At 72.8% G+C, this 114,133-nt stretch carries 97 protein-coding genes and 1 pseudogene (1 of these 98 cut by a window edge); 64 read left to right on the top strand and 34 right to left on the bottom strand.

Going from position 1 to position 114,133, the window contains the following annotated elements; translation table 11 throughout:
* Both ACFWWU_RS30580 and ACFWWU_RS30575 read right to left on the bottom strand, forming a co-directional pair.
* A protein-coding gene (locus ACFWWU_RS30580) for a PHP domain-containing protein (protein ID WP_384150113.1) crosses the window boundary here: on the bottom strand, positions 1 to 713 show its 5' portion. The gene continues 316 nt to the left of window position 1, outside the view; only the first 713 of its 1,029 coding nucleotides appear in the window; the start codon lies at positions 711 to 713; its stop codon lies beyond the left edge, outside the window.
* Positions 714 to 723: 10 nt separating this feature from the next.
* A complete protein-coding gene (locus ACFWWU_RS30575) occupies positions 724 to 2,808 on the bottom strand; it encodes a SpoIIE family protein phosphatase (RefSeq protein ID WP_384150110.1) in 2,085 nt (694 codons plus the stop codon).
* A gap of 308 nt (positions 2,809 to 3,116) precedes the next feature.
* Here ACFWWU_RS30575 and ACFWWU_RS30570 point away from each other — a divergent pair, with 308 nt between their 5' ends.
* Positions 3,117 to 6,284, top strand: coding sequence for an ATP-binding protein (locus ACFWWU_RS30570; RefSeq protein WP_384150107.1), 3,168 nt, complete (start codon positions 3,117 to 3,119; stop codon positions 6,282 to 6,284).
* Complete coding sequence (locus tag ACFWWU_RS30565; RefSeq protein ID WP_384150104.1) at positions 6,277 to 6,834, top strand: hypothetical protein; 558 nt, start codon at positions 6,277 to 6,279, stop codon at positions 6,832 to 6,834. Before ACFWWU_RS30570 ends, ACFWWU_RS30565 begins: the two co-directional genes overlap by 8 nt.
* On the opposite strand, the gene ACFWWU_RS30560 is transcribed toward ACFWWU_RS30565, so the two are convergent.
* Positions 6,800 to 7,660 (bottom strand): siderophore-interacting protein, encoded by an 861-nt coding sequence (locus tag ACFWWU_RS30560; protein ID WP_384150101.1) that lies wholly within the window; start codon positions 7,658 to 7,660, stop codon positions 6,800 to 6,802. The two genes, ACFWWU_RS30565 and ACFWWU_RS30560, sit on opposite strands and share 35 nt — an antisense overlap.
* A 232-nt stretch (positions 7,661 to 7,892) precedes the next feature.
* Between ACFWWU_RS30560 and ACFWWU_RS30555 the strand changes: the two genes are divergently transcribed.
* Together ACFWWU_RS30555 and ACFWWU_RS30550 are read left to right on the top strand one after the other, a co-directional pair.
* Entirely contained in the window at positions 7,893 to 8,093 is a 201-nt protein-coding gene (locus tag ACFWWU_RS30555; RefSeq protein WP_384150098.1) for a hypothetical protein, read from the top strand.
* A gap of 152 nt (positions 8,094 to 8,245) precedes the next feature.
* Positions 8,246 to 9,436, top strand: coding sequence for an acyl-CoA dehydrogenase family protein (locus tag ACFWWU_RS30550; protein ID WP_384150096.1), 1,191 nt, complete (start codon positions 8,246 to 8,248; stop codon positions 9,434 to 9,436).
* 225 nt (positions 9,437 to 9,661) lie between these two features.
* On the opposite strand, the gene ACFWWU_RS30545 is transcribed toward ACFWWU_RS30550, so the two are convergent.
* The 3 genes from ACFWWU_RS30545 to ACFWWU_RS30535 form a co-directional block, all read right to left on the bottom strand.
* Entirely contained in the window at positions 9,662 to 10,465 is an 804-nt protein-coding gene (locus ACFWWU_RS30545) for a phosphatidate cytidylyltransferase (RefSeq protein WP_384150093.1), read from the bottom strand.
* Positions 10,462 to 12,237, bottom strand: coding sequence for an aminotransferase class I/II-fold pyridoxal phosphate-dependent enzyme (locus ACFWWU_RS30540; RefSeq protein WP_384150090.1), 1,776 nt, complete (start codon positions 12,235 to 12,237; stop codon positions 10,462 to 10,464). The genes ACFWWU_RS30545 and ACFWWU_RS30540 overlap by 4 nt, the downstream gene beginning before the upstream one ends.
* Before the next feature lie 190 nt (positions 12,238 to 12,427).
* The gene (locus ACFWWU_RS30535) at positions 12,428 to 13,195 is read right to left on the bottom strand and encodes an SDR family NAD(P)-dependent oxidoreductase (RefSeq protein ID WP_384150087.1); all 768 of its coding nucleotides are present in this window, start codon (positions 13,193 to 13,195) and stop codon (positions 12,428 to 12,430) included.
* Positions 13,196 to 13,795: 600 nt separating this feature from the next.
* On the opposite strand from ACFWWU_RS30535, the gene ACFWWU_RS30530 reads away from it, so the two are divergent.
* Positions 13,796 to 16,093 (top strand): tetratricopeptide repeat protein, encoded by a 2,298-nt coding sequence (locus ACFWWU_RS30530; protein ID WP_384150084.1) that lies wholly within the window; start codon positions 13,796 to 13,798, stop codon positions 16,091 to 16,093.
* A gap of 21 nt (positions 16,094 to 16,114) precedes the next feature.
* Here the strand turns inward: ACFWWU_RS30530 and ACFWWU_RS30525 are convergent, their stop codons facing one another.
* Complete coding sequence (locus ACFWWU_RS30525) at positions 16,115 to 16,780, bottom strand: M15 family metallopeptidase (RefSeq protein ID WP_384150082.1); 666 nt, start codon at positions 16,778 to 16,780, stop codon at positions 16,115 to 16,117.
* 170 nt (positions 16,781 to 16,950) lie between these two features.
* On the opposite strand from ACFWWU_RS30525, the gene ACFWWU_RS30520 reads away from it, so the two are divergent.
* The 4 genes from ACFWWU_RS30520 to ACFWWU_RS30505 all read left to right on the top strand — a co-directional run bounded on the left by ACFWWU_RS30520 (position 16,951) and on the right by ACFWWU_RS30505 (position 21,895).
* Entirely contained in the window at positions 16,951 to 18,522 is a 1,572-nt protein-coding gene (locus tag ACFWWU_RS30520; RefSeq protein ID WP_384150079.1) for a phytoene desaturase family protein, read from the top strand.
* Positions 18,523 to 18,711: 189 nt separating this feature from the next.
* Positions 18,712 to 19,746 (top strand): L-threonine 3-dehydrogenase, encoded by a 1,035-nt coding sequence (tdh, locus tag ACFWWU_RS30515; protein ID WP_384150076.1) that lies wholly within the window; start codon positions 18,712 to 18,714, stop codon positions 19,744 to 19,746.
* A 3-nt stretch (positions 19,747 to 19,749) separates the two neighbouring features.
* Complete coding sequence (locus ACFWWU_RS30510) at positions 19,750 to 20,949, top strand: glycine C-acetyltransferase (protein ID WP_384150073.1); 1,200 nt, start codon at positions 19,750 to 19,752, stop codon at positions 20,947 to 20,949.
* Between the two features lie 37 nt (positions 20,950 to 20,986).
* Positions 20,987 to 21,895, top strand: a complete 909-nt coding sequence (locus ACFWWU_RS30505; protein WP_384150070.1) for a LysR family transcriptional regulator — start codon at positions 20,987 to 20,989, stop codon at positions 21,893 to 21,895.
* 31 nt (positions 21,896 to 21,926) lie between these two features.
* Here ACFWWU_RS30505 and ACFWWU_RS30500 read toward each other — a convergent pair whose 3' ends face one another.
* Complete coding sequence (locus tag ACFWWU_RS30500) at positions 21,927 to 23,981, bottom strand: exo-alpha-sialidase (RefSeq protein ID WP_384150067.1); 2,055 nt, start codon at positions 23,979 to 23,981, stop codon at positions 21,927 to 21,929.
* A 250-nt stretch (positions 23,982 to 24,231) separates the two neighbouring features.
* Positions 24,232 to 26,016 (bottom strand): serine hydrolase, encoded by a 1,785-nt coding sequence (locus ACFWWU_RS30495; protein ID WP_384150064.1) that lies wholly within the window; start codon positions 26,014 to 26,016, stop codon positions 24,232 to 24,234.
* A gap of 127 nt (positions 26,017 to 26,143) precedes the next feature.
* Here ACFWWU_RS30495 and ACFWWU_RS30490 point away from each other — a divergent pair, with 127 nt between their 5' ends.
* From ACFWWU_RS30490 to ACFWWU_RS30470, 5 genes are all read left to right on the top strand, one after another.
* A complete protein-coding gene (locus ACFWWU_RS30490) occupies positions 26,144 to 27,268 on the top strand; it encodes an NAD(P)H-dependent flavin oxidoreductase (protein WP_384150062.1) in 1,125 nt (374 codons plus the stop codon).
* The gene (locus ACFWWU_RS30485; RefSeq protein ID WP_384150059.1) at positions 27,265 to 28,815 is read left to right on the top strand and encodes an acyl-CoA synthetase; all 1,551 of its coding nucleotides are present in this window, start codon (positions 27,265 to 27,267) and stop codon (positions 28,813 to 28,815) included. Before ACFWWU_RS30490 ends, ACFWWU_RS30485 begins: the two co-directional genes overlap by 4 nt.
* Positions 28,816 to 29,009: 194 nt before the next feature.
* Positions 29,010 to 29,714 (top strand): GNAT family N-acetyltransferase, encoded by a 705-nt coding sequence (locus ACFWWU_RS30480; RefSeq protein WP_384150056.1) that lies wholly within the window; start codon positions 29,010 to 29,012, stop codon positions 29,712 to 29,714.
* A gap of 251 nt (positions 29,715 to 29,965) precedes the next feature.
* Positions 29,966 to 30,433, top strand: a complete 468-nt coding sequence (locus tag ACFWWU_RS30475) for a hypothetical protein (protein WP_384150053.1) — start codon at positions 29,966 to 29,968, stop codon at positions 30,431 to 30,433.
* Positions 30,434 to 30,587: 154 nt separating this feature from the next.
* The gene (locus ACFWWU_RS30470; protein WP_384150050.1) at positions 30,588 to 31,685 is read left to right on the top strand and encodes a calcium:proton antiporter; all 1,098 of its coding nucleotides are present in this window, start codon (positions 30,588 to 30,590) and stop codon (positions 31,683 to 31,685) included.
* 27 nt (positions 31,686 to 31,712) lie between these two features.
* Here ACFWWU_RS30470 and ACFWWU_RS30465 read toward each other — a convergent pair whose 3' ends face one another.
* Positions 31,713 to 34,112, bottom strand: a complete 2,400-nt coding sequence (locus ACFWWU_RS30465) for a penicillin acylase family protein (protein WP_384150047.1) — start codon at positions 34,110 to 34,112, stop codon at positions 31,713 to 31,715.
* Between the two features lie 156 nt (positions 34,113 to 34,268).
* Here ACFWWU_RS30465 and ACFWWU_RS30460 point away from each other — a divergent pair, with 156 nt between their 5' ends.
* On the top strand, positions 34,269 to 35,786 hold the full coding sequence (locus ACFWWU_RS30460; protein ID WP_384150044.1) for a fatty acyl-CoA synthetase: 1,518 nt from the start codon (positions 34,269 to 34,271) through the stop codon (positions 35,784 to 35,786).
* Between the two features lie 97 nt (positions 35,787 to 35,883).
* Here the strand turns inward: ACFWWU_RS30460 and paaK are convergent, their stop codons facing one another.
* Positions 35,884 to 37,176 carry a phenylacetate--CoA ligase PaaK gene (paaK, locus tag ACFWWU_RS30455; RefSeq protein WP_384150218.1) on the bottom strand — a complete coding sequence of 431 codons (1,293 nt, stop codon included), beginning with the start codon at positions 37,174 to 37,176 and terminating at the stop codon, positions 35,884 to 35,886.
* 233 nt (positions 37,177 to 37,409) lie between these two features.
* Here paaK and ACFWWU_RS30450 point away from each other — a divergent pair, with 233 nt between their 5' ends.
* From ACFWWU_RS30450 to ACFWWU_RS30440, 3 genes are all read left to right on the top strand, one after another.
* Complete coding sequence (locus ACFWWU_RS30450) at positions 37,410 to 38,642, top strand: cytochrome P450 (protein ID WP_384150041.1); 1,233 nt, start codon at positions 37,410 to 37,412, stop codon at positions 38,640 to 38,642.
* Between the two features lie 16 nt (positions 38,643 to 38,658).
* Positions 38,659 to 39,222, top strand: a complete 564-nt coding sequence (locus tag ACFWWU_RS30445) for a cupin domain-containing protein (RefSeq protein ID WP_384150038.1) — start codon at positions 38,659 to 38,661, stop codon at positions 39,220 to 39,222.
* Positions 39,223 to 39,455: 233 nt separating this feature from the next.
* On the top strand, positions 39,456 to 40,232 hold the full coding sequence (locus ACFWWU_RS30440) for a GNAT family N-acetyltransferase (protein WP_384150035.1): 777 nt from the start codon (positions 39,456 to 39,458) through the stop codon (positions 40,230 to 40,232).
* An 18-nt stretch (positions 40,233 to 40,250) separates the two neighbouring features.
* Here ACFWWU_RS30440 and ACFWWU_RS30435 read toward each other — a convergent pair whose 3' ends face one another.
* On the bottom strand, positions 40,251 to 41,096 hold the full coding sequence (locus tag ACFWWU_RS30435) for an NAD(P)H-binding protein (RefSeq protein WP_384150032.1): 846 nt from the start codon (positions 41,094 to 41,096) through the stop codon (positions 40,251 to 40,253).
* A gap of 81 nt (positions 41,097 to 41,177) precedes the next feature.
* On the opposite strand from ACFWWU_RS30435, the gene ACFWWU_RS30430 reads away from it, so the two are divergent.
* Both ACFWWU_RS30430 and ACFWWU_RS30425 read left to right on the top strand, forming a co-directional pair.
* Entirely contained in the window at positions 41,178 to 42,176 is a 999-nt protein-coding gene (locus tag ACFWWU_RS30430; protein ID WP_384150029.1) for a cupin domain-containing protein, read from the top strand.
* A 79-nt stretch (positions 42,177 to 42,255) separates the two neighbouring features.
* Positions 42,256 to 43,131, top strand: a pseudogene (locus ACFWWU_RS30425) (serine/threonine-protein kinase); the annotation flags it as partial.
* Between the two features lie 741 nt (positions 43,132 to 43,872).
* On the opposite strand, the gene ACFWWU_RS30420 reads toward ACFWWU_RS30425, so the two are convergent.
* A complete protein-coding gene (locus tag ACFWWU_RS30420; protein WP_371796844.1) occupies positions 43,873 to 44,253 on the bottom strand; it encodes an FKBP-type peptidyl-prolyl cis-trans isomerase in 381 nt (126 codons plus the stop codon).
* Between the two features lie 198 nt (positions 44,254 to 44,451).
* Positions 44,452 to 45,288, bottom strand: coding sequence for a pentapeptide repeat-containing protein (locus tag ACFWWU_RS30415; protein WP_384150026.1), 837 nt, complete (start codon positions 45,286 to 45,288; stop codon positions 44,452 to 44,454).
* A 126-nt stretch (positions 45,289 to 45,414) separates the two neighbouring features.
* On the opposite strand from ACFWWU_RS30415, the gene ACFWWU_RS30410 reads away from it, so the two are divergent.
* From ACFWWU_RS30410 to ACFWWU_RS30395, 4 genes are all read left to right on the top strand, one after another.
* On the top strand, positions 45,415 to 46,935 hold the full coding sequence (locus ACFWWU_RS30410; protein ID WP_384150023.1) for an alpha/beta fold hydrolase: 1,521 nt from the start codon (positions 45,415 to 45,417) through the stop codon (positions 46,933 to 46,935).
* 85 nt (positions 46,936 to 47,020) lie between these two features.
* Entirely contained in the window at positions 47,021 to 47,686 is a 666-nt protein-coding gene (lepB, locus tag ACFWWU_RS30405) for a signal peptidase I (protein ID WP_384150020.1), read from the top strand.
* A 149-nt stretch (positions 47,687 to 47,835) separates the two neighbouring features.
* Positions 47,836 to 52,626, top strand: coding sequence for a DUF6531 domain-containing protein (locus ACFWWU_RS30400; RefSeq protein ID WP_384150017.1), 4,791 nt, complete (start codon positions 47,836 to 47,838; stop codon positions 52,624 to 52,626).
* Positions 52,627 to 52,689: 63 nt separating this feature from the next.
* Positions 52,690 to 53,778 carry a hypothetical protein gene (locus tag ACFWWU_RS30395; protein WP_384150014.1) on the top strand — a complete coding sequence of 363 codons (1,089 nt, stop codon included), beginning with the start codon at positions 52,690 to 52,692 and terminating at the stop codon, positions 53,776 to 53,778.
* Here ACFWWU_RS30395 and ACFWWU_RS30390 read toward each other — a convergent pair.
* Complete coding sequence (locus ACFWWU_RS30390) at positions 53,765 to 55,405, bottom strand: acyl-CoA synthetase (RefSeq protein WP_384150011.1); 1,641 nt, start codon at positions 55,403 to 55,405, stop codon at positions 53,765 to 53,767. The two genes, ACFWWU_RS30395 and ACFWWU_RS30390, sit on opposite strands and share 14 nt — an antisense overlap.
* Before the next feature lie 183 nt (positions 55,406 to 55,588).
* Here ACFWWU_RS30390 and ACFWWU_RS30385 point away from each other — a divergent pair, with 183 nt between their 5' ends.
* The 8 genes from ACFWWU_RS30385 to ACFWWU_RS30350 all read left to right on the top strand — a co-directional run bounded on the left by ACFWWU_RS30385 (position 55,589) and on the right by ACFWWU_RS30350 (position 64,398).
* Entirely contained in the window at positions 55,589 to 56,389 is an 801-nt protein-coding gene (locus ACFWWU_RS30385; RefSeq protein ID WP_329625376.1) for a crotonase/enoyl-CoA hydratase family protein, read from the top strand.
* Positions 56,390 to 56,560: 171 nt separating this feature from the next.
* On the top strand, positions 56,561 to 57,547 hold the full coding sequence (locus ACFWWU_RS30380; protein ID WP_384150008.1) for a Zn-ribbon domain-containing OB-fold protein: 987 nt from the start codon (positions 56,561 to 56,563) through the stop codon (positions 57,545 to 57,547).
* The gene (locus ACFWWU_RS30375; RefSeq protein ID WP_384150005.1) at positions 57,547 to 58,647 is read left to right on the top strand and encodes a thiolase domain-containing protein; all 1,101 of its coding nucleotides are present in this window, start codon (positions 57,547 to 57,549) and stop codon (positions 58,645 to 58,647) included. The genes ACFWWU_RS30380 and ACFWWU_RS30375 overlap by 1 nt, the downstream gene beginning before the upstream one ends.
* Positions 58,637 to 59,806: a thiolase domain-containing protein gene (locus ACFWWU_RS30370; RefSeq protein ID WP_384150002.1), complete on the top strand. Its 1,170-nt coding sequence runs from the start codon at positions 58,637 to 58,639 to the stop codon at positions 59,804 to 59,806. The genes ACFWWU_RS30375 and ACFWWU_RS30370 overlap by 11 nt, the downstream gene beginning before the upstream one ends.
* A gap of 49 nt (positions 59,807 to 59,855) precedes the next feature.
* A complete protein-coding gene (locus ACFWWU_RS30365; RefSeq protein ID WP_384149999.1) occupies positions 59,856 to 60,269 on the top strand; it encodes an ACT domain-containing protein in 414 nt (137 codons plus the stop codon).
* Positions 60,270 to 60,374: 105 nt separating this feature from the next.
* Positions 60,375 to 63,458: an ATP-binding protein gene (locus tag ACFWWU_RS30360; RefSeq protein ID WP_384149996.1), complete on the top strand. Its 3,084-nt coding sequence runs from the start codon at positions 60,375 to 60,377 to the stop codon at positions 63,456 to 63,458.
* A gap of 56 nt (positions 63,459 to 63,514) precedes the next feature.
* Positions 63,515 to 64,015: a hypothetical protein gene (locus tag ACFWWU_RS30355; RefSeq protein WP_024757478.1), complete on the top strand. Its 501-nt coding sequence runs from the start codon at positions 63,515 to 63,517 to the stop codon at positions 64,013 to 64,015.
* 17 nt (positions 64,016 to 64,032) lie between these two features.
* The gene (locus ACFWWU_RS30350) at positions 64,033 to 64,398 is read left to right on the top strand and encodes an RNA-binding S4 domain-containing protein (RefSeq protein ID WP_384149993.1); all 366 of its coding nucleotides are present in this window, start codon (positions 64,033 to 64,035) and stop codon (positions 64,396 to 64,398) included.
* A 60-nt stretch (positions 64,399 to 64,458) separates the two neighbouring features.
* Here ACFWWU_RS30350 and ACFWWU_RS30345 read toward each other — a convergent pair whose 3' ends face one another.
* The 3 genes from ACFWWU_RS30345 to ACFWWU_RS30335 all read right to left on the bottom strand — a co-directional run bounded on the left by ACFWWU_RS30345 (position 64,459) and on the right by ACFWWU_RS30335 (position 70,244).
* Positions 64,459 to 66,657, bottom strand: a complete 2,199-nt coding sequence (locus ACFWWU_RS30345) for a germacradienol/geosmin synthase (RefSeq protein WP_384149990.1) — start codon at positions 66,655 to 66,657, stop codon at positions 64,459 to 64,461.
* Positions 66,658 to 66,816: 159 nt separating this feature from the next.
* Complete coding sequence (locus ACFWWU_RS30340) at positions 66,817 to 68,751, bottom strand: N-acetylmuramoyl-L-alanine amidase (protein WP_384149987.1); 1,935 nt, start codon at positions 68,749 to 68,751, stop codon at positions 66,817 to 66,819.
* A gap of 365 nt (positions 68,752 to 69,116) precedes the next feature.
* The gene (locus tag ACFWWU_RS30335; protein ID WP_384149985.1) at positions 69,117 to 70,244 is read right to left on the bottom strand and encodes an aminoglycoside phosphotransferase family protein; all 1,128 of its coding nucleotides are present in this window, start codon (positions 70,242 to 70,244) and stop codon (positions 69,117 to 69,119) included.
* A 233-nt stretch (positions 70,245 to 70,477) separates the two neighbouring features.
* On the opposite strand from ACFWWU_RS30335, the gene ACFWWU_RS30330 reads away from it, so the two are divergent.
* Positions 70,478 to 71,971, top strand: coding sequence for a hypothetical protein (locus tag ACFWWU_RS30330; protein ID WP_384149982.1), 1,494 nt, complete (start codon positions 70,478 to 70,480; stop codon positions 71,969 to 71,971).
* Between the two features lie 145 nt (positions 71,972 to 72,116).
* Here the strand turns inward: ACFWWU_RS30330 and ACFWWU_RS30325 are convergent, their stop codons facing one another.
* Positions 72,117 to 73,622: a PP2C family protein-serine/threonine phosphatase gene (locus ACFWWU_RS30325; protein ID WP_384149980.1), complete on the bottom strand. Its 1,506-nt coding sequence runs from the start codon at positions 73,620 to 73,622 to the stop codon at positions 72,117 to 72,119.
* A gap of 390 nt (positions 73,623 to 74,012) precedes the next feature.
* On the opposite strand from ACFWWU_RS30325, the gene ACFWWU_RS30320 reads away from it, so the two are divergent.
* Together ACFWWU_RS30320 and ACFWWU_RS30315 are read left to right on the top strand one after the other, a co-directional pair.
* Positions 74,013 to 75,113, top strand: coding sequence for a hypothetical protein (locus ACFWWU_RS30320; protein ID WP_384149977.1), 1,101 nt, complete (start codon positions 74,013 to 74,015; stop codon positions 75,111 to 75,113).
* Positions 75,079 to 75,570, top strand: coding sequence for a pyridoxal-phosphate dependent enzyme (locus ACFWWU_RS30315; RefSeq protein ID WP_384149974.1), 492 nt, complete (start codon positions 75,079 to 75,081; stop codon positions 75,568 to 75,570). The genes ACFWWU_RS30320 and ACFWWU_RS30315 overlap by 35 nt, the downstream gene beginning before the upstream one ends.
* A 23-nt stretch (positions 75,571 to 75,593) precedes the next feature.
* Here ACFWWU_RS30315 and ACFWWU_RS30310 read toward each other — a convergent pair whose 3' ends face one another.
* Together ACFWWU_RS30310 and ACFWWU_RS30305 are read right to left on the bottom strand one after the other, a co-directional pair.
* Positions 75,594 to 76,265: an NADPH-dependent F420 reductase gene (locus tag ACFWWU_RS30310; protein WP_384149971.1), complete on the bottom strand. Its 672-nt coding sequence runs from the start codon at positions 76,263 to 76,265 to the stop codon at positions 75,594 to 75,596.
* 97 nt (positions 76,266 to 76,362) lie between these two features.
* Positions 76,363 to 76,803, bottom strand: coding sequence for a hypothetical protein (locus ACFWWU_RS30305; protein ID WP_384149968.1), 441 nt, complete (start codon positions 76,801 to 76,803; stop codon positions 76,363 to 76,365).
* 87 nt (positions 76,804 to 76,890) lie between these two features.
* Here ACFWWU_RS30305 and ACFWWU_RS30300 point away from each other — a divergent pair, with 87 nt between their 5' ends.
* Positions 76,891 to 77,418, top strand: coding sequence for a GNAT family N-acetyltransferase (locus ACFWWU_RS30300; protein ID WP_384149965.1), 528 nt, complete (start codon positions 76,891 to 76,893; stop codon positions 77,416 to 77,418).
* 11 nt (positions 77,419 to 77,429) lie between these two features.
* Here ACFWWU_RS30300 and ACFWWU_RS30295 read toward each other — a convergent pair whose 3' ends face one another.
* On the bottom strand, positions 77,430 to 78,008 hold the full coding sequence (locus ACFWWU_RS30295) for a YdeI family protein (RefSeq protein WP_384150215.1): 579 nt from the start codon (positions 78,006 to 78,008) through the stop codon (positions 77,430 to 77,432).
* 187 nt (positions 78,009 to 78,195) lie between these two features.
* On the opposite strand from ACFWWU_RS30295, the gene ACFWWU_RS30290 reads away from it, so the two are divergent.
* Together ACFWWU_RS30290 and ACFWWU_RS30285 are read left to right on the top strand one after the other, a co-directional pair.
* Positions 78,196 to 78,504, top strand: coding sequence for a LacI family DNA-binding transcriptional regulator (locus tag ACFWWU_RS30290; RefSeq protein ID WP_384149962.1), 309 nt, complete (start codon positions 78,196 to 78,198; stop codon positions 78,502 to 78,504).
* A 100-nt stretch (positions 78,505 to 78,604) separates the two neighbouring features.
* Complete coding sequence (locus ACFWWU_RS30285) at positions 78,605 to 79,543, top strand: carbohydrate kinase (RefSeq protein WP_384149960.1); 939 nt, start codon at positions 78,605 to 78,607, stop codon at positions 79,541 to 79,543.
* Here ACFWWU_RS30285 and ACFWWU_RS30280 read toward each other — a convergent pair.
* Complete coding sequence (locus ACFWWU_RS30280) at positions 79,521 to 80,810, bottom strand: ATP-binding protein (RefSeq protein ID WP_384149957.1); 1,290 nt, start codon at positions 80,808 to 80,810, stop codon at positions 79,521 to 79,523. The two genes, ACFWWU_RS30285 and ACFWWU_RS30280, sit on opposite strands and share 23 nt — an antisense overlap.
* 189 nt (positions 80,811 to 80,999) lie before the next feature.
* Positions 81,000 to 81,359, bottom strand: coding sequence for an SPW repeat protein (locus ACFWWU_RS30275; protein ID WP_384149954.1), 360 nt, complete (start codon positions 81,357 to 81,359; stop codon positions 81,000 to 81,002).
* Between the two features lie 307 nt (positions 81,360 to 81,666).
* On the opposite strand from ACFWWU_RS30275, the gene ACFWWU_RS30270 reads away from it, so the two are divergent.
* The gene (locus ACFWWU_RS30270) at positions 81,667 to 82,038 is read left to right on the top strand and encodes a cupin domain-containing protein (protein WP_384150213.1); all 372 of its coding nucleotides are present in this window, start codon (positions 81,667 to 81,669) and stop codon (positions 82,036 to 82,038) included.
* Positions 82,039 to 82,104: 66 nt separating this feature from the next.
* Here the strand turns inward: ACFWWU_RS30270 and ACFWWU_RS30265 are convergent, their stop codons facing one another.
* Entirely contained in the window at positions 82,105 to 83,076 is a 972-nt protein-coding gene (locus tag ACFWWU_RS30265; protein WP_384149951.1) for a TauD/TfdA dioxygenase family protein, read from the bottom strand.
* 552 nt (positions 83,077 to 83,628) lie between these two features.
* Between ACFWWU_RS30265 and ACFWWU_RS30260 the strand changes: the two genes are divergently transcribed.
* The 10 genes from ACFWWU_RS30260 to ACFWWU_RS30215 all read left to right on the top strand — a co-directional run bounded on the left by ACFWWU_RS30260 (position 83,629) and on the right by ACFWWU_RS30215 (position 94,696).
* Positions 83,629 to 84,858, top strand: a complete 1,230-nt coding sequence (locus ACFWWU_RS30260; RefSeq protein WP_384149948.1) for an ROK family protein — start codon at positions 83,629 to 83,631, stop codon at positions 84,856 to 84,858.
* Positions 84,859 to 84,934: 76 nt separating this feature from the next.
* The gene (locus ACFWWU_RS30255) at positions 84,935 to 85,006 is read left to right on the top strand and encodes a putative leader peptide (protein ID WP_329625827.1); all 72 of its coding nucleotides are present in this window, start codon (positions 84,935 to 84,937) and stop codon (positions 85,004 to 85,006) included.
* A 338-nt stretch (positions 85,007 to 85,344) separates the two neighbouring features.
* Positions 85,345 to 86,955, top strand: a complete 1,611-nt coding sequence (locus ACFWWU_RS30250; RefSeq protein ID WP_384149945.1) for an ABC transporter substrate-binding protein — start codon at positions 85,345 to 85,347, stop codon at positions 86,953 to 86,955.
* A gap of 1 nt (position 86,956) precedes the next feature.
* The gene (locus ACFWWU_RS30245) at positions 86,957 to 87,901 is read left to right on the top strand and encodes an ABC transporter permease (RefSeq protein WP_384149942.1); all 945 of its coding nucleotides are present in this window, start codon (positions 86,957 to 86,959) and stop codon (positions 87,899 to 87,901) included.
* A gap of 5 nt (positions 87,902 to 87,906) precedes the next feature.
* The gene (locus ACFWWU_RS30240; RefSeq protein ID WP_384149939.1) at positions 87,907 to 88,764 is read left to right on the top strand and encodes an ABC transporter permease; all 858 of its coding nucleotides are present in this window, start codon (positions 87,907 to 87,909) and stop codon (positions 88,762 to 88,764) included.
* Positions 88,761 to 90,659: a dipeptide ABC transporter ATP-binding protein gene (locus ACFWWU_RS30235; RefSeq protein ID WP_384149936.1), complete on the top strand. Its 1,899-nt coding sequence runs from the start codon at positions 88,761 to 88,763 to the stop codon at positions 90,657 to 90,659. Before ACFWWU_RS30240 ends, ACFWWU_RS30235 begins: the two co-directional genes overlap by 4 nt.
* Before the next feature lie 107 nt (positions 90,660 to 90,766).
* Positions 90,767 to 91,609 carry a formylglycine-generating enzyme family protein gene (locus ACFWWU_RS30230; RefSeq protein WP_384150210.1) on the top strand — a complete coding sequence of 281 codons (843 nt, stop codon included), beginning with the start codon at positions 90,767 to 90,769 and terminating at the stop codon, positions 91,607 to 91,609.
* Complete coding sequence (locus ACFWWU_RS30225) at positions 91,606 to 93,921, top strand: arylsulfatase (RefSeq protein ID WP_384149933.1); 2,316 nt, start codon at positions 91,606 to 91,608, stop codon at positions 93,919 to 93,921. Before ACFWWU_RS30230 ends, ACFWWU_RS30225 begins: the two co-directional genes overlap by 4 nt.
* A gap of 72 nt (positions 93,922 to 93,993) precedes the next feature.
* Positions 93,994 to 94,386 (top strand): DUF4440 domain-containing protein, encoded by a 393-nt coding sequence (locus ACFWWU_RS30220; RefSeq protein ID WP_384149930.1) that lies wholly within the window; start codon positions 93,994 to 93,996, stop codon positions 94,384 to 94,386.
* A gap of 163 nt (positions 94,387 to 94,549) precedes the next feature.
* Positions 94,550 to 94,696 (top strand): hypothetical protein, encoded by a 147-nt coding sequence (locus tag ACFWWU_RS30215; RefSeq protein WP_384149927.1) that lies wholly within the window; start codon positions 94,550 to 94,552, stop codon positions 94,694 to 94,696.
* Here ACFWWU_RS30215 and ACFWWU_RS30210 read toward each other — a convergent pair.
* From ACFWWU_RS30210 to ACFWWU_RS30200, 3 genes are all read right to left on the bottom strand, one after another.
* Positions 94,687 to 95,898 (bottom strand): serine hydrolase domain-containing protein, encoded by a 1,212-nt coding sequence (locus tag ACFWWU_RS30210; protein ID WP_384149924.1) that lies wholly within the window; start codon positions 95,896 to 95,898, stop codon positions 94,687 to 94,689. The two genes, ACFWWU_RS30215 and ACFWWU_RS30210, sit on opposite strands and share 10 nt — an antisense overlap.
* A 253-nt stretch (positions 95,899 to 96,151) precedes the next feature.
* Positions 96,152 to 96,496, bottom strand: a complete 345-nt coding sequence (locus ACFWWU_RS30205; RefSeq protein ID WP_384149920.1) for a hypothetical protein — start codon at positions 96,494 to 96,496, stop codon at positions 96,152 to 96,154.
* Between the two features lie 73 nt (positions 96,497 to 96,569).
* A complete protein-coding gene (locus ACFWWU_RS30200) occupies positions 96,570 to 97,559 on the bottom strand; it encodes a LysR family transcriptional regulator (RefSeq protein WP_384149917.1) in 990 nt (329 codons plus the stop codon).
* A gap of 136 nt (positions 97,560 to 97,695) precedes the next feature.
* Between ACFWWU_RS30200 and ACFWWU_RS30195 the strand changes: the two genes are divergently transcribed.
* Both ACFWWU_RS30195 and ACFWWU_RS30190 read left to right on the top strand, forming a co-directional pair.
* Entirely contained in the window at positions 97,696 to 99,024 is a 1,329-nt protein-coding gene (locus ACFWWU_RS30195) for an MFS transporter (protein ID WP_384149914.1), read from the top strand.
* A gap of 52 nt (positions 99,025 to 99,076) precedes the next feature.
* The gene (locus ACFWWU_RS30190; protein ID WP_384149911.1) at positions 99,077 to 100,510 is read left to right on the top strand and encodes a carboxylesterase/lipase family protein; all 1,434 of its coding nucleotides are present in this window, start codon (positions 99,077 to 99,079) and stop codon (positions 100,508 to 100,510) included.
* Between the two features lie 958 nt (positions 100,511 to 101,468).
* Here the strand turns inward: ACFWWU_RS30190 and ACFWWU_RS30185 are convergent.
* Together ACFWWU_RS30185 and ACFWWU_RS30180 are read right to left on the bottom strand one after the other, a co-directional pair.
* Complete coding sequence (locus ACFWWU_RS30185; protein WP_384149908.1) at positions 101,469 to 102,305, bottom strand: class II glutamine amidotransferase; 837 nt, start codon at positions 102,303 to 102,305, stop codon at positions 101,469 to 101,471.
* Positions 102,306 to 102,531: 226 nt separating this feature from the next.
* Entirely contained in the window at positions 102,532 to 102,723 is a 192-nt protein-coding gene (locus ACFWWU_RS30180) for a hypothetical protein (RefSeq protein WP_384149905.1), read from the bottom strand.
* Positions 102,724 to 103,112: 389 nt separating this feature from the next.
* On the opposite strand from ACFWWU_RS30180, the gene ACFWWU_RS30175 reads away from it, so the two are divergent.
* Positions 103,113 to 103,616: a hemerythrin domain-containing protein gene (locus ACFWWU_RS30175; RefSeq protein WP_384149902.1), complete on the top strand. Its 504-nt coding sequence runs from the start codon at positions 103,113 to 103,115 to the stop codon at positions 103,614 to 103,616.
* Positions 103,617 to 103,847: 231 nt separating this feature from the next.
* Here the strand turns inward: ACFWWU_RS30175 and ACFWWU_RS30170 are convergent, their stop codons facing one another.
* Positions 103,848 to 104,741, bottom strand: a complete 894-nt coding sequence (locus ACFWWU_RS30170) for an SDR family oxidoreductase (protein ID WP_384149899.1) — start codon at positions 104,739 to 104,741, stop codon at positions 103,848 to 103,850.
* Between the two features lie 67 nt (positions 104,742 to 104,808).
* Positions 104,809 to 105,435 (bottom strand): flavodoxin family protein, encoded by a 627-nt coding sequence (locus tag ACFWWU_RS30165; RefSeq protein ID WP_384149896.1) that lies wholly within the window; start codon positions 105,433 to 105,435, stop codon positions 104,809 to 104,811.
* A gap of 500 nt (positions 105,436 to 105,935) precedes the next feature.
* Between ACFWWU_RS30165 and ACFWWU_RS30160 the strand changes: the two genes are divergently transcribed.
* Positions 105,936 to 106,109, top strand: coding sequence for a hypothetical protein (locus ACFWWU_RS30160; RefSeq protein WP_384149893.1), 174 nt, complete (start codon positions 105,936 to 105,938; stop codon positions 106,107 to 106,109).
* A 92-nt stretch (positions 106,110 to 106,201) separates the two neighbouring features.
* Positions 106,202 to 106,375, top strand: coding sequence for a CsbD family protein (locus ACFWWU_RS30155; RefSeq protein WP_384149891.1), 174 nt, complete (start codon positions 106,202 to 106,204; stop codon positions 106,373 to 106,375).
* An 81-nt stretch (positions 106,376 to 106,456) separates the two neighbouring features.
* Here the strand turns inward: ACFWWU_RS30155 and ACFWWU_RS30150 are convergent, their stop codons facing one another.
* The gene (locus ACFWWU_RS30150; protein ID WP_384149888.1) at positions 106,457 to 107,542 is read right to left on the bottom strand and encodes an SRPBCC family protein; all 1,086 of its coding nucleotides are present in this window, start codon (positions 107,540 to 107,542) and stop codon (positions 106,457 to 106,459) included.
* A gap of 3 nt (positions 107,543 to 107,545) precedes the next feature.
* Positions 107,546 to 108,781, bottom strand: a complete 1,236-nt coding sequence (locus ACFWWU_RS30145; protein ID WP_384149885.1) for a histone protein — start codon at positions 108,779 to 108,781, stop codon at positions 107,546 to 107,548.
* A 220-nt stretch (positions 108,782 to 109,001) separates the two neighbouring features.
* Here ACFWWU_RS30145 and ACFWWU_RS30140 point away from each other — a divergent pair, with 220 nt between their 5' ends.
* The 10 genes from ACFWWU_RS30140 to ACFWWU_RS30095 all read left to right on the top strand — a co-directional run bounded on the left by ACFWWU_RS30140 (position 109,002) and on the right by ACFWWU_RS30095 (position 114,009).
* Positions 109,002 to 109,376 carry a gas vesicle protein gene (locus ACFWWU_RS30140; protein WP_384149882.1) on the top strand — a complete coding sequence of 125 codons (375 nt, stop codon included), beginning with the start codon at positions 109,002 to 109,004 and terminating at the stop codon, positions 109,374 to 109,376.
* 26 nt (positions 109,377 to 109,402) lie between these two features.
* Positions 109,403 to 109,885 carry a gas vesicle structural protein GvpA gene (locus ACFWWU_RS30135; RefSeq protein WP_384149879.1) on the top strand — a complete coding sequence of 161 codons (483 nt, stop codon included), beginning with the start codon at positions 109,403 to 109,405 and terminating at the stop codon, positions 109,883 to 109,885.
* A gap of 3 nt (positions 109,886 to 109,888) precedes the next feature.
* Complete coding sequence (locus tag ACFWWU_RS30130) at positions 109,889 to 110,611, top strand: GvpL/GvpF family gas vesicle protein (protein WP_384149876.1); 723 nt, start codon at positions 109,889 to 109,891, stop codon at positions 110,609 to 110,611.
* A 27-nt stretch (positions 110,612 to 110,638) separates the two neighbouring features.
* Positions 110,639 to 110,887, top strand: coding sequence for a gas vesicle protein GvpG (locus ACFWWU_RS30125; protein ID WP_384149873.1), 249 nt, complete (start codon positions 110,639 to 110,641; stop codon positions 110,885 to 110,887).
* A gap of 21 nt (positions 110,888 to 110,908) precedes the next feature.
* A complete protein-coding gene (locus tag ACFWWU_RS30120) occupies positions 110,909 to 111,349 on the top strand; it encodes a gas vesicle protein (protein ID WP_384149870.1) in 441 nt (146 codons plus the stop codon).
* The gene (locus tag ACFWWU_RS30115; RefSeq protein ID WP_384149867.1) at positions 111,346 to 112,311 is read left to right on the top strand and encodes a GvpL/GvpF family gas vesicle protein; all 966 of its coding nucleotides are present in this window, start codon (positions 111,346 to 111,348) and stop codon (positions 112,309 to 112,311) included. Before ACFWWU_RS30120 ends, ACFWWU_RS30115 begins: the two co-directional genes overlap by 4 nt.
* Positions 112,308 to 112,523: a gas vesicle protein gene (locus tag ACFWWU_RS30110; RefSeq protein WP_384149864.1), complete on the top strand. Its 216-nt coding sequence runs from the start codon at positions 112,308 to 112,310 to the stop codon at positions 112,521 to 112,523. The genes ACFWWU_RS30115 and ACFWWU_RS30110 overlap by 4 nt, the downstream gene beginning before the upstream one ends.
* Entirely contained in the window at positions 112,520 to 112,939 is a 420-nt protein-coding gene (locus tag ACFWWU_RS30105; RefSeq protein WP_384149861.1) for a gas vesicle protein K, read from the top strand. Before ACFWWU_RS30110 ends, ACFWWU_RS30105 begins: the two co-directional genes overlap by 4 nt.
* Positions 112,940 to 113,305: 366 nt before the next feature.
* Positions 113,306 to 113,467 (top strand): DUF5670 family protein, encoded by a 162-nt coding sequence (locus ACFWWU_RS30100; protein WP_384149858.1) that lies wholly within the window; start codon positions 113,306 to 113,308, stop codon positions 113,465 to 113,467.
* Between the two features lie 176 nt (positions 113,468 to 113,643).
* Positions 113,644 to 114,009 (top strand): PRC-barrel domain-containing protein, encoded by a 366-nt coding sequence (locus ACFWWU_RS30095; protein ID WP_384149855.1) that lies wholly within the window; start codon positions 113,644 to 113,646, stop codon positions 114,007 to 114,009.
* Positions 114,010 to 114,133: the final 124 nt, after the last annotated feature.

Below are 114,133 nucleotides of genomic sequence, written 5' to 3'. Positions count from 1 at the left end.
GTACAGTGCCCGAGGACGTCCACGAGAGGGTCGCGGACGGCCCGTTCGAGCCGGCGGGTCATCGTGCGCGCCTCCATCCGCAGCTTCGAGTGCACCGAAGCGACGACCACGTCCAGCCGTTCGAGCAGCTCCGGTTCCTGGTCGAGCGAACCGTCCTCCAGGATGTCGCACTCGATCCCGGTGAGCAGCCGGAAGGGCGCCCACTCCTCGTTCAGCCGTGCCACCACGTCCAGTTGCTCCCGCAGCCGCTCCGGCGAAAGGCCCCGCGCGACCGTGAGCCGCGGCGAGTGATCCGTGAGCACCGCCCACTCGTGCCCGAGGTCCGCCGCCGCACGGCCCATGGACTCGATCGTGGCGCCGCCGTCCGACCACTCGGAATGGAGGTGGCAGTCGCCGCGCAGCGCCGCCCGCAGTGCGGCACCGGCACCGTCCTTCGGCTCCGTCGGCCCCAGGCTGGCTTGGAGCTCAGCTTCCAGCCTCGCCAAGTACTCCGGCACTTGGCCCTCAAGGGCTTCGCGGACCACCGCAGCCGTCTTCGGCCCGAGCCCCTTCACCGACTCCAGGGTGCCCGCCGCCGCGCGCCGCGCCGCCTCGCCCGCCGGCAGGGCGTCGACGGCGGCGGAGGCCGTACGGAACGCCCGCGCCCGGTACCCCGGTGCCTGGGCGCGCTCCAGCAGGTACGCGATCCGGTTCAACGCGGCCACGGGGTCCACGGCATCCTCCTCACCCGCCGCCCGCGGCGGCGTCGGCCGCCGTCGGAGCCGGCTCGATCTCGCACCAGACCGCCTTGCCCTCGCCGCGCGGCTCGACCCCCCACCGGGACGCGAGCGCGTCGAGCAGGAGCAGCCCCCGCCCCGACGTGGCGGCCTCGCCAGGGGTACGCCGCCGGGGCCAGGCGCTCGACCGGTCCTGCACCGAGAGCCGTACCCGGCGCACCGGCTCCGGCAACACCTCCAGGGTCAGCACCGCGCCGCCCTCGGTGTGCAGCAGGACGTTGACGAGCAGCTCGCCCGTCAACAGCTCGGCGTCGTCGGCCAGTTCCGGCAGACCCCAGTCCCGCAGCGCCTGTCCCACGGCCGCCCGCGCGTCCGAGAGCCCCTGCGGATCGGCCTGGTGGATGTACTGGTGGATCCGCGGCGCCCGGGGCGTGCCCGGGTCCGGGCTGCGCCGCAGCACGAGGAGCGCGACGTCGTCGCCGGCGCCCCACCGCTCCCACAGCCGCTCCGAGAGGTGGTCGGCGAGCGCCTCCGCCTGCGGCGGGCCGCTGCCGATCGCCTCGGAGAGCGCGGCGAGCCCCGCGTCGATGTCGGAGCCGGGCTGCTCCACGAGGCCGTCCGTGCAGAGCACGAGCGTCTCCCCGGGCACGAGGTCGAGCCGCGTCTCCGGGAACTCCTCGTCCCCGAACACGGTCGCGAGCCCCAGCGGCAGTCCGCCCCGCAGGTTGGGCTGCCCGACCCGGCCGTCGGTGTGCCGGATCAGCGGGCCGAGATGCCCGGCCCGTACGGCGCGCAGGGTGCCGCTCGCCAGGTCCACCTGCGCGTAGGTGCAGGTCGCGAAGCGGTTGGTGTCCAGCTCGGCGAGGAACCGCGACGCCCGGGCGAGGACCGTCGACGGGGCGTGCCCCTCACCCGCGTACGCCCGCAGCGCGATCCGCAACTGCCCCATGATGGCGGCCGCGTGCGTGTCGTGCCCCTGCACGTCGCCGACGACGATCCCGACCCGGCCCCGGGGCAGCGGGATCACGTCGTACCAGTCGCCGCCGACCTGCCGTCCGCTCCACGCCGCGTGGTAGCGCACGGCGATCTCGCCGCCGGTGATCTCCGGGATCCGGCGCGGCAGCATCGTCGCCTGGAGCCCCGTCGCGAGCTCCCGCTCCTCGTCGAAGAGGATCGCCCGCTGGAGTGACTGGGCGACGATCGCCGCGAGCCCGAGCGCGAGGTTCCGCTCGTCGGCGTTGAAGGACGAACGGCCCCGGTAGAACAGCGTCATGCCGCCCAGCGAACGGGCCTGCGCCACCAGGGGCAGGTAGCAGGCGGACCGGAACTGCAGACGCGACAGGTACGGCGCCAGTTCCGGGAAGTCCCGGCCCAGCGACTGGAACGAGGACACGAACCGCGGCCGGCCGGTCAGCACCGCCTCGGCCAGTGGAAGGCCGCGGTCGAGCCGCCGGGTGCGGAAGTCGTTCAGGGCGTCGAGGGACTCGCCGCTCAGCGCGATCACGTTGAGCGAACCGTTCTCGACGAGACCCAGCGCCAACCCCTCGGCGCCGAGCCGGGCGAGCCCGCCCGGACCGGTCAGCGCGGCGGTCACGTCGTCGACCGTCACCGCGCGCGACAGCGCGTTCGTGGTGCGCTCGACGATGCTCGTCTGCACCTCGCGCCGCTTCTCGAGTTCCAGCACGAAAGCGGAGTGCGTGACCTCGGCGGTCGTGTCCCGCACGACCCCGACGATGCGCTGGGCCCTGCCGTCCGGCTTGCGCAGGATCCGTGCCTGCACGTGCGTCCAGTGGGGTGCGCCCTCGTCCTGCGGGATCGGGAAGTGCGCGGTGTACGACACCGAGCCACCCTTCACCGCGTCCCGGACGATCCCTTCGAGCCGGGTCCGCTCCTCGGGCGCCAGGCGCGCGACAAGCGTCGCCGGGCGCCCGTCATAGGTGTCCGAGGCCAGCCCGAAGACCAGCAGCCCGGACTCGTCGACATCGATCGTGCCGGTGTCGAGATCCCAGTCGAAGCTGCCGGTCCGGTTCATGGCGAGCCGCTCGGCGGGCCCGATCTCGCCACTGCGCGTATGCCGGTCGTCGTCGGTCATCCCCCCCATTGTCGAACCCGTACCCCGTGGACGCCATGGCGGTGACACGGCGTGGCGCAAGTTCGCCTCGACGGGCGGGCGCTCGGAGGGTGTCCCCGGCGGGGCAGAATGGGCCGGTGCAGCCGTTCTACCGTGTTCTCGGCCCCTGTGAGGCGCTCCGTACCGACGACGGGACGGAGGCCATGCTGAGCGGTGCCAGGCTCCGGGCGCTCCTCACCGCGCTCGCCGCGGGCGCCACGGTATCCGGTGCATCGGGTGTATCCGGTGCGTCCGGTGGAGCCGGTGGAGCCGGTGGAGCCGGGCGGCCGATGAGCACCGGCGCGCTGATCGCCCAGGTGTGGGCCGACGACGACCCGGCCGCCGACCAGGACCGGACGGCCGCGCTCCAGGCCCTGGTGGGCCGCCTGCGCCGGGCCCTCGGGCACGAGGCGATCGTCTCCGCTCCCGGCGGCTACCGGCTGGCCGCCGACCCGGACGCCGTCGACCTCCACCGCTTCGAACGGCTCGCCGCCGAGGGCTCCGCCGCGCTCTCCGGCGGGGACGCCGTGCGGGCCGCCGCGCTCCTCGACGAGGCGCTCGGCCTGTGGCGCGGGCCCGCCCTCGCGGACCTGCCGGGCCGGGACGCCGACCCCCTCGTCGTACGCCTCGAACAGCGGCACACGCGGGCGCGCCGCGACCGGTTCGCGGCGGATCTGGAGCTGGGGAGGGCCGCCGACGTCCTCGCACCCCTCGCCGCCTTCGCCGCCGGGCACCCGCTCGACGAGCCCGTCCAGGCCCTGCGCATCCGAGCCCTGCGGGCCGCCGGACGGCCCGCGGAGGCCCTCGCGGCGTACGAGGAGGTGCGCACGGGCCTCGCCGACCGGCTGGGTACGGACCCGGGCCCCGAACTGCGCGCCCTGCACGCCGAGCTCCTCCGCGCGCCCGCGCCCGGCCTCGCGGCGGACCGGAACGGGCGCCTGCCCGCCCGGCTGACCTCGTTCATCGGCCGGGACGGCGAACTGGGCGCGCTCGCCGCCGGGTGGGCCGACCGGCGGCTCGTCACCCTCACCGGACCGGGCGGCGTCGGCAAGACGAGGCTCGCGCTCGAGGCGGCCGAGACCTTTGACGGCGGACCGGTCCACCTTGCCGAACTCGCCCCCGTACGGGAGGAGTCCTCGGTCGCGGAGGCCGTCGTCGGCGCGCTGGGGGCGCGCGAGACCCAGCTCTGGAACGGTCCGGCCGTCGCCGAGGCCGCCGGGCCGAAGGACTCGCTCGCCCACCTGGTCGAGTACTGCGCCGGGCGCCGGATGCTCCTCGTCCTCGACAACTGCGAGCACGTGATCGCCGCGGCGGCGGAGCTCGCGCAGACTCTCCTCACGCGGTGCCCCGGCGTGACCGTCCTGGCGACGAGTCGGGAGCCGTTGGGGGTGCCGGGGGAGGTGCTGAGTCCGTTGGGGCCGTTGCCGGTGGACATGGCGTTGCGGTTGTTGGGCGAGCGAGGTGCGGCGGCGCGGCCGGGTTTCCGGGTCGCGGACGATGTGGGGGCGGCGGAGGAGGTGTGTCGTCGGCTTGACGGGTTGCCGTTGGCGATCGAGTTGGCGGCGGCGCGGTTGCGGTTGTTGTCGGTGCGGCAGATCGCGGACCGGCTTGACGATCGTTTCCGGTTGTTGACGTCGGGGGCGCGGACGGTGTTGCCGCGTCAGCAGACGTTGCGGGCGGTGGTGGACTGGTCGTGGGAGTTGCTGGACGGGGTGGAGCGGGGGGTGTTGCGGCGGCTCGCGGTGTTCACGGGCGGGTGTGATCTGGCGGCGGCGGAGACGGTCTGCGCCGGGGAGGGTGCCGGGGTTGACGTTCTGGACGTGTTGGGTGCTCTTGTCGACAAGTCGCTCGTGGTCGCGGGGCCGGGTCCGGACGGTGTGGGGATGCGGTTCCGGCTGCTGGAGACGGTGGCGGAGTACGCGGGGGAGCGGTTGGACGAGGCCGGGGAGCGGGCGGTGACGGAGCGGCGGCATCTCGCGTACTACCGCGAGCTGGCCCGCCGTACCGACCCCGAGCTCCGCGGCTCAGGACAGGTCGCCGCCATCACCGTCCTGGAGCGCGAGCACGGCAACCTCCGGACCGCGCTCCGGACCGCCGTCGCGCTGGGCGACGAGCAGGAGGCGCTCTGCCTCGTCCACTCCCTCAGCTGGTTCTGGCAGCTGAGGAACCACCAGACGGACGCCCGGACATGGGCGGCGACGGCCGCCCGGCTCGGACCCGACCCGTTCCGGGAGCCCGTCCGCCCCGCCGAACCCTTCGACGGCCGCTGCGTCGACGTGCCGCCGCCGTGGACGGGCGAGCGGCTCTGGGAGGCCCGCCGCGGCGGCCGGCTCTACGCGCTCGCGACCGAGGGCGGCGAGGGCGCCACCGCCCTCGAACGGCCCGAGACCCGCGCGCGGCTCACCGCCCTCGTCGCCGCGTACCGCCCGGGCCTCCCGCAGACCTGCCGCCAGCCGGGGACGATGTGGTTCTTCGCCCGTCTGATGACGGGCGAGCTGGCCGGCCTCGACGAGACCCTGACGCTGACCGTCGAGGCCTGCCGCGACCACGGCACCGGCTGGGACCTCGGCTTCGCCCTCCTCATGAGGGGCAAACTCCTCGGTCACGGCCCCGAGGACGCCGACGAGGCACTCGCCCTCTTCGAGGCCGCCGAAGACGCCTGGGGCATCGCGGAGTCCCTCTCGGCGCGGGGCGAGGCGTACGAGCGCGCCGGCCGGCTCACCGAGGCCGCCGCCGACTTCGAGCGGGCCACCCGCGCCGCCGCCCACGTGGGAGCCCGCTCCCAGGTGCCGCTCTTCACGGCGCGCCTCGCGGCCGTACGCCTCCGGCTCCGTCCGGAGGGGGACGAGGCGGCCGAACGGCTCCTGGCCGAAGCCGCCGACGAGGCGGGCGCGTGGGGGGCCGAGGCCGCCGGCGCCGGCCGGCTGCTCCTCGCCCAGCACTACGGCCACACCGGGCGCACGGCCCTGGCCCGCGCGCAGCTCACCCGGCTGGAGGGCGAGTTCGGCGAGAACACCCCGGCGCTCTTCTGGGGCCTCGTCGGTGGGATGTGGGCGTGGCTCGACTGCCTGGACGGCGCCCACGGCCGGGCCCTGGAGCGGCTGGCCCGTGCCGTCGTCGACCTGGAGACCCTCGCCCACCTGGTCGCCCCCTACCTCGTCGTCGCCCAGTTCGCGACGGCCGCCTGGGCCAGCTGCGGCCGCGGCGACCCGGGCGACGCCGAGACCGGAGCCGCGCTCCTCGGCGCGTACGACACCCACATCGGCCCCGGGACCGGCGGCGGCTTCCGACCCTTCGCCCCGCAGACGGAGGCCGCGATCCGCGCCCGGGCGGAGGAGGCGCTCCGCGAGCGCCTCGCCCCGGCGGCGTACACCCGCCACTACGTGGAGGGCACGAAGCTCTCCCTCGACACTGCCGCGGCCCTCGTCCGGCGGCACCAGGAGGCTCCGGATGCCTGACCGTCATGCGTACCGCGTCACTTCCCGACGGGGGGACCTGCTCCTGATCTGGCAGGCCGGCGAAGGGGACGATCTCGACACGCTCGCCGTCGACGATGACGACGACGACCGCGGACGCCTCCTCGCCTTCCACGACGCCGAATCCCTCGGGAAGCACTGCGCGGGCCGCGGCTGGGCACTCGCCGTGGACGTGGGCCGGGACGAACCGGCCTCCCTCGATCTCGGCCCCGTACGGAGCTGGGCCGAGGGCACGCACCGGGGCCCGGCGCCGTCGGGACTGCTCCTGGAGGCCTGGAACTTCTTCGAGGACCTCGCCCGCAGTGTGCCGGCGGGCCGCTCGCCGCTCCCGGCGCAGGGGGCGGTCCATGACGCCGCCTATGAGCGGATCTTCGACGAGGGTGGCGCGGAAGCGTGGACGGACGAGGAGGCCGCCGCCGCGCGGGGCCTCCTGAGCGCCGGGCTCGACCTCTGGGAGAAGGCGGCGCGTTCCGCTCACGTACCGGACGGGTTCCCGTTCAGCCCGCCGCCAGGCGCTCCCGGGCCTCCGTGAGGTCCTCGGGGGTCGGGGCGTCGTCCTGGGACAGGCGGCGGCGCCAGTAGCCGGTGAAGTGGATCGCGCTGCGGTCGATGCCGCGCTCCTCCACGAGGTGCCGCCGCAGCCCGCGTACGGCCGAGGCCTCGCCCGCGAGCCAGACGGACGGGCTGCCGGCCGGCAGTGCCCCGGCGCGCACGGCGTCGGCGGGCGGCGCGTCGTGGGACAGCAGCCGCACGGTGAGGTCCGCGGGCGTCGTCAGGGGCTGTACGTCGGCCGGGTCGTCGACCTGGACGTACGCGAGGGCCCGTCGGCCGGCCGGGAGCGCGGCCACGACCGTGGCGAGGGCGGGCACCGCACAGGCGTCGGCGTACAGGAGCGTCCAGTCGCCCGCGCCCGGGTGGAAGGGCACCGCGAACGCGGCGGACGGCCCGAACACGCCCAGCGGGTCACCGGGCCGCGCACATCGCGCCCACCGGGTCGCCGGACCCTCGTGAGCCTCCGCGCCACCCTCCCCGTGCAGGTGGAAGTCGATGTCGACGGTCTCCGCCACCGGGTCGTGCGCCCGGATGGTGTAGCTCCGCATCCAGGGCCGCTCCGCTTCCGGGATCGCCGCGTAGGCCGCGTACCACCGCATCACGTCGCCGTCCGCCCCGACGGCGGGCAGGACGAGCTCGGTGCCGCGCGTCCGGGGGAGGAACAGCTTCACCTGCTGGTCGGGTCGGTCGAGCGTGAATCCGGCGAGGGACGGCCCGCCGAGGGTGACGCGCAGCGTACGCGGGGTGATCCGGGGGACCGAGGTCACCCGCAGGTGCCGCAGGGGAAAGGCAGGGGGCTGGGACATGGCTTTCTCCAGGGGTAAGAACGGGCTCGCGGACGGGCTCGCCGATGGGCTCGCGGACGGGCTCGCCGGTCGGCTTGGCGGTGGGCTCACTCACCCTCCCGGGGCCCGTCGGCACGCGACCGACACGCCATCGACGCCACCTCGGCAGGGGAGGGCCGGAGACCGCCCCGGATGCGCTCCCGTCGGCAGGACACGAGAATGGCGAGTGCCGGAAGAACACGTAGGAGGCGGCATGAACGCTGAGCCCGACAAGATGTCCGCGGGGGATCTCCCGACGCCCGACCGGCTGCTCCACGCCGGATCGGAGGGCGAGTTCACGGCGGAGGACCTGGTCCTGGCCTCCGGCCGTGACGTGAATCCGAAGAGCCTCGCCTGGGCCGAACGCCGTATGGCGGAGAAGGGGCGCGCCTCCATGGACGAGCTCCTGCCCTAGACCCGTCCGTCGTCTCACCCGTCCCCTCGGCCCCGGATCGGCTTGCCCGAACCGGGGCCGCGGCCTTCCGCATTTGTGAAACACGTTCTACCGTGGCCGCCGTCACGCGACGCCACAGGACGCCGTAGGGCGCGCCGCCACGGGAGGCCCCCATGCACCTCGAGTACACGCCCGCCCAGAAGAGCCTGCGCGCCGAGCTGCGTGCGTACTTCGCCGGGCTCGTCCCGGACGACTTCCACACCCGGTACGAGGACCCCGCCGCGCAGAAGCGCTTCTACCGGGAGACCGTGCGCCGGCTCGGCGCGGACGGCTGGCTCGGGGTGGGCTGGCCCGTCGAGTACGGGGGGCGCGGACTCTCCCCGATGGAGCAGTTCATCTTCTTCGACGAGGCCGCCCAGGCCGGCGTACCCCTGCCGCTCATGGCTCTGAACACGGTCGGGCCGACGATCATGCGCTTCGGCACCGATGAGCAGAAGGCGTACTTCCTGCCCCGGATCCTCTCCGGCGAGATCGACTTCGCGATCGGCTACAGCGAGCCCGACGCGGGCACCGACCTCGCCGCGCTCAAGACCCGCGCGATCCGGGAGGGCGACGAGACCACCGGCGAGTACACCGTCAACGGGCAGAAGATCTGGACGACCAACGGCGACACCGCCGACTGGGTCTGGCTCGCCGTCCGCACGGACGTCGACGCCCCGCCCCACAAGGGCATCACGATGCTCCTCGTCCCGACGAGCGACCCCGGCTACTCGTGCACGATCATCAACACCCTCGCCTCGCACGACACGACCGCCAGCTACTACGACAACGTCCGCGTCCCGGCCTCGCGCCGGGTCGGGGAGGAGAACAAGGGCTGGCGCCTCATCACGAACCAGCTCAACCACGAGCGCGTGACGCTCGCGGCGCACGGGACCATGGCGATTCGCGCTCTCCACGACGTCCAGCGCTGGGCCGCCGACACGAAGCTCACCGACGGCCGGCGCGTCCTGGACCTCCCGTGGGTCCGCCGCACCCTGGCCCGCACCCACGCCCGGCTCGACGCGATGAAGCTCCTCAACTGGCAGATGGTGAACGCCGTCCAGCACGGCACCCTCACCCCCCAGGACGCCTCGGCCGTCAAGGTCTACGGCTCCGAGGCCCGCCGCGACGCCTATGCCGCCCTGATGGAGGTCGTCGGCTCGGCGGGCGCCCTCAAGGAGGGCTCGGCGGGCGCGGTCCTCCACGGCGAACTGGAACGCGGCTACCGCTCCGCCGTCATCTTCACCTTCGGCGGCGGCAACAACGAGATCCAGCGCGAGATCATCTCCTGGATCGGCCTGGGCATGCCCCGCGTCCGCCGCTGAGCCGCCCGCCTCAGTCACGCGGCCGGCCTGCCGGATGCCGACCCGACCCCGGTGATCCCGGGGCCCGGCGGGCTGGAGCCGAGCGCGGAGGAGCTGCACGCGATCCACGCGGCCCTCACCGCCGTCGCCACCTCCGCGAGCACATGGACGCCTTCGCGCCGGGCCTGACGAAGGCGGTTCGCGGCCGGTTCCTGGGGTTCGACGGTGGCGGAGCGGAACCGTGCCTCAGCTCAGCACCAACAGCACCGCCAGGGCGACGAGGAGGGAGTCGATCCGGTCCAGCAGGCCGCCGGAGCCGGGCAGCCAGCGGCCGGCGTCCTTCGCGTGGGCGCCCCGCTTGACCATCGACTCCAGCAGGTCCCCGAGCGGGCCGCCGACCGCCACGGCCACCGCCGTCTGCCACGTCAGGGACGACAGTACGGCGAGCGCGCAGAGACCGGCCGCCGCCCCGGCCAGCGTGCCGCTCCACCTCTTGGCGGGCGACAGCGGGGACAGCCGGGGGCCGCCGAGACGGCGACCCGCCGCGTACGCGACGATGTCGGCGATCGACACGGCCACGAACAGGACGAGACCGAGGGCGCCCGACGGTACGAGGCCGGCCAGGGCACCCAGCCACACGAGCCCGAGCAGCCCCGCGCCCAGGCGGCGGAGCCCGTGCTCCGCGTCACCCGACAGCAGGGGCACCCCGGCGATCGCGAGAGCACCGACCGCCGCCACCCGGAGCACCTCGCCGGGTGCCAGCCAGGCGGTCACGATCAGCCCGACGACCGCCGCGCCGAGGACCGCACGGTCCACCGGGCCTAGCCGCAGCAGCCCGCCGAACTCCGCCACCGCCACCACTCCGACGATGGCCGCGAGGACCACGATCCCCGGCGGGCCGAGCCAGAACGCGGCGGTGACCAGGGGCACTCCGAGCGCCCACACGCACCAGCGGACCATCAGCTCACGCTGCCGGGTCGCCGCCACCGCGATCCCGCCGACCGCCAGTGCCCCGCCGAGGTACGGCACGAGACCGGAGACCGTCGTCACGACGCGGAGACCCGACCGCCCGGCACACCCGACGCCACCGGCGGCTCCGTCTGTGCGCGCAGCGCCTCCAGGGCGCTCCGGCACGCCGCCACGATCCGCGCGTTCTCCGCCGTGTCGCGGACGGCGACGCGGACGATCCGCCCCTCGTACGCTGGGGACATCGGCGACAGGTCCCGCAGGTACACGTCGTGGCGGCGGCACTCGCGCACCAGCAGGGCCGCGCTCGGCCCGTCCGGCGGCAGGGTCACGGTGAGGAAGTTCGCCACCCCCTCGTCGACCGAGGAGAACCCGTCGAGCTCCGCGAGCCCGGCGGCGAGTGCCCGGCGCAGCACAGCGGTGCGCGCCCAGCGCTCCGCGTAGTACGCGGGGTCGCGCAGCGCTGTCACGGCGGCCAGCTGGGCCGGCAGGCTCACGGGCCACGGCGGCGTCCATCGGCGCAGCTCCCCGGCCGTGTCCGGGGCCGCCACCAGGTACGCGGCCCGCATCCCCGACAGCGCGTACATCTTCGAGAGCGAGGTGCAGACCACGACCCTCGGGTCGACCGAGGCGAGTCCGGCCAGCGAATCCGCCGGATCGACATAGCCCAGGTACGCCTCGTCGATCCACCACCGGGTCCGTGCGGGCGAGGCCTCGATCACCGCGCGCAGCGCGTCGGCGGGAGCGTGGCGGCCGGTCGGATTGTTCGGGTTGACCACGACCACGAGGTCGTACCGCCCGCTCGCGGTCGCGGCGGCGAGCCGGGCCGGGTCGAGCAGCCAGCCGTCCTCCCGGCTCAGCCTGAGCCGGTCGACCCGGCAGCCGATCACCCGCTCGGTGACGTGCGCGTACTCGCCGTAGCTCGGATCCAGCAGGAGCACCCGGCTGCCCGGCGTCAGCCACCGGCCGAACGCCCGGAAGATCAGGTCGGACGAGCCCGCCCCGACGACCAGCGACTCCACCGGCAGTCCACGGACTCCGGCGATCTCCGCGAGCAGTCCTTCCGCGCCCGTCGGCGGCGAGGTCCGCGCCGCCCACCCCGGGTCGTCCGACAGGACCGCGCGGACAGCGGGGGACGGCGGGAACCAGGCGTCCAGCACGTCCGCCGCGACCACCTCGTGACGACGGTTCAGCGTCCGGAAGTCCGTGCCGATCGCCGAGAAGAAGGCACCGCCGTGCTCGCAGCCGTCCGCGCGCGGCGCGAACGCCACGTCCAGCCGCCAGTCGAGATCCGCCCGCAGCCGCTCCAGGGTCCGCCCGTGGCGCTCCGCGACCGTCCTCGTCAGCTCGGCCACGGAGCCGCTCAGCACCTCGAAGGAGACGGCGCCCGAGCGGACCGTCCGCCCCACCGGCCGCAGCCCGGCGGCGAGATACATGTCGAGCAGCTCCGTGCGTCCCATCGCCACCACCTGACGACCGCCCCGCGCCGCGACCCAGCGCAGCGCCGCGTACATGAGGAGCGGCGCCGCCGCGGTGGACCGCCAGCGCTCCTCGACGGTCAGGACGCGGATCTCGAAGGGCGCCTCGTCCGTCAGGACCGGCAGCTCCTCGCGCGTCAGGTACTTGTCCAGCGAGTAGCGGCCGACCCACGGCGGGGTGAGGCTGACGAAGCCGATCCGCGTCTCGCCGCGCGCGGCCACGAGGTACACGTTGTCGCCGTCGAGCCCGTCGCTCAGCCGCCCCGACGGATCCACCGGATGCTGTCCCAGCTCCTCGGCGTACACGCGATGGCGCAGCTCGTGGATCCAGTCGTGATCCGCGGGCGTGGCAGCGCGCAGCTGCAAGGCGTGGTTCATGTGTGTCCCCCTGTGACGCTCCGGCATTCGCGCATCAGCATCGCGGAGCCCGGGCGACGATACCTGAGTACGCGTACTCACCTCGGCGGCCGTGCGCCCGCGCCGCCGCACATGGCCGTGCGCCCGCGCCGCCGCACATGGCCGTGCGCCCGCGCCGTCGCACGCGGTCGTGTCCCGTACCGCGCCGGTGTCAACTCCGCAGATGCGAAGCGCCGTTGAGGTCGAGGATCGTGCCCGAGGACCACTCGGCGGCGGGGGAGGCGAGCCACAGGACCGCCGCCGCGATCTCCTCGGCCGAGCCCACCCGCCCGAACGGGCTCTGTGCCCGGATCGCCTCGCCCTCGGGCCCCTCCACGCGCGGTGCCACCCGCTCCGTCGCGAAGAAGCCGGGGGCGACCGAGGCGACGGCGATCCCGTACGGCGCGAGCGAGACCGCGAGCGACTGGCCCAGCGCGTGCACGGCGGCCTTCGTCGCCCCGTACGCCGGATGGTCCGGCTCGCCCCGGAAGGCGCCACGGGAGCCGATGTTCACGATCCGGCCGCCCCCGCCCTGGTCGATCATGCGCCGTGCCGCGAGATGGCTCAGGTTGGCCGTGGCGAGCAGGTTCACGGCCACGTGCCGCTGCCACACCGCCACCCACTCCTCGTACGGTGTCTCCGCCAAGGGGTGGCGGATGTTCACCGCCGCGTTGTTCACCAGCACGTCGATTCCGCCGAGTGCCGCCGCCGCGGCGTCCACCACGGCCGCCGCCCCCGACGGCTCCGCGAGGTCGCCGCCGACCAGGGTGTGGCCGCCACCGGCCAGCGACGCGAGGGTGGTACGGGCCTCCTCCTCGCGCGAGCCGAAGTGGACGGCCACGCGGTCGCCGTTGGCCGCGAACGCCCGGGCCACCGCGCGGCCGAGCCCCCGCGACGCGCCGCTGACGAGCACGCGCCGCCCGGATGCGGATACGTTCATGACTGGTGCCTCTCGATGATCGGGTGTTCTGCCGGCGGCGACGATACGGCTCCGCCCACGGAGACCTGACCGGAGAAGCGCGACGGAGCCCGCCGGGCCCGAGTCCACTGGGCCCGACTCCGCAGGGCCCGAGTCCACCGGGCCCGGCTCGCCGCCGGGTCGGACGCGCGGACCGTCGAGGAATTCCTGCGCCGTCCGCCGGTCAAACCCGCCCCGGCACCGGCGCGCGAGGTGATCTGGCGGCGCGTGACGGTGCTCGCGTACGACATCCTGCCTCCCTACGCCCACGCGCTCTACGGCAGGCCCGCCCCGGCGCCCGGGACCCTCGCCCACCGGCTCACCGCGACGGCCGACCTGCTCCGGTGCGTCCCCGACCGCCTGCGCCGGCGGCTGGCCGCCCCGGCACATCCTCCGGGCCATGGACCGCCTCGGACAGGACACCCGCCCCGATCCCCGCTCCCTCCTCGGCGCCCGGGACGGGGGCGCCGGCACGCCCTCCGATCCCTGACACGTGCCCTACCCGTACCCACTGTCAGAGCCTGCGGCCATACTGGACATGTCGGGGAGGGTGCACGGAGGCGACGGGGGCGACAGCACACGATGGGGGACAGCAGGCTGATCCAGGGCCGGTACCGCCTGCACGAGGTCATCGGCCGCGGCGGCATGGGCGAGGTCTGGCGTGCCACCGACGAGGCACTCGGGCGCGGCGTCGCCGTGAAGTGCCTCAAGCCGCTCGGTCCGCAGCACGACCCGCACTTCCTCTCGGTGGTGCGCGAGCGCTTCCGGCGCGAGGCCCGCGTCGCCGCCGCGCTCCAGCACCGGGGCATCACCGTCGTGCACGACTTCGGCGAGTACGACGGCGTGCTCTTCCTGGTCATGGAGCTTCTGGAGGGGCGCAACCTCAGTCAGCTCCTCGCGGCCAACGCCAAGCACCCGCTGCCCGTCCAGGACCTCGTCGAGATCGCCGACCAGGTCGCCGACGCCCTCGCGTACACGCACCGCCAGGGCATCGTGCACCGCGACCTGAAGCCCGCGAACATCATGCGGCTGGCGGACGGGACGGTGAAGCTCTGCGACTTCGGGATAGCGCGACTCGGCACCGGCATGGGCTTCACCTCCAAGCTCACCGGGATCGGCATCGCCATGGGGACGCCCCACTACATGTCGCCGGAGCAGATCGGCGGCGGCGAGGTCGACCACCGCAGCGACCTCTACTCGCTGGGGTGCGTGCTGTACGAACTGGCCACCGGCGCCCCGCCCTTCGACCTGGACGACTCCTGGGCGATCCTCATCGGGCACCGGGACACGGTGCCGCGCCCGCCGCGCTCGCACCGCGCCGAGCTGCCTCCCTACTTCGACCGGATCGTGGTCGACCTGCTCGCCAAGGTCCCCGAGGAGCGACCGGCCGACGCGGGCGACCTGCGGCGCCGGATCGTCTCGGGCCGTTTCGCCCCGTCCCCGGCGCCCGTGCCCGTCCCGGGACCGGGCGGGGGAGTGGAGCTCGCGGAGACCGCGCCGTATCCGGTGCCGGGAGCTCCGGGGCCCGGCCCCGGCGCGCCCGCGCCCGCGTGGGCCCGGGGGATGAGCGGCGGACACCGGCCCGCGGTCGCGGGCGCCCCGGCCGGCACCGCCACGACGCCACGTCCGGTCGCCCATGACCCGGCCGCGGCCGTGCTCACCACCGAGTGGACCACCGCCACGCGCGCGTCGGACGCGAGTTCACTCGCCGACGAGACGGCCGCACCCGCCCCCGGGCCCACCGCGGAGCTGCTCGCGGTGCTCGCGGGCCGGCACCGCGCCGGGATCGGCCTCGGCAGACTCGACCGCTGGGACGAGTCCGAGTCGGTGCACCGGTCCGTCGCCGAGCACCGCGCCCGCGTCCTCGGCGACGACCATCCCGACACGCTGACCAGCCGTTACGAGGTCGGCTTCGCGCTCGCCCGGCTCGACCGCCCCGCCGACGCCCTGGACGCCTTCGACCGGGTCGCCGAGGGCCGCGCCCGGGTCCTCGGCGACGACCACCCCGACACCCTGGCGGCGCGTCAGGAGCGGGCGTACGCGCTGGGCCGTCTCGGACGGCACACCGAGGCGTACGAGGTGTACGTCGCCGTGCTCGCCGCCCGCGAGCGCACCGTGGGCCCCGACCATCCCGACACCCTGCGCTGTCGGCACAACCTCGCCTTCACGCTCGGCCGCCTGGGCCGCCTGGAGGAGTCGTACCGCACGGCGCACGAGGTCGTGGAGGCCCGGGCCCGGCTGCTCGGCGAGGACCACCCCGACACGCTCGTGACCCGCCACGAAGTCGCGTACACGCTCGGGCGGCTGGGGCGCGGGCAGGAGGCGCTCGCCCAGTACCGCGCCGTGGCCGACGCGCGTGCCGCCGCCCTCGGCGACGACCACCCGGACACCCTCACCGCCCGCTACGAGACCGGGGTCTGCCTCGGCCGTATCGGGCTGGCCGCGGACGCCCTGGACGTCTGCCGTGACGTCGTCGCGGCCCGCACGCGCGTGCAGGGCTCCGACGGGCCCGAGACCCTGCGCGCCCGCCACGCCCTCGCGGTCAACCTCGGCAGGCTCGGGCGGTGGGAGGAGGCGCTCGACGAGTCCGAGAGCGTCCGCTCCGCCCGGGAGCGCGTCCTGGGCCCCGACCACCACGACACCCTCCTGAGCCACCGCGAGACCGCCGTCGCCCTCGGGCGGCTCGGCCGCTGGGACGAGGCCCTGGTGGCACACCGAGCGATCGCGGCCATCCGCACCCGGGTCCTCGGCCCGGACCACCCGGACACCCTCGCGGGTCGGGACGACGAGGCCCAGTGCCTGGAGCGCCTCGGCCGCCCCACGGAGGCCGCCGCCCTCCTCCGCGCCGCGTCCGGCCTGCCCGCCGCGGACGCACCGTGAGGCCCGACGGTCGGGTGCGGCTCAGTGGCCGGGGTGGTCCAGCTCCTTCGGGCCGTAGATTGCCGCTGCCTTCCCGGTCATGAGGGCCCAGTAGCGGTCTCCGAAGGACCAGTGCCACCACTCCGTCGGGTAGTTCACCAGGCCGGCGGCGGTCAGGACGGAACCCAGCAGGTCCCGGTGCGCGCGGGCTTCGGCGCCGATCGTGTCGGCGTCGGTGTAGCAGGCTCCGGCGCTCTCCTCCGGCCCCGCGTTCATCCGGGTCCCCAGGTCCAGTTCACGCCCGTCGGGCCCCACCAGGGTGAGGTCGACGGCCGCGCCCGCACTGTGCGGCGCGATCTCGGGCGGGGACACGTACCGGCTCGCGGCCGTACGGATCCGCGCCGCCGGCCACTCCGGGTGGAGCGCGCGCAACTCGTCCGTGTACTCCTCGAAGTACTCCCGCTGGAGGGCGGGCGGACGGTACCCCTCGACGAACAGCAGCCTCAGCCCGTCCGGGAGCAGGGACTGGGCCGTGAGCAGGCGTTCGACGACGCCTTCGCGGAGGTGGGCGAAGGCGCCCTCCGGGTCCTCCTTGCGCGGGTCGACCGGCAGTGCGCCGTCGCGGCGGACGTCCACGAGACGTTCGCCGCACTCCGCCACGGGTATCGAGGTGACGCTCGGATCGGACATCAAGATGATCTCGGTCATAAGGAGATCATCTCCTGCGGCGTCGTCGGTCTTCCCGCGCCCCCGGCTCCCCGGCCTTCCCCGGCCTTTCCCCGGTCTCCTGGTCTCCCGGTCTCCCGGTCTCCCGGTCTCCCGGTCTCCCGGTCTTCCGCGGTCTTCCCCGGCCCGTCGATGCCGTGTGAGCATGAGCCATGACCGCCCGTGCCCCGCTCCCCGGCGCCCCCGGCGCACCCCGCGCGTACGACGCCGTGATCGTCGGAGGCGGTCACAACGGCCTCGTGGCCGCCGCCTATCTGGCCCGTGCCGGACGGTCCGTCCTCGTCCTGGAGCGGCTCGGCTCCACCGGTGGGGCGGCCGTCTCCACGCGGCCCTTCGCCGGGGTCGACGCCCGCCTCTCCCGGTACTCGTACCTCGTCTCGCTCCTCCCCGAGAAGATCACGCGGGAGCTGGGGCTGCGTTTCGCCGTACGGAAGCGGTCCGTTTCCTCGTACACCCCGAAGGGCGACGGCGGCCTCCTCGTCGGCGGAGGGCCCGACCGCACGCGGGCCTCCTTCGCCGCGCTCACCGGCTCCGACCGCGCGTACGAGGCCTGGCAGGCCTTCTACGGCCGTACCGGCCGGGCCGCCCGCCGCATCTTCCCCACCCTCACCGAGCCGCTCCCCACCCGCGCCGCGCTCCGCGCCCGCGTCGACGACGCCGAGACCTGGCGGATGCTGTTCGAGGAACCCCTCGGCGTCACCGTCGAACGCGCCTTCGCCGACGACCTCGTGCGCGGAGTCGTCCTCACCGACGCCCTCATCGGCACCTTCGCCGACGCCCATGACTCCACGCTCCTCCAGAACCGCTGCTTCCTCTACCACGTCATCGGCGGCGGCACCGGCGACTGGGACGTCCCCGTCGGCGGCATGGGCGCCCTCACCGACGCCCTCGCGGACGCCGCCCGCACCGCCGGGGCCCGCATCCTCACGGGTCACGAGGTCACCCGTATCGAGACCGACGGACACCGTGCCGCGATCACCTACCGCACGGCCGACGACGGCGAGGCCACCGTCGAGGCCGGGCGGGTGCTCGTCAACGCCTCCCCGCAGGCACTCGCCGGCCTCCTCGGCGAGACGCCCCCGCCGCCCCCGGAAGGCGCCCAGCTCAAGGTCAACATGCTGCTCACCCGGCTGCCGAGGCTCCGCGACCGCTCCGTCGACCCGCGCGAGGCCTTCGCGGGGACCTTCCACATCGCCGAGGGGTACGCGCAGCTCGCCACCGCCCACGCCGAGGCCGCCGCGGGACACCTCCCCACCGCCCCGCCCTCCGAGATCTACTGCCACTCCCTGACCGATCCGACGATCCTCGGCCCCGAACTCGCCGCCCAGGGCCACCACACCCTCACCCTCTTCGGACTGCACACGCCCGCCCGGCTGTTCACCGCCGACAACGACGGCACCCGTGCCGCGCTCCTCAAGGCCACCCTCGCCCAGCTCGACGCCCACCTCGACGAGCCCATCGCCGACTGCCTCGCCCTCGACGAGGACGGCCGCCCCTGCGTCGAGGCGAAGACCCCGCTCGACCTCGAACGCGAACTCCGCCTGCCCGGCGGCCACATCTTCCACCGGGACCTCTCCTTCCCGTACGGGGAGGAGGGCGCCGGCCGCTGGGGCGTCGAGACGCACCACGCCAACGTGCTGCTGTGCGGAGCGGGCGCGATCCGGGGCGGCGGAGTCAGCGGCATCCCGGGCCACAACGCCGCGATGGCCGCCCTCGGACGGTGAACCGTCCACCGTCGAACGTTGACGGCGGACGGCGCCCGCCAGGGGCGTGAAGCTGACCTGCGAGCGCGCTTAAGAAATCCTCGATGGACCAGGAGCCCCGCGTACGGAAGATTCTCTTCCAGGGATCTTGGGTGCTCAGCCGTGCCCGGACCCCCACATCACAGGACACGCACGTCGGGAGCCGATGCATTGAAGGCGCTGGTCAAGCTGAAGGCGGAGCCGGGACTCTGGCTCACGGACGTGCCCGAGCCGGAGACCGGCCCCGGGGACGTACTGATCAAGGTCAAGCGGACCGGCATCTGCGGCACCGACCTCCACATCCGCTCCTGGGACGGCTGGGCGCAGAAGTCCATCGCCACGCCGCTGACGATCGGCCACGAGTTCGTCGGCGAGGTCGTCTCCGTCGGCCGTGACGTCGCCGACATCGCCATCGGCGACCTGGTCAGCGGCGAGGGCCACCTCGTCTGCGGCAAGTGCCGCAACTGTCTGGCCGGCCGCCGCCACCTCTGCCGCGCCACCGTCGGCCTCGGCGTCGGCCGCGACGGCGCCTTCGCCGAGTACGTGGCGCTGCCCGCCTCCAACGTGTGGGTGCACCGCGTCCCCGTCGACCTCGACATCGCCGCGATCTTCGACCCCTTCGGCAACGCCGTGCACACGGCGCTCTCCTTCCCGCTCGTCGGCGAGGACGTCCTCGTCACCGGCGCGGGCCCGATCGGCATCATGGCCGCCGCCGTCGCCAAGCACGCCGGCGCCCGCAACGTCGTCATCACCGACGTCAGCGAGGAGCGCCTCGACCTGGCGCGCAAGACGGGCGTCACCCTCGCCCTCAACGTTGCCGAGCAGACCATCGCCGACGGCCAGCGCACCCTCGGTCTCAAGGAGGGCTTCGACGTCGGCCTGGAGATGTCGGGCAACCCGCACGCCATGCGCGACATGGTCGCCAACATGACCAACGGCGGAAAGATCGCCATGCTGGGCCTGCCCAGCGAGGACTTCGCCGTCGACTGGGCGAAGATCGTCACCTCCATGATCACGGTCAAGGGCATCTACGGCCGCGAGATGTTCGAGACCTGGTACGCGATGTCGGTGCTCCTGGAGGGCGGTCTCGACCTCGCCCCCGTCGTCACCGGCCGGTACGCGTACTCCGACTTCGAGGCCGCCTTCGACGACGCGGCCTCCGGCAAGAGCGGCAAGATCATCCTCGACTGGACTGCGGGAGCCTGACCCATGTTCGATTCCGTACGCGACGACATCCGTGCCACCCTCGAAGAGATCCGGCAGGCCGGGCTCCACAAGCCCGAGCGCGTGATCGGCACCCCCCAGTCGGCCACCGTCGCCGTCACCGCGGGGGGCCGCCCCGGCGAGGTCCTGAACTTCTGCGCCAACAACTACCTGGGCCTGGCCGACCACCCCGAGGTCGTCACCGCCGCCCACGCGGCGCTCGACCGCTGGGGCTACGGCATGGCGTCCGTCCGCTTCATCTGCGGCACGCAGGAGGTGCACAAGGAGCTGGAGGCGCGCCTCTCGGCCTTCCTCGGCCAGGAGGACACGATCCTCTACTCCTCCTGCTTCGACGCCAACGGCGGCGTCTTCGAGACGATCCTCGGCCCCGAGGACGCCGTCATCTCCGACGCCCTCAACCACGCCTCGATCATTGACGGCATCCGCCTCTCCAAGGCCCGCCGCTTCCGCTACGCCAACCGCGACATGGCCGACCTGGAGCAGCAGCTCAAGGAGGCGACCGCGGGCGGCGCCCGGCGCAAGCTGATCGTCACCGACGGCGTCTTCTCGATGGACGGCTACGTCGCCCCGCTCGCCGAGATCTGCGACCTGGCCGAGCGGTACGACGCCATGGTGATGGTCGACGACTCGCACGCCGTCGGCTTCGTCGGCCCCGGCGGCCGCGGCACCCCCGAGCTGCACGGCGTCATGGACCGCGTCGACATCATCACCGGCACCCTCGGCAAGGCCCTCGGAGGCGCCTCCGGCGGCTACGTCGCGGCCCGCGCCGAGATCGTCGCCCTGCTGCGCCAGCGCTCCCGCCCGTACCTCTTCTCCAACACCCTCGCCCCGGTCATCGCCGCCGCCTCGCTCAAGGTCCTCGACCTGCTGGAGTCCGCCGGCGACCTGCGCGACCGCCTGAACGCCAACACGGCGCTCTTCCGCTCCCGCATGACCGAGGAGGGCTTCGACATCCTCCCCGGCGACCACGCCATCGCCCCCGTCATGATCGGCGACGCGTCCGAGGCCGGCCGCATGGCCGAGCTGCTCCTGGAGCGCGGCGTATACGTGATCGGCTTCTCGTACCCGGTCGTGCCGCAGGGCCAGGCCCGGATCCGCGTACAGCTCTCCGCCGCGCACTCCCTGGAGGACGTGAACCGGGCCGTCGACGCGTTCGTCGAGGCCCGCGCCGCCCTCCAGGGCTGAGGCGGGCGCAGGCCCCGCGGCCTGCGAGACTAGGGGCATGATCGAAGCGCGGCGGTTGCACATCCTCCGTGCGGTGGCGGACCACCGTACGGTCACGGCGGCAGCCGCCGCGCTCTATCTCACCCCCTCGGCCGTCTCCCAGCAGCTCGCCGCCCTGGAGCAGGAGACCGGCCACCGGCTCGTCGACCGCAGCGCCCGGGGCGCCCGGCTGACCCCGGCCGGCGAGATCCTGCTCAGCCACGCCAACGCCGTCCTCGCCCAACTGGAGCGCGCCGAGTCCGAACTGGCCGCCTACGGCTCCGGCGAGGCCGGTACGGTCACCGTCGCCGCCTTCGCCACCGGCATCGGGCTCGTGGTGGCCCCCGCCATCAGGGCACTGGCCGGCTCCGCCCCCGGCATCCGGGTCCGCGTGCGGGACGCCGAGGGCGACGAGAGCCTGATGATGGTCCTCGACCGACAGGTCGACGTGGCGGTCGCGGTCGAGTACCGGGGCGCGCCGGGCGAGGACGACGCCCGGCTCACCCGCGTCCCGCTCTACGCGGAGCCCTTCGACGCGGTGCTGCCGCCCGGCCACCCCCTCTCCGCCGGCGAGCGGGTCGCGCTCGGCGACCTCGCGAAGGACGCCTGGATCGGCCAGTCCGCCGGCAATCCCTGTCACGACGTGACCGTCCTAGCCTGCGAGTACGCCGGATTCACCCTGAACCCGGAGCACTCGTCCGACGACTTCCGCGCCGTCGTCGCCCTCGCGGCGTCGGCCGCCGGCGTGGCGCTCGTACCGCGCTCGGCCCTGCGCGGCATGGAGTTGACGGGCGTCCACGTCCGGCCGATCGACGGCGTCGCACCGACCCGCAGGGTCTTCGCCGCCGTCCGGCGGGGGGCGGAGGAACACCCCCTGATCAGCCCCGTACTGACCGCCCTGCGCGCCGCGTCGCAAACCGGCGACTGACCTAGCAGGTACTGACCTACCAGGTACTGACCTACCAGATGGTGGAGAAACCGAGGCGGAGACGCTCGTCCTCGGTGGCCACGGCGAGGGAGCCGTCCTTCACCAGGGTGGCCTCGTCCGGGGTCAGTGCCCGCCGGAAGAGACGCACGTCGTCCAGGGTGCCGCGGAAGAGCTGCGCGACCCCGGCCGGCTGGTTGGGGAAGTCGGGCCGGGCGCCTATGTGGATGTTGAACTCGCCGGTGGGGGTGAGGTTCCGTTCCGTCGCCGAGGTGCCCGCCGGCATGACGGCTGTGGCGGGAACGCCCCCGTCCACCGAGAGGCCGATGGTGAGGCCGTCGCGGGTGAACACGACGTGGTGCCACCCGCCGTCGTTGTACGAGGAGGGCAGTGTCACCTCCGTGGAGCCGATGTCCGTGCCGACGGTGGCGCGCAGGACATTGGCGGCTCCGGTGCCGGGTTCGGCCCGGACCGAGAAGTGCCGGCCCTTCTTCAGCGGGTCGGTGCCGGGCATCCCGTACGCCCACACGATCGGCAGCGTGCCGGTGGTGGCCGTATGCCGGAACCAGGCCGTGACGGTGAAGTTCCGGTCGTCGACCCGCAGGGACGGCGAGCAGACGAGACGCAGGTAGTCGTCCTGGCCGTCGAACTCCATGGCCTTGCCGCCGCCACGCGCGCCGAGCGCGGCGCCGCCGTGGATGACGGCGTGGTTGCCGGCCTCGCCGGGAGCCCGCACGCGGGTGTCGGCGGTGCGCGGGCGGCGCAGCTCGGTCGCGGCGGCGTCCATGGCGCCCTCGGTGAAGGCCGTGAAGACGACGTTGCCGTGCGGGATGTTGCCGGCGGTCTCGTACAGGACGCCGATGGAGCCGCTGGACAGCACCGTCAGGTCGGAGTAGCCGGTGCGGGCCGCGGAGACCAGGGTGCCGACGGTCTGCCAGGTCTTCCCCTCGTCGTACGAGGAGCGGACGGCCAGTTCGCGCCGGTCCTCCAGCGGGCTGGGGCCAAGGCGCGAGGGGCCCGAGTAGAGGAGCCGGTCGGGCTTGCCGTCGCGGTCCCGCGCGTGCAGCCGCAGCAGCGAGCCGAACGTCGGAGACGTGTCCAGGTGGGCCACCGGGGTGAAGGGCGCGGCGAAGGTGGCGCCGCCGTCGGCGCTCGTGGTCTCCAGCCGGTGCTCGTTGGTGGTGCAGCGGGTCGGCTCGGAGTTGCGCGCGTTGACGTACACGCCGCCGTCGACGGTCTGGGCGACCGTCAACTCGGCCGGGTACGAGCCGGACTTGCTCACGGGGGTGGTGGTGGCGCCGAGCTGCCAGGTCAGGCCGCCGTCGTCGCTGTAGGACAGGTGGGCGCCCGCGGTCGTGTTGCCCCCCGCCGTGTGGTCGCCGGGAACGATCAGCCGGCCGTGGTGCGGCCCGCGGTCGAGCTGGATGCCGTGACCGGGGCCGGTGGACACCCAGCTCCACCCCGTCGCCTTCAGCTGCGGCAGCTCGACGCTCGGGGACCAGGTCACGCCGTCGTCCGTGCTGTGCACGGCGTGGACGGTGCGGGGGAAGCCGTCGCGCTTGGGCTTGGCCGCGTCACGGTTCCAGTCGCTGCTGGAGAACAGCAGGGTGATCCGGCCGGTCACCGCGTCCACGACCGGGGCGGGGTTGCCGTGCGCGAGCGCGTCGCCCGCGCCGACGACGACCTGGAGGGCCTCCCAGGTCGCACCGCCGTCGAGGGACCGCTTGAGCACGAGGTCGTTGTCGCCGACGTCGTGGCAGCCGGTCGTCGTCAGCCGCGTGCGGCCCTCGGCGAAGGCGAGGAGGACACCCGTCCTGCTGGTGACGAGGGCCGGTATCCGGGTGCAGAAGTAGTTCTCGCGCGCCTTGAACGGCGTGGTGGACACCTGGGTCGTGAGCGACGCCGTGGTGGCGCCCGCGCCGGTCGCCGTGGTCGCGGACGTGGTGGTCGTCGTCGACGCGGCCGCGCGCGACGGCGGCGTGACCGCGAGCACGACCGCGGCCAGGACGGCGAAGGAGAGCGCGCACAGCCACGCGGGCAGCGCGAAGCGGCGAGCGCCCGGTGGACGGCGCTCGGACAGGGGCAGCATGACGGAACACCTCGGTGTGAAGGTGAGGGCGAAGGACGATGGGGCGGCTGGGCCTGGAAGCGGTCGTGCCGCGTTCGTCAGCGGGCCGGTTGCGGCGACCCCCGCGGAGCGGGAGGACACCGCGAACGGGCGACGCGACGGACGCTCGCCTAGGCGTTCGTCCCATCCCCCCGGTGAGATCTCCCGGCCGGGACGCTACCTCATGTGATCACTAGTGCGCAGTCCGCCCCGGTGGTCCGTCCGTGCGGGCTCAATCAGCGGACCTGGCCCAGCCGTTCGCCTCGATCCGCGCCCCGTCCGCAGGCCGCGCCTCGTCGAACACCGGTCGCCCCGCCGCGTCGAGCAGCCGCAGCCCGTCCACGTACACGCCCCGCCCCACGTACCGCTGGTCCGTGCCGTACCGCCAGCGCAGCAGCGCGCCGGGTCCGGGCAGCGGTGCGGACACGGAGTGCCAGACGCGGCCGGACCAGCCGCCGACCGTGCCCGTCGGGTGCTCGGTGCCGGTGCCGGTGCCGGTGCCGCTGTCGGTGGCGAAGGGCACCGGCTGCCAGGTCGTGCCGCCGTCGGCCGAGTGTTCCAGGGCGACCGGGTCGGCGTTCGGCTCGGTGTCCCACCACAGCGCGCACTCCAGGCGTGAGGCGCCCGGCACCTGAGGGAGCGTCAGCGTGGCCGTCGTGGCGCTCGCCATGCCGGAGAACCAGGCGTGGCGGCCCCGGGCGGGGCGGACGGGGACGGCGCGGGCCAGGTGGTTCGCCGCGGCGACCCGGGGCGCCGAGCCGGATCGCCACGAGCGCACCGGGTGGACCGAGTTGCCGAGGACGATCAGGAAGGCGTCGGTCGTCGGGTCGAGGACGAGGCTGGTGCCGGTGAACCCGGTGTGGCCGGCCGTGCGCGGCGTGGCCATCGCGCCCATGTACCAGTGCTGGTAGAGCTCGAAACCGAGGCCGTGCTCGTCGCCGGGGAAGGCCGTGTTGAAGTCGGTGAACATCAGGTCGACGGACTCGGGGGAGAGGATGCGGGCCCTGCCGTACGCCCCGCCGTTGAGGAGGGTACGCGCCAGGATCGCGAGGTCCCAGGCGCGGGAGAACACCCCGGCGTGGCCCGCGACCCCGCCCAGACTGTAGGCGTTCTCGTCGTGTACCTCGCCCCACACCATGCCCCGGTCAAGACCCGACCAGGGACGCCGGGCGTCCTCGGTGGCCGCGATGCCGGGCCGCCACGAGAGCGGTGGGTTGAAACGAGTGCGGTGCATCCCGAGCGGAGCGGTGATCTCGTCGTGGAGCAGGGTGTCGAGACCGCGAGCGGTGATCTCCTCCAGGATCAGCTGGAGCGAGATCAGATTGAGGTCGGAGTAGAGGTACGTGGTTCCCGGCGCGTTCGCCGGGACCTCGTTCCAGAGCAGCCGCAGCTTCCCCTCCCGGGTCGGCTCCCGGTACAGCGGGATCCAGGACCGGAACCCCGACGTGTGCGTCAGCAGTTGACGCACCGTGATGTCCTGCTTCCCGCCGCCCCCGAACTCCGGGAGGTACGCGGTGACCTTCGCCTCCAGCTCAAGAGTCCCGCGCTCGACCTGCTGCACCGCCAGGATCGAGGTGAAGAGCTTCGAGACCGACGCCAGGTCGAAGACGGTGTCCTCGGTCATCGGGAGTTGCTCGCCCGGCGGCAGCTCGACTCCCGTGTCCGTCTTCTCGTCGTACGCGGAGTAGCGGACGGCCGAGCCGATCGGCCGGTGCAGGGCGACGGTCCCGCCGCGCCCGGCGAGCAGCACGGCCCCCGCGTACCAGGGGTGCGTGGGGGAGGGGGCGAGGAAGGCCTCGGCGTCCGTGACCAGCCGGTCCAGGTGGTCCGGGAGCAGCCCGGCCCGCTCGGCCGACCCGCGCCGCAGGGTCGTCCGCCGCGCCGCAGCCCCAGGGCCGGCTGCCGCCGCGGCCCCCGGCAGCGCACCGATCATCACCGCACCTCCCAGTGCCAGTACCCCGCCGCCGAACGCGCGGCGACTCAGGACTCCGTCTCGTGCTGTCGCATCCTCCGTCATGCCCACCCTCTCCCACACCGCGCCGCGACGAAACGTCAACGTGCCGCGCGGTGCGGCGACGAAAGAATCTGACGCAGCATCAGAAAATCTCTTCCCTCCGCCGCGCTGCTGCGGCATCCTGCCGCCCATGAAGACGGAGCTGAGTCGCACACTGGGGATCGAGCACGCCATCTTCGGCTTCACGCCCTTCCCCGCGGTGGCCGCCGCCCTCACCAGAGCCGGCGGATTCGGAGTTCTCGGCGCGGTCCGCTACACCGCGCCCGACGATCTCGCGCGCGACCTCGACTGGATGCAGGAGCACACGGACGGGCTGCCGTACGGCCTCGACGTCGTGATGCCCGCGAAGAAGGTCGAGGCCCCGAAAAACCAAACGCTGAGCGAGGCGGACGTCGAGGCCATGATCCCCGAGGAGCACCGCGCGTTCGTCCGCGCGACCCTCGCCAAACACGGCGTGCCCGAACTCGCCGAGGGCGAGGCCTCCGGGTGGCGCATCACCGGCTGGATGGAGCAGGTCGCCCGCGGCCAGCTCGACGTCGCCTTCGACTACCCCATCAAACTGCTCGCCAACGCCCTCGGCTCCCCGCCCCCGGATGTCGTCGCCCGCGCCCACGACCACGGAGTCCTCGTCGCCGCCCTCGCGGGCAGCGCCCGGCACGCCCGTCACCACGCCGAGGCCGGCATCGACGTCGTCGTCGCCCAGGGGTACGAGGCGGGCGGCCACACCGGCGAGATCGCGTCCATGGTCCTCACCCCCGAGGTCGTCGAGGCGGTGTCCCCGCTGCCCGTGCTCGCCGCGGGAGGCATCGGCAGCGGAGAGCAGATCGCCGCCGGACTCGCCCTCGGCGCCCAAGGCGTCTGGCTCGGCTCGATCTGGCTCACCACCACCGAGGCCGACCTGCACTCGCGCGCCCTGACCGCCAAGCTCCTCGCCGCGGGCTCCGGCGACACGGTCCGCTCCCGCGCGCTGACCGGCAAACCCGCGCGCCAGCTCCGTACCGAGTGGACCGACGCCTGGGACGACCCGGCAGGACCCGGCCCGCTCCCCATGCCGCTCCAGGGACTCCTGGTCGCCGAGGCCGTCTCCCGCATCCAGAAGTACGAGGTCGACCCGCTCCTCGGCACGCCCGTCGGGCAGATCGTCGGCCGCATGAACTCCGAGCGCAGTGTCCAGCAGGTCGTCGACGAGCTCACCCGGGGCTTCGAGAAGGCCGTCGACCGCATCAACCGCATCGCGGGACGGAGCGAGGCATGAGCCAGGCGACCACCGGATTCTGGGCCCAGGCGGCCGCCGACCCCGGCCGTACGGTGCTCGTCACCCCCGACGGCGAGGAGTGGACCGCCGGCCGGCTGCACACCGAGGCCAACCGGCTCGTCCACGGGCTGCGCGCCGCCGGACTCGAACGCGGCGACGCCTTCGCCGTCGTCCTGCCCAACGGCCCCGAATTCTTCACGGCCCATCTCGCCGCCACCCAGGCCGGGTTCTACCTGGTCCCCGTCAACCACCACTTCGTCGGCCCCGAGATCGCCTGGATCGTCGCCGACTCCGGCGCCAAGGTCCTGCTGGCCCACGAGCGGTTCGCCGAGGCGGCGACACTCGCCGCCGACGAGGCCGGGCTCGCCCCCAGCCACCGCTACGCCGTCGGCACGGTCCCCGGCTTCCGCCCGTACGCCGAACTCCTCGACGGCCAGGACGGCTCCGCACCGGCCGACCGCACGCTCGGCTGGGTCATGAACTACACCTCCGGGACCACCGGACGGCCCCGGGGCATCCGCCGCCCGCTGCCCGGCAGGCTCCCCGAGGAGACCCCGCTCGGCGGCTTCCTCGGCATCTTCGGCATCCGGCCCGGTGGCGGCGACGTCCACCTCGTCTGCTCACCGCTCTACCACACCGCCGTCCTCCAGTTCGCCTCCGCCGCCCTGCACATCGGGCATCCGCTCGTCCTCATGGACCGGTGGACGCCGGAGGAGATGCTGCGGCTGATCGACCGGTACGCCTGCACCCACACCCACATGGTCCCCACCCAGTTCCACCGCCTGCTCTCCCTCCCCGAGGAGGTCCGGGACCGGTACGACGTCTCCTCCATGCGCCACGCCATCCACGGCGCCGCGCCCTGCCCCGAGCACGTCAAGCGGGCGATGATCGAGTGGTGGGGCCGGTGCGTCGAGGAGTACTACGCGGCCAGCGAGGGCGGCGGCGCCTTCGCCACCGCCGAGGAGTGGCTGAAGAAGCCCGGCACGGTCGGCAGGGCCTGGCCGATCAGCGAACTCGCCGTCTTCGACGACGACGGGAAGCGGCTGCCGCCCGGCGAAGTGGGCACCGTCTACCTGAAGATGAACACCGGCGGTTTCCAGTACCACAAGGACGAGGCGAAGACGGCGAAGAACCGCATCGGTGACTTCTTCACCGTCGGCGACCTGGGCCTCCTCGACGAGGACGGCTATCTCTTCCTCCGCGACCGCAAGATCGACATGATCATCTCCGGTGGGGTCAACATCTACCCGGCCGAGATCGAGGCCGCGCTCCTCACCCACCCGGCCGTCGCGGACGCCGCCGCCTTCGGCATCCCGCACGCCGACTGGGGCGAGGAGGTCAAGGCGGTCGTCGAGGCGGCCCAGGGGCACGAGCCGGGGCCCGCGCTCGCCGACGAGATCCTGGCCCACTGCGGTGACCGTCTCGCCGGCTTCAAGCGGCCCAAGTCCCTCGACTTCGTCACCGCCATGCCCCGCGACCCCAACGGCAAGCTGTACAAGCGCCGCCTCCGCGACCCGTATTGGGAGGGCCACGACCGCCCGCTCTAGGAGCCGCCCGCCTGCCGGCCGTACGTTCGGGCGCGGCGGGCGGCACGGACGGCGGCGGTCGGGCCGACCCGGGGGACGAGGCGCCGACCCGGCCCCGGGTCGGCGTCCCGTCCCCCCTTAGACTTCGTGCGCGAGGAGGTCTCCCACGGTGACCGCCTTCCCCGTTCGGCACGGAGCTTGAGAGGGACAACACGATGGCGGGTCGCGATCCCTTCGTACTGGACGACCCCGTGGGCGAGTCCCTCCGGGACCGTCATGCCCATCTCGCCCGCAGCGTCGGCAAGGCCGTCACCTATCTGCCGGACGTCTCGACCTTCGCAGCCGTGTCCACCGACCCGGATCCGGCGAGGTGGGCCGACCTCACCGGACTCCTCGGCCGGGGGGAGTTCGCCGACATGTTCAGCTGTCCGGTTCTCCCGCCGTCGGACTGGGAGCCCGTCTTCGTCCTGGAAGGCCGCCAGATGATCCGGCCGGGCGACGGCGCGTCCGGGACTCCGGGAGACGAGACGGACGACGGCGTGGTCGAACTGGGCGTGGACAGCGTGCCCGAGATGATGGACCTCGTCGAACGCACCCGGCCCGGGCCGTTCTGGTCCCGGACCCCCGAACTCGGCACCTACCTCGGCATCCGCGAGAAGGGCACGCTGGTGGCCATGGCCGGCGAGCGGCTCCGGCCGCCGGGATGGACCGAGATCAGCGCGGTCTGCACCGCGCCCGAGGCCCGCGGGCAGGGCCACGCCGCCCGACTGGTCGGCGCGCTCGCGGCACGCATCGAGGCTCGGCGCGAAGGGCCGTTCCTCCACGTCGCCGAGGCGAACACCGGCGCGATCGCCCTCTACGAGAAGCTCGGCTTCGTGACGCGCAGGCACGTGACCTTCCGCGGCTTCCGCACGCCGTAGCCGGCGACCCCGGGCTCGTACGAGGCCGCGTCCTCGCGCGGCCGCCTCGCCACTTCGGCCTTCCGCGGTGTTCGGAGCGCGGCGTCACGGAGAGGACAGTGGACCACCTGGGGGCGTCCCTGCGCGCGGCGGTCGGTGGTGACCCGCCGGCCGCACTCGACGGCCGCCCTTCTCCCGGGGCGTCAGGGATCGGTAGGTTGTGCGGGACTGCCCGGTGGTAGCGGGCGGAACCGCGAGGTGAGGGAGAGACGATGCTGGGACGACGGTTGCTGCAAGTCGGGTTCACGATCGGCGTGGCCACGGCCTCGCTCCTGGGAATGAGTTCGGCGGCCAGCGCGGCCCCGAGCAGCTTCAACACCGCGTCCGTCCACGGCGGCGGGACGGGTGCGGTCGGGGCCCAGGTGCTGGGCGGGATCTCCTGGTACAACCGGTCGGTCACGCTGACGTCGGTCCGCTTCTACATCGCCCCCCGCGAGTGCGCCACCTTCAGCGTCGAGGCCTGGCAGGGCGGCACGCTCGTCGACTACTACGACGTCGGACAACAGTGCTCGTCGTCGGTGGGCCGCTGGATCTCGTACGGCAACATCCAGCTCGACGGCAGCGGGATCTCCGGCGGCATCGCCGAAGTGGTGATCGATGTCTACGACAAGACCCATGTGGGCCACGCGTGGGCGGACTGCCCCCGGTCGGCTTCGTCCTGCTTCAACTACCCGCGCTGACGCATGGAGGTGCCCGATCGCCTGAGAGGTGATCGCGGTACCAGGGGTCGCACCGGCGTGGTACCGGGCGGCCCCGACCTCCGCGCGGCGGTGTCCGGCGGTGGCGATTCCCGCCGAACCGGGTAAAACCCCCGTTTGTGGCAGGATGCGGATCATGAGTTCGAGCACGGCGGCATTGACAAGGCAGTGGACCACCTGGGGGCCGGTGGTGGCGGCGCTTGCGCTGGGCGCGGCGTGGGGGCGTGATCTCCCCGGCTTCGCCGTCGCGCTCATCGCGCTCTGCCTCATCGCCGCCGTCCTCGCGGCGGTCCACCACGCGGAAGTGGTCGCCCACCGCGTCGGCGAACCCTACGGCTCGCTCGTCCTCGCCGTCGCCGTCACCGTCATCGAGGTCGGACTCATCGTCACCCTCATGGCGGGAGGCGGGGAGAAGACGTCGACCTACGCCCGCGACACCGTCTTCGCCGCCGTCATGATCACCTGTAACGGCATCGTCGGCCTGTCCCTCCTCGTCGGCACGCTCCGCACTCGCGTCACGGCCTTCAACGCGGAGGGCTCCGGCGGCGCGCTCGCGACCGTCTGCACCCTCGCCGTGATGACGCTCGTCCTGCCGACCTTCACCACGAGTGAGCCCGGCCCCGAGTTCTCCCCCGCGCAGCTCGCCTTCGCCGCCGTCGCCTCCCTCTGTCTGTACGGCCTGTTCGTCGCCGTGCAGACCATCCGCCACCGCGACTACTTCCTCCCCGTGCCACGGCCGGGCGAGGAGTCGGTGGCCGAGCACGCCGACCCGCCGGGCAAGCGCGAGACCCAGGCCAGCCTCGGCCTGCTCGTCCTCGCCCTCGTCGCCGTCGTCGGCAACGCCAAGCTGGTCTCGCCCACCATCGAGGACGGCGTCGAGTCGGCGGGTCTGCCCAACGCGGTCGTCGGTGTCGTCATCGCCCTGATGGTGCTGGCGCCCGAGACCCTCGCCGCCGTCCGCGCGGCCCGCCGGGACCGCATGCAGACCAGCCTCAACCTCGCCTACGGCTCCGCGATCGCCAGCATCGGCCTGACGATTCCGGCGATCGCGCTCGCCTCGATCTGGCTGTCCGGGCCCCTGGTCCTCGGCCTGGGGCCGGTCCACATGGTCCTGCTCGTCCTCACCGGCGTGGTGAGCGCGCTGACCGTGGTGCCCGGACGGGCCACCCTCCTCCAGGGCGGCGTCCATCTCGTGATCTTCGCCGCCTTCGTCTTCCTGTCGTTCAGCCCCTGAGGGCCTGTTCGGTTCCCGACGGCCCGGTCAGCCCCTGACGACCACCACCCGCAGCGCCGGCGAGCGCAGGATGTCCTTCTCGCAGAACCGGGAGGTCACCCAGCGCTCGCCCGCGTACAGCCGGGTCTGGTCGCTGTAGTGCGGCGACGCCGGGTTCGACGACTGGGAGTACGAGAGCAGGGTGCGGGCCACCGGACACCGGCCCCCGTCCCAGCCCACCGCCTGTACGTGGCTGGTCCCGTGCGCGACCTCCACGTATCCGCCGCCCGCCGCGCTCCACACGGGCTCCGTCTTGTTCCAGACGCCCAGCGACTCGGTCCCGCCGCTCACCGGTAGCCGCTCCCCGTTCCGTACGACGAACTGGTGGGAGCCGAGCGGCGCGTCCAGCGGGATCCCCGCCGCCCGCAGCTCCGCCGCCGCGTCGCGCAGCGCCTTCGCGAAGCCCGGGGCCGCGGTGTTCACCGTGTGCGGGGTACGGACCGGGTCCGCCGCCGAGAACGGCACCTTCCACTGCTCGGCCGAGGGCACCGAGCCGGTGAACTTCCGCCAGAACCGGTCGAAGAACAGCGCGCCCCGGCTCTCCGCGTCCACCGTCCGGTCCCACGCCCGGATCACCCGGCAGGCCTCGGGGTCGTCCGGCAGCGCCGCCGGGCAGGCCGCGGCGACGTCGGCCGCCGCCAGGTCACCGGCCGGAGCCCGGTTGGCGAACTGCTGGCGCTGGAGGTCGGCCACCGTGAGCCGCCCCCGGTCCGCCATCGCCGCCACGTCCTCGACACCGCCCCGGGTGCGCAGCGAGCGCTGGGTCGCGATGGTGCCGAAGACCCGCTCGTAGCCGGTCAGCGGCCGGTCGGCGTTGGTCAGCCAGGCGCTGTCGTTGGAGTTCTCGACGTACGGGGTGTCCCGCAGCACGGGCATCCGCGCCGGACCGAAGACCCCCGGCTGGACCGCGTCCGGGTCCGAGCCGAGCGCGCAGTCGGAGCGCGAGCCGTCGAGCACCGCGACGCCCGAGGCCGGATACGTGGCCCGGCCCAGCGGGGTCGAGCAGCGCTGGGCGAGCTCGTCGGTGATCCGGGGGAGCACCTGTGACTGGCTGAAGTAGGAGTGGCCCGCCGAGTCGGCCGCGATCGTGTTGACCCACGGCAGCCCCTGCGTGCGCCGCAGGGTGTCGGCGATGTCGCGCGTCGAGCGCGCCTTGCCGAAACCGAGCGCGGTGTCGGAGCCGCGCATGTTGGCCGCGTTCGGGTCGTTGAGCGCGTACGCCGTCGTCGCGGTCCACGGCAGCGGGAGCTGCGCACCGAGGCCGCCGACGACGGGCCCGTACCGCGTCCACCACTGGGTACGGGTGACGGGGGCGCCGCCCTTGACCGGCACGGACACCGTGCGGGCCGTCATGCGCTCCGGCTGCCCGTCCACCAGGTAGGAGGTCGGGTCGCCCGGGGCGAGCGTCAGCTGGTGGAGGTTGAGCGGGACTCCGGTGGCGACGGTGTGGCTCCAGGCCACCTTGTCGTTGAAGCCGATGTTGACGACGGTCGTGCCGAGGAGCGAGGCGCCCGAGACGTTCAGCTCGCCCGGGATGGTCTGCTGGGACTGCCAGAAGCGGCGGCCGCCCTGCCAGGGATAGTGCGGGTTGCCCAGGAGCAGCCCGCGCCCGTTGGCCGTCGTGGCCCCGGAGAACGCGACGGCGTTGGAGCCCATGGTGGCGTTCTCCGCGGCGAACAGGGCGCGGGCCGCCTCGGCGGTGCGCGCCGGGTCGGGCGCCTGCTCCTCCGCCGATCGAGCGGACGCGGGCGCGGCGGCGGGCGGCCGGGCCGCGGTGATGCCGTCGACGGCCCGGCCCTGTCCGCCGAGGACCGAGACGGCGAAGCCGCGCCGGGCCACGTCGAGCGCGCTGACCGGGCGGACCCAGTCGGCGCCGGCGCAGGCGGGGTCCGTGATCCGGTTCTTCCGCAGCCAGGCGTTGTAGCCGGCCGCCCACCCGCGCATGAGTTCCTTGAGATCGCCGCTCGGTCCGGCCGGCGCGGGGGTCCGGAGCAGCTCCTCGACCGTCCCGGCGTCCTTCACGCCACGGAAGTACAGATCGCTGGACACGTTGGTGGCGGCCGAGGACAGCGAGCCGTCCGGGGCCGCGTCCGGACCGAAGTACCGGGAGCGTTCTCCGTTCACGGTCAGGAAGCCGTCGGCGAGGACGCAGACCTGGTCGGCGGCCTGCGCCCAGCCCGTGCCGAAGCCCAGGTTCGCGTAGTCCCTCGCCACGATGTGCGGGATGCCGTACTCGGTGTACCGGATGACGGCCGACAGGCCGCGGTCGGACGGCCGGTGGCCCCGGTCCCCGGAGTCGGCCACCGCCGCGCCGGGCAGCGTGGCGGTGACGACGGCGAGGGCCGCGCCGGTGAGTGCCAGGTGTTTCAGGCGGGTGCGGAGGTGCAAGGTGCCTCCCAACGGATGGATGAGCACTGCGGGTTGGACCATGCACGCAGTTGCGTGCCCCCTTGTCAACATCCCGTTCGGTATCCGAGGTCCGCGTAGGTACGGGGTGTCGCCCGGTACTTGACCTTCCGGCCGCTCCGCGCCCAGGATCGCGGCATGGAACGACTCCTCAGCCGCACCGTCGACGGCGTCCTGCGCATGAGCGCCCAGCGCGTCCCGGACCGGATCGCCGTCCGGTACGCCGACCGGACCTGGACGTACGCCGAGCTGGACGCGGCCGTCTCCACCGCGGCCGCCGTCCTGCGGGAGCCGCACCACGGCCTCGGCCTCCCCGAGTCCGCCCGCGTCGCGACCTACGGCCACAACTCGGACGCCTACCTCATCGCGTTCCTCGCCTGCGCGCGGGCCGGGCTGATCCATGTGCCGGTGAACCACCACCTGACAGGCGACGACCTCGCGTACCTCCTGGAGCAGTCGGAGAGCTCGCTCGTCCTCGCCGACCCCGCCCTCGTGGACCGGGTCCCGGCCGGTTTCACGGTCAAGGCCCTCCGGGACGCGCCCGGTTCGCTCCTCGACGCGGTCGCCGTACCGGAGGAGTACGACCCCGACCGCGACGCCCGGGAGGTCGTGCAGCTGCTCTACACCTCGGGCACCACCGCCCTCCCCAAGGGCGCGATGATGACGCACCGCGCGCTCGTCCACGAGTACGCGAGCGCCGTCGAGGCCCTCGACCTGTGCGAGGACGACCGGCCCGTGCACGCGCTGCCGCTCTACCACTCGGCGCAGATGCACGTCTTCCTGCTGCCCTACCTCGCGGTCGGCGCGGAGAACACGATCGTCGACGGCCCCGACCCTGCCGTCCTCTTCGACCTGATCGAGGCGGGCCGCGCCGACAGCTTCTTCGCGCCGCCGACCGTCTGGATCGGCCTCGCCAACCACCCGGAGTTCGCCGGACGGGACCTGTCCGCGCTGCGCAAGGCCTACTACGGGGCCTCGATCATGCCCGTACCGGTCCTCGAACGACTGCGGGCGCGGCTGCCCGGGCTGCGCTTCTCCAACTGCTTCGGCCAGTCCGAGATCGGCCCTCTCGCCACCGTCCTCGGACCCGACGAGCACGAGGGCCGGATGGACTCCTGCGGCCGGCCCGTCCGCCATGTCGAGGCCCGGGTCGTCGACGAGGACGGGAAGGACGTGCCCGACGGCACCGCCGGGGAGATCGTCTACCGCTCACCGCAGTTGTGCGAGGGCTACTGGCGCAAGCCGGAGGAGACCAAGGCGGCCTTCCGGGGCGGCTGGTTCCGCTCGGGCGACCTCGCCGTGCGCGACGCCGAGGGCTTCCTCACCATCGTCGACCGGGTCAAGGACGTCATCAACTCCGGCGGCGTGCTCGTCGCCTCCCGTCAGGTCGAGGACGCCCTCTACACCCACCCGGGCGTCGCCGAGGTGGCCGTGATCGGCCTCCCCGACGAGCGCTGGATCGAGGCGGTCACGGCCGTCGTCGTCCCGCGAGGCGAGGTCACGGAGGCCGAACTCCTCGCGCACGCCCGCGAGAACCTCGCCCACTTCAAGGCCCCGAAGCGCGTCCACTTCACCCCTGAGCTGCCCCGCAACGCGAGCGGCAAGATCCTCAAGCGCGAACTGCGGGACCGCTTCGGCGGGGCGGGGGAGTCCTGACGGGGACCGCCACCTGCCGGGTGGGAGTCCTGACGGGGACCGCCACCTGCCGGGGGGGAGTCCTCACGGGGACCCCCACCCGTCAGGTCCCGTGCCGTCAGGCCTCCCGCTCCCGCAGGTCCACGATCCGCCGGAGCTTGCCCATCGACCGTTCCAGCGTCTCGGGGTCGACCACCTCGACCCCGACCGAGACCCCGATTCCGTCCTTGACCGCCGCCGCGATGGCCCGGGCCGCCTCGGCGCGCTCCTCGCCCGTCGCGCCCGCGCGGGCCTCGGCCCGCACGGTCAGGGCGTCGAGCCGGCCCTCCCGGGTCAGCCGCAGCTGGAAGTGCGGGGCCACCGCCGGCGTGCGGAGCACGATCTCCTCGATCTGGGTGGGGAAGAGGTTCACCCCCCGCAGGATGATCATGTCGTCGCTGCGCCCCGTGACCTTCTCCATCCGCCGGAACACCCGCGCCGTCCCCGGCAGCAGCCGGGTCAGATCGCGCGTCCGGTAGCGGATCACCGGCATGGCCTCCTTGGTGAGCGAGGTGAAGACGAGCTCTCCCTCCTCCCCGTCCGGCAGTACCTCGCCCGTGAACGGATCCACGATCTCCGGGTAGAAGTGGTCCTCCCAGATGTGCAGCCCGTCCTTGGTCTCCACGCACTCCTGCGCCACGCCGGGGCCGATCACCTCCGACAGGCCGTATATGTCGACCGCGTCGATGGCGAACCGTTCCTCGATCTCCTTCCGCATCGCCTCCGTCCACGGCTCGGCGCCGAACACCCCCACCTTCAGGGAGGTCGAGCGCGGGTCCACGCCCTGCCGCTCGAACTCGTCGAGCAGCGTGAGCATGTACGAGGGGGTCACCATGATGATCTCGGGCCGGAAGTCCTGGATGAGCTGCACCTGCCGGGCCGTCATGCCGCCCGAGGCGGGGATCACCGTGCACCCGAGGCGCTCCGCGCCGTAGTGGGCGCCGAGTCCGCCGGTGAACAGGCCGTATCCGTACGCCACATGGACCTTGTGCCCGGGGCGCGCCCCGGCGGCGCGCAGGGAGCGGGCCACCACGTCCGCCCAGGTGTCGAGGTCCCGGTCCGTATAGCCGACGACGGTCGGCCGCCCGGTCGTGCCGCTGGAGGCGTGGACGCGCCGGACCCGGGACTGGTCGACGGCGAACATGCCGAAGGGGTAGTGGTCGCGCAGATCGGACTTGGCGGTGAAGGGGAAGCGGGCGAGGTCCGCGAGCGTACGGCAGTCGTCGGGGGAGAGCCCGGCCGCGTCGAAGGAGTCGCGGTAGAAGGGCACGTTCTCGTACGCGTGCCGCAGGGTCGCGCGCAGTCGCTCCAGCTGGAGCGCCGCCAGCTCCTCGCGCCCGAGCCGTTCGCCGCTGTCGAGCAGTCCCGTCAGATCCGGCATGCGCCGCTCCTTCACCCGTACCGTCGTCCACGCTGTCGTAAAACGGACTACCGATCATTCGGTAGTTCCTCTACGGGTCAGTAAAACCACTGGGGTCGGGGGGTTGGCAAGGGGTGGGGCGTGATCACTCCCACCGGCTGGGCGTTTCGCCCCGGAATCACCCCTTGGGGTGCTTTCGGGTGAATCGAGACGGCCGGGTGGCATCCCGGGGAAAAGTGAACGTCATGTCCACCCAGCTCCCGCTCGACACCGCCGACACCCCCGACACCCCACAGGTCCACTTCTGGGCCGTGCCCGACCTCACCGGCCTCACATTCGACCCGCTGCTCGCCAAGCTGCTGCACGAGGACCCCGTCACCCGGGTCCGGCTGCCGCACGGCGAGGGCCACGCCTGGCTCGTCACCCGCTACGAGGACGTCAAGTTCGTCTCCGTCGACCCCCGGTTCAGCCGCCAGGCCGTCTGGGGGCGCTCGATCACCCGCGTCGCCCCGCACTTCATCCCGATGGAAGGGGCCGTCGGCTTCGCCGACCCGCCGGACCACACCCGGATGCGGCGCGTCGTCGCGCGCGCGTTCAGCGCCCGCGCCCTGCGGGCGCTCCGCGAGCACGCCCAGGAGGTCATGGACCGGCTCCTCGACCGGGTCGAGGAACACGGGGCCCCCGCCGACCTCATGGAACTCGTCAACCGTCCCTTCCCGCTCGCCATGGTCAGCGAACTCATGGGCGTCCCCGAGGGCGACCAGCCGCTCATGGCCCGCTGGTCCGACACGATCATCTCCGCCGGCGCCGGACGGGAGGCCAGCGAGCAGGCCAAGGCCGAGATGGGCCGGTACTTCACCGAACTCGTCGGCCGCAGCCACGGCACCGGCAAGGAGACCCTCGCCGCCGTCCTCGCCGACGCCGTCGACGAGGACACCCTCACCGAGCACGAGGCCGTCGGGCTCGCCGTCCTCATCCAGATCGGCGGCGCCCACGCCGTCCGCAACAACAGCGCCAACATGGTGTACGCGCTGCTCACCCACCCGGAGCACCTCGCCCGGCTGCGCGCCGAACCCGAACTCGTCCCGCAGGCCGTGGACGAGCTCCTCCGCTACATCCCGCACCGCAACGCCGTCGGCCTCTCCCGGATCGCCCTGGAGGACGTCGACGTCGGTGGCGTCACCATCCCGGCAGGAGACCCGGTCTACGTCTCCTACCTGACCGCCAACCGCGACCCGGACGTCTTCCCCGACCCCGAGCGCCTCGACTTCGACCGCGGCTACAACCCGCACGTCGCCTTCGGCCACGGACCGCACTACTGCCCCGGCTCCGCCCTGGCCCGCATCGAGTCGGAGATCCTCCTCGACTCCCTGTGGACCCGCTTCCCGAACCTGCGCCTCGCCGTCCCCGAGGAACAGCTCCGCTGGCAGCGCGGAGCCCTCATCCGGGGCCCCGAGACCCTGCCCGTCACCTGGTGAGAGGAACCGACGCCCCGTGACCGCCACAGCCATCGGACCGGGCGGCGGCCTCGTCGTGCCGCCCGGCCACGGCAAGACCCTCACCACCGCCGCCCAGCACGTCACCTTCAAGGTGACCGGCGAGCACTCCCGTACCGCCTCCACCTTCGAGGTCGTCGTGCCGCCCGGCTTCGACGTCGGCGCCCACGCCCACGGGCACAGCGAGGAGCTCTTCTACGTCCTGGAGGGCGAGCTCGACGTCCTCGCGTTCGAGCCGCTCGTCCGTACCCCGGACAGCTGGCGGGAGTGGGAGTCCGGCTCGGGACAGCGCGCGGTACGGGCCACGCGCGGCACGCTGATCCTCGTGCCGCCGGGCTGCCCGCACGCCTTCGCCAACCCCACCGGGGAGCCCGTCCGGATGCTGTTCCAGGCCTCGCCCCCGCCCGACCACGAGCGGTACTTCGAGGAGCTCATGGACATCCTCGGCTCGGGCGGCGAGGTCGACCACGCCGCGGTCGAACGGCTCCGCGTCCGCTACGACATCGAACAGATCACCCCGCTCCGGCACGACGCGGGGAGGCCGGACGCCCCGGCCTCGTGACCCCACCAGCGGAGCATCAGGGCCCGGCCGTCCGCGACCGAGAGGGTCCGCGACCGTGCCGTCCGCGACCGAGAGGGGCCGCGACTGTGCCGTCCGCGACCGAGAGGGTCCGCGACCGGGCCGCGCGCTCCGGGCTCGTCCGCGAGCGGTCCGGCAGATCGCCCCCCCCTCCCGGCGCCGCGGCCAGGCAAAACCTGTTGCCGGGCGCCGGGCCCGGTGCTGGAGTGACCCGCATGGAACCCCAGCACCTCCGTGATCTCTACGACCGCCAGCTGCGCCGCGAGGCGCGCCCCGACGGGCCCGGCTGCCGCGTCGAGCGCGTCGGTCCCGTCGTCCGGCAGACCGGGCCGGCGCACGCCTGGAACGGCGTCCTCTGGTCCGGCCTCGACGCCGCCGGGGCCGACGCCGCCATCGCCGCGCAGATCGCCCACTACCGCGCCACCGGACTCCCCTTCGAGTGGAAGGTCTACGGACACGACGGCCCCGCGGACCTCGCCGACCGCCTCCTCGCCGCCGGATTCACCGCCGAGGACCCCGAGACCCTCATGGCCGCCGACGCCGCAGCCCTGCCCCAGGACGTGCCGCTCCCCGAGGGCGTCGAGCTCCACGCGGTCACCGACGAGGCCGGGGTACGCCAGGTCGTCGAGGTCCACGAACGCGCCTTCGGCACCGACAGCTCCCACATCGGCCGCCGGCTCCTCGACCGGCTCGCCGCCGACCCGGACACGGTCACCGCGGTCGTCGCCGTCGCGGCCGGCGAACCCGTCAGCGCGGCCCGCCTGGAACTCTGCCCGGGCACCGACTTCGCCGGACTCTGGGGCGGCGGCACCGTCGAGGCCTGGCGGGGCCGCGGCCTCTACCGCGCGCTCGTCGCGCACCGGGTCCGCATCGCCGCGGCCCGCGGCCACCGCTACGTCCAGGTCGACGCGGCGGACACGAGCCGCCCCATCCTCCAGCGCCTGGGCTTCCTGACGCTCTCCACGACGACCCCGTACACGTACGCCCCCTGAGGCCACGCGCGGCTCCGGTCAGCCGTGCCACACACCGGTCACGGCGGTCCTCCTGACGAAGTCCGTGAAGTCGCGGGGCTCGCGGCCGAGCGCCTGCCGGACGCCGTCGGAGAGGTGGGCGAAGTGGCCGTCGTCGATCCAGCCGAAGAGCAGGTTCAGCATGGCGGCGAACTCCCCGGGCAAGCCCCGCCCCGTGGCGTACAGCGTGAAGTCGGCCTGCGAGACGGGACGGTAGGCGATGTCCCGGCCCGTCGCCCGAGCGATCTCGTCGCTCAGCCCGCCCAGGCCCAGCAGCCGCGGTCCGGACAGCTCGTACGCCTTCCCCGCGTGGCCGGCCCCGGTCAGGGCCGCCACGGCGACATCGGCGACGTCCTCGAGATCGACGAACGGCTCGACGCCGTCCCCGGTCGGCAGCACGACCTCGCCTTCGACGAGCTGCCCCCGGAAGAACCCCTCCTCGCTGAAGTTCTGCATGAACCACGCCGGCTTGAGGATCGTCCACTCCGCGCCGGACTCCCGCACCGCGCGCTCGCAGGGGAGCTTCTCCTCGCCTTCGGACGCCAGCCAGTCGCGGTGGGACAACAGCACGAGCCGCTCGACACCGCCCGCCGCGGCGAGCTTGCCGAACGCGCTCATCGAGGCCGCGGCGTCGTCGCGCTGCGAGTCGATCAGATAGGCCGCGCCGACGCCTTCGAGCACCGGCTCCCAGGTGTTCTCGTCGGTCCAGTCGAAGCGGGCGGGCCCGTCGCCCCGCCGGGAGGCCACCCGCACCTCGTGACCGCGCGACCGAAGGCGGGAGACCACACGGCGTCCCGCCTTGCCCGTACCGCCGAGGACCAGAATCGGTCGTGTCTTGATCATCATGTGATCAGTCAACCGGAGCGCCGCTGAGTCACGGAATGGCCTCCACGCTCACCTCGATGTCTCAGCGTCTAAGATCGCCGAGTGGATCCCCTGGCGAGCCTCCTGTACGAAGTGCGGTCCGACGGCGCCCTGTTCAGCCGGAACATCGTGGCCCCGCCCTGGGCGGTCCGCTTCACCGCCGGGACACCGCTCGCCGTCGTCACGATGCTGCGCGGCACGGGCTGGGTCGTCCCCGGCGACGCCGCGCCCGTCGCCCTCGGCCGCGGCGACGTGGCCGTCGTGTCCGGGACGGAGCCCTTCACGGTCGCCGACGACGACCGGGCGGACACACAGCCCTTCTACGTCGTCCACCCCGACGGTTGCACGACGGGCGACGGCGAGTCCGTCGGCGACGACGTCATCCTCGGCCTCCGCACCTGCGGGAACGGCCACGGCGGCTCGACCGTGCTGCTCACGGGCAGCTACCAGGTCGACGGCCGCGTCTCCGAACGGCTACTGAGGGGGCTGCCCCGGGTGCTCGTGGTCCGCCACGACGGCACGCTCGGCCCGATCCTGGACCTCACCGACAGGGAGATCGACCGTGACGACGCGGGACAACAGGCCGTGCTCGACCGGCTCCTGGACCTGTTGCTGCTGGCCACGCTGCGGGAGTGGTTCTCCCGCCCGGAGGCCGACCCGCCCGCGTGGTACCGGGCGCTCGGCGACCCCGTCGTGGGCAGAGCGCTGCGGTTGATCCACGACCGGCCCGCGCGTCCGTGGACCGTCACCGCCCTCGCCGAGGAGACCGGCGTGTCGCGCGCCACCCTCGCCCGTCGCTTCAGCGACCTCGTGGGCGAACCCCCCATGGCCTACCTGACGGGCTGGCGCCTCGCCCTCGCCGCCGACCTGCTGGCGCGCACCGACGCCACCGTGGACGCGATCGCCCGCCAGGTCGGCTACCGAAGCGCCTTCGGACTGAGCGTGGCCTTCAAGCGCGTCTACGGAACCCGCCCCAGCCGGCACCGCGCGGGGTCCGCCCGCACGGACGTCCCGGGCGGGGCGGCCGCCCGCGAGGCCTTGGCCGGCGGAAGCCGCGGGTGACGCACGGCGGAAGGGTCGGTCATACTGACCCGCGGCTTTCAACGGGGGCGTGCGGTACAGGGGGTGGAGCGTGGACGGCATGAACCTGCCGGAGCGCATCGGCGACTACGCCGTGGAGCGTGAGCTGGGCGCGGGCGGCATGGGGACGGTGTACCTGGCACGGTCGCGGGGCGGACGTACCGTGGCGGTCAAGGTGGCCCGCCCCGAGCTGGCCGCCGATCCGCATTTCCGAGCCCGGTTCCGCGCCGAGGTCGACGCAGCGCGCAGGGTCGGCGGGTTCCATACGGCGCAGGTCGTCGACGCCGACCCCGACGCGCCGGCGCCCTGGCTGGCGACCGCCTACATCGCGGGGCCGACGCTGTCCGGTCTGCTCGCCGAACGCGGTCCGATGGACGACGCCCGACTACGGCTGCTCGGCGCGGCGTTGGCGGAGGCGCTACAGGCCATTCACGACTGCGGCCTGATTCACCGTGACCTCAAGCCGGGCAACATCATCATGGCCGACGACGGCCCGCAGGTGCTCGACTTCGGTATCGCCCGGGCCTTGGAGTCGACCCGGCTCACCTTCACCGGAGCGGCCTTCGGCACCCCTGGATTCCTGGCCCCCGAGCAGGCTCAGGGGCTCGAAGTCGGAGGCTCCGCCGATGTGTTCGCGCTGGGCGCGGTGCTGGTCGCGGCGGCCGGTGGGCACGCGTTCGGGGAGGGCACCCCGATGGTGCTGATGTACCGGGCGGTGCACGAGCCGGCAGATCTCTCCGCCCTGCCTGAAGGCGTGCGTCCGGTGGTCGCCGCCTGCCTGGCCAAGGATCCGGCACAGAGGCCGACCCCGAAAAGGCTGTTGGACCTGCTGGCCCCGGACACGGCTCCGGAGGCCGCTCCGGAGCCCGCGCCGGACGAGGCTGCCCACCCGCCGACCCTGCCCTCCGTGCTCTCGGCGCCGACGTCGACCGCGGGGCCGGCTGCCCCACGGACAGGCGGGGACATCGCGCACGCCGCGACCGTGGCCGCCGTGCCCCAGCCCGTCCTGAGCCCTGAGACGAAGACCGCTCCGCCGGGGAAGAAGCGCACCGGACCGATCGCCGCGGGTGTGGCCGGAGCCCTGATCGTGCTCGGCGGCGCGGCGTACGGCGTCTACGCCTCCGGGGCCTCGGATGAAACCTTCCCCAAGGCCACGCACGAGCTCGTCCTTTCCGAGTCGATAGCGGAGGGCGCGTACGGGTGGAACATCGAGTACCGTCTCCGCCCGGACCCGGAACCGAACAACGAAAGCCAGCGGGATTCCACGCACTTCTCCGCCGATTACACCGTCACCAGCACCGGTATCGCCAACGCCGCCGCGTTCCGCACGGTGAGGGTCTACGGCTCTTCCGGTCGGTACAAGAACCCGGAAGGGCATCGAGACGCCCTGATCAGAGCCATGACCGTCACGGGCAAGGAGAACGTCTCCGATCCGCCCAGAACGATCCGCGTTCCCGGCTCGGACGTCGATTTCCGCTGCGCGACGGTGGACCAGCAGACCGTATGCGGCTGGGGCGACGACAACACCACCGTAGCGATCGCGTTCACCCCGACCGCCGCACTCGAAGCGGCCGCGGCGGAGACCCGCAAGATACGTGACGACATACGCAGGCCGATCGCACAGGAACCCTGACGGCACCCTGCGCGCGGACACGGCGCACGCGTCCCGCGAGAACCCTCAGACCGCGACGGAGAGCAGGTCCACCACGAAGACGAGTGTCGAGCCCGCCGGGATCAACGGCGAGGGTGACTGGTTGCCGTAGCCGAGGCGCGGGGGAACGATGATCTCTCGCCGGCCGCCGACCTTCATCCCTCTGACCCCGCGGTCCCAGCCCTTGATGACCTTGCCACCGCCCACGGCGAACTTGAACGTCTGGCCCCGGTCCCAGGAGGCGTCGAATTCCTTCCCGGACTCGAAGGTGACCCCGACGTAGTGAACCTGGACGACCCTGCCCGGCTTCGCCTCAAGCCCGTCCCCGACGACGAGGTCGCGGATGGTCAGCTCGGTGGGAGCGTCACCCTCCGGAAGGTCGATCTCGGGCTTCGTCAGTTCGCTCATCGCCGCCTCATTCGCTTTCCGCCGGAAGCCCTCGTACGGGCTGGCCAGGCGCATGGTCACTCCACGCAGTAGATCATCATGCTGCCGCGAACGCTGATCTCCTGGGCGAGGCCCTCCTCCCCGGTGCTCGCCGCCGGGTTCCTCGAACCGCACGTGGACCGGACCTTCGCCCTCGACGAGACCGTCGCGGCGCACCTGTCAGGGCGTCCAGTGCGCGGGGCGTTCGAAGCCCGCGGGGAGGCGCGTCGTCGCGTTCCCGCGCGCCGCGTTCAGCTGCGGCTGCGTGAGGAAGAGCGCGCCGGTCAGATCCGCACCCGACAGGTCGGCGTCCCGCAGGTCCACGCCGATGAGATCGGCGAGCGTCAGATCGGCCCCGGTCAGGTCGGCGGCGATCAGGAGCGCCCCGCGCAGATCCGCGCCCCGCAGCTTCGCCCCGCGCAGCCGCTTGCCGATCAGGTCGGCCCCCCGACGGCTCTTCGGCTTGCCGCCGGCCGTCGCCCGGACGAGCTCGCTCGCCCGCAGGAGCAGCGGGTTCACGTCGGCCCGCACGGGCGCCACGTCGAGCTTCTCCAGCGCGTCGGGCGTTCCCCCGGTCAGTTCCTCGACCCGGGCGAGCGCCGCGCGCAGCTCCGCGTGGAGCGGCCGGGCGGCGGGCAGGGCCAGGGCCTCGGTGAGGTAGCGCAGCAGCTCGTGGAGCTGGCGTACGACCGGGAAGACCTCGTACATCTGACGCGCGGTCTCCGGCGCCTCGCGCCACGACACGCCGCCGAACGTCACCTGGGAGACCCGCTGCCCCGCGCCGAAGCAGTCGTACACCGTGCAGCCCTGGAAACCGCTGGGCCGCAGCCGCGTGTGGATCCCGCAGCGGAAGTCCTCCCGCAGATTGCGGCAGGGCTCACCGGACGACTTGTTCACGGCGAAGTCGGCCGACTTCGCGAACGGCAGCGCCACGCAGCACAGCCCGAAGCAGTTGGCGCAGTCGCCGCGGAGCGCGGATTCCCGGGTCTCGGGCACGGTGGAACGGTTCCTTCGCATGTCGGGGACGTCCGCCCACCGTATCGCGCCCCCCAGAGGGAGCCTCCCGCCGCTCGTTCCGCCGGTCTTGCAGCCGTCGGCGAAATCCGTTGCGAAGATCGACAACGGGCCGTGATGATCGGCGGCATGCCCACCTTCACGTCGTACGACGGCACCGAACTCGCCTACCGGACGCAGGGGGAGGGGGAGCCGCTGATCTGTCTGCCGGGCGGTCCCATGCGCGACGCCGCCTACCTCGGCGACCTCGGCGGACTCGCCGCCCACCGTACCCTGGTCGTGCTCGACTCCCGCGGCACCGGAGCGAGCGCCGAGCCCGCCGATCCCGGCACGTACCGCTGCGACCGCCAGGTCGGCGACGTCGAAGCCCTCCGCGCCCACCTCGGCCTGGAGCGGATCGACCTCCTCGGCCACTCCGCCGCCGGAAACCTGGCCACCCTGTATGCCGCCGCCCACCCCGAGCGCATCCGCTCCCTCGTCCTCGTCACCTCCAGCGGATGGGCGCTCGGACTCGGCACCACCGACGAGGAGTGGGACGAGGCCGTCAAGGTCTTCGCCGACCGGCCGTGGTACGCGGAGGCCCGGGCCGGGCTCGCCACGATCGGCCCCGACACCCCGCTGCCGCGCGTCCTGGAGATCGTGGCGCCCTTCGCCTACGGCCGCTGGGACGAGGCCGCCCAGGAGCACGCGGCGGCTGCGGAACGGGAGATCCGCTGGGAGGCCGCCTCCGTCTACCACGGCGAAGGCGCCTACGACCCGGAAGTCACCCGTCGCGCGCTCACCGCGCTCACGGCGCCGGTGCTGATCCTGGCGGGGGAGTACGACGCCGGCCCCACACCGGCCAGGGCGGCCGAGACCGCGGCCTGCTTCCCCGACGCCGAACTCGTCGTCCAGCCCGGCGCCGGACACTTCCCCTGGGTGGACGACGCGGACGCCTTCGTCCGACCGATCGCCGCCTTCCTCGACCCGGAGGTCCGCACGGTCACCGTGGACGGCGTCCGCCTCGCCTACCGGGTGCGCGGCCCCGAGGACGCCCCGCCCGTCGTCCTGGTCCACGGCCGAGGCGAGAACGGCACCGACTGGCACGGCGTCACCGATGAACTCGCCGCCGACCACCGGGTGTACGCGCTCGACCAGCGCGGCCACGGGCTGAGCGACCACCCGGGCCGCTACGGCTTCGAGGACCTACGCGACGAACTCGGCGGGTTCCTGCGCGCCCTCGGGCTCGCCGGGGCGACCGTCGTCGCCCACTCGATGGGCGGCGCGGCCGCGTACCTCCTCGCCCAGCGGGAACCCGGCCTGATCGGCCGCCTCGTCCTGGAGGAGGCACCCGCCTTCTTCCCGCTCGACCCCGCGCGCCCGGTGGCCGAGCGCCCCGACGGCCCGCTCGCCTTCGACTGGGGGGTCGTCACGACCACCGACGCCCAGCTGAACACCCCCGACCCCGCCTGGCGCGAGGGCCTCACCGCGATCACGGCCCCCACCCTCGTACTCGCCGGAGGCCCGTCCAGCCATGTGCCCCAGGAGCACCTGACCTGGCTCACCGAGCGCATTCCCGGTGCCCGCCTGGTCACGATCGACGCCGGGCATCTGATCCACGCATCCCGGCCGGACGAATTCCTCGGCGCGATCCGGGAGTTCGGGCTGTAGGGAGCCAGGTGCGAAGCCGTCCTCGCGGCCGCATACCCTCTCTGCTGGTCAGCCCGGCCACGGGCGGTTCGACGGAGGAGTGTGCATGCGGCGGCGAGGAGTGGGCGGCGGGCTGAGAGCCGCGTCCTGGATACTGACACCCCTCGGGCTCGTGCTGGCGCTGGGAGGTATCGGGTACTTCTTCGGGAACTTCCAGGGGGTCACCGTCATGAGCCAGGCGATGGAGCCCACGTACCACCAGGGCGATCGGCTGGTCGCCGAGCGCATCGACCCCGGGGAGGTACGCAGGGGTGATGTCGTCCTCGTCCACGTGCCCGAGCGCTATCAAGGCGGGCCGGTCCTGCAGAGGGTCATCGGCGTGGGCGGCGATCACGTGGTGTGCGACGGAGACCGGATCACGGTGAACGGGCAGCCGGTCGACGAGCCGTATGTGATGCGCGGCGAAGTGAACGCGGCGACCGAGTCGTACGACGTGCGGGTGCCGGACGGACGGCTGTTCCTGCTGGGCGACCACCGGGGGAACTCGAACGACTCGCGGTTCTTCCTCGACGAGCAGTCGGGCAGCGTCGCGGCCTCCGGAGTGCTCGGCCGGGTGCGGCAGGGGATCGCTGTACCGGCGGTGTCGCTGGCGACCGGGGTCCTCGGGCTCGTGCTGACTCTGGTCGGGATCGGTCTGGGGATCGGGGGGTACGTGGCCGGGCGGAGCGCTCGACGGCCTCTCGCGCCGGTGTCGCCGCGGCCCGCGGCCTGAGACCCGGTCGTCCGCGGCCGGTCGTTCGAGGAGGGAGCGTGGAGGTTCTCCCCGTCCGATGATCTCTCAACAGGGGTTCGTGGTAGGACTGTTTCGGCCAGTCGAAGCGACTGGCCGGGGGAACGTTTCCACGGACGGGGGATCACAACGTGGCGGTCACGGTTCCGGACTGGGCGGACACTCTTCTCGATCTGATCGGGGTGGCGTGGCCGAACGTCGACGAGGACGCGTATCGCGAGATGGCGGACGCGCTCAGGGAGTTCGCGGAGGATCTGGAGGACGACGGTCAGCTCGCGAACAATCATTTCGAGCGGTTGTTGTCGTCGGGTGAGGGCGAGGCGCTCGACGCGCTGAACGAGCACTGGGCGAAGATCAAGACCAAGCATCTGAAGGACATCTCGGGTGCGGCGCGGACGGTCGCGGGGGGTCTGGACACGGCGGCGGGTGCGATCGAGGGGATGAAGCTCGCGGCGCTCGTCCAGCTGGGCTACCTGGCGGCCGAGGCCGGTATCGCGATCTCCTTGATTCCGGTGACGGGTGGGCTGTCGGCGCTGATCGGCGCGGCGGCGATGCGGGCCACGCAGGAGGTGATCAAGCGGCTGATCAAGGAGTGCGTGGAGGAGGCCGTCGGTTACGTCGTGGCGGCGATGACCGAGCCTGCGGTGGCGGCGCTTGAGGGCATGGCGGCGGATCTGGTGGTCCAGCTGGGCGCGGTGGCGATCGGTCTGCAGGACGGGGTGGACCTCGACCAGACGAAGGACGCCGGGCAGGACGGTTTCAAGGAGGGCGTCCAGTCGGGCAAGGAGTCGTTGAACCTGGCGTCGGCCGGCGGCGGTGGCTCGAAGGGTGGGGGGCTGAAGAACCTGCACATCGAGCATGCCGAGCACACCCATGCCTCCACCCAGCTGAACACCGTCAGCGCGGGGATCCATGGCAAGACGGCGGGCAAGCTTACGAAGGCGAAGACGGCGCACGGCCGGACGCGGGGCCGTGACTCGATCGCCGACGCGATCGATCCGATCGCGGACAAGGCGCTGGAAGCGCTGACCAAGGCTGCGAAGAACATGGGCGACCATGTCGGCCAGACGTTGCCCAAGGCCGTCAAGCAGATCTCCGTCGACCACAAGAACACGGACGACAACCTCCGCGACCGTTTCGCCCGCCAGCGCAAGGGCGACCACGACAACGACGGGAACGGCAAGGGGAACGGTTCGCCGCGCAGGGACGCCGGTGACGACGTCCGGACGAGGCCCAACTCCGTCACCGACGCCAAGGACGACCCGCGCACCCACGGCGTCTCCCTCGACAAGACGGTCTGCAAGAACGACCCCGTCGACGTCGCCACGGGCAAGATGCTGCTGCCCCAGACGGACCTCACCCTGCCCGGCGTCCTGCCGCTCGTCCTGCGCCGCACGCACGTCTCGACGTATCGCTACGGCCAGTGGTTCGGCCGCAGTTGGGCCTCCACCCTGGACGAGCGGATCGAGGTCGACGCGTCGGGCGGCGGCGCCATCTGGACACGCGAGGACGGCGCGGTCCTGGTCTTCCCCCGACTGCCCCGCCCGAGCGACGACCGGGTCATGCCCCTCGAGGGCGACCGCCTGCCGCTCCTCCACGGCGGTGCGGCCGGCGACGAGACCTCGTACGAGATCCACGATCCGCACAGCGGCCAGATCCGCGTCTACACCGGCAGCCCCTACCGCAGCTCCACCGCCTACTGGCTGTCCGCCATCGAGGACCGCAACGGCAACCGGATCGGGTTCTCGCGCCGCTCCGACGGCGCGCCGACGGCCGTCTCGCACTCGGGCGGCTACGTCCTCCAGATAACCGCCGACGCCTCGCGCGTCACCGGCCTCGCCGTCCGCGGAACCGGAGAGCCGGCGGCCGTCGTGGGCTACAGCTACTCCCCGTCGGGCGATCTCACCCGGCTGACCGGCCCCGAAGGCCCCGCCGGCCCGGCCATGACCTTCACCTACGACGGCGACAGCAGGATCACGTCGTGGACCGACCGCAACGACACCACGTTCCGGTACGTCTACGACGCCGAAGGCCGGGTCTCCGGCACCGTGGGCCCCGACGGCATCCTCTCCTCTCGGTTCGCCTACGACGTCCACCCCGACACCGGCCACCGCATCACGCGGTACACCGACTCCACGGGCGCCACCACCACCCTCGTCCTCAACGACCGTCTCCAGGTCGTGGCCGAAGCCGACCCCCTCGGCCACACCACCCACCTCACCTGGGACGCGTACGACCGCCCGCTGAGCCGCACCGACCCGCTCGGCCACACCACCGAACTCACCTGGGACGAGGAGGGGAACCTCGTCGAGGTCCGGCTGCCCGACGGGAGCACGGCGACGGCCCGCTACGACGAGCGCAACCTGCCGCTGGAGGTGATCGCCGCCGACGGCACGCCCTGGCGGCAGACCTTCGACGACCTCGGCAACTGCACGTCCACCGAGGGCCCGGACGGCTCGGTCACGCACTTCACCCACGGACCCACGGGCGCCGTCGCCTCCGTCAGGGACCCCCTGGGCGCCACCCTCCGCATCCGCTCCGACCGTGCCGGACTCCCGCTGGAGATCACCGGATCCGACGGCGGGGTGGCCACGGTGGAGCGCGACCACCGGGGCCGGCCCCTCGTGATCACCGATCCGTCCGGCGGACGCGAGGAGTTCGCCTGGGACCACGACGACCGGCTGAGGAACCGGACCGCCGCCGACGGGTCGCGGGAATCCTGGACCTGGGACCCGGAAGGCAACTGCCTGGCGTACACGGACGCCGCCGGCGGCGTCTGGACCACCGAGTACGGCCCCTTCGACAAGCCGCTCGCGCGCCTCGCGCCGGACGGCGCCCGCCACGAACTGCGCTACGACACCGAACTGCGGCTGCTCGGGGTGACCAACCCGCTCGGCCAGGACTGGCAGTACCGCTACGACGCGGCCGGGCGACTGGAAGCGGAGACCGACTTCGACGGCCGGGAGCTCACCTACGGCTACGACGCCGCGAACCGGCTGACCACCCGCACCACCCCCCTCGGCCGGAGCGTCACCTACACCTGGGACGCCATGGAACGCCTGGTGGCGCGCGACGCCGACGGCGCCGTGACCCAGTACGCCTACGACCGCTCCGGCGCCCTCGTCGAAGCCCGCACCGCCACCTCCACCCTCACCGTCGAACGGGACGCGCTCGGCCGTCCCCTCGCCGAGACCGTGGACGGCCGCACCCTCCGCCACACCTACGACACGGCGGGACGCCGTGTCGCGCGCACCACCCCCACCGGCGCGGTCAGTCACCTCGCGTACAACGCGGCGGGAGACCGGGTCTCCCTCTCCACCGACGGGCACGCGCTCACCTTCACCCACGACCCCCTCGGCCGCGAACTCACCCGCAGCTGGGGCGCCCCGGGGACGGCCACCACGCTCACCACCGACTGGGACCGGATCGGCCGGCCGGTAGGCCAGACGCTGTCCGCGTCCGGTTCACCGGAGCCGGTAAGGGCCCGCGACTACTCCTACCGCGCCGACGGCTACCCCGTCACGCTGGGCGAGACCACGGGGAGCCGGGCACGCCGGGACAAGCGCATCACCCTCGACCCCGTGGGCCGGCCGCTGTCCGTCGAGGCACCCGACTGGGTGGAGCGGTACGCGTACGACGCCGCCGGCAACCAGACCTCGGCCGAATGGCCCGAGGCGGCGGGACACGCCGAGGCGCGCGGCCCGCGCCGGTACGAGGGCGCGCACCTCGTCTCCGCGGGCGGCGTCCACTACGAGCACGACGCCGCCGGCCGGGTCGTCCTGCGCCGCCGCACCCGCCTCTCCCGCAAGCCCGACGTGTGGCGGTACGCCTACGACGCCGAGGACCGCCTCGTCGCGTGCACCACGCCCGACGGCACCCTGTGGACCTACACCTACGACCCGCTGGGCCGCCGCAGTGCCAAACACCGGATGGCCGCCGACGGCACCACCGTCGTCGAGACGATCCGCTTCACCTGGGACGGCCCGCTCCTCGTCGAGCAGTACGACGAGACCGCCGGCACCATCCTCACCTGGGAGTACGAGGGGCACCGGCCGCTGGTCCAGTACGAACGCAGGCCGCTCGACGACGACGAGGTCGACGCGCGCTTCTTCGCCGTCGTCACCGACCTGGTCGGCACCCCCACCGAACTGGTCTCCCCCGAAGGGGACACGGCCTGGCGCAGCCGGTCCACCACCTGGGGCGCCACCGGGTGGAACACGGCGGCCACCGCGTACACCCCGCTGCGCTTCCCCGGGCAGTACGCCGATCCCGAGACCGGGCTCCACTCCAGCTACTTCCGGCACTACGACCCCGACACCGCGCGCTTCACGAGCCCCGACCCGCTGGGCCTCGCCCCGGCGCCCAACCCCTCGACCTACGTGGTCAACCCGTGGGTGTGGACCGACCCGCTGGGCCTGGCGCCCAAGCGGTGCCAGATGGATGCCTACGACTGGGACGGATCGATCCGGTACGGACGGCTCGACCACCTGGGCCGGCCCACCGGCGTCTACGCCTGCCTGCGGCCCGACATCATCGACGCGAAGAAGGGCACGGAGGCGGGCAAGCTCAAACCGCCGGGCTGGCGCGGCGACGGCACCGCCTTCAACGAGGCCCGCGGCCATCTCCTCGCCGACCGGCTCGGCGGTGCGGGCAAGGGACGACTCGGCTGGCACAACCTCGTCACGCAGACCCAGACCCCGACCAACTCGCCCGACCAGCGCGACCAGGTGGAGCAGGTCATCTTCGACCAGGTCACGAAGAACAAGGAAGTCGTGCAATACCACATCAAGCCGATCTACGAAGGGACCAACCCGATCCCGATCCGGCTGGAGTTCACGGCGTTCGGCAACAAGGGCTTCTCCTTCACCCACAGTCTGGAGAACCCGGCCGCGGGCGTCCGCACCGCCGTCCCCGGCCTGTAGCCGCCCGGCTTCCGGCCGCCGGCCGATAGCATCGAAGCCGAACCGCCCCTGGAGGATCCGCGCATGACCCGCACCACGCCCCCGCGCCCCGTCGACATCGAAGCGGTCTTCCCCGCCCTCGCCGCGTACCGGCGGACGGCGACACGGCTGCACCCCCGGCAGGGCACGGCGAAGCCGGAGGAGAGCTCGGTGGCGGGGCCGCTGCTGTGGCCGGCCGACGAACCGTGGCCGGTGTGCACCGCCGTGCACCCGAAGGGCACGGGGCACCTGCTGTCCGACGTACGGGCCCGCCGGCGCATCCAGGACGAGGCCCGGGGGCGGGACTTCACCGACGAGGAGCGGCGGCTCCTCGACGGGATGACCCGGGGGACCCACGCCCCGGACCTCCGCGACGAGGACCCGCTGCCCATGCTGGCCGTCGCCCAGCTCTACGCCCGGGACGTACCGGACCTCGCCGGCCCCGAAGGACACGACCTGCTCCAGGTGTTCTGGTGCCCCTTCGAGGTCCACGGCCCGGAGCGGACCATCGACGTGGAGCTGAGGTGGCGGCGCTCCGCCGACGTCGGCGCGGTCCTCGCCCCGCAGCCCGAACCGCCGGTCGCGGGCCGCGAGGAGTGCGTCCCCACGTCCTGCGTCGTCCACCCGGAGCAGGTCGTCGAGCACGAGTACCTCGGGCTGCTCGGCGATGACCTCCAGGAGGAGATCGCCGAGTGGGAGGAGGGCCTCCTCGACGAGGAGGACGACGAGGAGGAGGACGCGTACGACTCGTCCTCACCCGCGAACTACGCGACGTACGAGGAGTACGAGGCCGCCATGGCAGCCGCCCGCGCGCAGGAGCCCGAGGAGATCGACTACATGAGCGACCTCTCGATCGCCCCGGGCTGGAAGACCGGCGGCTTCGCCTCCTGGCACCTGACCGACCCCAGGCCGGTGGACTGCCCCGCGTGCGGGACGGCGATGCCGCCGCTGCTCACCGTCGCCACCGTGGAGTGCGACGGCGCCTCGCGGAGCTGGCTCCCGGTCGAGGACCGTGACGCGGCGGACGACCCGCGGGTGATCGACCCGGTCGGCGTGTACCTGGGACGCGGCCTCATGCGCGTCCACACCTGCCCGACCGACCCGACCCACCCGCACCGGCTCAGCTTCCAGTGACGGGCGTTGCCGCGTCCGCGTCCACGGCCACCGAACGGGCCCAGCGGTAGTCCGCCTTGCCGCTCGGGGAGCGCTGGATGCGGTCGGTGAGGACCAGCTGGCGGGGAACCTTGTAGCCCGCCAGGCGCGCGCGGCAGTGGTTCTGCACCGCTTCCAGGTCCAGGGGCGGCGCGTCCGCGCGGAGCTGGACGACCGCGGCGACGTGGTTGCCCCAGCGGGCGTCGGGGACTCCGGCGACCAGGGCGTCGTACACGTCGGGGTGGGACTTCAGAGCCTGCTCCACCTCCTCCGGGTAGACCTTCTCGCCGCCCGTGTTGATGCACTGCGAGCCGCGCCCGAGGACGGTGACGACGCCGTGCTCGTCGACGGTCGCCATGTCGCCGAGGAGCACCCACCGCACGCCGTCCTTCTCGAAGAAGGTCTCGGCGGTCTTGGCCGGGTCGTTGTAGTAGCCGAGCGGGACGTGGCCGCGCTGGGCCAGGCGGCCCGTCTCGCCCGTCGCGACCGGCTCGCGGGTCGCCGGGTCGACGACCTGGGTGCGTTCGTTGACATGGAGCCGGAAGCCCTTGTCCGGGCCGGAGTCGTCCGTCGCACGGCCGTTGGAACCGGACTCGGTGGAGCCGAAGTTGTTGAGCAACAGCACGTTCGGCATGAGCTCCTGGAGCTGAACCCGCACCGTGTCGGACATGATCGCCCCGGAGGACGAGAGGCTGAAGAGCGCCGAGAGGTCCGTGCCCTTGAGCGGTCCGCGCAGGGCGTCGACGAGCGGGCGCAGCATCGCGTCGCCCACCAGGGAGATGCTGGAGACCTTCTCCTTCTCCAGGGTGCGCAGGACCTCCTCCGGCACGTACTTGCGGTGGAGGGCGACCCGCTGGCCGTAGTTGAAGGCGATGAACGCCGTCAGCGTGGAAGTGCCGTGCATCAGCGGCGGCGCCGGGAAGAAGGTGATGCCGGGACGGCCGGCCGCGACCCGCTCGGCCAGCTCCTCGGGGCGCTTCACGGGCTCGCCGGAGGGCTCGCCGCCGAACAGGCCCGCGAAGAACAGGTCCTCCTGGCGCCACAGGACGCCCTTCGGCATCCCGGTCGTACCGCCGGTGTAGATGATGAAGAGGTCGTCCCCGGAGCGCGGCTCGAAGCCCCGCTCCGCCGACCCGGAGGCCTCCGCCTCGGCGAACGGCACGCAGTCGAGCGCCGGCGCTCCCTCGGGCGGGGTCCCCACCCGCACGAGGTGCCGCAGCTTCTCCGTCTGCGGCCGCGCCGCGGCCACCCGCTCCGTGAACTCGGCGTCGAAGACGAGCGCCGCCAGGTCCGCGTCGCGGTAGAGGTAGACGAGCTCCTCCTCCACGTACCGGTAGTTCACGTTGACCGGCACGATCCGCGCCTTGAGGCATGCGAGGACCGTCTGCAGGTACTCGACGCCGTTGTACAGGTGGAGGCCGAGATGCTCGCCGGGACGGATGCCCGCCTCGATGAGGTGGTGGGCGATCCCGTTCGCCGCGGCGTCGAGTTCGGCGTAGGTGAGGCGGCGTTCCTCCCCCGTGCCCGGGTGATCGACGTACACCAGAGCCTCGCGGTCCGGGACCACGTCGACCACCGATTCGAACAGGTCGGCAAGGTTGTACTCCACCGTTCCTCCTGACCCCGGCTCGCGCTGACTCGTACGGGTGCGCAGTGACTCGGCGGTCATTAGAGCGCCGACCGGCGACGGGGGGAAGGGGATGCGCAGAAGAATCTGACTGAGTGTCAGAAAACTATTGAACTGGACCCCCCACTCCTGCAACCTGTTCCAGAACTGGAGACGGGAGACCCCATGGGTGGCACCGAACATCTGGACGTGCGGCGCGAAGGCGCCACGCTCGTCCTCACCTTGAACCGGCCCGAGGCCAAGAACGCCCTCTCGCTGCCGATGCTCGTCGGCCTCCACGACGGCTGGCTGGAGGCCGACGCCGACGACGGCATCCGCTCGATCGTCCTGACCGGCGCGGGCGGGGCGTTCTGCGCCGGCATGGACCTCAAGGCGCTGGCCGGCAAGGGCATGGAGGGCGAGCAGTACCGGGACCGGCTGAAGGCCGACCCCGATCTGCACTGGAAGGCGATGCTGCGTCACCACCGCCCGCGCAAACCCGTCATCGCGGCCGTCGAGGGGTACTGCGTCGCCGGCGGCACCGAGATCCTCCAGGGCACCGACATCCGGGTCGCGGGCGCCTCCGCCACCTTCGGCCTCTTCGAGGTCAAGCGCGGCCTGTTCCCCATCGGCGGCTCCACGGTGCGCCTGCCCCGCCAGATCGCCCGCACCCACGCCCTGGAGATGCTCCTCACCGGCCGCCCGTACACCGCCGACGAGGCGGCCCGTATCGGCCTCGTCGGGCGTGTCGTCCCCGACGGCACGGCGCTCGACGCGGCCCTGGACATCGCCGAACGGATCAACGCGTGCGGGCCGCTGGCCGTCGAGGCGGTGAAGGCGTCGGTCTACGAGACCGCCGAGATGACCGAGACCGAAGGACTGGCCGCCGAGCTGAAGCGGGGGTGGCCGATCTTCGACACAGCGGACGCGAAGGAGGGGGCGAGGGCGTTCGCGGAGAAGCGGGCGCCGGTGTACCGGCGGGAGTGACCTCTCCCCACCCGGCCCCTTCCCGAACCGGGGGCAAGCACCGAGACCCCCGTACGGCCTTCGGCCGTGCCCCCGGTCACGGGAAGGGGCGGGGTGGGGGAAAGGCCCCGCGCAGCGGCCCACCCACCCGCACCCCACGTCACCGCCCGTCCCAACGAAGGAGCCGCACCCATGACACCCACCCCCACCTCCCCGCCGGAGGCCCTCCGCGCCCCCCTCGTCGTCGAGTTCCCCTTCACCCGCTCCCTCGGCCCCGTCCAGTCCGCCTTCCTCACCGGACTGCGCGAGCGGACCGTGCTCGGGGTGCGGACCGAGGCCGGCGACGTCCTCGTCCCGCCCGTCGAGTACGACCCCGCCACCGCCGCCGAGCTCCGCGAGCTCGTCGAGGTCGGCGCCACCGGCACCGTCACCACCTGGGCCTGGAACCCCGAGCCCCGTGCCGGCCAGCCGCTCGCGACCCCCTTCGCCTGGGTCCTCGTCCGCCTCGACGGCGCCGACACCGCCCTCCTGCACGCCCTCGACGCCCCCGGCCCCGAAACCGTCCGCACCGGACTGCGGGTCCGGATCCGCTGGGCCGCCGAACGCTCCGGCGCCATCACCGACATCGCCTGCTTCGAGCCGCACGAGAGCGACGACCCGGCAGCCGACCCCGCAGTCGGACAACCGCAGCTCCACGACGGCCGGTTCGGCGACGACCCGGTCACCGGCATCGTCGCCCCCGCCCGCCTCGACTACACCTACAGCCCCGGCCGCGCCCAGACCCGCTACCTCCACGCGCTCGCCGAGCGCCGCACCGTCGGGGAACGCTGCCCCTCCTGCGCCAAGGTGTACGTGCCGCCCCGGGGCGCCTGCCCCACCTGCGGGGTCGCCACCACCGACCAGGTCGAGGTCGGCCCCCGCGGCACCGTCACCACGTACTGCATCGTCAACATCAAGGCCAAGGGCGTCGCCATCGAGGTCCCGTACGTCTACGCCCACATCGCCCTCGACGGCGCCGGGCTCGCGCTCCACGGCCGCATCGCCGGCATCCCCTACGACGAGGTCCGCATGGGCCTGCGCGTCGAACCCGTGTGGAGCGAGGACGGCCGCTACCCCGACCACTACCGGCCCACCGGCGAACCCGACGCCGACTACGACACCTACAAGGAGCTGCTGTGATGCCGCACCGGCCGGAACGCGAGGTGGCGATCGTCGCCTTCGCCCAGAGCGACCACCGCCGTCGCACCGACGACCTCTCCGAGGTCGAGATGGTCATGCCCGTCCTGCACGACGTGCTCCGGCAGACGGGACTCAAGGCCTCCGACATCGGCTTCACCTGCTCCGGCTCCTCCGACTACCTCGCCGGCCGGGCCTTCTCCTTCACCATGGCCCTCGACGGCGTCGGCGCCTGGCCGCCGATCTCCGAGTCCCACGTCGAGATGGACGGCGCCTGGGCCCTGTACGAGGCCTGGGTGAAGCTCCTCACCGGGGAGGCCGACACCGCCCTCGTCTACGCCTACGGGAAGTCCTCGCCCGGCTCCGTACGCGACGTCCTCACCCGCCAGCTCGACCCCTACTACCTCGCCCCGCTCTGGCCCGACTCCGTCGCCCTCGCCGCGCTCCAGGCCCAGGCCCTCGTCGACGCGGGCCACGCCGACGAAGCCGCCCTCGCGGCCATCGCCGACCGGAGCCGCGCCGACGCCGCGGCCAACCCGCACGCCCAGCTGCCCGGCGCCCGCCCCCAGGGCGAGTACGTCGTCCAGCCCCTCCGCACCGGCGACTGCCCGCCCATCGGCGACGGAGTCGCCGCCGTGATCCTCGCCGCCGGCGACCGCGCCCGCGAACTCTGCGCGCGCCCCGCCTGGATCCGGGGCATGGACCACCGCATCGAGGCCCACTCCCTCGGCGTCCGCGACCTCACCGACTCGCCCTCCACCCGCCTCGCCGCCGAGCGCGCCGGAGCCTTCGAGGTCCCCCATGGCCTTAACGGCATGGGAGGTGCCCCCAACGTCGACACCGCCGAGCTCCACGCGCCCTTCACCTCCCAGGAAGTCGTCCTCACGAGGGCGCTCCGCCTCGACGACACCGTCCGGATCAACCCCTCGGGCGGCGCCCTCGCCGCCAACCCCGTCATGGCCGCCGGTCTCATCCGGCTCGGCGAGGCCGCCGCCCGCATCCACCGGGGCGCCTCCGACCGCGCCCTCGCCCACGCCACCTCCGGGCCCTGCCTCCAGCAGAACCTGGTCGCCGTCCTGGAAGGGGAGCCCCATGTCCGGTAAAGAGCCCGTCGCCGTCGTCGGCATCGGCCAGACCAAGCACGTCGCCGCCCGCCGGGACGTCTCGATCGCCGGACTCGTCCGCGAGGCCGCCGTCCGCGCCCTGGAGGACGCGGAGCTGACCTGGGCGGACATCGACGCCGTCGTCATCGGCAAGGCCCCCGACTTCTTCGAGGGCGTCATGATGCCGGAGCTGTACCTCGCCGACGCGCTCGGCGCCGTCGGCAAACCCATGCTCCGGGTCCACACGGCCGGATCGGTCGGCGGCTCCACCGCACTCGTCGCCGCCAACCTCGTCGCGGCGCGCGTCCACCGGACCGTTCTCACCCTCGCCTTCGAGAAGCAGTCCGAGTCCAATGCGATGTGGGGCCTGTCCCTGCCCGTCCCCTTCCAGCAGCCGCTGCTCGCCGGCGCCGGAGGCTTCTTCGCCCCGCACGTCCGGGCCTACATGCGCCGTACCGGCGCCCCCGACGCGATCGGCTCCCTCGTCGCGTACAAGGACCGGCGCAACGCCCTCAAGAACCCGTACGCCCACCTCCACGAGCACGACCTCACCCTGGAGAAGGTCCAGGCCTCCCCGATGCTTTGGGACCCGATCCGCTACTCGGAGACCTGCCCGTCCTCGGACGGCGCCTGCGCCATGGTCCTCACCGACGGCGCGGGCGCGGCCCGCTCGCCGCGGCCGCCGGCCTGGGTGCACGGCGGCGCGATGCGCAGCGAGCCCACCCTCTTCGCGGGCAAGGACTTCGTCTCGCCGCAGGCCGGCCGGGACTGCGCCGCCGACGTCTACCGGCAGGCCGGCATCACGGACCCGAGGCGGGAGATCGACGCCGTCGAGATGTACGTGCCGTTCTCCTGGTACGAGCCGATGTGGCTGGAGAACCTCGGCTTCGCCGAGGAGGGCGAGGGCTGGAAGCTCACCGAGGCCGGGGTGACCGAACTCGACGGCGACCTGCCCGTGAACCCCTCGGGCGGCGTGCTTTCCACCAACCCCATCGGGGCCTCCGGGATGATCCGTTTCGCGGAGGCGGCGCTCCAGGTACGCGGCGAGGCGGGCGAGCACCAGGTGGAGGGCGCACGCCGGGCGCTCGGCCACGCCTACGGCGGCGGCGCGCAGTTCTTCGCCATGTGGCTCGTCGGGGACACCCCGCCCGCCTCCTGAGCCGGGCCGCGCGGGGACGGGGGACCGGGGGCCGCCTAGGCTGGCTCCCATGAACGCGGAACGTGATCTGACCCGGCTCCTCGCCGGGATGCGGCCGGAACTCGACCCCGGGCGGTACGTCTTCACCACGGTGGCCGGCCCCGCCGCCCCGGCCGGGGTCGCCCCCGTCGTCACCGTCGCCGAACGGGAGGGACTCACCCTCGTCGTACGGCAGGAAGAGGCGGACGCCGCGGCCCTCGCGTACGACTACGTCGCGGGGTGGATCACCCTGCGGATCCACTCCGCGCTCGACGCCGTCGGGCTGACGGCCGCCGTCGCGGGCGCGCTCGCCGACGCGGGCATGAGTTGCAACGTCGTGGCCGGATTCCACCACGACCACCTGTTCGTCGAACACGCCAGGGCGGAGGAGGCGTTGGCCGTCCTGAACGGACTCGCCGAGGGCGCGGGAAGCTTGCGCGATTGACGGTCACGGCGAGCGCCATCCGGCGTACGCTGGGGCTTTCGCGGGGCTCCCGCCCGGCACCCCGCACCGTGCGCCGGGCGTGCGCCCCCGGTGTGGGGGTGGAACGTGGTACGTGAGGACGGCAGGGCGGCCCGTAAGGGATTCGGCCTCTTCGAACGCGAGGCGGCGCTCGCGGCGGCCGAGGAGGCACTCGACCTCCTGACGGGTCTCGCCGAGGAACCCCCTGCCCGGCCCGACCGCGTGCCCGCACCCCGCGAGCCCCGCGGCCCCCATCTCGTCGCGGTCCCCGACGGAGAACCGACCCAGGGCCGGCCCGCCCCCCTCCCCGGTGCGGAGCCCGCCACGGGCCCGCGCCCCTTCCCCGGCCCGTCGGACGCGCTCGACGGAGCCTCCACGGACCTGTCGCATGCCACCCGCCGCGGCGGATGCCTCGCCTACGCCGCTCCCGCCGGGCTCGGCAAGACAACCCTGCTCGCCGAGGTCCGCCGCCTCGCCGCCGCCCGGGGCTGCACCGTGCTCTCCGCCCGGGGCGGCGACCAGGAGCAGCGCGTCGCCTTCCACGTCGCCCGGCAGCTCCTCCAGCCCCAACTGGCCCACGCCTCCGACACCGAACTCCGCGAGCGGCTCGGTTCCTGGTACGACATCGTCGGTCCCGCCCTCGGGCTGCGCGCCACCGGCGCCGGCTCCCCGCCCGACCCGCAGGGCCTGCGCGACGGACTCGACTGGGTCCTCACCCACCTCGCCGTCCGGCGCGCCCCGCTCGTCGTCGTCCTCGACGACGCCCACTGGGCCGACCCCGAATCCCTCGGCTGGCTCGCCGCCTTCGCCCCACGCGCCGAGGAGCTCCCCATGCTCCTCGTCGTCGCATATCGCCCCGACGAACTCCCCGACGAAGGCGCGGAGTTCACCGGCCACCGCTCGGGACAGCGGCCCCTCGGCCTCGCCCCGCTCACCACCGACGCCATAGCGCGGCTCGTCCGCGACCGCGTCGGCGCCCACGCCGACGACGCCTTCTGCCGCGAGTGCTGGACCGTCACCTCCGGCAACCCCTTCGAGGCCGTCGAACTCGCCGCCAAGGTCCGCGACCACGGCCTCGAACCCACCGCGGGCGGCGCCCACGAACTCCGCGACCTCGCCGCCGCCCTCAAGGGCAGCGGCCTCGTCACCCGGCTCGAACGCCTCGGCCCCGCCACCGTCCGCCTCGCCTGGGCCTGCGCCGTCCTCGGCACCGAGATCTCCCCGCAGCTCGCCGGGGCCGTCGCCGGACTCGGCGAGGAGTCCGTCGCCGAGTCCGCCGGACGACTGCGCGAGGCCCGGGTGCTCGCCGAGTCCGACGGCCCGGACGAGCCCCTCGAATTCGTCCACCCCCTGATCGCCGGCACCGTCTACCGCTCCATCCCCACCGCCACCCGCGTCGCCCTCCACGGCCAGGCCGCCTGGTGCGTCGTCGACGCCGGCCTCGGCTCCACCGCCGCCGCCCGCCACCTCCTGGAGACCCACCCCGAGGGCGACTCCTGGGCCGTCGGCCACCTGCGCGCCGCCGCCCGCGAGAACCTCCGCGCCGGCGCACCCGACGCCGCCCGCCGCTTCCTCGCCCGCGCCCTGCGCGAGCCCCCCACCGCCGACGACCGGGCCGCCGTCCTCTTCGAGCTCGGCTGCTCCTCCCTCCTCACCGAACCCGCCACCACCGTCAACCACCTGCGCGCCGCCCTTGAGGAACCGATCGCCGACCCGGCCCTCCGGCACGGCATCGTCTACCGCCTCTCCCAGGTCCTCGCCCACAGCGACCGGCTCGTGGAGGCCTCCGAACTCCTCGGCCGCGAGGCCCGGCAGACCACCGACGCCCGCAGCCGCCTCCGCATGCAGGCCGAGAAGTTCATGTGGGACGCCTTCCGTGCCGACGAACCCGAGTCGCCTGCCCGCTCCCGCCGCCTCACCGCCCTCGCCGACCGGCTCACCGGCCGCGACCTCACCGAGCGGTACGTCATCGGCCTGCGCGCCTGGGACGCCACCCTGCGCGCCGAACCCTCCGCCGTCGCCGTGGGGCACGCCGAGCGCGCCCTCGAAGGAGGACTCAGCTGGGCCGACGAGAGCCGCGGCTTCGAGGTCCCGGTCCTCACCGCCCTCACCTTCCTCTACGCCGACCGCCCCGGCCGCGCCGAGGAGCTGTTCGCCGACGGCACCGCCGAGTTCGAGCGCCAGGGCTGGCGCGGGGCGCACCTCTCCTTCGCCTACACCCTGCTCGGCTACATCCGCTACCGCCGCGGCCGCCTCGTCGAGGCCGAGGACTTCGTCCGCGCCGGACTGCGCCTCGCCGAGCGCGTCGGTCCGCGCACCCCCGCCCAGTGGTACGCGGTCGGCGTCACCATCGAGGTCCTGCTCGCCCGGGGCCGGGTCGAGGAGGCCGACCGCATCGCCCGCGAGCACGACTTCGGCGAGCCCTTCCCGGCCGCCGTCACCTTCCCCGACTCCCAGACCGTCCACGCCGAGCTGCTCCTCGCCCGCGGCCGCACCGATGAGGCCGCCGCCGAGCTGGCCGCCGTCGGCCGCCGCCTCGACCCGCGTGGCATGCGTAACCCCGCCTGGTGCCCGTGGATGCTCCACCTCGCCGCCGCCGAGGCGGTCACGACCCCCGCACGGGCCCGGCGGACCGCCCAGGAGGCCGTCGCCCGCGCCCGGCAGTACGGGGCACCCTCCGCGATCGGCTCGGCGCTCCGGGTACTCGCCGAGGTCTCCGCGCCCGCCGACCGCGTGAAGCTCCTGGAGGAGTCCGTCGACTGGCTCGACCAGTCGCCCGCCGCCTACGAGCTGGCCCGCTCCCTCGTCGCCCTCGGTATCGCCCTGCGCCGTACGGAACGCGCTGGTGAGGCCGCCGAGCACCTCTACCGGGGCCTGGAGGCCGCCCAGGACTGCGGCGCCGACGGCCTGGTCGACGCGGCGCGGGCCGAGCTGGCGGCGGCCGGACTGCGCCCCCGAGCGCTCCACCCGGCCGGCACGGACACGCTCACCGCCCGTGAGCGCCAGGCCGCCGAGCTCACCGTCCGCGACCGGAACGCGGCCCTTCGCCTCGGCGTCGACGCGGCCACCGTCAGCCGGCTGCTTTCGGCCGTCTACCGGAAACTCGGCACCGACCGGACCGGCCTCGCCCAGGCCCTGCGGAACACGGGCCGCCCTGGTGGGCAGCCCTGACCGGAGCGGGGCGCCCGGCGCGCGGCATCGCGCGCCGGGGCACGTACCATGGCCGTATGTCCTTCCTCCGCCGCCGTAGCGCCGCCACACCTGCGGGTCCGGACTTCGATGTCCTGGCCATGGATCCGGGCGACTGGCCCGGCAATCTCGGCGCCGGTCTGCTGCCCGCCCCCGACGGCTCCTGTCAGGGCGTGTTCCTCCGGTACGACCTGTTCGGCGGCCGCGGCCCCGCGATGATCATCGGCAATCTCCCCGAGGGTTCCCCGGCGCGCGAGCTCGCCGACGGGCAGATCCCCTTCGAGGTCGCCCAGCTCCTCGCGGCCCTGGAGAACGACGAGCCGGTCGAGGTGCTCGACACCGAGGACGTCCCCGTGATGCAGGGCGACAATCTCCTCATCGTCCGCCGCCTCAAGCTCTCCGAAAGCCGCATCTCCTGCGTCCAGTTCGACCGCAGCGACAACGTCCTCGTGACGATCGCCAGTTGGGACCGGCCGATCACCGACGACCTCTACGCGCTGCTCAAGCCCCTGCCCGCCGAGCTGTTCCAGCAGGGCTGACGGGAGGCGGGGGGTCGATGAGCGCGCGCGTCGACGCCTGGATCTGGGCGGTACGCCTCACCAAGACCCGGGCCCAGGCCGCCGCGGCCTGCCGGGCCGGGCACGTGAAGGTCAACGGGGACCGGGCCAAGCCCGCGCAGTCCGTGAAGCTCGGCGACGAGGTTCGGCTCTTCCACGGCGGCCGTGAACGGATCGTCGTGGTCAAGGAGTTGCACATCAAGCGGGTCGGGCCGCCCGTCGCCGTCGAGGCGTACGTGGACAACAGCCCGCCCCCGCCGCCGCGCGAGCACGTGGCCGTCGCCGCGGTCCGCGACCGGGGCGCGGGCCGCCCCACCAAGCGCGAGCGCCGCGAGATCGACGACCTGCGCGGCCGCAGAGCCTGACACACGCCCGTTCCCCACGAGGGCCGTCCCCGGAATTCCCGGAGACGGCCCTCGTCCGTGTCAGCGCGGCGCGGAGCCGATCAGCGCGGCGACCCGCGCGGCCGAGGTCCCCAGGCCCGTCGGGCCACGCCCCACCAGCGGGGTGCCGCTGCCCGCGTGGACGTCCTCCGCGCCGTAACGCCGCACGTTCTGATGCCAGTTGAGGATGCCCGCGAGCCAGTCCTCCAGCTCCCGCAGATACGCCTCGAAGGCCGCCCGGCCCTCCCGGTCGAGCGCGAAGTCCTGGTACAGCAGCGGGACTTCGTTCTTCTTCAGGTGCTCGTACTGACGCAACCGTCCCCGCATCAGGTCGTCGACCATCGCGACCCCCGTCGGGTAGTCGCAGTCGAAGAACTTCTGCAGGACGAGCACGCCGTTGTGCACCTCGCCCTCGACCTCGATCTCCTTCTGGTACGAGAACAGGTCGTTGACGAGCGTCGCGTAGTCGGCGACCGAGCTCTCCAGGGCGCGGACCGTACCCGTCCGGTAGATCTCCGCCGGCAGCGCCTCCGTGTGCCGCAGCCGGCAGAGCAGCATCGTCAGCTCGGAGCCGAAGGTGGTCCTGCGCATCTCGATGTAGTCGACGGGATCGGGCACGCGGTGCTGGGCCTGGTTGTGCAGCTCCCAGAGCCAGCTGTCCAGCATCGCCTCCAGCGCGACCCTGAGCTGGGCCCGCGCCTCGGGCCCCATCGGTCCCGCCGTGCGCGCCCACAGATCGGCGAGGGAGACCTCCAGGGGGTGCGAGGCGAGCGCCGTGCCGGCCGCCGGGTCCTCCAGCGGCATGAAGGACTTGAGCCCGTCCGTGAACCGCTTCGCGCCGCCGAGGTCGCGCGGCCGCCCGAAGACGAGCGGGTAGTAGTCGTCCCCGTACGTCCCCCAGGTCAGCCACTCGGCGCTGAGCTCCAGCTCCTCCAGGGTGGCGTCCGGGTCGATCCCCGCCGAGCAGAGCGCGAAGTCGAAGCCCTGCGCCAACGGCCGGTCCCAGATGTCGTTCAGGAGACCCATGCGCTCGGCCCAGTCCACCGAGAGGCGCAGCGCCTCCTGATGGTGCGGGCTGAGGGTGAGCGGGTACGGCAGGTCGAACTCCGGGAGCAGCGAGGGCCCCACGTGCTGGTGCGGCGTGTGCGTGAGCGCGCGCAGCCGGGACGCGGCGGGGCGCCCGAAGAGCGTACGGATGTCGAGGGCGGAGGTGCCGAGCACCCCGTCGAACCCGGAGGGGCCGCCCACCATGCCCTCGTTCATGTACCGGCTGGAGCGCATGTGCCACTCGTGCCCGCCGGACTGCCAGTCCTGGAGTCCCTTCGCGTACGCCGCCACGGCCGCGCACTCCGCCGGGCTCAGGCCCTTCTCCGCGGCGAGCAACGGCACTTCGGTGAGCGCGGTGTTCTCGAACTGCTGGAGCCGGGAGGTCAGCAGGTCGTTGACGGCGTTCGCCGCCTCCTGCGTCGTGCAGCCGAGGAACTTCTCCAGGACCAGCACGCCGTTGCTGTTCTCGCCCTCGTCCTCCACCTCGCGCTGGTAAGAGAAGAGGTCGTTGCGCAGGTGCACGGCGTCCGAGAAGGCGTCCCTGAGGACACGCAGCGGCCGGGAGTACGCCACCCGGTCGGGGACCTCGGCGCCCGCCGCGTACTCGACGAGACCGGCCGACCAGGGCGCGCCGCCCACCTTGCGGCGCATCTCGATGTACTCGACGGGGTTGGCGATCCGCCCTTCGTTGATGTTGTCGAGCTCCCAGAGCGACTCGTAGAGCAGGTGCTCGGTCGCCTCGGCGAACCGCACCCGCCAGGCGTCGGACATCGAGGGGATCGTGCGCCGCCAGAGGTCCGCGAGGCCCGCCTCGACGGGGTTGGTCGGCTCGGGCATCCCCGTCGCCGGGTCCGCCGGCATGAACAGCGGCAGCCGGTCCAGGTAGGCCTTGCTGCCTGCCCGGTCCTGGGTGCGCTTGAACACCTCCAGGAAGTGGTCGTCGAAGAAGAAGACCCACGTGTACCAGTCCGTGACGAGGTCGAGGGCCTCCGCGTCGCAGTCGGGATGGGTGTACGAGCAGAGCAGCGCGTAGTCGTGGGACTGGAGGTCGTGCTCCTCCCAGACTCCTGAACCCTCCAGCATCCCCATCTCCCGCGCCCAGTCACGGGTGTGCGTGCGGGCGGTCTCCACATGGGGATTGAGCCGCGCCGGATACGGAACATAGAAATCCGGCATAACGAAGGGCTGAGGCATTTCCTGAGGGGCCTTCCGGTGAGCAAGGGCTGTGACCGGCCCAGCCTTACCCGTCGCCCGGATGGCGCACGCGATCTCCCGAATAGTCGTATGAACGCCGACAGGGTGGTGCCGAAGCGTTTCCCCGGCACCACCCCACGCCTTTCGGCCACCCCTCTATCAGCTCTGGGAAACCCGCACGTCAGAGGCCTTCACAAAGGCCACACGATGGCCGAACTGGATCTCGTAATACTCTTCCTGACCCCGCACCACCGTGTGCCCGCTACTGTCGAACACCGGCGCGAAGTAGTACTCGCCCGGAGTGCGGTCCCCCACCACGTACCGCTGACCCGCGAGCAGCTTGTACGGGAGCGGCGACACCGCCTGCACCGGCACCCCCGCCGGATACGCCGAGGCCTCCGGATACGCCCGCCCGTAGACCGGTACCTCCGCGAGCCCCTCCCGGGGCGTCAGGACGAGCCCCCGCGCGTTCACCGCCGTCGGCTCCTCGCCCGGGTTGTGGAACCACGCCTGCTGCCCCAGGTACCAGATCGCCGTCCACTCGCCCCGGCGCTCCGCCACCGCGAAGCTCTGCCCCGTCGAGGCGCGCGCCCCGGTGTCGTTGACCCCGGTGGTCGAGTCCTGCCCACCCGGCCGCAGTCCGATGTCCTTCACCAGGGGCGCGTCGGCGCTCGGCGCGGTGTGCAGGCGCACCGCCCCGCTCCCGTGCGGCGCACACACCTCGCCCGCCTTCACACACCCCGTGTACACCGGCTGATGGGCGCTGTAGTCGGGCCGGATCGTCACCACTCCGGCGTTCGGACCGGCGCTCGGCGTGATCGGCCGGCCGAGGAGCCGGAAGTAGTGCGCCCAGTCCCAGTACGGGCCCGGGTCCGTGTGCATGCCCCGGATCGTCGAGGTCACCGTCCCCGGTACGGTGTCGTGCCCCAGGATGTGCTGCCGGTCCAGCGGGATGTCGTAGCGCTGGGCGAGGTAGCGCACGAGCCGCGCCGACGTCCGGTACATCGCCTCCGTGTACCAGGAGTCCGGCGAGGTGAGGAATCCCTCGTGCTCGAGACCCACCGACTTGGCGTTCACGAACCAATTGCCCGCGTGCCAGCCGACGTCCTTGAGCGGCAGGTGCTGCGCGATGTGCCCGTCGGAGGAGCGCAGCGAGTACTGCCACGACACGTACGTCGGGTCCTGCACCAGCTTCAGCGTGACGTCCCAGACCGCCTCGGTGTCATGGATGACGATGTAGTCGATCGTCTGGGACGAGGGACGGTCCGCCTTGTCGTGGTTGCCGTAGTCGCCGTCGCCGAACTCCTCGTACGGCGCGGGGATCCACTCACAGGCCACCGAGCGCGGGCACTCCACCGGACCGGCGGCGGGGCGGCGCAGCCCGAGCGCGTCCACCTGCTCCGTGGCGGGCGCCACCGCCGGGACGGCCGGGAGCGTCACCCGCTGGCCGCTGTCCGTCGTGCGGGACTCCCCGGTCCTGATCACGTCGAACACGTCGTTCGCGTACGTCGCGGCCGTCGCCGAGTCGTCGGCGCCCGAGTAGCGCGCCACCGCCCCGTACCAGTCGGCGGGGTCGGCGCTCGCCGGCAGTCCGGCCTCTCGCTGCGCCGCGGCGAGCAGCGCCGCCCCGCCCTCGATGTTCGCGGCCGTGGAGCCGCGCAGCTCCTCGGCCGGGATCCCGGAGAGCGCGGACGCCCGCTTCAGCGTCCGCAGCCGGCCGGGCAGCGCCTCGGGCGCGGGGACGGGAGCCTCCGACGCCGTCCGGGCCGTACGCGAGGAGTCGCCGCGCGCGTCCTCCTCGCCGTCGGAGTGGTGCGGGACGGTGGCTCCGGCGAGCGCCGTCACCGCGTCCGTCAGGTGCATCGGCCCGTAGCCGCCGGTCACGCTCGGCGCACCGCCGTGGGCGTCCCAGCGCGACTGCAGATACGAGACGGCGAGCAGGACGCTCTCGGGCACGCCGTGGCGCGCGGCCGCCCGCGCGAACTGCCCTTGGAGCGTGCCCGAGGCGGGCACGTCGGCGACGGCGGACGGAGCCGCGGACAGCAGGGGGAGCAGCAGGGCGGCGGACGCGACGGCGCCCGCCACCCTCGGCACACGGCGGGGGGACCGCGGTGGGGGTGACACACGTCTGTCGGACGGGGAACGGAGCAAGGCAGCCTCCAGGGGCGGGGGGTGACACGGGGGGCGTGCGGTACCGAACCCGTACAGGGGTATCCGGTCCCGGACGATCCGTCAATCACGCCTGCCACGCGGAAGTTCCCACGTCAGGACGGTAATGGAGGCCGTTCGGCGGAGTTTCGCGGAGACGGGCCCCGGGCCTGGGACGCGTCAGTGGAGTGGACCAATGGGGCCGCCGTCCGCGCGGCCCGCGCGGCGGACAGGACAGTGCGCCGTGTCCCGGTGTGTCGGCACCGGGCGCACGGCGCGCCACCCCCCGTGTCGCCGGCCGGACCCGCCCTTCAGCGCGTCCCGACCGCCGCGCGCACGGCCCGGCGTGCCATGGCGCAGTCGTCGTGCAGCCGCCTCAGCAGCAGCCGCTGTTCCTCACCCGCGGAGAGCGCGCCGGAGGGCACCGGGACGGTCCCGGCCGGCGGAGCCTCCTTGATGGTGCGCTGCACCGCCGTCTCGTAGGTACGGATCTCCCGCGTCAGCACGATCATCAGGTTCACCAGGAAGGCGTCCCGGGAGGCCGGGCCCGCCTGCTGGGCCAGCTGACTGATCTGGCGCCGGGCCAGCGGTGCGTCACCGAGCACCGCCCACAGGGTCGCCAGGTCGTAGCCGGGCAGATACCAGCCCGCGTGCTCCCAGTCGACGAGGACGGGACCCGCCGGGGAGAGCAGGATGTTGGAGAGCAGGGCGTCGCCGTGGCAGAACTGGCCCATGCCCTGCCGGCCGCCCGCGTGCGCCAGACCGTGCAGCAGCTTCTGCAGGTCGTCCCGGTCCCGGTCGGTGAAGAGCCCGAGCTCGTGATAGCGCGCGATCCGCGTCCCGTAGTCCAGCGGGGCGTCGAAGGTCCCGGCCGGCGGCCGCCAGGCGTTGAGCCGGGCGATCGCTCCGAGCGCGGCCCGCACGTCGGCGCGCGGCGGGGCCTCGACGGGGTGGCGCGAGAGCGCCGCCGCCCGTCCGGGCATCCGCTCGATCACCAGCGTGCAGTTCTCCGGGTCCGCGGCGATGAGCCGGGGCGCCCGCACCGGCGGGCGGTGACGGACGAAGGACCGGTAGGACGCTATTTCGTGACGGAACCGCTCGACCCACGCGGGGGAGTGGTCCAGTAAACACTTCGCGACCGCCGTGGTCCGCCCGGTCGTTCCGACGATCAGGACGGAGCGGCCGCTGCGTCGCAGCACCTGGACCGGGTTGAACTCCGGGCAGATGCGGTGGACCGAGGCGATCGCCATCTTCAGCTGCGCCCCCTGCGGGCCGGACAGGTCGATTCTCCCGCTCACCGGCTGGGTGCCGGTGCCGCCCGTCCAGCGCCGGGGCCGTACGGCCTGGGGCGCGGGGGCGAGGTACGGCCCGGCACCGGCCGGGACGATGCGGTGCTGCGGCCGAGGCGGGGCGGACACGGAGGACGATGCTGTGTACATGGAGGTGACAGATCCCTTCGTGGTCCGACGAGTTGCGTGCGTCGCCCCGCCCGCCCCCGGTCCGCACCCTGGGGAATGAGGGCCGGTCGGCGGGGCGGGGTGGCGCGTTCCTACCTGACACCCGGGCGCGGGTGGCGGAACATCGGGCGGACCCTGGCGAACCCTGGCGAATAGTCGCCAGCCCTATGACAGGGGGTTACTGTCAACTCAGCCGAGAACCTGGGGGCTTAGACGTGACCGGACAAACCAACACCCGCCTGGCAGACCTGTTCGGCCTGGCCGGCTGGTCCAAGGGCGAACTCGCGAGACTCGTCAACCGGCAGGCGGCGGCCATGGGCCACCCCCAGCTGGCGACCGACACCTCGCGGGTGCGGCGGTGGATCGACCGGGGCGAGACCCCGCGAGATCCCGTCCCCCGGGTGCTGGCAGCACTGTTCACCGAGCGACTCGGCCGTGTCGTGACCATCGAGGACCTCGGGTTCGAACGACACGGGCGCGCCGGAAAGCGGCAGGCCGTCAGGAACGACGACAACCCTGACAACCTGCCCTGGCCACCCGATCGTACGGCTGCGGTCCTCACCGAATTCACGGGAATGGACCTCATGCTCAACCGACGCGGCCTGGTGGGCGCGGGTGCCGCGCTTGCCGCCGGCTCCGCACTCAGCAGCAGCATGTACGACTGGCTGCAGACCGACCCCGCACGCAAGGCCACCGCCCAGCGCGCCACCGATCCCCTCCACGCCGACCCCGCCGGGTTCGACCGCTACGAGGCCGCCCCCGTCGGTTCGGAGGAGATCGAGGCGCTGGAGTACTCGGTGACCGTGTTCCGCGCGTGGGACGCCTCCCGCGGCGGCGGCCTCCAGCGCAAGGCCGTCGTGGGCCAGCTCAATGAGGTGGGCGGCATGCTCGCCTACCGCCACGCCGACCACCTCCAGCGACGCCTCTGGGGTGTCGCCGCCAACCTGGCCGTCCTGGCCGGCTGGATGTCCCATGACGTGGGCCTCGAACCCACCGCGCAGAAGTACTTCGTCATCGCCGCCCACGCGGCCCGCGAGGGCGGCGACCGTCCCCGGGCCGGCGAGGCCCTGTCCCGGGCCGCCCGCCAGATGGTGCACCTGGGCCGGCCCGACGACGCCCTCGACCTGATGAAGCTGGCCAAGGCGGGCGCGGGTGAGCAGATGCTGCCGCGGACGCAGGCCATGCTGCACACCATCGAGGCCTGGGCACAGGCCTCCCTGGGGCGCGGCCAGGCCATGAAGCGGACCCTGGGCGAGGCGGAGGAGCTCTTCGTCTCCGACCGGGCGGATGTGGAACCGCCGAGCTGGATGCAGAACTTCGACGAGGCCGACATGCACGGCATGCAGGCCCTCGCCTACCGGACCCTCGCCGACCACGACGCCGCCGCGGCGGTCCCCGCTCAGCGGCACGCCAGGCTCGCCCTGGAGCTGCGCAAGCACGGGCACAACCGCTCGAAGCTCTTCGACTTCATCTCGATGGCCTCGGCCTGCTTCATCGCCGACGACCCGGAGCAGGCCGACCGGTACGCCCGGCTCGCCCTCGTCTCCATGGGGGAGACCTCTTCCCACCGGACGTGGCACCGGCTGCGGGAGATGTACCGGCTCACCGGGCAGTACGCGGGCTACTCGAAGATCGAGGACCTGCGCGAGGAGATCGAACTGGCCCTGCCCAAGTCGCCGGTCAACCGGCCGAGAACGGGTCAGGCCTGAGCCCCTCGCGGGGGCTGCCGGGCTTTCGTGCGGCCCTGAGCCGTTCTGTGGGGCGCCAGGGTGCGCCAGGGCCGATCCGGGCCGGACGCGCCGACGACCCGAAACCCTTCCACGGTTCCGGGACCCTCGGCGATCCGTGTCTCCGTCAGCTGCCGACCCGCACCACCATCACGCAGGCGTCGTCCTCGCGCGGCACCTCGCCGAACTCCTCGACCACCGCGCGGACGCATTCGTGCGCGTCCCGCGCCTCGGTGAGCCGGGGGCCGAGGGCGAGCAGCCGCCGTGTGCCCGTGTCATCGTGCACGCCGCTGCCGCGGGTCAGCCCGTCCGTGTGCAGCACCAGCAGGTCACCGGGGAACAGCCGGGTCTCGGTCTCGCCGTATCTGCCGCCGGTCGTCGCCCCGAGCAGTACGCCCTCCGGCCGCCGGAGGGCGATCCCCGTCCCGTCGCGGAAGAGCAGCGGGGCGGGGTGGCCGGCCTGCGCCCAGGTCAGGGTCTGGCCGACCGGGTCGTAGCGGCAGCACATCGCACTGCCGAGCGCGGGCTGGACGGAGGTCTCCAGGAGCTGGTTGAGGTGTCCCATCAGGGCGCCCGGGCGGATCCCGGCCACGGCCATGCCGCGCAGCGCGCCGAGGAGCATGGCCATGGAGGAGGTCGCGGCGACCCCGTGGCCGGTCAGATCGCCGACGGTCAGCAGTGCGTCGCCATCGGGCAGGGCCAGTGCGTCGTACCAGTCGCCGCCGATGAGGCCGGTGCTGGCGGCCGGCAGGTAGTGGGCCGCCACGTCGAGCGGGGCGGGGCCGTCGTGGGCGAAGCGGAGGGAGCCGCGCCATGGCGGGAGCACGGCTTCCTGGAGCTCGACCGCGACGCGTCGTTCGGTGCGCTCGATCTGACGGCTGCGCTCCAGGCTGTCCCGGCTCTCGCGGACGGCCCGCTGACTGCGTCGCAGCTCGCTGACGTCTCGTAAAACGGCCCACATGGAGGCGGTGCAGCCGTCGGCGTCGAGGACGGGCTCACCCGTCATGTGCACGGTCCGCACGCGGCCGTCCGTCCGGACGATCCGGAACTCGCCGTCGATCGGCTTGCCGTCGATGAGGCAGTCCGTCACCAGCCCCTGGAGGAGGGACTGGTCCTCGGCGAAGACCATGGAGGGCAGCTCGTCCAGCGACATCGGGCCGCTCTCACGGGGGCGTCCGAAGATCTGGAACAGCTCCTCGGACCAACTCACCTCGTCGGTGAGGAGGTTCCACTCGGCGCTGCCGACGCGGGAGAGCAGCGAACCGGTGCGGGCGGGGGCGGCCTCGCCGTAGGCGGTGCCGGGGTCGGCTTCCGCGGCGAGGACGGCGTCCGGGACGGTGTCCGCGGCGTTGTCGTGCTCGACGTCGGTCCCGAAGCCGGTCCCGGGCGTGATCCCCTCCGGCACGCCGACCCGGAGCTGACCCAAGTGGGCGCCCAGGTCGTCGAGTTGGTGAACGGCGAGGTCGCACAGGGCGCGCTGCCACCGCTGCTGGGGGTCGTCGTCGTTCGCCACGGCGTCCCGGCGGACGGCGTCCACCTCGCCGCGCAGGCGACGGGTCTGCGAGATCAACGCGTCCACCGCGCCCGGCTCCGGCGGCTGGGCGGGACGGTCCGCGAACAGATGGGACGGCATGTCGTACTCCGATACAGGCGCGGCGCGGCCACGTGGGAAAAGGAGGCCCGCACACGACTGTTGCACAGCCCGGGACACCTCGTAAGGGATTTGGCAACACTCGATCCGGTGGTGCATCTGACATATGCCAACGGCCCGACGATTATCGGACAGGCCGCGACGCGTTACGGTGCGGGGGTGGTGATCGACGACGGAAACGGCACGGTGGGCACGGATTCGGCGGGTACGCCGGTGCGGGAAACGAGCGTGCGTACGAGCACGCGGGCCGACGCGCGGCCCCGCGCGTATCCGGGTGCGGACATACATGCGGACGGGGGCGCGGACGCGCGCGGGGGCGCGCCGGGCGGGGCGGGAGCTCCGGGTGCGCAGGGTGCGCCGGGTGTGGCGACGGTGGGCACTGCGGTGCTGCTCGCGGCCGCGCCCGCCGGGCGGGGTCGCGCCATGGACGCCGCGTCCGTACTGCCGGTCCTCGCCGCCGTGCCGCCCGCCGTTCTCACCGGCACCGCCACCGCGACCGTCGTCGAACTCGCCGATCCACTGGACCCCCAGACCGTGCTCACCCGGCTGCGCGCGGCGGCGGCGAGCCCCGGCCCCCTCGTCGTCTTCCTCGCGGGCCAACTCCACCTCGACAAGCGGCAGTACCTGCCCCATCTCGCCCTGGCCCGCACCACCACGGCCACCCTGCGCTACACGGCCCTGCCCTGGCACTGGCTCGCGGGCGAACTCGGCGGCCGGCCCGCCGGCACCACGACCGTCGTCGCCGACCTCGCGGCGGACCCCGACGTCTGGCAGCGCCTCACCGCCGTACCGGACCTGCTGCTCCTGGGCCCCGGAGCGCACCTGTACGGGCGGGTGACCCCCGCCCCGCGCCGGGGCGAGCCCACGACCCCCGACTACCTCCGGGCCTGGGCGGAACTCTGGCGCGCCGGCGCCCGTCTGCCGCTCCCCGCGATGCACGCCGAAGCGTCCGTACGGGCGGGGGCCCGCGCGACCGTGCCGGAGGTGTTCCACCTGGCCCCCGCCCCGACCCACGCGTCCGTATCCGCGACCGCCGCGCCCCTCGCCGCACCCGCTCCGGTCGTCGCGCAGGACCCGCATCCCGCGATCCTCGCCGCCGCCATGGCCGGCCGGCACGGCGAGGCGGCCGCGGTGGCGGCGGCCTGGGAGAGCGAGGCCCTGCGCCACCACGGCCCCCGGTCCGCCGAGGCCGTGCACTGGACGGAGGTACGGGCCGACCTCGCCCGCCTCGCCGGCGAACCGGCCCGCAGCTGCGAACTGTGGCTGGCCGCCGCCGAGTCCAGGCTCGCCCTGCGGCAGCGGGCGGACGACCCCGACGTCGAGGCAGCCGTCGACCGGGCCCACCATCAGTGGGAACAGATCGGCGACCGCGCCAGAGCGGGCGCCCTCGGCCCCGCGCTCGTCGCCCTGCGAGAGCGGGTCCCCGGCCGCCGCCCGGGTGCCCTCGCCGCACTCCGACGCCGCATGGCCTGAACCGGCTCGCCGCGCCACCCGGAGCCGACACTCCACACGAAAGGTCACCGCACCCGCCGCGGCCGGAGCGCTCACCGAAGCCCTCCGCACCGGCCGGCCCGCCGCCCGGGTCCCTGTCGGGCCCACCCTCGCGTACGCCATCGACTGCGAGATCAGCAGCTACCGAGGCGTCGTCGCCGTACGGACGACCGGGGGAGCCGCACGCACCGTGACGGACGATCAAATGACGGCGGCCCGCGCGGAGTTGGCGACTCAGGGTCTGTGGTGCGAGGCCTCGGCGGCGGCCGGCCTCGCCGGTCTGCGGGCCCATGGGCCGCGCGAGACCGACGGTCCGGTGGTGTGCGTGGTCACGTCCAGTGGCTACAAGGACGTGGCCACGGCGACGGAGACGTACGAGCCGATGGCCCCGGACTGGCGGGCGATCAAGTCCGCTCTGACGGCTGCCAGGGCGGACTGACCTACCGGGAACGGGGCGGGGCGTCACGCGGCCCCGGTGTTCGCCCCGTCCGTCGTGGGCGGCACGAACCGGATGTTGAACCTGAAGTCGCCCGTCGCCAGGGCGATCCCCACGAACAGCAGGGCGAAGTGCTCCTGGCCCCGTGCGGTGACGATGCCGCCCAGGTCGAGCAGCGACTCGGCGGGCCAGCCCAGATCGGCCAGGAGGGCGCCCACGACGCGCTTGGCCTCGGCGTCCTCGCCGGAGAGGAAGACGGTGCTCGGGCCCTCCAGGGAGTCCGGTGCGACCATCACCTCGCGGTCGATCGTGCAGAGGGTCTTCACCACGCGGGTGTCCGGGAACGCCCGCTGGATCTCCTCGCCGAGGCTCACGACCTGGTGCGAGAGCGACTCGTCCTCCAGGAAGCCGACCGCGACGTCGAGGAGGACCTTCCCGGCGAGCGCCGGGGCCCCGATCGATTCGAGCAGGGCCACGGAGGCCGTGCCCGGGGTCGCGTTCACGAGGACCTCCGCGTGTGCGGCGGTCCCGGCGGGGTCGTCGACCCGTAACCCCGCCTGGAGAAGCTCCTTGACCCCGGTCAGGAGGTCTTCGTCCCCGGGTCGCCGTGACCCGAGGACGACATCGTGGCCCGCCCGCAACCACGCTGCGGCGAGGGTCCGTCCTACGTTGCCTGTTCCGAGAATTCCGATGCGCATAGTGATCACCCTGGCGTGCGGGGCGCCGCCCCCGCCTCGGCCGGGGGACCGTATCCGCGTCGGCCTATCGCCCTAAGCCGTGTCCGGAAAGTCCGGCTCAGGAGAGCGCCGGGTCGGTGAGGTCGAGGCGCAGTTCGTTTCCCCAGTCGTTGGTGAAGACGGCTGTCGCTCCCTCGTAGCGCACGCCCACGAAAGGATTCGAGTCGTACATGAAGGCCACCCAGCGCAAGGAACCGTCGGCGTCCAGGCGGGCGAGGTGGCCGATGTTGCCCATTCCGCCGCCGCCTCCGCGCAAGCGTCCCGACCCGTCCGGCAGCGGGCTCTCGAAGAAGTGGTCCACCTCGGCGGTGCCGTCCTCCTCGACGGCCTGGAGCACGTCGAACGGATCGCCGAGGCGGAAGGGGATCGGCTGCCGGGCGTCCGGGTGATACGCCCCCGGGCCCTCCCCGTGCACCTCCCTGCCGGTGTCGTCCGAGCGGTACAACCCGTCGCGGTACGGCATCTCCCCGGCCGCCCACAGCCGTACGACAGTCCCCACGCCCCCACCTCCACGCCGTTGATCCGAAGACGGAAACGCGCGGGACCACCGGTGTCGTTCCCGTGGGCGGCCTGAGAGGATCGGAACATGCCCGTCTCCCCGACCCCGGCCCCGACCACCACCGCCGCCACGGCGCAGCCCGCCCCCCTCACCACCGACCGGCTGCTGCTGCGGACCGTGCGCCGCGGTGACGTCGCGGCCGTGTCCCGACTGTGGACCGACCCGGAGGTGCGGCGCCATCTCGGCGGCCCCGTCACCGAGCCCGTCATCCGTATCCGGCAGCGGCGGATCGTCGGTGCGCCTGGTCTCCATGCCGTGATCCGGGTCGAGGACGACGTCCTGCTGGGGCTCGTCACCGTGGAGCCCGGCGCGCGGAACGGGGAGACGGAGGTGTCGTACCAGTTCCTGCCCGAGCACTGGGGGAGGGGCTACGCCCGGGAGGCCGTCGGCGCGGTCGTCGCGCGGGTCCTGGAAGACGCGCCGAGCGTGGTCGCCGTCACCCAGGAGGCGAACGACCGCTCGCGCCGCCTGCTGGAGGCCGTCGGCCTCGAGCACGTCGAGTCCTTCGTGGAATGGGACGCCCGCCAGGTCCTGTACCGGCTGCGCCGGGGCTGACCCGGCCGCGCTCAGCGGGGCCGCTCGCCCGCCGCGAGCGCCGCGATCGCCCGTGCGAGACGGGCCGCCCTCGTCTTCGCCGTACGCGCCTGCCACAGGCTCAGGATCACCAGGTAGCGGTCCGTCTTCCCCAGGGCCTCGAATGCCGCCGCGGCCCGCGGGTCCGCCGCCAGCGCGCCCGCCAGGTCGTCCGGGACGGTCGCGTCCTTCTGGGAGGGGTACGCGGCCTCCCACCGTCCGTCCGCCTGTGCCGCCCGCACCTCCGCGAGGCCCGGCTCGCGCATCCGGCCGGCGGCGATCAGCGCCTCGACCTGGCGCACGTTGACCTGGGACCAGAGACTGCGCTTCCGGCGAGGGGTGATCTTCTGCAGGTACGTGCGCTCGTCGCGCGTGATGCGCTTGCCGGTGATCCAGCCGTAGACGAGCGTGCCGTCGAGGATCTCGTCCGCCGTCGGCGAGGGGAGGTCCGTGCCCTTCTTGGCGAGCAGCAGCCAGATGCCCGGGGTGTCCCCGTGGTGCTTTTCCAGCCAGGCCTCCAGCTCCTGCCCGTCGCCGAACGCGATCACCGCGAGCCCCTCGACCGTTTCCACCGTCACCACCGGAAAACCCTTCCGCGTACCGCCGACACCACCGGCGAGTCCGCGGGCGGTCCTTCGTGAACAAGATATTGACAGCGGCCGGAAGACGGTCATAATTTGCGCGCAACGTCGTACTCACGCGCTACTCAGCGTGTAACCCGGAGATCGAACCGGGGCGATGATCCAGGGGAGGGGCGCCGTGGCAGCGAGCAGCGCCCGCAGCGTCACCATGAGCGCTGACGCCCGACGGGCGGGGGTCTCGCGCACGGCCGTCTCCTTCGTACTGAACGACCGCCCCGGAGTCGCCGTCCCGGACGAGACCAGGCGTCGCATGCAGACCGCGAGCGACGAACTCGGCTACCGGACCAACGCGCTCCTCTGCGGCAACGACCGGACGGCGATGGGCGCCAAGGGTGTGGAGATGCCGGCCGCCCTCGCGGCAGGACAGCCGCTCGACACCCGCGGGGCGACGCTCGACTGCCCGCCGCTCGAACGCTCGTCGGTCTGACCGCGTATCAACCGCCGCCCACATCGACGGCCACGCCGGCCCGAACGTCTTCGGCGGCCGGGCCGGCTACCAGGACACCTACGCCAAGGAGCTCTGACCCATGTCCTTCCTGGTGATCGGCGAGTGCGTCGCCGACATCGTCCGCGCCCCCGCCGGGTCCGGCGCCGCCGACCGCGTCCACCCGGGTGGCAGCCCCGCCAACGTCGCCTACGGCCTCGCCCGCCTCGGCGGGGACGTCACCCTGCTCACCCAGCTCGCCGACGACCCCTCCGGACGGCTGATCGAGGACCACCTGAAGGGCGCGGGAGTGCGGATCGCCCTCGGCGGCACCCCCGCGCGCACCCCGTCGGCCGTCGTGGGCCTCGACGACCGGGGACGGGCCACGTACGCCTTCGACATCGCCTGGACCCTGGAGGCCGGGAAACCGGCCGACGCGTCGCCCTCCCATGTGCACATCGGCTCGATCGCCGCCGTCACGGCCCCCGGTGCGGACACCGTGCTCGCCGAGACCGAGCGGCTCCGCGACCGGGCCACGGTGAGCTACGACCCCAACGTCCGACCGGAGTTGATGGGGGAGCACCCCGAGGCCGTCGCCCGGGTCGAGCGCTGCGTCGCCCTCAGCGACCTCGTCAAGGCGAGCGACGAGGACCTGGCATGGCTGTACCCCGGCGAGGACCCGCGGACGGTCGCGGCCCGCTGGTTGACCCTCGGCCCGGCCGTCGTCCTCGTCACCCGGGGTGCGGACGGCTCCCTCGCCCTCACCCGGCGCGACACCGTCGCCGCCGGGGCGCCGGCGGTCTCCGTCGTCGACACCGTCGGCGCGGGCGACTCCTTCATGTCCGCCGTCCTCGACACCCTCGCCGGCCAGGACCGGGCGGCGCTCGACGCCCTCTCGGCGGAGGAGCTCGCCGGGCTGCTCGCCCGGGCCGGCGCGGCGGCGGCCGTCACCGTCTCCCGGGCCGGCGCCCAGCCGCCCGACCGGGCCGAACTGGACGCCGCGCAGGAGGAGTTCGCTCTCAGATCCGGGCGTGCGTCGTGATGTCCGAGGCGAACTGCTCGACCATCGCGGGGGTGACCGTCGGGCGGCACTGCCCGATGGCCTCCAAATAGTCCGCCGTGCTCGCCCCGGGCGCGGGGCCGTCCGCGCCCCGGCCGCCGACCGCCACCAGGTCCCGCTCGAAGGAGGCCTGGGCGGCGATCCGGGCCGCGTGCTCGATGTCGGCCGGGGTGAACAGATCGCTCGCCAGGACGAGTTCGTCGATGTCGACGTCCGCCCTGCCGTCCGTGTAGCGGGCCCAGATCGCCGCCCGCGCCACCTTGTCCGGCGTGCCGATCGGGATGAGGTAGTCGAAGCGGCCGGGGCGCAGGAACGCCGGGTCGAGGGAGCGGATCGAGTTGGTGGCGCAGACGAGCAGCCGCTCGTCCCGCTCCCGGAAACCCGGTATCAGCTTGAGGAGTTCGTTGGTGACGCCGTGCATGCCGCCGGGCTGCGCGGGCTCCGAGCGGACCGGGGCGATCTCCTCGACCTCGTCGATGAAGACGAGGACCCGCTCCAGCTCGGCGATCCGCGCGAACGCGGACCGCAGGGCGGCGGCGAGGTTCCCCTCGTCGGCGAGGCGGGACGGCAGGATCTCCACGAACGGCCAGCCGAGCCGGGAGGCGATGCCCCGCGCGAACGTCGTCTTCCCGGTGCCGGGCGGACCGAAGAGGCAGACCGCGCGCGGTGGCCGCACCCCGTGCCGGGTGGCCCGCTCCGGCTCGGCGAGCGGCAGGACGACCCGGCGCTCGATGAGGTCCTTCTCCCGCTCCATCCCGGCGACCTTCGCCCACAGGTCGCCCGGGAGCAGCCGTCCGCCGAGGTCGTCGAGGAGCCCGGCGGCGGGCCCGTGCAGCGGCTCCACCTTCTCGAAGTACGCCACGGCCGGCTGCCGGGTGTACCCGGCGTTCAGCAGCCCCTCGCCGAGGAGCTCCTCCTCCGGCAGCACGTACGCGATCCGCCCCACGCGGGCCGCCACCAGCCGTCGCTCCAGCTCCACGAGAAGGGCGCTGGCCAGGCCGCGGCCGCGCCACGCCGAGGAGATCGCGATCCGCATCACCCAGGCCCGCTCGCCGGAGACGCAGGCGAGCGCGGCGCCGATGGGCGCGCCCTGGTGGACGGCGACCACGGCCGGCTGCCGCGAGGTGAGCGCCCCGATGCACTCGGCGAGCGAGAACACGGACTCCTGCCCGAGCTCGGCCGTGGTGTCGATCAGATGGACGACGGCCGCGAGATCGCTCTCGCGATAGTCGTGGATGTGCCAGTTCACCGGTGGTACCGCCCCTCGTTCGTGCCGATGCGGCGAGGCTAGGCGCGGCCGTGGCCACCGGTCGTGCGCCGCCGTGCACAAGGCGGTACGGGCGAACGCTCCGTACCGGCTCTATGCCGCCGCGGGGACACGGCGAACGGCGGCACCTCCACGGGTGGGAGCGCCGCCGTTCCGGGAGAGATCAGAACGTCACGTCCTTCTCTTGCTCATGAGCAGTCCGCCGGCCGTGAGGGCGAACAGGCAGACGCACGCACCGGTGATCACGTTGCTGAGGACGGTGCCGGTGTCGGGGCTCTGTCCGACCACCCACGGGGCGACGATCAGCCAGGCGCCCATCAGCAGGACGACGATGTTGAGGTCCTGCGACCGTTCCGGAGCCATCGACATGCACAGGCCGAGTACCGCGAGGGCGATACCGACGACCAGGTTCGTGATGGCGAGTGCGGGCTGGGTCGCGGAGAAGTGGACTGTCCACGCGGAGATCGCGGCGTAGATGCCGGCGAGGATCACGAGTTCCTCGACCGCCGCGACACCTCGGGTCTGGAGCATGCGGGAGTAACGATCCCGCATTTCCGGCGCATCGGGGTGTCCCGCGATATCACCGGGACGGTGAGAGACGTCGGCCATACGACTCGCCTCCTTTGGCGTCATACACGTCTGACCGCTTGTGTGGCAATCATGCCGCTGCTCTATTGTGCGCTTATCTGTCCTTTATGTGTAGATCTGCGTCATGGGGAAAGCGCACAGAATTCGCCCCGCCCATATGCCCGGAACCACCAAACGCGGGTGGGTCCGGCCGGCCCGGCGTAGCCTGGAAGTGGACTCGGGGTCAGGCCTTAGAGCGCCAGGAGACATGATGGCCGGCATCGTGCAGAAGAGCTTCGATTCAGCGGACGAGACCCGTCCCTTCGAGGACGGCAAGGGCAGGCTCGACCTGATCAACGCCGAGCGCGGAGCGGTCGGCCGCGCCGTGTTCGAGCCGGGTTGGCAGTGGTCCAAGCACGTGAAGCCGATCGCCGGCACCGACAGCTGCATGGCGTCGCACGTCGGATACATCGTCAGCGGCCGGATGAAGGTCGTCATGGACGACGGCGAGTCGGTGGAGTTCGGCGCCGGCGACTTCATGCAGGTCACGCCCGGGCACGATGCCTGGGTCCTCGGCGACGAACCCTGCATGGCCCTCGACTGGGTCGGCTTCGCCGACTACGCCCAGCCGTCCGGCTCCTGACGCCATACCCGGCGCGCCCCATGAGGCGCGCGCCGGGGTGGCACGCGCCCGGGCCTGTGGCTCCGCTCACACGGTGACGGGCTCCGCCGTCGACGCGCCGGAGGCGATGCCGAACGCCGGGTCCGGGACGGACGCGGGCGCGAGGAGGGCCGAGGCCGCACCGTCCACGCCGACCGGCACGTCGCCGTCGATGGTCACCCGGCGCAGCTTGCGCTCGTGGTCGTCGGAGTCGTCCACGCCGTAGTGCTGCGTGGCGCGGTTGTCCCAGATCGCCACGTCGCCGACCTGCCACTGCCAGCGCACGGTGTTCTCCGGGCGCTCGATGTGCGCCTGGAACAGCGCGAGCAGGGCGCGGGAGTCGGCGCCCGTGAGGCCGCTGATCCGCTGCACGAAGTTGCCGAGGAGGAGCGTGCGCTCGCCGGTCTCCGGGTGGACCCGCACGACCGGGTGCTCGGTGAGGTACTTCGTCGAGGCGAAGACCTCACGGAAGCGCGCGAGCTGCTCGGGCAGGACGCCCGGGCGCAGGGCCGCGTAGTCGTAGTCGTTGGAGTGCACGGCGCGCAGGCTGTCGGCGAGGGCGCGCAGCGGCTCGGGGAGCCTGGCGTACGCGGTCGCGGTGTTGGCCCAGAGGGTGTCGCCGCCGTACGGCGGAATGGTCACCGCGCGCAGGATCGAGAAGGCGGGGTACGCCGGCACGAAGGTGACGTCCGTGTGCCACTGGTTGGCCCGGGCGCCGTGGTCCGAGTCGATCGGGAAGGAGTAACGGCCGTCGACGGAGGGGACGGTGGGGTGCGCTACGGGGGTGCCGAGGAGCTTGCCGAAGGCCTCGTGGGCCTCCTCGTCCAGGTGGTCCTGGCCGCGGAAGAAGACGACCTTGTGCGCGAGGAGCGCGGCGCGGATCTCGGCGACGGTCCCGGCGGAGAGGTCGCCTCCCAGCCGGACGCCGGAGATGACGGCGCCGAGGCGGCCGCCGACCTTCTGGACGGTGACGGTGGCGGTGGTGGCGGCAGCGGTGGCGGTAGCGGTAGCGGTCGACATGGTGGTCCTTTCGGAGGTGGGCGAACGGGTTCCGGTATTAATTCCGGAGCGGAAGCAATGACGTGACGACGAGGGACGCGCCCGGTCTGGGGAGTCGCACGGGAGTGGAATGCGGGGTACGGGAGTGCCGGGTATGGGCGTACGGGGCATGGGCGTACGGGATTACGGCACACGAGCGCGGTGTACGGAGGCGGCGAGGTGCGCGCCGGGGCACGGGTGCGGGCGGCGAGCCCGGCACGCGAGAGGGTCGCGAGGATCAGGCGCCGGAGCCGGCGGGACACGAGGAGGTCGCGAACATGTCCCGGAGCCTCGCAGCGGCGGTCCCGGGACGTCAAGCGGTCGTCCGGGCCCCTGGCCGTGCCCCGTGATGGTTGAATCGGCGCCTGCCCGCCCCCGGCTCCCCTGATCTCCGTACCCCCGCGCAACCGTGCTGACCAGCGGCGATGCGGCGAACTCCGGAGGGGGCGGCCCGTACGGTCGGAGCCCCGACGGCCCCACCGCCGGTGGCGCCGCGAATTCACACCGCCGCAACAGTGACGCAGAGAGGCACCCATGACGACCACCTCCCACGGTCCCCGGATGGCGGGCGACGGCCGGCGCGAGGCCAACGCCGCCACCGTGCTGCGGACCGTGCTCGACCACGGTCCGGTCGCCCGAGGCGCCGTCGCCCGGCTCTCCGGCCTCAGCCCCGCCGCCGTCTCGCGCCAGGCCACCGACCTCACGCGGCTCGGCCTCCTGCGCGAACTGCCGGAACTGGCCGGAGGCGGGGGCGTGGGACGCCCGCAGATCCCCGTCGACCTGCACATCGGCGCCTCCGGCGGACCGGTCGTCGGCGGCGTCCACCTCGGCGTCCCCAGCTCGACGTTCGGCCTGGTCGACCTGCGCGGCCGGGTCCTGGCCCGGCGCACCCACCCGCACGACGGCACCGCGCCGGACGGCGTGCCCACCGCCGTCGGCCGCGCGCTGCGCGGCTTCCTCGACGAGCACACCCAGGGGCGCCCGCTGCTCGGGGTCGGCGCCGCCGTCGGCGGCTGGGTGGACCCCGCGGAGGGGGTCGTCGTCCGCCACGACGCCTTCGGCTGGCGCCGCCGTCCGCTGGCCGCGGAGCTCGCTCGGGGCCTCGGCGGGCACACCGTACGGCTCGACAACCACGCCCGCTCCATCGCCCAGTCGGAGATCCTCTTCGGGCGGCCCGCGGCCCGGCGCAGCCTCGTCCACCTCTTCATCGGCAACGTCGTCGACGCGGCCGTCGGGCTGGCCGGGATCGTGCATCAGGGCCCCGGATCGGCGGCCGGCGACGTGGCGCACCTGCCCGTCCCGGACTCCACCGTCCCCTGCCCGTGCGGGCGTTCGGGCTGCCTGGAGGCGACCGCCTCGAACACCGCGCTCGGAGCCACCGCCGTGCGACGCGGGATCGTCCCCGAGCCCGACACGTTCCTCGTCGTGGACGCGGCGGCGGCGGGGGACCGGCGCGCCGACCGGCTGCTGCGCGAGCGGGCGCGGGCGGTGGGCCGCGCCGTCGCGCTGCTCCTCGACGTCCTGAACCCGGATCTGGTCGTCGTGACCGAGCACTCCAGCGTCCTCGACCCTGACTACCTGGAGGAGATCCGCGGGGCTGCGATCGACCTCTCGCACGTCTGCGACGACCCCGAACGCATCGTCAGTCCACATGCCGGACCGGCCACGCTGCCTGTCGCGGCGGGCACTGTTCTGCTGAATCCCCTGTTCAGAAGGCCTCTCCAGACGGTCGACGAGCTCCTCGCCGAGGGCGGCGCGAAGTGACGTCGTCTCAGAATGCGGGCACAGCCGGTTGACCGCCTCGCGGAGCCGCTGTCATATTGCTCCCGTGAATCCGGACATGCGCCTCATCTCCCGCAGGCACGTCGACCTCTGTCGACAGGCCAGTGCGGTCTGTGCCGTCCGCGTCTGAACCTCTGCGTCGGGCGTGGAACCGATCGCCCCGCCGGGTCCGCTGACGCCGTCCCGGACGCGCTGAACTTCCCCCGGCTTCCCTGACTTTCCGGTTCTCCGGCCTTCTGGCCTTCCGGCATCCCGGCGCGCCCGGTCGCTCAGGCGCCCCGGCCGGCCACATCGCCGTACCCCGCTGTACTGCGTCGTCCCGCGCCGTACCGCCGTATCGCCGCACCCCGTCCCGTACCGCTCCCGCTCATTTCCCGTGCCCCGCACACCCGGTGCCGCCATTTCTCCCGCAGCGGAAGGAATGGCCGCGCCCCGCGGGCCTCCGACCCCTTTCACAGGCAGGCAACGATGACCGAGTCGTACCCCACCACGCCCTCCGCTCCCACCCGGCGCACCACCCTGCGCGCCGCGGGCGGCGGCGCCCTGCTCCTCGGGCTCGGTCTCGCGGGCTGCCGCTCGGCGGTCTCCGAAGCCGACGCCCCGTCGGGCGAGGCCGGCGCGGCGGGCAAGGCGAGTGCCGAGCCCCGGCGCGGCGGCACCCTCACCGTCGCCGTCAACGCGGACTTCACGCCCAGTCTGCTCTTCGCGCAGAGCGCCCAGTCGCTCCAGCAGCGGCTCATCTACAACACCCTCACCCGCTACGACGACCGGCTGAAGCCGCAGCCGGAACTCGCCACCTCCTGGGAGTACGCGAAGGACGGCCGCGCCATCACGCTCGCGCTGCGCACCGACGTCACCTTCCATGACGGCCGCCCCTTCACCGCCGACGACGTGATCTTCGCGCTGAAGAACCTTCAGAACCCGCTTCGCGCCGCCCAGTTGAGGGCCACGGCCGCCGCCGTCACCGGCTTCGAGAAGCGCGGTGACCACGAGCTGGTCCTGAAGCTCGCCCACCCGGTGAACAACCTCTTCGACCTCTTCGAGTTCATGATCATCACCGATCGAACCAGCGTCGAGGACGCCGTCGCCGGCAAGAAGCTCAACGGCACGGGACCCTTCAGGCTGACCAAGTGGAGCCCCGGCTCCGGGCTCAGCCTCAGCCGCAACGAGACGTACTGGCAGCCCGGCCGGCCCTACCTCGACGGCGTCGAGCTCCGCGTCGTGCCGCAGGCCGACGCGCTCCTCTCCTCCCTCAGGACCGGGCAGTCCCAGCTCTCCTTCAGTGTCCCCGGCAAGAACCTCGCCGTCATCGCCGCCACCCCCGAGCTCGCCATCAGCGAGTACTCCACGGGCGGCGGAGCCGTGTACCTCGGCGTCAACACCACCGTTGCCCCGCTGAACGACAAGACCGTCCGGCAGGCCCTCGCCTGGGGCGTCGACCGCGAGCGGATCCTCAAGCAGGTCCTCGGCGGCTACGGACTCGCCTCCGCCACCCCCTGGCCCAAGTCCTCGCCCGCCTTCACCGAGGCCGGCCGCACCCACTACACGCACAACCCCGGCAAGGCCCGCGAGCTCCTCAAGTCCGCCGGACACACCCGGCTCGATCTGCCCCTGCTCCACGTGAACCTGCCCGGCGAGACGGCGGTCGCCGAGGCCGTCCAGTACGACCTCCGGCAGATCGGCGTCCACGTCACGCTCCAGCCCACCGATTCCGCCGCCGCCCAGAAGAACCTCATCTCCCAGAACATGCCCGGACTCTGGACGATGAGCCACGGCTTCGCCCAGGTCCAGCCTTCCACCCTCGCCGTCAGCGCCTACCCCTTCAACGAGGCCAGGAACACCTCCAAGTACCGCTCCGCCGCCTACACGAAGGTCGTCCGCGAGGCCTGGACCGCGCCCGCCGACGGCGCCCGCGCCAACACCCTCCGGCAGCAGATCACCGACACCCTCCTCGACGAGGCGTTCATCATCGACCTCGCCATCCGGGGCGCCGTCCAGGTCTCCGCCAGGAAGCTCCACGGCGTCACGCTCAACAAGTTCTCCTACCTCAACCTCGACGACGCCTACCTGGCGGGCTGAGATGCACGGCTATCTGCTGCGGAGGCTCCCCTCCGCCCTCCTCGTCCTCCTCCTCGCCTCCTTCCTCGTCTTCGCCGTCCTCCGGCTGGTCCCCGGCGACCCCGCGGCCGTCCTCGCAGGACCCGACGCGAGCGCCGAGGCCGAGGCCGCCATCCGGGCCCGTCTCGGCCTCGACGACCCCCTGCCCGCCCAGTACGCGCGGTGGATCGGCGGCCTCCTCACCGGCGACCTCGGACCCTCCTACGCGATCGGCGGCCAGACCGCCGACCTGATCGCCGACGGCGTCGGCGCCACCGTCGAACTCACCCTCGGCGCCCTGCTGTTCGTCGTCGTCCTCGGCGGCTTCTTCGGCATCGTCGGGGCGACCTCCCGCAACCGCTGGCTCCGCGGCACCGTACGGATCCTCACCACCGGAGCGCTCGCCGTACCGCCCTTCGTCACCGGCGTCCTCCTCGTCCTCCTCTTCGCCGTCCTCCTCGGCGTGCTGCCCCCGGGCGGCCGCGTCCCGCTCCTCACCGCACCCGACCTCGGCGTCCAGTACCTGCTGCTGCCCGCGCTCTGCCTCGCCCTGCCCAGCGCCGCCGTCCTCGGCCGCTACCTGGAGGACAGCATCGGCCGCGCCCTCGCCGAGGACTACGTGCGCACCGCCACCGCGGCCGGCATCGCGCCCCGGCGCCTGCTCTGGCGCCACGCCCTCCCGAACGCCCTCCCGCCCGTCGTCACCCTCCTGGGCATGCAGACCGGCCACCTCCTCGGCGGCGCCGTCCTCGTCGAGGCGATCTTCGCCTGGCCGGGCCTCGGCCAGCTCGCCGAACAGGCCCTGGTCCGCCGCGACTACCCCGTCGTCCAGGACCTCCTGCTGCTCCTCGTCACCGTCTTCGTCCTCGTCCAGCTCGTGACCGACCTCGTCCACGCCTGGCTCGACCCCCGGATCAGGTGGGAGTGACCGCCATGACCACCCTCGCAGCGGCCAAGCCGCCCCTCGCCCGACGGCCCCGCCATCCCTACCGGGCCGCCCTCGCCACCGCCCGCGGCCGTACCGGCCTCGCCCTTGTCGGTCTGGTCGTCCTCGCCGGGCTCCTCGCCCCGCTCCTCTCCGGCCACGGCCCCACCGACCAGAGCGCCCTCGCGGTCGCCGGGCCCGGCACCCCGGGCCACCCGCTCGGCACCGACGACCTCGGCCGCGACCTCCTCTCCCGCCTCCTGTACGGCATCCGCGCGGACCTCGGCATCATCGCCGTCGCCGTACCGCTCGGCGCCGCCCTCGGCTGCCTCCTCGCCCTGGCGGCGGCCACCCACCCGGTCGCGGACACCGTCGTCCAGCGCGCCTTCGACCTGGTCCTCGCCTTCCCCGGACTGATCCTGGCGCTCGCAGTCACCGCGATCCTCGGCCCCGGCCGGCTGCCCGTGATCCTCGTCATCGCCCTCGCGGAGATCCCCGTCTTCGGACGGCTCCTCCGCACGGGCATCCTCGTCCAGCGCGGCCGGGAGTACGTGACGGCCGCCCGCGTCGGCGGCACCTCCGGCGGCCGCATCCTCACCCGGCACATCCTGCCCAACGCCGCCGACCCGCTCGTCGTCCAGCTGGCCGTCTCCCTCACCGTCGCCGTCTTCATCGAGGGCGCCATGAGCTTCCTCGGCGTGGGAGTCCGGCCACCCGAACCCACCCTGGGCGCCGTGCTCAGCCAGTCCATGCCCTACCTCGCCCAGGCCCCGCACTTCGCCGCGGGACCGCTCGTGACCGTGACCGCGCTCGTCCTCGGCCTCTCCCTGACCGCCGAGGCACTGAACCGGGAGATACGCCGATGACCAGCCCGCCGCTCCTCGAAGTCCAAGGCCTGGAGGTGGAGTTCACCACCCCCGACGGCGGGGCGCTGCACGCCGTACGGGACGTGTCCTTCACACTCCGCCGGGGCGAGACGCTCGCCGTCGTGGGCGAATCGGGCTCCGGCAAGTCCACCACCGCCCTCGCCCTGCTCCGGATGCTCCCCGGCACCGGCCGGATCAGCGGCGGCTCCGTCCGGCTCGACGGGCAGGACCTCACCACCGCCGACGAGTCCGCGCTGCGGGCCGTGCGCGGAGCCCGTATCGGCATGGTCTTCCAGGACCCGATGACGGCCCTCAACCCCGTCCTCACCGTCGGCCGCCACCTGGACGAGGTGCTCCGCGCCCACGACGACCGGGCCACGTCCAGGGCCCGCCGCGACAAGCCCGTCCACCCCGACAGGCCCGCCCGCCGCGACAAGGCCGCCCGGCGTGCCCGGGCCGTCGAGCTGCTCCGCCTCGTCGGCATCCCCGACGCCGAGCGCCGCCTCGACGACCACCCGCACCAGTTCTCCGGCGGCCAGCGCCAGCGCGTGCTCATCGCCATGGCCCTCGCGGGCGAACCCGACATCCTCCTCGCCGACGAACCCACCACCGCCCTCGACGCCACCGTCCAGGACCAGATCCTCACCCTCCTCGGCGACCTCACCCGCACCACCGGCACCGCGCTCGTCCTCATCACCCACAACATGGGCGTGGTCGCCCGCGCCTGCGACCGAGTCCTCGTCATGTACGGCGGCACCGTCGTCGAGGACGGCCCCACCGCCGAGGTCCTGTCCCACCCCCGCCACCCCTACACCGCCGGCCTCCTCGCCGCCGTACCCCGGCTCTCCGCCCCCTCCGGCACCCGGCTCACCGGCATCCCCGGCACCCCGCCCGACCTCTCCCTGCCCGTCGCCGGCTGCGCCTTCGCGGCCCGCTGCGCCCTCGCCGAGAACCGCTGCCACACCACCACCCCGCCGCTCACCGCCGTCACGGAGACCGTCCACGCCGCCTGCCTGCCCGCCGCCGAGCGCACCGTGCCGCTGCCGCCACCCCCGCCGCCCGTCCGGATCGACCGGCCCGCACCCGGCGCCGTCGTCCTGGCAGCCGAGGGCATCGTCAAGACCTACCGGGGACGCGGGGCGCGAGGCCGCCGCTTCACCGCCCTCGACGGCGTCTCCCTCACCCTCGCCGCGGGCGAGACCCTCGGCATCGTCGGCGAGTCCGGCTCCGGCAAGTCCACCCTCGCGCGCGTCCTCGCCCACGCCCATCCCGCCGACGGCGGCCGGATCCTCCTCGACGGCCGGGACGTCACCCGCCCCGGCCGGGCCGCGCTGCACTCCGTACGCCGCCGCGTCCAGATGGTCTTCCAGGACCCGTACGCCTCGCTCAACCCCCGCATGACCGTCGGGGAGATCGTCGCCGAACCGCTGCGCGCCTTCGGGACCGTCGCCCCGGGGGAGCGCGCCGCGCGCGTCGCGGAACTCCTGCGGCTCGTCGGGCTCGACCCGGCCGCCGCCGACCGGCACCCGCGCTCCTTCTCCGGCGGTCAGCGCCAGCGCGTCGGCATCGCCCGCGCCCTCGCCCCCGAACCCGCCGTCCTCATCTGCGACGAACCCGTCTCGGCGCTCGACGTCTCCGTCCAGGCCCAGATCGTCGGCCTCCTCACCGACCTCCAGCGCGACCTGGGCCTCGCCCTCGTCTTCATCGCCCACGACCTGGCCGTGGTGCGCCAGGTCAGCCACCGCATCGCCGTCATGCACGAGGGCCGGATCGTCGAGACCGGACGCGCCGACGAGCTGTGCGAGCACCCCCGCGACCCGTACACCCGCGCGCTCCTGGCCGCCGCGCCCGAACCCGTACCCGTCCGGGTACCCGCCGGGGCGGTGTCCGCGTGAGCACCTGCTGCACCCCGGGACGCGGCTGTACGGGGGACGCCGGCGCCGCCCGCGCCGTCGCTCCGCTGCCCCTGCCGACCGTACGGGCCGCCCCGCCGCCCCGCCCCATGGTGGAACTGCCCGGCGGCACCTTCCGCATGGGCGACGCCTTCGGCGAGGGCTACCCGGCCGACCACGAGGGACCCGTACGGGAGGTCACCGTCGAGCCCTTCGCGATCGACGCCACCGCCGTCACGAACGCCCGGTACGCGGAGTTCGTCGAGGCCACCGGGTACCGCACCGACGCCGAACGCTTCGGCTCCTCCTTCGTCTTCCACCTCCTGCTCCACCCCGCCGCCGCGGGCCACGTCCTCGGCCGGGTCCCACAGGCCCCCTGGTGGCTGGGCGTCACCGGAGCCGCCTGGCACGCCCCGGAAGGGCCGGGCTCAGGCCTGGAAGGCCGCGCCGACCACCCCGTCGTCCACGTCTCGTACGACGACGCCCTCGCCTACTGCGACTGGGCGGGCGTCCGGCTGCCCACGGAGGCCGAGTGGGAGTACGCGGCCCGCGGCGGCCTCGCCGGCGCCCGCTACCCGTGGGGCGACGACTTCACGCCCGGCGGCGAGGCGAGGTGCAACACCTGGACCGGCGACTTCCCGCACCGCTCCGACCGGCCCGGCGGACGCGTCGGCACCGTGCCCGTCACCGCGTACGCCCCCAACGGCCACGGCCTGTACAACACCTCCGGCAACGTCTGGGAGTGGTGCCGGGACACCTTCCGCCCGGGCGACGCCGGCCGGCCGGCCGAGCGCGTCATCCGCGGCGGCTCCTACCTCTGCCACGCCTCCTACTGCAACCGCTACCGGGTCGCCGCCCGCTCCCACAACACCCCCGAATCCTCGACCGGCCACGGCGGATTCCGCACCGCCCGCTCGCTTCCCCCGCACCCGGAAGGACCCGCCCCCGCATGAGCACCGCACCCCGCCGCGACCCCTACGAAGGCTTCCCCGGCCGCGTCGGCCGCACCTTCGCCGAGTCCGAACCCGCCTGGCCCAGCCGTACGACCCCGCCGGCCAAGGCCCCCAACATCGTCGTGGTCCTCGTCGACGACATGGGCTTCAGCGACATCGGGCCGTTCGGCTCCGAGATCCCCACACCGGTCCTCGACGGCCTCGCCGACGACGGCGTACGGCTCACCAACTACCACACCATGCCGCTCTGCTCACCCGCCCGCGCCGCCCTGCTCACCGGCCTCAACCCGCACCGCGTCGGCTACGCCATGGTCGCCAACGCGGACCCCGGCTTCCCCGGCTACGGCATGGAGGTCGCCGACGACATCCCCACCCTCGCCGAACTCCTCCACGACGCCGGCTACGCCACCTACGCCGTCGGCAAATGGCACCTCGTCCGCGACTCCGCCTCCAACGCCGCCGACGACCGCGCCAACTGGCCGCTCCAGAAGGGCTTCGACCAGTACTACGGCGTCCTGGAAGGTCTCACCAGCCTCTTCCACCCGCACCAGCTCGTCCGGGACAACAGCCCCCTCGACATCGACGAGTTCCCCGACGACTACTACTACACCGACGACCTCACCGACCAGGCGATCTCCATGGTGACGTCACTGCGCGCCCACGACCCGGACAAGCCGTTCCTCCTCTACCTCGCCCACAACGCCGTCCACGGCCCCCTCCAGGCCAAGCCCGCGGACATCGCCCGCCACCGCGGCCGTTACGACGACGGCTGGGACACCCTGCGCGAGCGCCGCTTCGCCGCCCAGCTCGCCGCCGGACTCTTCCCGCCCGGCACCGAACTCCCCGAACGCAACAGCGAGGCCGGCCTCGACGTCCCCGCCTGGGCCTCTCTGACGGAGCATCAGCAACGTCTCTACGCCCGCTACATGGAGGTCTACGCGGCCCTCGTCGACAACATCGACCAGAACCTCGGCCGACTCACCGACACCCTCGCCGCCCTCGGCGAACTCGACAACACCATCATTGTCTTCACCTCCGACAACGGCGGCACCGGCGAGGGCGGACCGGAGGGCACCCGCTCCTACTTCAGCCGCTTCGTCCACCACCCCCGCCTCCCCGGCGACTGGGACCCCGACGTCGACCGCGACCCCGAACTCATCGGCGGCCCCCGCAGCCTCGTCCACTACCCCCGCGGCTGGGGCATGGCCTCCAACACGCCCTTCCGCCTCTACAAGGGCCACACCTACGCGGGCGGCGTCCGCGTCCCCTTCGTCCTCTCCTGGCCCGAAGGAGCACGGGACGGCAGGCTCGCGACAGGGCTGCGCCCCCAGTACCAGTACGTCACCGACATCGCCCCCACCCTCCTCGAACTCGCGGGTCTGGCCCGGCCGGAGAGCCGCCGCGGCATCCCCCTCCAGGAACCCGACGGCATCAGCTTCACCCCCGTCCTCGCCGACCCCGCCCACGAGTCGACCCACCCCGAGCAGCACTGCGAGATGACCGGCAACCGCAGCCACTACCGCGACGGCCGCAAACTCGTCACCCTCCACCGGCCCGGCACGCCCTACGACGACTCCGAATGGGCCCTGTACGACATCCGCACCGACCCCACCGAGATCCACGACCTCGCCAGCGAACAGCCCGAAGTGGTCAAGGAGTTGTCGGCGGCCTGGGAGGAGGCCGCCTGGCGCAACGGCGTCTTCCCGCTGCCCGACCACAGCGGCGCCCTCGCCCGCCGCAACCCCGCCGAGGAACGCCTCACCCGCCCCGTCACCCTGCTCCCCGGCACCCCGGAGCTGGAGCGCTACCGCTCCTCCCGGCTCGTCTCCCTGCGGTCCTTCGAGGTCGCCGTGGCCGTCGAGGAGACCGGCGACGGCGTCCTCGTCTCCCACGGCGACCAGGGCGGCGGCTACAGCCTCTACATCGAGAACGGCCGGCTGACCTTCGCGTACAACGAGTACGGCCGCCTCCACGAGACCGACGCGGGCCCCCTCGCCCCCGGCCCGCACGAGATCTTCCTCGTCGCCACGGCCGAGGAGGGCCTCCGCTGGCGGTTCACCGTGCTCGTGGACGGCGAGCACCGCGCCGCCCCCGACAGCGTCCACCAACTCGTCGGCATGGCCCCCTTCCAGGGCATCAGCGTGGGGATCGACCGCAAGTCCCCCGTCTCCTGGCCCCTCTTCGCACGTCACCGCTCCTTCCGCTTCACCGGCAGACTCCGCTCCGTCACCTACCGGCCCGGAGCACCGGGCCCCGACGCACCCGAGGCCGTCGCGGCGGCGCTCAAGGAGGCGGCGGCGGCCTTCGAGTGACGGCAGGCGGCGGGGGCGGGCCCGGGGCGAAATTCCCGGGACTCACCCCGCCCGACCAGCCACACTGGCCCCATGACCCAGGACCCCGACATCGCCGAGGCCATCGCGGGCGAACTGCGCCTGCTGGACCCGGCCGTACGCGCCTCCCGCGCCCTCGCCACCGAACTCCTCGACCCCGAGTTCGTCGAGGTCGGCGCCTCCGGCCGCCGCTGGACGTACGAGGAGATGCTCGCCGCGCTCCCCGAGCTGACCGGCAGCGCGGAGAACGGCCCGCGCCACGAACCCGACGCCATCGCGGGCGCGGTGCTCGCCCCCGGAGTCGTCCACCTCACGTACGCGTGCGCATACGACGGCCGTCGAGTCCGCCGCAGCTCCCTGTGGCGGCGCGATCCCGGAGCGGCGGCAGACGCGCCCCTGCGGATGTACTACCACCAGGGGACGCCCGTACCCGAAGAATCCCGATGACGCCCCGCGTGCTCGGCCCGGCGGCACTGGCGTACCTCGCGCCGGAGGTCTTCCGCCGGACAGGGGCGTCCCCGCCGCCGGTTACCGGGAGTGGACCCTGCGGACCGCCCACCTCAGTGTGCTGACCGCGCCGGCCGCACGGGGACGCGGGCTCGCACGGACCGTGGCATCGGCGGCGGTCGCCCACGCGATCGCCGCCGGACTGCTGCCGCAGTGGCGCGCCCGCCCCCACTCCTCGCGGCGGGTCGCCGCCGCACTGGGCTTCGAGGAACTGGGCGCGCAACTCTCCGTCGAGCTCGCTCAGGACTGACGCGGGGTGATGTTGCCTCCGTCGTAGACGTTGTCCGGGGTGACGATCTGCGTGACCGCCCGGGCGAGCAGCGTCGACGGCTCCTGGTCGGCGACGCGGCGGGCGTCCGTGTTGAGCATGAGGACCAGGGTGGCCTTCTGCGAGGGCAGGTAGACGGTCACGGTCTCGTACCCCGGCAGCGAGCCGTTGTGCCCGATCCAGCCCTCGGTCTCGAAGATGCCGAGGCCGTAGGTGGTGCCGGGGAAGCCGGTCGGCAGCGTCCTGAGCCGCTGTGCCTGGGTCTCCGGGCTGAGCAGCTTCCCGGTGGCGACGATCTCGGCCCAGTGACGCAGGTCCTGCAGGTTCGAGATCATCGCCCCGGCCGCCCAGGCCCAGCTCGGGTTCCAGTCCGTGGCGTCCTCGATCTTGCCGCTCAGCGTCTGGTCGGTGTACCCGTGCGAGTGCGGCTCGGGGAACTCGGCCCCCTCCGGGAACAGCGTGTGGAACAGGTGGGACGGGCGCAGCACCCGGTTGCGGATGACGTCCCGGAGCGGCTGGCCGGTGACCTTCTCGATCACCAGGCCGAGCAGGACGAGGTTGGAGTTGGAGTACTCGAACTGGGCGCCTGGCTTGAAGGTGTTCTTGTGCTTCATGCCGTACGCGAGCAACTGCTCCGGGGTGTACGTCCGCTGGGGGTCGCTCAGCAGGTCGTGGACGAACTCCGCGTCGGCGGTGTACGGGAACAGGCCGCTGCGCATCCCGGCGAGCTGGCGGAGCGTGATCCGGTGGCCGTTGCGCACGTGGGGGACGTACTTCGCGATCGGGTCGTCGAGGCCGACCCGGCCGTCGTCGACGAGCTGGAGCAGCGCGGTCACCGTGAAGGTCTTGGTCTCGCTGCCGATCCGGATGTACGAGTCGGCGGACATGGGCTCGCGGGTCACCGTGTCGGCGACGCCGGTCGCGCGGACGTAGCTCCCCTTGCCCGGCATCCACACGCCGACGACGACGCCGGGGATGCCCGCCTGCTTGCGGACGTCCTCGATGGCCTTGTCCAGCCGCGCGTTCACCTCGGGGCCGAGACCGCCCGGCGGGCAGTCGTCCTTGTCGTACCGGTCGACGCTCGCGGCGTGGACCGCAGGGGCCGGGGCCAAGGCCGTCGGGGCCAGCACGGACGCCACGAGCAGCGCCGCGGCGAACAGACGTCGGGTGGGGGTGCGTCGCATGTCGGGGGCGCCTCTTCCAGGTCGGGGAACAGGCAGCCACATCACCACCCGGAACCCTGCCGGAGGCCTGCGTCCGAGGAGCGCCCCATCGAGTCCACTCGTTCGGCGCCGCACGGATCGCTGAGGCGGCCCTGACCGGTAGGTCCCGAGCGCGTGCTCGGCTCGCGCCCGGCCCGTACCTCGTTCGCGCCCGGCCCGTACCTCGCGCGTGCCCGGCCCGTACCTCGTTCGCGCCCGGCCCGTGTGCCCGTGCCTAGGTGTACGCGTCCGTGACGCAGTCGACGGCGCACCGCCAGTGCTCGAACCGTTGCCGCAGCGCAGCCGCCGCGTGGAGCCGCTCCACCGCGACGTACCCGTAGCGGTCCTGCGTCACCCGCACCACGGCCTCGACGGTGACGATGGCCGGTTCGCCGTCACCCGCGGACCGGCGGGCCGTCGTGATCACGTGGTCGGCCGCCCGCTGCAGATCGCGCGCGTACTCCCGCTGGGCCACGGACCGCGCCCGGGACGCGGCGAACGGCCGTACGGCGCGGCCCTTCCAGACGACACCCGCCGTGATGAGTCCCAACCCGACGAGGGGGACGAGTACCCCGATCACGGTATTGAGATTCCAGGTCATCGCGCGCTGCCTTCCCCCAGTTCCGCCGGTCCGGCTGCCGGTTGCTCCGATTCTAGGGCGCGGGGGGCCGCGTCCGCTGGCGTGCCCAGGAGGGTGTCCAGATGTCGGCCCCCGAGACCTCCGAGGCACCCGAGGTCGCCATGGCTTTCGAGGGCTCGGACTGGGGAGCGGCGAGGTGGTCGCGGAGGGCGAGAAGCCCCGGATGAGGGTTGTCCGCGGACCAGAGCAGCGAGTGCGGGTAGACCGGCGTCGGGCCGTGCACGGGGATGCGGCGCAGGTCGTGGGCCTCGGGCCAGACGAGGCGCGTTCCCGCTCCCACGAGGGTCGCGAGCTCGGGGGAGTCGGCGACGGTGTCGAGGAGCGGTTCGGTGCCGAAGTCGGGCCCCGTCACCTCGATCGTGAGCCCGAACTCGGCGGCGAGGTCGGCGTAGTAGGCGGCCCACTCGGTTCCGCTGACGATCCCGGGCACCCAGATCCGGTGCCCCGCGAGCCGCGCCGGTGTGACGGAACGGGCGGACGCCAGCGCGTGGGCCGGTCCCGTGAGCAGCTGGAGCGGCTCGTCCAGGACGGGCAGGGCCCCGATGCCCTCGGGCAGGTGCCGGCCGGGCATGGTGACCGCGCGGAAGGACGCGTCGATCGTGCCGGACCGCAGGGCCGTGACGGCCGCGTCGGCGTCGAAGAGCGTGACGACGTCGAGCTCGATCTCCGGGCGCGTCCGGTGGAACGCGCGCAGCAACGTCGCGGGCGCCAGCCGTCGGCCGATCACGTCCACGCGCAGCGCGCGGCTACCGGGCCGCACGGAGGCGATCGCCCGGGCCTCGGCGTGGAGGAGAGCCCGGGCGTGCGGCAGGAACGCCTGCCCGTCGATCGTGGCCTCGGCGCCGTGCGCGGTACGGGTGAGCAGCCGCACGCCCAGCTCCTTCTCCAGCGCGGCGACGCGCTTGGAGACGGCCTGCTGGGTGATCGACAACTCGTCGGCGGCCTGCCGGAACCGGCCCGAGTCCAGGACGGCGAGGAAGGTGCGTACGGCTTCGAGATCCACGCTCCTCACGCTATCCCGACAACCACTGGTTGTGCCCAGCCTGACATCGGGTTGTTTGCTCCCGGTATCAGTCACTCGCTTGGATGGCGGGGGCCGACGCGCGGTTGTTCGACGCGTCGCGGAGAGGAGTACGGACATGGCGGGCGGACGGCCGTCGCCGGGGCGCGACTTCGGATGGCTGTGGGCGGCCTACTCGGCGAGCGCACTCGGCACCGGGCTCGCGTTCAGCGCCTTTCCGCTGCTCGCGATCACCGTGCTCCACAAGGGCGCCGCCGAGGTCGCCTCGCTGGCCGCGGTTGGCGCCGCGGTGGGTGCGGCGGTCGCGGTCCCGCTCGGGCCGTGGGTGGAGTTCCGCCGCAAGCGGTCGGTGATGGTCGCGATGGACCTCGTCCGGTGCGCGGCGCTGCTGAGCGTCCCCGTCGCGTACGCCCTCGGCCTGCTCGGCCTCGCCCAGCTCCTGCTCGTCTCGGTCGTCGTCGCCGCGGCCGACATCACGTTCGGAGCGGCGGCCGGTGCCTTCCTGAAGGCGCTGGTCAAGCCGGAGGCCATGGTCGCGGCCCAGGCCCGTCTGGAGTCCACGACCTGGACCGCGACCGTCGTCGGGCCGCCGCTCGGCGGCGCCCTGATCGCGCTCCTCGGCCCGGTCGCCACCGTGGCCGCGGACGCCGTCAGCTACCTGCTCTCGGCGGCGGGCATCCGGGCGATCGCGGGACGGGAGCCCCGCCCAGGGCGGGAGAACCGGTCGGAGAACCAGTCGAAGAACCGGTCGGATAGCGGGTCGAAGAAGCGGTCGGAGAGCGGGTCGAAGAACCGGTCCGGGGCGCGCTTCGGCGACCTCGTCGAGGGCTGGCGCCATGTCCTCGCCCACCCACTGCTGCGCCCGCTGTTCTTCCACACCGTCCTGGTCAACGGCCTCATCATGGCCACCGCGCCGCTGCTCGCCGTCCTCATGCTCGGGCCGCTGGGGTTCACGCCCTGGCAATACGGCCTCGCCTTCGCCGTCCCGTGCGTCGGCGGTCTCATCGGCGCGAGGCTGGCGCCCGGGCTCGTCGACCGGTTCGGCCGCCACCGGGTCCTCGTCGTCTCGGGCGCGCTGCGCGTGTGCTGGCCGGTCGGTCTGGCCTTCGTCCGTCCCGGCGTCACCGGACTCCTGCTCGTCATGGCCGTCGAGCTCGCGCTGATCACCTGCATCGGTGTCTTCAACCCGGTGTTCGCCGCCCACCGGCTCCGCCTGACGGCGACCGGCCGGGTCGCCCGCACCCTCACCGCCTGGTCGGTCACCGGCAAGGCCACCACCGCGACCCTGACCGCCCTGTGGGGCGTCCTGGCGGGTCTCGTCGGCCCCCGGGCGGCCATCGCCCTCGCGGGCGTCCTCCTCCTGGCGACGCCGCTGCTGCTCCCGCGGCGCGAGGCCGTGGCGGGGGCGGAGTCGACCTCGGGATTGACACGTGTAAGTGGGCGGTGACACGCTCCATGCCCGGCCCCGTGTCGCCCCCGCGCAGAAGGAGCAGCACCGCATGAGCACGACCGTCACCACCGCCCGAGGGCCCGTCCGCGGCGAACGTCGTGCGGACGGCAGCCTCCGCTTCCTGGGCATCCCGTACGCGCAGCCCCCCGTGGGCGACCTGCGGTTCGCCGCGCCCGTCCCGCCGGAGCCGTGGACGGAGCCGCTCGACGCCACCGCGTACGGCCCGACCGCGCAGCGCCGACCCTTCGGCGAGGTCGTGATCATCCCCGAGCCCACCATCCCGGGTGAAGGCGTCCTCAACCTCAACGTCTTCACCCCCGACACCGCCCCGGAGGCCGGGCTCCCCGTCCTCGTCTGGATCCACGGCGGCGGCTACGTCGCCGGTTCGGCGGCCAGCCCCTGGTACGACGGGGCCGCCTTCAACCGTGACGGTGTCATCGTCGTCTCGCTCGGCTACCGGCTCGGCATCGAGGGCTTCCTCCACCTGGAGGACGCCCCCGACAACCGAGGCGTACGGGACTGGATAGCCGCCCTGGAATGGGTCCGCGACAACATCGCGGCCTTCGGTGGCGACCCGGCCAAGGTCACCATCGCCGGACAGTCGGCCGGCGGCGGCGCCGTCCAGACCCTCCTGGCCGTCCCGTCGGCCCGGGACCTGTTCCGCGGCGTGATCTCCGTCTCGGGCGCGGTCCTGGACCCCGACGGTCCCGAGGTCGCCCGCGCCACCGCCCGGCTCCTCACCTCCCGCACCGGGGTCCCCGCGACCGCGGCCGCGCTACGGGACCTCGGCGACGACGAGATGCTCGCGCTCCAGGACCGGCTGGCCGAGGAGGGCCCGGACCGCGAGGGCCTGCCGCTCCTGGCCCTCGCGCCCTTCGCGGACGGCGAGCTGATCCCCGTACCCGCGCAGAAGGCCCTGACGACGGGCGGCGCGGGCGACGGCGTCCCGCTGATGGTCGGCTTCACCGAGCACGAGTTCACGATGGTTCCCGCGCCCGAGGGCGTCCCGCTGCCGCTCCTGCTCGGGGGCGTCGGCCTCGACGCCGCCCGGACCGACGCCTTCACCGAGGCGTACGCGAAGGGCGGCGAGGCCTCCCTCTTCGGCCAGGCGATGACGGACGCGGTCTTCCGCGCCCCGAACCTCGCCCTCGCGGACGCCCGCGCGGCGCGGGAACAGCCCACCTGGCTCTACGAGTTCGCCTGGCGCTCACCGGTCATGGGCATCGCCATCCACTGCCTCGACCTGCCGTTCGCCTTCGACGTCCTCGACTCCGAAGGCGTCGCACCCGTCGCCGGGGCCACACCGCCGCGCGCCCTGGCCGACGCCATGCACCGGGCCTGGGTCGCCTTCGTGACGGACCAGGACCCGGGCGCCGACTGGCCGCGCTACACCACCGACCAGCGCGCCACGATGATCTGGGACGCCGAGCCCCGGATCGCCGAGGACCCCCTGAGCGGGGTCCGCTCGATCTGGCTCGACTGACCACGCGGCCGACGCGCGCTGTCCCTGATCACCACGCCGGGACAGCGGGCGGGCGGCACACGGTTCAAGATCCGTTCCTGGTCCGGCGAGGACGAGCTGACGGAGCCGGCCACCCTCACTGATCGCAAGGCAGAGGCAGCGAACCCGAAGCGCCTCCGCACTGTCACAGGGCGTCCGCCGCGATCCGTAGGCCGACGACGAGTCCCGCGTCAAGTGCGTCTCTGCGATCACCCGCCCGTAGGACGGCCGACGGACAGGGTCGGCCAATGGGGTGGCCGCCCATGGCATTGATCTTCCACCGGACTATCCGGCGGAGTCCGCAATACGGCTCCTGCGGCCCCCGAGTCACCGCCAGGCGGCGGCCAGCGCGGCACGCGCGGCGTCGTCGGTGTGCAGAGCCTGGGATACCGCCCAGGACGTTGGTGCGCCAGGTTTCCACGGGCTCGTGGGTGGGCTGGAACGTCCACGCGAGGTGGACGACGGCGTCGACTTCCGTGAACAGCGCGGTCAGGTCGGTGCCACCCGGGTCGATGTCCGCCTCGGCCCAGCGGACGCCGGAGACCCGGAGTGCGGGCACCCCGACGGGCGACGCCGAGCACGTCCCCGACCGCGCGGTCGGGGGCGAGCGCGCGGACACGCTGGTCCCCGCGTTGCCGGTGGCTCTGGCACGACGACTGCCAGCGGACCGACCGCCCGTCGGCCCGCGCCACGGGTACGGTCCGTCGCCGAGGCGCACGGCCGGTGACGGCCGGGGGCGGTCGCGAGCGGCCATCGGGCCCAGGGGAAGGCCCCACGGGTCATGCCCTGCGACTGACTGCTCGGCGCACTCCGCGAACACGACGGGGGCCCGGAGAACGGCGGCCAAGCGCTTCCCCTTCCTCGCCCGCGGTCCGGATGGCTGTCAGGAGCAGCCCGACCCGACCCAAGCAGCGGGCGCGCGGGCGCGGCTACGTCGGTGTCACGCGATCGGGGAGAACGGGAGGTAGTCCCTGCCCTGGACGGACGGGATCACGGCGTAGCTGCCCTCGGGCAGTTCGTTCCACACACCCGGGAGGTCGCCCAAGGGCTCGGAGACCACGATGCGGGTCTCGTCGGAGATCTCCCTGAGGAAGTCCAGTTCAGGGTGAAGACGCCGGACTGACTCGGCCCTGCTGCTGTAGAAGAGCGAGCGGGGCTTGCCCTGGCTGGCATACCGGAAGGCCCACACGCGCTCTCCGTCGCTCACCGCCACCGTCATCTGGAGCGGATCGGCCACGCCGTGTTCTCTGCCGAGGTGCTCCACCAGGCCCGCCATCCGAGCCACCGCGCCCGGGACGTCCTGGTCGAGGCCGAAGGTGACCGCCAGGTAGAACATCACTTCGGAGTCCGTCGATCCTTCGATGGAGGGGAAGAGCACAGGGTCGACGGCCATGCAGAGATCGCGTTGCAACCGGGGGAAGTCGGCGATGGCCCCGTTGTGCATCCACAGCCACCGGCCGTGACGGAACGGGTGGCAGTTGGTCTGCTGGACAGCGGAGCCGGTGGAGGCACGTACGTGGGCGAAGAAGAGGGAAGAGCGGACATGCGCGGAGAGCTCGCGCAGGTTGCGGTTGTTCCAGGCCGGCCCGACATCGCGAAATACCGCCGGTGTTCCGTCGCCGTCCGCGCTGTACCACCCGGCGCCGAATCCGTCGCCGTTGGTCGACTCGACGCCCATCCGGGCGTGGAGGCTCTGGTTGATCAGCGAGTGCTCGGGGCGGTAGAGCACGGTGTCGAGCAGCACCGGCGAACCAGAGTAGGCGAGCCAGCGACACATACGGACCATCCCCTTTCGGAGCCTGTTCCGAGCCTACGTCGATGACGGCTCTGTACCACCGGCGACGGCGACCGGCGACCGACCGACGGCCGACGGCCGACGACCGACCGGCTGTCCGGGTGCCCGAAGGCGCCCTTCTCTCCGAGTCGTTCGAGTGCGGAGGGGACGGTCCCCAGCCCTCGATGCCTTCGGCAACCGTCCGCGAGGGTCTCGCCGTCAGCAGTCGTCACTCCGCGTCGGGGTGGGCATGTGTGCGCGGGGCCCAGGACTGCCCCGAGCAGTCGTAGGGCAGAGGTGGGAACCGGCGCCCGCGAACGTCGGTGCTCTTGCTCCACAGGTGTTCCTTGCCGCGGTCACCGGCGTAGATGCCGCTCCGCGGTGCGATCTCGCCCGGTTTCCAGTGCTCTGTCCCGTTCATGATGAGGCGCCTACCCCTGCGGGCCGAGTGCATTCCACGCCCCGCACGGGACAAGCCGGGCCCAGGACGCGGCGACGCTCCGCCTGACCTCTTTTCTGACCCGCGGAGGCGCTCGATCAGGCGACATGCGCGGTCATGCGGCCTTGTGCCCGGATCCCGGCGGGTGTCCGGAGGGCAGACCCCGGACCGGCGGCGCCGGAGTGCGGCACGCCATGAGTGTGGACGTCTACGGCCGGCAGGCGCCGCTCCGGCCGCGCGAACGAGACCAGCTGGCCCCTCCGGGGAAAACGTGCTTGTCCCGACCGGCCAGGGGTAGCAGCCGAAGGAACCGCAACGGTCCGGACGCCTTCGGTGGGAGGCGACCAGAACATCGAGCGAGGAGGACGACGGTGGGTACGGGCAACAAGGAAGACCAGGATGTCGTCGCGGCCATCCTCAAGGATCACCGCACCATGGAGGACCTGTTCCGCCGCATGCGGAGCGTCGAGTCCGACCGCGCGGCCGCGCTGAAGGAGTTCTCGGCGCTTCTCGTGGCGCACGGTGAGGCGGAGGAGGCCGAGGTCTACGGGGCGCTCAAGCGCTTCCGGGACATCGACGACGAGGAAGTGGAGCACGGTACGGGGGAGCACACCGAGGGGAACAAGGCGCTCCTTGCCCTGCTCGAGGTCGAGGACGTCGGCTCCGACGAATGGGACTCGCGGCTGGAGGACCTGGTGGAGGCGGTCTCCCACCACGTCGACGAGGAGGAACGGACGATCCTCAACGGCGCCAGGGAGAACGTTCCCGACGAGCGCCGGGCCGAATTGGGCGCCGCGTTCCGGGAGGAACGCGCGAAGCAACTGGCGTCGGATTGCGGCAGCGTGGAGAACGTCCGCAAGGTCGCCAACCGGTGAGGTGAGCCGCCGCGCCGTCTCACCCCGGCACCCGCCGGAACGCCGCGAGCGTCATGCCCCGAGGCGGGGCGCGCATACGGCCGCCCACCCACTCCGGTGCCGGCGGCGGAGGTGAGCGTGAAGCGGGCCTCGTCTCGTCGTCCCCGCCGTCCCCGTCGTCGGGCGGGCCCTTGCCCCGGGCTCGATCCGGGCCGGCTCCGGGACGGACCGGGGCGCGACTCTCGACATGGTTCAGGGCAGTGGGGTTCCTCCGGTGGCGTTGACGATCTCCCCGGTGATGTAGCTCGACTGGGGCGAGGCCAGGAAGACGTACGCGGGGGCCATTTCCGCCGGCTGCGCGGGGCGGCCCATCGGTGACTGGTCGCCGAAGTCCTTCGTCTGGGGCATGGTCGCGGGGATGAGCGGTGTCCAGACCGGGCCGGGTGCGACGGCGTTGACCCGGATACCGCGCTCGGCGACCATCTGCGCCAGGGAGTGGGTGAAGGAGATGATCGCCGACTTGGTCATGGCGTAGTCGAGTAGGTGCGGGCTGGGCTGGTAGCCCTGTACGGACGTGGTGTTGATGATGCACCCGCCGCGGGGCATGTGGGCCAGGGCCTTGCGGGAGAGCCAGAACATCCCGTACAGGTTGGTCTTCATCACCCGGTCGAACTGATCCGTGGTGATGGCCTCGATCCCGTCGGGTTGGGACATCTGGTAGGCGGCGTTGTTGACGAGGATGTCGACGCGTCCCAGTTCGCCCACCGCCCGGTCGATCAGGGTCGTGCACTGGTCCTCGTCGCGGATGTCGCACACGACGGGCACGGCCGTGCGTCCCGCCTCGCGGACCAGCCGGGCCGTCTCGTCCGCCTCGTCCGCCTCCTCGGGCAGATAGGTGAAGACGACATCGGCGCCCTCACGTGCGAAAGCCAGACAGACGGCCCTGCCGATCCCGGAATCGCCGCCGGTGATGACCGTAGCCCGGTCGCGCAGCACGTCGTGGCCCCGATAGGAGTCCTCGCCGTGGTCGGGCCGGGGGGTCATCCGGTCGGTCCAACCGGGATGGTCCTGGTGCTGCTCGGGGAACGGAGGCTGGGGGTGGCGGGTCACAGGGTCGGGAACGTGGGGTGATTCCTGGGGGGACATCGAGATCTCCGTCGTGCTGTGTGGTGAGGGGCGCGCGGTGAGGGCCGCACGGTCAGGAAGAGGGCGGTCAGGAAGAGGGCGGGTAGGGGGCGGCCTTGAGGCGGCGGGCGAGGTGGGCCGTGTTGGCGGCGAGGGTGGCGGTGGTCGCCGCGGTCTTCTCGGGGGTGTTGTCGAGGTCCTGGTAGTCGGTGCCCTGCATGGCTTCGCCGACCCAATAGGTGACGGCGTTGGGTGCGAGGGAGAACCCGACGTCGTTGAGCCCCTGGAAGAGGTCGGCGCTGACCTTGTGCGCGCCGTCCTCGTTGCCGACCACGCAGACCGCGGCGACCTTGCCGTACGTGAGCATGCGACCCTCGTCGTCGGTCTCGGAGAGCTCCGCGTCCAGGCGTTCCAGGACACGCTGGGCCACGCTGGAGGGGTGGCCCAGCCAGATCGGTGTGGAGAGGACCAGGATGTCGGCGCCGAGGATCGTGTCCCGGATCGCCGGCCAGGCGTCGCCGTCGCCCATGTCGGTCTGCACGCCGGACTTCACATCGTGGTCCACGATCCGAATGGTCTTCCCCGTCACCCCGTGCTCGGAGAGCGCGTCCATCGTCTGTTCAGCGAGCAACTGGGAGCTGGAAGACGCGGGGGAGGGGGAGAGGGTGCAGACGAGCGCGACGGCGCGCAATGGGGTGGTCGATGTGGTGTCCATGGTCATCGACTACCCGTCTGCCGGATCCCATCCCTCCAACTGGCCGGATTAAGCCGTACGGCGGCGACGACCCGGAGATCCTTGGGGTCGGGCTCGCCCCGACGATGAGCACCGGATGCGCAGCCACCTTCCCGTACGGGGCCGGCCGCACGGATGGCGCCGCCCTGAGCGGCGCAGGTCCTCGACCCGGATAGTGGGTCCGAGCTCGACGCCTGTGCGGCCGCCCAGCGGTGCCCCTGACCCTCGTGGGCCCGGTCTCCACCGCCGGGGCTACCACCAGTCGCCTGACTTCCGACGGCGGTGCACATCGTGGATCACGGACTGATCGAAAACGTTCGCGATGTACTCACCACGGCCGGATGCGGCGCCGATAGCGGGCTGCCCTCCGGCGCGTCGCCCCGGCCGGGCAGGGCCTCTTTTTGGCGGCCGAGGCGGGAGTCCTCGCTTGCCTGCTTTCGTGGTGGGTAAGCGGTGCAATGAGCACCCGAGAAGGGACCGACATGAGCGCGAAGGAGAAGGCCAAGGCCAAGGCCGAGCAGGCCACCGGAAAGGCCATGCGGAAATCCGGCCATTCACGGGGCAAGGAGACCACGGCGACCAAGGGCGTCGCTCTGGGTATCCGGGGCAAGGCGCGGGAGGCAAAGGAGAGGGGCAAGGACCTCTTCAAGCACTGACCAGGCATACGCCTGGACGTCAGGGGTAGTCGCGGCGTAGGACACCCGTCAGATGGCGGATGGTACGTGTGACCTGCGGGAAGGTGACTGACATGGCCGGAGGCAAGAAGGCCAAGAACATGGCGAAAGGCGCCAAGGGCAAGGCCAAGGAGACCACGGGTAAGGCCGTCGGAAACGAGAGTCTGGAGATGAAGGGGCGTGCCGAGCAGGCGGCGGCCGACGCCAAGCAGGCAGGGGAGAAGGCCAAGGACACGCTGAGGCACTGAGCGCTGACCGGGCCTTGCCTGCCCGAGAAACCCGAGAAAGGAGCGGCCGGATGGGCCGCTCCTTTCGCTGAAAGTCGAGGCTCATCGTCCGCGGCGGCGAGAACCAGCGGCCTCGTACGCGTCGTCCTCGTCCTCTTCCTCTTCCTCTTCCTCTTCCTCGCCCTCGTCCTCTTCCTCGCCCTGCTCCTCGTCGTCGCCCTCGCCCGCATCCTCGGCGCTCTCGGCGTAGCCCTCCTCGTACGCCTCGTCGTCCTCCTCAGCGGGTTCGTCGTACGCCTCCTCGTCCTCGTCCTCGTAGCCCTCCTCGGGCTCTTCCTCCTCGTCGTATTCGTCCGCCTCCTGTTCCTCTTCCTCAACCGCGTCCTCGTGCGAGCGGACCACTTCGCCGTCGCGGATCTCGCCCCGCCAGCCTTCCGGCTCGTCGTCGGTGAGGGTGACGAAGCGGCGGAAGTGCTTCAGGTCGAGCCTGAGACGGCGGCCCTGCGCACGCCAGATGTTGCCCGTCTTCTCGAACAGGCCGGACGGGTAGTACTCGACGGTGACCAGGATGCGAGTGAGGGACGGGCCAAGGTCGTGGAAGCTGACGCAGCCGCGGGTCGACCCCTTGGCACCCTCTGAGGTCCAGACGATGTGGTCGTCCGGCACCTGCTCCTGGACCGTGGCCTTCCAACTGCGTGTCGAGAATGCCACCTTGACCTTCCAGTCGCTGGTGGTCTCGTCCGCCTGCGAGACGTTGCGGACGCCTTTCGCGAACCCGCTGAAGTCCTCGTACTGGGTCCAGTGGTCGTAGACCCTGCGCAGCGGAGCACCCACGTCGATGGTCTCGACGATGCTGGTGATCTTCTGAGTCCCACTCTTGCGCTTGCCTTTGCCCGAGCCGAACAGGTTGGACGCGGCGTCGGTGACCTTGTCCTTCAGACCGCCGAGCGACCCGCCCACGATGGCCTTGACCGGGGAATCCCCCTGGAGCATGCGCCCACCGATGTCCGTGAGCTTGCCGCCGTTCTCGGCCACGTCGTTGAGCTGGTCAGTGACGTCCCCGAGCTTGTCCGTGGCCTTCTCGGCGAGTTGGCCCGTCTGGGCGCTGAGGAAGTCGCCGAGTTCTCCGAGCAGCCGGTCGAGTCCGGATTGCGACTCGTTGCCTTGGGTGCGGTCTTCGCGTGCCATGGCCTACCTCCGCGTCGACGGCTTGCGCGTAGCCGTCTTCTTAGCCGTCGGCTTGCGTGCCGGGCTCTTTCGCGCCGCGGTCTTCTTGGCTGTCGTCGTCTTACGAGTTGTCGTCTTCCTCGCGGGTGCGGTCTTCTTCGCCGGTGAGCTCTTCTTCGCCGGTGCGGCCTTCTTCGCGGGTGAGGCCTTTTTCGCCGATGCGGTCTTCTTCGCCGGAGCGGCCTTCTTCGCGGGGGCGGTCTTCTTCGACGTCGCGGCCTTCTTCGCGGGTGCCCGGCTCGACGTCCGCTTCTCCGCCGCGCTCTCCTTCGCCGGGGATTTCCTCGCCACCGACTTCTTCTTGGTGGCCGTCTGCGAGGTCGACTTGCCGGCAGTCGTCTTCCTCGCCGGGGCGGCGGACTCCTTGGAACCGGCTGTCTTCTTGGGTGCGGCGGACTTCCTTGCCGACGTCGTCGCCGTCTTCTTCGCCGGCGCCCTTGCGCTGCGCCCCTGGGACGCCTTGCGCGGGCGGGACTCGGCGGTCCCCCTGGTTCGAGAACGGGATGACGGCCGTGAAGTCCGGCGCGAGCGTGGCTCGTCCGACTCAGGTTCTGTTTCCTCGGCCTCCTCCGTCTCGTCAGGCTCCGCTTCCTCCTCCGTCTCGTCAGGCTCCGCTTCCTCCTCCCGCGCCTCTTCGTCTTCGTAGTCCTCGTCGTCCCGTTCCCCCTCCTCCTCGCCGTCACCCCTTCCCTCGTCGTCCTTGTACCGTCCGTCCTCGTCGCCGGCTTCCTCTTCCTCTTCCTCGTCCTCCTCCTCGTCCTCGTACCGTCCGTCCTCTTCCTCGTCCTCCTCCTCTTCCTCCTCCTCTTCCTCGTCCTCGTCCTCGTACCGTCCGTCCTCGTCGTCGGCTTCCTCGTCCTCCTCCCGTCCGTCCTCGTCCTCTCTCTCACTGCCGAGCGCCAGCGTCCGCTCGTGGAGTGAGTCGGCGAAGTCGGCCAGCTTGCGGTTCGCCGCCGCTGTCAGTGCCTGGCGACCGGCGTCCATGGCCTCGCCCTTCAGCTGATCGCCGATCTCTGCCACCTGAGGTATGTCCTTGAGCTTGCTCAGCCCCTGGGACACGAGCTGCCCCGGTTCGAGGCCGAAGCGCCGGCCCGCGAGATAGGTCGCCACGGTGAACGCGAGGCGACCCTTCTTCGTCCGTCCCAGTACGTACCCGCCGGCCACGGCGGCCGCAAGGGCGATCTTGGTCGTGTCCTGCATGGCCTCTGTCCCTTCACCGGGTGCCAGCGGCCTCGTCGTCGCCGCGTACCGAATCGCTGGCGGTGCACGGACGCCACGCGTCGTGCATCCGCACCCTCGGCCGCAAAGGGACGCCCCTTCGGGCGGCGGGAACGAGTCCGCATCTCCCGGGCCTGGCGTATACCCGTATACCATGAAATTCTAGGCCTTTAATGGCCGCACATCTTCTGGAAGGGCCGACATGGCCTCAGCAGATCCGGCTCGCCCCCGACGGGCAGCCTCTCGTGCCGCCGATGACGACGGCCGGGAGCCGCGGACGCCCGCGCGGAAGGCGTCTGCGGCACGGCGTCGGAAAGCCGTGGACGCAGGAGAAGCGATGAGTTCGGCCATCGACCAACTGGCCAAGCTGCTCGGCCGAGTGCCCGAATCCGTCTCCTCGCTCAAACCCACCGACTCGGGTTGGGAAGCGCGGGTCGAAGTCGTGGAGCTGGAGCGCATTCCCGACACGACCAGCGTGTTGGGAAGCTACAGCGTCATGCTGGACGAGAGCGGCGCGTTGATCTCCTTCGAGCGAACTCGCCGCTACAACCGCGGAATGATCGATCGGCCGACCTGACGTGCCCGGCCGTGAAGGGAGGCGCCATGACCATGGTGCCGCAGAGCGGCAGTGCCATGAGCAGAGGTGGGGGGTCGACGGGCAGCCTCTACGACGTCCTGGAACTGATACTGGACCGCGGCCTGGTGATCGATGTCTTCGTCCGCGTCTCACTGGTCGGCATCGAGATCATCAAGATCGATGCCCGGATCGTGGTCGCCAGTGTGGACACCTACCTCCGCTTCGCGGAAGCGTGCAACAGACTCGACCTCGAAGCCGGTCGCAAGGCTCCGGCTCAGCTTCCCGAGGTTGTCGGGAACATGGTGGAAGACGGAGCCCACGGGAAGTCGAAGGGAGCGATCGGTGGGGCGGTCGACGCCGTGACCCAGTCCCTCACCGGGAAATCCCGTGGCGACGACGAGGAGCCGGAAGAGGAGGAAGCGGAGGAGACGGAGAAGGCGGAGGAGGAGCCCGCTCCCCGGCGCCGCCGGCCCGCAGCCCGACGATCGGCGCGGCGGGAGAAGGAGTGACTCATGGCCCTCTACGTCTACGCGATCGTCGCGACGAGCCATCCGCTCGCGATCGAGGACATGTCCGGCGTCGGCTCGGATGCGGCCCCCGTGCGCGCCCTCGAGTCAGGGCCCATCCGTGCGGTGGTCAGTGACATCTCCGAGGAGATCCGGCCCAAGCGACGTGACCTGCTGATCCACCAGGAAGTACAGGAACGTCTCATGGAGGGTGGCCCCGTTCTGCCCCTGCAGTTCGGCTACACCGCACCGGACGAGTCGACGGTCCGGCACGTGCTCCACAACAACGCCGACAGATATCTGGCCGACCTGGAGCGCCTCGACGGCTGCGCCGAGTACCACGTACGAGCGGCCCTGGCCGAGGACGAGTTCCTGCGCCGGATTCTGCGGGAGACGCCGGAAGCGCATGAGCTCAACGAGCGCATCCGCGCCGGGGATCCGGACCCCCAGCTCCCGATGGCTCTCGGCCAGATCGTCGCCACGCAGGTACGGGAACGGCAGGACGTCCTGGCGGCGGAACTGATCGATGCGCTGCTGCCGTTCGCCCGCGAACACAGCGTCCGGCAGGCGTCGGGCGAGGACTTCCTCAACTGCTCGCTGCTGGTCGCCGAGGACCGGAAGAAGGAGTTCCTCACGGCGCAGGCGGAGCTCGCCCGGCAGCTCGACGATCAGGCCGAGGTCGTGTTCCGGCTGAGCGGCCCCCTGCCACCGTACAGCTTCGTGCGGTGACGGCTGACTGAAAGGAGGGCGACGGGCATGGGTCTGGTTTCGTACCTGCTGACACTCCCCCTCGCCCCGGTGCGCGGCGTCGTCTGGGTCGCGGAAAGGGTGGCGGAGCGTGCGGAGGAGGAGTACTACGACCCTGCTCCGGTCTGGCGGGAGCTCGCGGCCCTGGAAGAGCGGCTCGTACGAGGGGAGATCGACCAGGAGACATTCGACCGACGCGAGGACGAGCTGCTCGATCGGCTGACGGAGATCACCGCTCACCGGCGGCAACTGCCATGACCGGATTCCGAGGACGCCGCCGTGTCTGACCCCCTGCCCGACCGCTTCGGACCCGCCCCGTCTCGGGCCGCGCCGATGCCCTACGGGCCGAGTTCCTCCGCGAACCTCGCGGACATCCTCGAACGCGTCCTCGACAAGGGAATCGTCATCGCCGGGGACATACGCATCAACCTGCTCGACATCGAGCTGTTGACGATCAAACTGCGGATCCTGGTCGCTTCCGTCGACAAGGCGAAGGAGATGGGCATCGACTGGTGGGAGCACGACCCCTCCCTGTCGTCTGGGCACAGTGCCGCCGCTCTGGAGGAGGAGAACCGACGCCTCCGCGCCGAGCTGGAGGAGAACCGTCGCCTCCGCGCGGAACTGGAGGAGACGCGGCGTGCGGCGCCGGCAGCCGGGGAACCGCCTGAGGAGCCCGGAAGCGGTGCGGCACCGGGAGCACCTCGAAGGCGCACGAAATGAACGGTCGAGAGGACCTCGTCTACGTCTACGCCGCGGCTCCGGACACGCGCCGGCTGCGCGAAGGCCTCTTGGACGTCCGTGGTGTGTCGGAGGCGCCCGTGCTCCTCCTGGGCGAGAGCGCATCGGGCACACGCACCGAGGACGTTCCGCCCGCGGTGGCGTTCGTCATCAGCCGCGTCGCGGCACACGACTTCGACGAACGGACGCTGAAGGACCGCTTCGAGGACCTGGAGTGGCTGGAAGGCATCGCCCGAGCCCATCACGAGGTCGTCCAGGCGATCGCCCGCCACGACACCGTTCTCCCACTCCGCCTGGCGACCGTCTACCAGAACGACGAGCGCGCCCGCCGAGCCCTCCTCGCGCAACGCGATGCCTTCGCCGCACGGATCGCCCTGCTCCGGGGCCAGAGCGAGTTCGGCGTCAAGCTGTACGTCCCCCCTGCCGGCCCCTCGGAGGAGGCCGGCGGCGAGGACCGGCCCGGCGACGCCTCCGCTCTCAGTCCCGGCAGGGCGTACCTGCGGCAGCGTCGGGCCCAGCACAGTGCCCAGGAGAGCCGGTACCAGCGTGCCCAACAGGTCGCCGAGCGCGTCGAGACCCTCGCCTCCGAGTTCAGTACGCACCGTGTGCGCCACCCCGCGCAGCGTGGCGCCCTGGCGGGCCCTGAGGAGAACGTCCTCAACGACGCCTACCTCGTCCCGGACGACCGGGCCGAGGCGTTCCGGGCGGCGCTGAGCGCGGTGACGCGGGATGTCGACGACGTAGACGAAGGTGACGTTTCGGAAGGCGTACGCGTCGAAGTCACCGGCCCATGGGCCCCGTACTCCTTCGCCATGCCGACACCGCAACCCGCCCCGCCTCCGGCGAATGAGCCGAACGAGTCAACCGCGTCGGACGCGTCGAACGAGTCGAACGAGTCGAACGAGTCGAACGAGTCGGACAGGCGGACCGGGGGAGCGCCATGACCGTCGCCCGGTCGTCCGAACCGCTGCCCGGACGCCAGGTCGCGCTGGTCGACCTGCTCGACAGGCTGCTCAGCGGGGGCGTGGTTCTCTCCGGCGACATCATGCTCTCGATCGCTGACATCGACCTCGTCCGCATCTCGCTCCGTGCCCTGATCGTGTCCGTCGACTCCGAGACAGAGCCGTGGCGGCCTGTCGACCGGGGACGGACGTGAACGCGGTGAGCCCGGGCAGCGGGGAGCGGCGCAGCTCCCCGGAGTTCTCCAGGGCCCTGGGCGAGGCCGGCGCCTCACTGGGCGACGCCTTCCGCCTACTCCAAGCGCCGCCCACCCCTGCCGACGAACCCCGACATCCCGCACGCAGGATCCGGACCGACCGTGAGTCGGTGGAGGAAGACCTCCTGAAACTCGTCCTGACTCTCGTGGAACTCCTTCGCCAGCTCATCGAGCGCCAGGCTCTGCGGCGTGTCGACGCAGGCGACCTCACCGACGAACAGGAAGAGGAGCTGGGCGCCACCCTGATGGCCCTGCACGACGCCCTGGCCGACCTCTGCGCCGAGCATGGATTCACGCTCGCGGACCTCAACCTCGACCTCGGCCCGCTGGGGCCGTTGCTGCCACCAGTGGACTGACGACGGCGCGGCACGGTCGTGCAGTCGTGCGCCGACCGGGCCTGCCGGGCCGCCGTCGAGCACGGCCGGCACGATCGGGCCAAAGTCCACGCGATGTCGCAGATCACGGATCGTCTCTGTGCGGTCGGGGTGAGCGAGTTGCGCACCTCGCCGTTGGCGGTGAGGGGCCCCGTAGGTTCGTCGACGGGCGCACCGGTGGCGAAGATGCGCACCGTGACCCGGGGCGAGGTCTGACGCTCCGTAGGGTCGGGCGCGCGTTTCCTTCCCGAGGGTGAGGCCCTCTTCGTATGACGATTTCAGCGACCGGACATTCGCAGGTGTGTGAACAGGAGACCGGGGCACATGATTTTCCGGAGGTACAAAATCATGGTTCCCCTGCTTCTCGTTCTTCTGCTGATCCTGATTCTTTTCGGTGCGGGTTTCGCGCTGAAGGTTCTCTGGTGGATCGCGATCGTCCTGCTCGTCGTCTGGCTGCTCGGATTCGTCGCCCGCCCCAAGGGCGGTAGCGGTCGGTGGTATCGGTGGTAGCGGGCCCGTTCGGCCGATCCGCGCCGGGATCCCATCCGGATGAGGTGAATGGGCGACCGGAAGCGGGGTAGGCGGAATTTCGGCGGGACGTGAAGTCCGCCGCGCACGACGTACGGAAAGTAAAGGCGGCGGGAATTTCCTCGCCGTACTCCCTTTACCGGAGGAGTTGTTTTCGCGTGACTGAGCATGTGTGGAGCTACAAGTCGACCTCGGGTCACCTGGCCGGTGCCGATCTCACCGGCTACAAGGTGGAGGCCACCGACGGGAGCATCGGCAAGGTCGACAAGCACTCCGACGAGGCCGGTGACGCCTACCTGGTCGTGGACACCGGCGTGTGGATCTTCGGGAAGGAGGTCCTCCTGCCGGCGAGCACGGTGACCCGGGTCGTTCCGGAGGACGGGAAGATCTTCGTCGACCTGACCAAGGAACAGATCAAGGACGCCCCCGAGTTCCACCGTGAGAAGCACCTCGGCGACTCGGGGTACCGCGAGGAGCTGGGCACGTACTACGGCTTCCCGCCGTTCGGCGGCCGCCTGCTCTGATCACCGGGCATGACAGGGGTGTGGGGGGGGGGCGACGGGGCGGGTGGGGGCCCCCCCCCCCCCCCCGCGGGGATATACAAACCCCACAAGACGGGGGGGTGGACAACAGCCGCGGCGCGGAATA

Source organism: Streptomyces sp. NPDC058650, from assembly GCF_042717315.1.
Lineage (GTDB): Bacteria > Actinomycetota > Actinomycetes > Streptomycetales > Streptomycetaceae > Streptomyces.
Note: the sequence above shows the minus strand (reverse complement) of the source record. Positions and strands in the feature narration are given on the sequence as shown.

Coding starts and splice junctions, on each gene's coding strand:
- ACFWWU_RS30575 (WP_384150110.1), bottom strand. CDS start 2,808: ATGACCGACGACGACCGGCATACGCGCAGTGGCGAGATCGGGCCCGCC.
- ACFWWU_RS30570 (WP_384150107.1), top strand. CDS start 3,117: ATGAGCACCGGCGCGCTGATCGCCCAGGTGTGGGCCGACGACGACCCG.
- ACFWWU_RS30565 (WP_384150104.1), top strand. CDS start 6,277: ATGCCTGACCGTCATGCGTACCGCGTCACTTCCCGACGGGGGGACCTG.
- ACFWWU_RS30560 (WP_384150101.1), bottom strand. CDS start 7,660: ATGTCCCAGCCCCCTGCCTTTCCCCTGCGGCACCTGCGGGTGACCTCG.
- ACFWWU_RS30555 (WP_384150098.1), top strand. CDS start 7,893: ATGAACGCTGAGCCCGACAAGATGTCCGCGGGGGATCTCCCGACGCCC.
- ACFWWU_RS30550 (WP_384150096.1), top strand. CDS start 8,246: ATGCACCTCGAGTACACGCCCGCCCAGAAGAGCCTGCGCGCCGAGCTG.
- ACFWWU_RS30540 (WP_384150090.1), bottom strand. CDS start 12,237: ATGAACCACGCCTTGCAGCTGCGCGCTGCCACGCCCGCGGATCACGAC.
- ACFWWU_RS30535 (WP_384150087.1), bottom strand. CDS start 13,195: ATGAACGTATCCGCATCCGGGCGGCGCGTGCTCGTCAGCGGCGCGTCG.
- ACFWWU_RS30530 (WP_384150084.1), top strand. CDS start 13,796: ATGGGGGACAGCAGGCTGATCCAGGGCCGGTACCGCCTGCACGAGGTC.
- ACFWWU_RS30525 (WP_384150082.1), bottom strand. CDS start 16,780: ATGACCGAGATCATCTTGATGTCCGATCCGAGCGTCACCTCGATACCC.
- ACFWWU_RS30520 (WP_384150079.1), top strand. CDS start 16,951: ATGACCGCCCGTGCCCCGCTCCCCGGCGCCCCCGGCGCACCCCGCGCG.
- ACFWWU_RS30510 (WP_384150073.1), top strand. CDS start 19,750: ATGTTCGATTCCGTACGCGACGACATCCGTGCCACCCTCGAAGAGATC.
- ACFWWU_RS30505 (WP_384150070.1), top strand. CDS start 20,987: ATGATCGAAGCGCGGCGGTTGCACATCCTCCGTGCGGTGGCGGACCAC.
- ACFWWU_RS30500 (WP_384150067.1), bottom strand. CDS start 23,981: ATGCTGCCCCTGTCCGAGCGCCGTCCACCGGGCGCTCGCCGCTTCGCG.
- ACFWWU_RS30495 (WP_384150064.1), bottom strand. CDS start 26,016: ATGACGGAGGATGCGACAGCACGAGACGGAGTCCTGAGTCGCCGCGCG.
- ACFWWU_RS30490 (WP_384150062.1), top strand. CDS start 26,144: ATGAAGACGGAGCTGAGTCGCACACTGGGGATCGAGCACGCCATCTTC.
- ACFWWU_RS30485 (WP_384150059.1), top strand. CDS start 27,265: ATGAGCCAGGCGACCACCGGATTCTGGGCCCAGGCGGCCGCCGACCCC.
- ACFWWU_RS30480 (WP_384150056.1), top strand. CDS start 29,010: ATGGCGGGTCGCGATCCCTTCGTACTGGACGACCCCGTGGGCGAGTCC.
- ACFWWU_RS30475 (WP_384150053.1), top strand. CDS start 29,966: ATGCTGGGACGACGGTTGCTGCAAGTCGGGTTCACGATCGGCGTGGCC.
- ACFWWU_RS30470 (WP_384150050.1), top strand. CDS start 30,588: ATGAGTTCGAGCACGGCGGCATTGACAAGGCAGTGGACCACCTGGGGG.
- ACFWWU_RS30460 (WP_384150044.1), top strand. CDS start 34,269: ATGGAACGACTCCTCAGCCGCACCGTCGACGGCGTCCTGCGCATGAGC.
- ACFWWU_RS30450 (WP_384150041.1), top strand. CDS start 37,410: ATGTCCACCCAGCTCCCGCTCGACACCGCCGACACCCCCGACACCCCA.
- ACFWWU_RS30440 (WP_384150035.1), top strand. CDS start 39,456: ATGGAACCCCAGCACCTCCGTGATCTCTACGACCGCCAGCTGCGCCGC.
- ACFWWU_RS30435 (WP_384150032.1), bottom strand. CDS start 41,096: ATGATGATCAAGACACGACCGATTCTGGTCCTCGGCGGTACGGGCAAG.
- ACFWWU_RS30420 (WP_371796844.1), bottom strand. CDS start 44,253: ATGAGCGAACTGACGAAGCCCGAGATCGACCTTCCGGAGGGTGACGCT.
- ACFWWU_RS30415 (WP_384150026.1), bottom strand. CDS start 45,288: ATGCGAAGGAACCGTTCCACCGTGCCCGAGACCCGGGAATCCGCGCTC.
- ACFWWU_RS30410 (WP_384150023.1), top strand. CDS start 45,415: ATGCCCACCTTCACGTCGTACGACGGCACCGAACTCGCCTACCGGACG.
- lepB (WP_384150020.1), top strand. CDS start 47,021: ATGCGGCGGCGAGGAGTGGGCGGCGGGCTGAGAGCCGCGTCCTGGATA.
- ACFWWU_RS30395 (WP_384150014.1), top strand. CDS start 52,690: ATGACCCGCACCACGCCCCCGCGCCCCGTCGACATCGAAGCGGTCTTC.
- ACFWWU_RS30385 (WP_329625376.1), top strand. CDS start 55,589: ATGGGTGGCACCGAACATCTGGACGTGCGGCGCGAAGGCGCCACGCTC.
- ACFWWU_RS30380 (WP_384150008.1), top strand. CDS start 56,561: ATGACACCCACCCCCACCTCCCCGCCGGAGGCCCTCCGCGCCCCCCTC.
- ACFWWU_RS30375 (WP_384150005.1), top strand. CDS start 57,547: ATGCCGCACCGGCCGGAACGCGAGGTGGCGATCGTCGCCTTCGCCCAG.
- ACFWWU_RS30370 (WP_384150002.1), top strand. CDS start 58,637: ATGTCCGGTAAAGAGCCCGTCGCCGTCGTCGGCATCGGCCAGACCAAG.
- ACFWWU_RS30365 (WP_384149999.1), top strand. CDS start 59,856: ATGAACGCGGAACGTGATCTGACCCGGCTCCTCGCCGGGATGCGGCCG.
- ACFWWU_RS30355 (WP_024757478.1), top strand. CDS start 63,515: ATGTCCTTCCTCCGCCGCCGTAGCGCCGCCACACCTGCGGGTCCGGAC.
- ACFWWU_RS30350 (WP_384149993.1), top strand. CDS start 64,033: ATGAGCGCGCGCGTCGACGCCTGGATCTGGGCGGTACGCCTCACCAAG.
- ACFWWU_RS30345 (WP_384149990.1), bottom strand. CDS start 66,657: ATGCCTCAGCCCTTCGTTATGCCGGATTTCTATGTTCCGTATCCGGCG.
- ACFWWU_RS30335 (WP_384149985.1), bottom strand. CDS start 70,244: ATGTACACAGCATCGTCCTCCGTGTCCGCCCCGCCTCGGCCGCAGCAC.
- ACFWWU_RS30325 (WP_384149980.1), bottom strand. CDS start 73,622: ATGCCGTCCCATCTGTTCGCGGACCGTCCCGCCCAGCCGCCGGAGCCG.
- ACFWWU_RS30310 (WP_384149971.1), bottom strand. CDS start 76,265: ATGCGCATCGGAATTCTCGGAACAGGCAACGTAGGACGGACCCTCGCC.
- ACFWWU_RS30300 (WP_384149965.1), top strand. CDS start 76,891: ATGCCCGTCTCCCCGACCCCGGCCCCGACCACCACCGCCGCCACGGCG.
- ACFWWU_RS30285 (WP_384149960.1), top strand. CDS start 78,605: ATGTCCTTCCTGGTGATCGGCGAGTGCGTCGCCGACATCGTCCGCGCC.
- ACFWWU_RS30275 (WP_384149954.1), bottom strand. CDS start 81,359: ATGCTCCAGACCCGAGGTGTCGCGGCGGTCGAGGAACTCGTGATCCTC.
- ACFWWU_RS30270 (WP_384150213.1), top strand. CDS start 81,667: ATGGCCGGCATCGTGCAGAAGAGCTTCGATTCAGCGGACGAGACCCGT.
- ACFWWU_RS30265 (WP_384149951.1), bottom strand. CDS start 83,076: ATGTCGACCGCTACCGCTACCGCCACCGCTGCCGCCACCACCGCCACC.
- ACFWWU_RS30260 (WP_384149948.1), top strand. CDS start 83,629: ATGACGACCACCTCCCACGGTCCCCGGATGGCGGGCGACGGCCGGCGC.
- ACFWWU_RS30250 (WP_384149945.1), top strand. CDS start 85,345: ATGACCGAGTCGTACCCCACCACGCCCTCCGCTCCCACCCGGCGCACC.
- ACFWWU_RS30245 (WP_384149942.1), top strand. CDS start 86,957: ATGCACGGCTATCTGCTGCGGAGGCTCCCCTCCGCCCTCCTCGTCCTC.
- ACFWWU_RS30240 (WP_384149939.1), top strand. CDS start 87,907: ATGACCACCCTCGCAGCGGCCAAGCCGCCCCTCGCCCGACGGCCCCGC.
- ACFWWU_RS30235 (WP_384149936.1), top strand. CDS start 88,761: ATGACCAGCCCGCCGCTCCTCGAAGTCCAAGGCCTGGAGGTGGAGTTC.
- ACFWWU_RS30230 (WP_384150210.1), top strand. CDS start 90,767: ATGGTGGAACTGCCCGGCGGCACCTTCCGCATGGGCGACGCCTTCGGC.
- ACFWWU_RS30225 (WP_384149933.1), top strand. CDS start 91,606: ATGAGCACCGCACCCCGCCGCGACCCCTACGAAGGCTTCCCCGGCCGC.
- ACFWWU_RS30220 (WP_384149930.1), top strand. CDS start 93,994: ATGACCCAGGACCCCGACATCGCCGAGGCCATCGCGGGCGAACTGCGC.
- ACFWWU_RS30210 (WP_384149924.1), bottom strand. CDS start 95,898: ATGCGACGCACCCCCACCCGACGTCTGTTCGCCGCGGCGCTGCTCGTG.
- ACFWWU_RS30195 (WP_384149914.1), top strand. CDS start 97,696: ATGGCGGGCGGACGGCCGTCGCCGGGGCGCGACTTCGGATGGCTGTGG.
- ACFWWU_RS30190 (WP_384149911.1), top strand. CDS start 99,077: ATGAGCACGACCGTCACCACCGCCCGAGGGCCCGTCCGCGGCGAACGT.
- ACFWWU_RS30185 (WP_384149908.1), bottom strand. CDS start 102,305: ATGTGTCGCTGGCTCGCCTACTCTGGTTCGCCGGTGCTGCTCGACACC.
- ACFWWU_RS30180 (WP_384149905.1), bottom strand. CDS start 102,723: ATGAACGGGACAGAGCACTGGAAACCGGGCGAGATCGCACCGCGGAGC.
- ACFWWU_RS30170 (WP_384149899.1), bottom strand. CDS start 104,741: ATGTCCCCCCAGGAATCACCCCACGTTCCCGACCCTGTGACCCGCCAC.
- ACFWWU_RS30165 (WP_384149896.1), bottom strand. CDS start 105,435: ATGGACACCACATCGACCACCCCATTGCGCGCCGTCGCGCTCGTCTGC.
- ACFWWU_RS30160 (WP_384149893.1), top strand. CDS start 105,936: ATGAGCGCGAAGGAGAAGGCCAAGGCCAAGGCCGAGCAGGCCACCGGA.
- ACFWWU_RS30155 (WP_384149891.1), top strand. CDS start 106,202: ATGGCCGGAGGCAAGAAGGCCAAGAACATGGCGAAAGGCGCCAAGGGC.
- ACFWWU_RS30150 (WP_384149888.1), bottom strand. CDS start 107,542: ATGGCACGCGAAGACCGCACCCAAGGCAACGAGTCGCAATCCGGACTC.
- ACFWWU_RS30145 (WP_384149885.1), bottom strand. CDS start 108,781: ATGCAGGACACGACCAAGATCGCCCTTGCGGCCGCCGTGGCCGGCGGG.
- ACFWWU_RS30140 (WP_384149882.1), top strand. CDS start 109,002: ATGGCCTCAGCAGATCCGGCTCGCCCCCGACGGGCAGCCTCTCGTGCC.
- ACFWWU_RS30135 (WP_384149879.1), top strand. CDS start 109,403: ATGACCATGGTGCCGCAGAGCGGCAGTGCCATGAGCAGAGGTGGGGGG.
- ACFWWU_RS30130 (WP_384149876.1), top strand. CDS start 109,889: ATGGCCCTCTACGTCTACGCGATCGTCGCGACGAGCCATCCGCTCGCG.
- ACFWWU_RS30125 (WP_384149873.1), top strand. CDS start 110,639: ATGGGTCTGGTTTCGTACCTGCTGACACTCCCCCTCGCCCCGGTGCGC.
- ACFWWU_RS30115 (WP_384149867.1), top strand. CDS start 111,346: ATGAACGGTCGAGAGGACCTCGTCTACGTCTACGCCGCGGCTCCGGAC.
- ACFWWU_RS30110 (WP_384149864.1), top strand. CDS start 112,308: ATGACCGTCGCCCGGTCGTCCGAACCGCTGCCCGGACGCCAGGTCGCG.
- ACFWWU_RS30100 (WP_384149858.1), top strand. CDS start 113,306: ATGGTTCCCCTGCTTCTCGTTCTTCTGCTGATCCTGATTCTTTTCGGT.